Below are 115,343 nucleotides of genomic sequence, written 5' to 3'. Positions count from 1 at the left end.
GTTATCGCCTTGCTTATGATATTCAAACTCAATCCCCCCAATTGACCGAACATATTGATAGCATGAATCGCTCTTTGCATTCTTCTGCGATGCGATCGTTGGACTCGATGATCGTCCCGCACACTATTCAATTGGAGTACCAACAAATATTGGCGCGTTGGCAAATACTCTCAGCGCAAATCACATCAGGTAATACCACAGATTATTTAGGGCAAGTTGAAGGCATGGTGCATCAATTGGATTACTTTGTTTTGAGCCTGCAACGCTTTTCTGAGAACAAATTAAAAGTGTTCGCTCTAGCCGGCGTGCTCTGTTTATTCTTGATTTCTTTGTTGACGGTGCTGATTGTCCGTTTTGCGCGTAATAAAGTGGTCAAACCGTTAGGGCAATTAGTGAATGCGAGCCAAGCCATTCAAGACAAAAATTTTTCTATTCAGCTTGAGGTCAATAGTGAGACAGAGTTGGATGTGTTAGCGCAATGCTATCAATTAATGGCGAAAGAGCTTGCTCAGCTATATCACGGCCTTGAATTAGCTGTTGACGAAAAAACGCAGGAATTACAGCAAGCGAATGATGCATTAAGTATCCTGTATGAAAGTTCAGATTCGCTCTCAAACTCGCGTTTAACACTGTCAGATTTCCAGTCCGTGCTGAATAATTTCACCCAACTTAATGGGGTTCAAGCGCTGCGTTTATCTATTGATGAAAAGGAAGGGGGGCAAGTTGAAGTGAATGCGGGTCAACCACAATCATCATTTGGATGGAAGCAGTTTGCTCTTGAAGAAAATGGTATGACATTGGGCCTGTTGGAATGGCAACAAACCAATCATCGTTTAGATAAAGTGTTGATGGAAAGCCTCGGGCATATCTTGGCGCGTGCCTTGTATTTTAATCATAACCAGAAGCAAACCGAACAACTTATCTTAATGCAAGAACGTGCCACCATTGCGCGAGAATTGCATGATTCTCTGGCTCAATCTTTATCGTATCTCAAAATTCAAGTGACGCTTCTTAAACGTAATTTAAACCAAGAGTTGTGCGCTAAGCGTTGTGAAAATAAGCGTTGTGAAACGGCCACACAAATTATTAAAGAAGTGGATGAGGTGTTAGCGCAGGCTTATACCCAGTTACGCGAGTTGTTAAGTACATTTCGATTAAAAATTGAAGAAGCGCATTTTGGGGAGGCGCTTAAGCAATTGTTGCATCCGTTACAAGATCAAACAGAAGCGAATCTTGTGGTTGAAAACCAGTTGCTTTCCCTTGGGTTAGATGCGCAACAGCAAGTGCATTTATTGCAATTTATTCGAGAAGCGGTATTAAATGCGATAAAACATTCGCAAGCAAAAACCATTCATGTGACTTGCTTGCAAGATGAACAGATGATTCGTATTTGTGTGGCTGATGATGGCGTGGGTTTTGATGTTAATCAGCCTAAACTTCATCATTATGGTTTAGGTATTATGCAAGAACGTGCGTCACGTTTGGCCGCTGACTACACCATTCAATCTGAGATTGGAAAGGGCAGCCAAGTTCGTTTAGAAATGCAATTAGGCTAAGCCGACTAACGGCAGGCCTGATATTGTGAAAATTGATGTAGGTAACTTATGACAACTTTGATATCGAAAGTTTTACTGGTTGATGATCATCCCTTGATGCGTCGCGGTATTGGGCAATTACTCAGCTTAGAAGATTGCTTTGACGTTGTTGGTGAAGCAAGTAACGGCGTTGATGCGATCTCGTTGGCTAATGAGCTCGATCCCGACATCATTCTGCTTGATCTGAATATGAAGGGTATGTCTGGCCTCGACACGTTAAAAACCATGCGCAAAGAGGGCATTGATAGCCAAATCATCATTCTTACAGTATCGGATAACCCTGCTGATATTAACGCATTAGTCAAAGCACAAGCGGACGGCTATTTATTAAAAGATACTGAGCCAGAAGAGTTGATTGAGCTGCTAAAGCAAGCGCAACAAGGCGAGACGGTTTACAGCCGTTTAGTTAAAGAGCACCTCGATACCCGTGACGAAACGGGCAACTTATTGGATCAATTGACTGACCGAGAAATGCAAATTTTGCAGGAAGTAGCGAAAGGTTTCCGTAATAAGCAAATTGCCGACCAACTGTTTATTTCTGAATCCACCGTAAAAGTGCACATGAAAAGTTTGCTCAAAAAGCTCAATGTGGCCTCACGTACCGCCGCGACGGTGTTGTATCTTGATACTTACGGCAGAGACTAAGAGGCGAGATTAAGAACCATCGCCGAGATTAAGCGCAGAGACGAATTGTGATATTGTCATTTGTCGTTGTGTTTCTCGAGGAAGAAAAATGTTTACCGGTATAATTCAGGCGGTTGCCCGTTTAGAAAAAGTGTCAGACTCACAGGGCATTCGCACCTTTGATATCCAGTTCCCTGCTGGTTTTTGCCAAGACATAGAAATAGGCGCTAGTGTCGCCGTCGATGGTGTATGTCTAACGGTCACTGAGATATTAAGTGCCAACTTACTGCGTTTTGATGTGATGTTAAAAAGCCTGCAAATCACAACGTTAAGCGAGTTTACCCAAGGTGATAAAGTGAATGTTGAACGTGCCGCGAAAGATGGCGCGGAAATTGGCGGCCATCCGCTTTCAGGGCATGTTGATTTTACCGCACAAGTGCTTGATGTTGCTCACATCGAAGAAAATTACCGTATACGTATCGGAGTAGAAAAATCCTGGATGCGTTACATTTTTTCGAAAGGCTATATTGCCATTAATGGCGCGAGTTTGACCATCGCCGATGTGGACAAAAAAGAAGCTTGGTTTGATGTTTGGCTGATCCCTGAAACGCGTCGAATGACTACTTTTGAATCTAAGCAATCAGGCTCGAAGTTAAATATTGAGATTGAGCGTAGTACACAGGTTTTGGTCGATACTGTTCGAGATACCCTGGAAGAAAACTTAGGAGAGTTATTGCCGATATTAGAGTCACTGCTTGAAAAAAATAATATCGATATTGGTGATTATTTATCTCAAACTAAAAAATAATTTCGACTTCATGTCGTGTTATTCCCTCATGAATTATTTGGTCACTTTGCTGGCGGGGTGCATGTCCCGCCAGCTCTTATCTACTCATCCAGTTCATGAAATCCCATTTAATGATTAGCTAACAGGCAGTCAAATTTCATTAATTCTACAATGTGATTTGTTGTTTTTTTGTTGCGTTTTATGGGGTTGAGTAATGTATTTATTGTTGCATCCTTCAGTCTTATGAATGTGAAATAAATAAGGTCGATTAGATTAAGTTTTCGGTATTTTTTCTCATATTCCACCGAAAGTTGATGTGTTTGGTAAGAAACTACTGAGTTTTGAAGATGCTGATCAGGGCCGATTACCCTCGGAATTTGGTAAAATTCGTGTACGTCTTCAAGTACCGACGTTTTCAATGTTAAAGCTGATTTTGGATGAGCAAGGTTACTTATTTTTTCATGCCTTTCTTTGTGCTTGTGTTTAGCTATACCATTTTACAACAGATGCTCCACGGCCTGCGTGAAAGTGACAAGCAATACTATGACTCATTAACGAAGACGTTTAACCGTCACGGCTTGTATCAAAAAGTGTATAAGAAAATAGATAAAGCGATAAATAACGATAAGAAAGCTCATATTTTCTCTATTGATGCTAATAAGTTCAAACATATTAGCGATAAGTACGGTCATGATATTGGTGACAAAGACATCAAGCTGATTGCGGTGGCTGCGAGACATATCTGTAAACCTTTTGATGACATTGTGCGCTTAGGCGGTGATGAATTTTTGGTTGTACTTTACATTGATTCGCAAAGTGAATTTGACCCGAATCAATTCATGCAAAGTTTCAACCAAAAATTAGCCTATGACTGTAAAGCGAATTCAGTGCCAAGCTTTACCGTAACAGGTGGCTATGTCGCTTTTAGTTTGAAGAGTCATCAAACACTGTCTCAAGCTATTAAACAAGCGGATGAATTTCTTTTAACGAAGAAATCGATTGATAAAATCGAAACCATTTGTGATGAGTTTGGCAGCTTTGATATTAATTTATCGGTAGAAGAGCAAGATAAGAAAGTACGGTAACTTTTTACTGCGTGATGTGGAGATCAATCATGATGAATTCGTGATTAATAACCGATTGATGTCTTATGAGCAGCACTTTATGTCGAGCTTAAAAACGCGTTAATAACACGTATTAGAAAGAGCCTAACAATTGGTGGGCTTTGTTTTATCTGCCGTAAAGGCTGCAAAGAATATTTTCTTTCGGGCATGTTGACCGCCACAAAAAAGCCCCTTAGTAAGGGGCAAGAGTTCCATCGCGTTTTTATAGTTATCTTGTCGCGCTTGAGATAGGGCTCAAGCGCTTGATTGAGTGTGCGGGATTAACCGAAATCACCATTGACATAACCTTGTGTGCGGTCGTCGCGTGGGTTGCTGAAGATGACTTGTGTTTCATCATGTTCAACCAATTCGCCCATCAAGAAGAAAGCGGTACGGTCTGAAATACGTCGTGCTTGTTGCATCGAGTGAGTTACGATGACGATGGTGAACTCTTTCTTTAGAGACTCCATCAATTCTTCGATTTTGTGCGTTGCGATTGGGTCAAGCGCCGAGGTTGGTTCATCCATTAGGATCACATCGGGTTGCATGGCGATGGTACGCGCAATACATAAGCGTTGTTGCTGGCCACCGGATAAACCAAAAGCGTGTGATTTTAAACGGTCTTTCACTTCATCCCACAATGCTGCACCGCGCAGTGATTTCTCTACTACTGAGTCGATGTATTTCTTATCTTTGATGCCTTGAGCACGTAAGCCATACGCGACATTTTCATAAATGCTCATTGGGAATGGGTTTGGCTTTTGGAATACCATGCCGACTTTGATACGCAGATCCGATACATCAATATTGCCGTAGATGTCATTGTCATCCATGGTCACTTTACCCGTGATTTTGACGCCGGCAATTAAATCATTCATGCGGTTAAGGCAGCGAAGCAGGGTTGATTTACCACAGCCAGATGGACCAATAAGCGCGGTCACTTTCTTTTGAGGGATCGGTAGGTTAATGCTCTTCAACGCTTGGTTGTCGCCGTAGAATAAATCTAGATTTTCAATGTTAAATTTGTTCATGTCGTTATCTCTTTTAAGGCAGCCACTTCTGTTTATTTGCCACTGCCTGTTATAGTCGTTTCTATATGAATGAAGTTATTTTGATTGCGTAAGTGTGAATTAGTAGTTCGCTTTGTTGAATTTGCTCGCAATCAGCTTCGTGAGCATGTTGATGATTAAAACCAGTACGATCAGCACGGTCGCTGTACCGTAGGCTTGGTTCCATTCTTCAATCGTGAATAGCTCTGTGGTCAATTTATATAAGTGAACCGTCAGGGTACGGCCTGAATCGAATAAGGATTCAGGGATACGCGCCACCATACCTGCTGTTAAGAAAACAGGGGCTGATTCACCGATAACACGACCAATACTTAGAATGACTGAGGTTAAAATACCAGGCATCGCACTCGGCAAAATCAAACGCCAGATGGTGTAGATTTTTGATGCGCCTAGGCCGTATGAACCTTCACGGTAAGTTTGAGATACCGCCATCAGAGACTCTTCGGTGGTACGGATAATGACAGGCAAGATCAAGATGCTGAGCGTTAATGCGCCAGACAAAATTGAGAAGCCAAAGCCTAATACCGCGACAAAGAATGTCATACCAAATAGACCAAAGATGATCGATGGAATACCAGCAAGTGATTCGGTACAAAAACGGATGACTTTAACCAACTTACTGCCCGGTTTGGCGTATTCGGTTAGGTAGATGGCCGTCATGATCCCAAGTGGGGCTGCCACCGCTATGGAAGCGATTACCATATAAATGGTCGCAATGATCATTGGGAAAATACCGTGTTCATCGCCAGTACGAGTGTAGTCGTCGGTAATGAAATTCCAATCGACGTGTTGTAAACCATTCGCCAGGATGTACCAGATAATCCAGAACAAGAAGCCAACGGTTAAACCCGCTGAAATCCAGATGAAAACGTCTAAGATTCTATCTTTGTTTTGACGTTGTTTTTTAAGCTTTGCGAAATCCATTTTGTTATCTACGTTCATGCTCATTACCTCGCTTTTTGACGATTTAGGTAAAGAAGGGCAGCATTTAAAATCATAATAAATACCAGTAACACCACACCGGTTGCATAAAGCGCGTTGGCATGCACGCCACTGGCGTAAGACATTTCAATCGCAATGTTGGCGGTTAAGGTACGAGCGGAATCTAAAATCCCTTGAGGCATAGCAGGGGCGTTACCCATCACCATAATGATGGCCATGGTTTCACCTAGAGCACGAGCGATACCTAGAATCACCCCGGTCATGATCCCTGAGCGAGCCGCAGGAAGGAGGATTCTAAAAATGGTAAAAGTTTTTGAAGCACCCAGTGCCAGTGAGCCTTCTTTATAAGCATGAGGCACCGCGCGAATAGAGGTTTCTGAAACCGTAATCACGGTAGGTAGAATCATGACACCCAATACAATAATACCGGCCAAAATGGTGTTACCCGCTGGCACGTTAAAGATTTCTTGTATTAATGGGACGATAATAACGAGACCAAAGAAACCGTAAACGACCGATGGAATACCCGCTAATAGCTCAACAGCAGGGCGAATAACATCAGCAACGCGTTTAGGGGCAACTTCGGCAATAAAAATGGCGGTCAAGATACCAACTGGAACACCAATCACAACCGCACCCAGAGTCGAAACCACTGAGGCAATAATCATGGTGTATACGCCATAAAGCGCTGGTGGAAGCCAGTTATCACCTAAAACAATGCCTGAAACACCAACCGCTTGGAAGGCGGGGACACTTTCAGCAATGATGAAGTAAGCAATAAGGGCGAGTGAAACAATACCGATAACTGCACTGCTTAAAAACAAAGCATGGAAGATTTTTTCTTTCCAGTCTATGCCTGTTTTTTGGCGCAAGTTACCATTGTTTTGAGAAGTTTTCACTTCTGTTTCGGCGACAGTATTCATAAGCATGTCACTATTCATATTTTTGTCACTATAAGTGGCGATGGTCATAATAAAATTCACATTTCAAAGCTGATATGGTGCTTATTGAAATGGAAAATAAGCCCAGCCCTTGCGAGCTGAGCAATGTTTAAATCAATTATTTCTTAGTGGATATCGATGTAGCCGTTAGCTGTTACTAACTTTTGTGCATCTTTAGTTAGCATCCAATCTAGGAATTTTTGCGCTGTTGGAGTTGGTTTGCCTTCGTGGTAAAGCACTAGGAATGGACGAGCAACTTTGTAAGTACCATTCTTCACGTTAGCAACGCTTGCTTCTACACCGTCAACTGCAAGAGGGTGAACAGATTCATCTACTGTACCTAGTGAGATGTAACCAATCGCGTATGGGTTACCTGCAACCATAGTTTTAAGGCCGCCGTTACCATTCGCTACTTGCGCGCGTTGAGAAATTGCTGAAACTTCAGTGCCGTTGACTTTCATTTTCAGACCTAAAATGTCTTCAAATGCGCCACGAGTACCTGATGCAGTATCACGAGTGATGGCCACGATTGGCTTATCTTCACCGCCCACTTCTTTCCAGTTGTTGATTTCACCTTTGTAAATTTTGGTGATTTGTTCAGCTGTTAAGCCTTTCAAAGTGTTTTTAGGGTTAACTACAACTGCGATACCATCACGAGCGATAACTTCTTCTTTAAGGCTCGGCTCTTTTTCTGAGTCCTTCAGATCACGAGATGACATACCTAAATCAGCAGAGTTGTTTTTTGCCGCTTTGATGCCGGCAGAAGAACCAGGACCTTGAACTTCGATGAAAACATCTGGGTTCGATTTCATATAGGTTTCCGCAAAGACTTCCATTAACGGAGTAACACTACTTGAACCTACTGCAGAGATAGTTTCTTTTGCTGATACTGGGTTTACTGTTAGTGCACCTAGGATGGCTAGAGCACTGATCACTGTCTTTTTCATACCTTGTATTTCCTTTATGGCTTCATGCCGTTGAGTCGTTGAGTTGACGAGAGCCACTTTAGGTTTGAAATATGACAGTTGTGTTACAGTAATTTGAAACATAGATGACACAGGTGAATCTTGCTGATTACCTGCATAGAAATGAATTGAGCAATCTGTGCGTTCAAATAGAGGGGAGAGCCGCAAAGCCTTTGAATTTGAAGCGGTAGCCGTTAGTTAGCCACCGCTTCAATGGCAATATAGCGAGATGGTTAACCGAATTCACCACCAATGTATTCTTCTGTCATGGTTTGTTTTGGCTGGATGAAAATTTGTTCGGTTTCGCCAAATTCAACTAACTTACCCAAGTGCATGAAGGCGGTGAAATCAGAAATTCGTTTCGCTTGCTGCATATTGTGCGTCACGATCACGATAGTAAAGGATTTGCGAAGTTTGGTGATCAACTTCTCGATACCTTGAGTCGCAATAGGGTCAAGTGCAGACGTTGGTTCGTCCATCAAGATCACTTCTGGCTTTAATGCGATGGTTCGCGCAATACACAAACGTTGTTGCTGACCACCTGATAGACCCATTGCATCTGTGTGCAGTTTATCTTTCACTTCTTTCCATAAACGAGCGTGTTCTAAGGCATCTTGTACTCGCTCATCCATTTCCGCTTTTGATAGCTTTTCATTCAAACGAATTCCAAACGCAATGTTTTCGTAAATGCTCATTGGGAATGGCGTTGGTTTTTGAAAAATCATGCCGACTTTGCTGCGTAGCCCGTAACGGTCAACACCACTGGAGAGAATGTTTTCATCATCGAGTAAAATTTTTCCTTCAGCGTATTGTTCATCGTATAAGTTATAAATACGGTTCATAGTTCGAAGTAGAGTTGACTTGCCACAACCTGACGCGCCGATGATTGCCGTGACATGATTGTCATAAATAGGAAGATTGATATCAAACAGCGCTTGTTTGCCTTTACCGTAGTAAAAGTTCAGACTTTGAACGTCCATGCGCTTGGAGCGTGATTTCACTTCTTTATTGTTAGTCATATTGGTATTCATCGTAATTACGTTGCTGGTTGAAACCTGCTTATTGGTTGCTTGGTTTACTGTTGCTTGTGTGGTCGCATTCATAATGGGTTATCCGTTTTGTTTAACTGTTTTTGGTTGCGATTTCTTTGCTAACCAAGACGGTAAAAATCGAGAAATAACGTTAAGCATTAAGATGGCAATCGTAATAATTAGTGCCCCTGTCCATGCTAGATCGTTCCAAGAGTCATAAGGGCTCATGGCTAAGCGGTAAATGGTAACCGGCAAGTTTGCCATTGGGCCGTTCATATCAAATGACATAAAGGTGTTATTTAAAGCGGTAAATAGCAGCGGTGCAGTTTCGCCACAGATACGAGCAAACGACAACAAGATGCCAGTCAAAATGCCTGCGCCTACGCTGCGATAGCTCAAAGATAACGTCACGCGCCATTTTGGTAAGCCAATGCCGGCGCCAGCTTCACGAATGGTTTTCGGTACCAGTTTCAGCATCTCTTCTGTCGTAGAAATGATCATCGGCAGAACGATGATTGCAAGTGCGATCGAACCTGCCCAACCTGAGAAGCCACCAAACGGCTGCACAAAAATTTCGTAAATGAACAGACCAATCAAAATAGAAGGGGAGCTCATTAACATGCCGTTTAAAAAGCGAATCGTATCGGCAAGTTTTGAGTTCTTACCATATTCTGACAACCAAGTGCCTGCGAGCAGACCAACTGGAATTGCAATCGCAATACCGACTAGGCTGATCATTAAACTGCCGACAATGGCATTGGCTAAACCGCCTTCACCACCAGGGCTTGGCATGGATTCGGTAAAGGTTGTCCAATGCAGCCCGTGTAAACCTTTACTTAATAAACTGTATAAAATGACCGCCAAAATCAGTAAGCCTACACCGGTTGCGGCGTAGCATAAGCTACGGAATATTTTATTTTTGACTGTGCGCCACTTGGCTCGAGACATGGAAGGCGAATGAGTCATTATTTCTCTCCTTTTCTAAGCTGAATACGGGCATAGCTCATCACCATAAAGGTAATTAAGAACAACACGAGGCCGAGCTCTAAAAGCGACGCTAAGTGCATAGGGTTTGTCGCTTCATTAAATTGCTCTGCAATCGTGGCCGAAATGGAGGTGGCAGGCATAAACAGTGAAGCATTGATATCTTGCGAACCGCCAACCACAAAAGTGATCGCCATGGTTTCGCCTAAAGCACGACCTAATGACAAGATGAAAGCGCCTAAGATCGAGCTTTTAATCGAAGGGAGTAAGACTTTCAAAATCACTTCACAAGAGTGCGCGCCAATACCGTAAGACGATTCACGTAATACGTTTGGAACCGTTGCTAATGCATCTTTAATCAGTGACGTTAGGATCGGTAAAATCATAATCGCTAAGATGATGCCTGAAGTGAGCAAGCCTAAGCCGATCGGTGGACCTTCAAATAACACACCAATCACTGGAAGCGGGCTGATATTTTCCAGTAACCACATTTGCACGTTTTCAGAAAACCAAGGTGCAAAAATAAATAAGCCCCACATACCGTAGATAATGCTAGGGACCGCAGCCAGCAACTCAATGGTAATACTGATGGGTTTTGCTAGCCATTTTGGCATTAATTCTGATAAAGAAATGGCAATCGCGATACCAATAGGCGTCGCAAGTAATACCGCAATGATGGCGGAAACGACGGTACCGTAAAGTGCGTTCGCCGCGCCAAAAAGAGATTGAACCGGATCCCAGTCGGTACTCGTAATAAAACCGAAGCCGTATTCAGAGATGGCCGGTAATGCCCCACCGACTAATGAAGCAAATAATGCCACCATAAGTACAGTGATCAGCAATGCACTCGCAAAGCTGAGTTTTTGGAATAGGTTATCTGCACCTAAGTGAGATAATCGTCTTGATGGCGCTGCCGAAGCGGAAGATAAAACGCTCAAAGTGATATCCTGATGTGTGTAATGAAATCAAATAGCTTTTTCGTTTTGGTTAACTTAACAGGCTCTAGTAACTAGAAACCTAGCCTGTCGATTAATCATGAGTTCTTTTTAAACTGTGGTTTCTGTAAGCAATGGCTTTTTGTAAACCACAAAAGTGCTCACCATTCAGCGAGCACTTCCATGTTCTTTTCGCTTCACTTATTTAGTGAAAACTTGCGCGCCTTTTGCGTCTTTGATATCGCTAGACCACATAGTCTCAACCATATCTACTACGCTTTCTGGCATTGGAACGTAGCCCAATTTCGTCGCCATATCGCCGTGCTCGTAACCCCATTTGAAGAACTTAAGCACTTCTTTAGCGGTTTCTGGATTCGCTTGTTCTTTGTGCATCAAGATGAAGGTTGCTGCTGTCATAGGCCATGATTGTGCGCCTGGTTGGTCGTTTAGCATCAGCATGAAGCCTGGAGCGTTCGCCCAATCTGCATTTGCCGCTGCTGCTTGGAATGCTGCAAGTTCTGGCTTAACGAAATTGCCGTGTTTATTTTTCATTTGTGTGTAAGTTAGGCTGTTTTGCTCAGCATAAGCGTATTCAACATAACCAATCGCACCTGGAGTACGTTTTACTAGGTTAGCAACGCCAGCATTACCTTTACCGCCTAGGTTGGTTGCCGCTTTTGGCCATACCACTTCTTTACCCATGCCCACTTGGTCACCCCACGACTTGCTTGCACGGTTGAGATAATCAGTGAAGTTGAATGTTGTGCCTGAACCGTCCGAACGGTGAACAGAAACAATCATTTGGTGAGGAAGTTGAACATCATCGTTCAGCGCTTTGAGTTCAGCGTCATCCCAGTACTTAACTTTACCTAGGTAAATGTCTGCTAGGGCTTCACCTGAAAGTTTAAGCTGACCCGCTTCAATACCTTTTACATTGATAACTGGAACGATAGAGCCCATTACCGCTGGGAATTGAACTAAACCATTTTGATCTAATTCTTCTTTTGTTAAAGGCGCGTCCGATGCACCGAAGTCGACAGTTTTTGCTTCAATTTGCTTGATGCCGCCGCCAGAACCAATCGCTTGATAGTTCAGCTCAACACCCGTTTCTTGGTTGTAAGCCTTTGCCCAATCTGCGTAAACCGGGTAAGGGAATGTTGCACCAGCGCCGTTGATGGTAGTCGCCGCCATGCCAGAGGTAGAAACAGCAGCAAGAGAGGCTAAAAGAAAAGCGTACTTCTTCATTTGTTTGTCCTAAAAATTGTAAGTAAGTGTGTTTACGGTTGATAAGTTAACTCGCCTACATTTCATTTATGTGACAGTGTGAAATATTTTTCGTTTTTCTTTTATTTTCAGAGTGGAATTGGTGTAAATTATTGATAATAATGGTTTAGGTTTTTTATGTTAGAGGGGCGAACTTTAGATTTTAAAGTGATTTTCTTCTTTTGAAATCGATATTTTTCATGTTTATTACAGGGATATTTGTAACAATTAAGTGTTAATTATTTGCAAACAAATGCTTGCTAAAATTAAAAATCGAAGTCTTGTTTTTACTGCCGGTGGGTTAATACTTTGATAGCGAAAGGTTTCTTGTTATAGGCAACCGCGTTAAAGGGCGTATAATGAAGAACTGAATTGTGCTAATCCGATCACATTAGCAGCCAAATAATCAAGGAAAGTATGATGAATCATATTTATAAATGGCTGGCAAATAGCGCAACGTTGTCCATTTTCGCTTGTTTACCTAATATCATTTATTCTGACTTTGTGTATGCCGATCAAGCATCCAGCATTTCTGCGGAAACGGCTACTCAAGCCATTAGCGATTCAACTCAGTCACAAGCAGTTGGTCCCGTTCAAACTTCTTCGGATGAAGATCGTTATTTTCCTATTTGGGGCAAAGAAGCTCGCGAATTGGGCTATGTGCTGCCGAAAGCGTACGGTTTCTCGCTCAGCTATATGAGCATGAATCAACCGATAAAAATTGACAGTATTGATCTTTCTGGGCCGATCAGAGGTTTGCCCAACCAAGATCTTCGAACCATCTCGGATGCGCTATTTAATAATTACCTCGATATTTCAGATGCAAAGCAAGAAGCCAGTAATGTCACTTTACGCGCTGATATGTGGCTGCTGCCATTTTTAAATGTGTATGGCATTTTAGGTTATACCGATGGAACCAGCTCCGCGCCGATTACTTGTAAGCAAGGTCGCCCGGTTGATCCCGGCGGATTTTTACACCCCAATCCTGTGCATCGAATTATGAATGCTTTATGTGGCGATAACCCTGAAGAAACGCGTCATATTGGTAATTTCGATTTGGATTATCACGGCATGACTTATGGGATCGGCACCACGATAGCTGGTGGCGTGGGTAACTGGTTCACCATTTTAGATTTGAACTACACCCGCACTGAACTGGATATTTTGGATGGTCAAATTGATTCGGTGGTGATTTCACCGCGACTTGGTTATCGCTTTACGCCTTATAACAAAGAGTTGCGTGTGTGGGTAGGCGGAATGTATCAAGGCGTGCAGCAAGAAATGTCGGGTAAACTCAGTGATATTTTGACGGGCAATTTAGGCCGTGATGTGAATGCGATTGCTCCTGATGGCCGTTTTGATGTCAAACAAGAGTTGGAATCAGAATGGAATACCACCTTTGGCTTTAACTATGTGATTTCACCGACTTGGGATGTGATTGGTGAAGTCGGTGTGGGTAAGAGAACCAGTGCTTTCATAGGATTGGATTATAGGTACTAGCTTATGAATATAGGGTTATACCTGTTACCCGCTATATTGGTTTCAACGCAAGTCATGGCTGTGGTGCCGCTATTTCCAGAAAAGCAGGAAAAGAAAGGCGGCTTGATTGATCGAATGTTAGATGACTTAGGAGCATCCGGTGATTACGATGCATCTAAAACCGTTGATTTCTCGGTATTGCCAGGCCCATTTTATACCCCTGAAATGCAGCTCGGTATTGGGATTTCCGCGGTCGGGCTTTACCATGTTCCTAGTGATTCGAATATTGAACATCAACCCTCAAGCGTGACGGTTAATGGTTTTGCATCCAGTAATTTCTCTGCTGGTGTGGCCGTTAATAACATCACCTTTTTAAACGATGGTAAGCAACGTTTTGAGTTGTTGGCAGAGCTCTCCAAAGCGCCCGATGTGTTTTACGGCATAGGCTATGGCGCAGCTGAAAAAGACAGTAATAAAATCGATTTCACTCATAACATCCTTCGGGTTTCACCTAAGTACTATTTTACACTTCGTAAGAATTTGTATTTCGGCTTTGGTTTTGATTACCAAGAAGTGCGTGCAGGCAATGCCGAAATTGGCAACACAGATGTTGAAACGCCGGTGGAATTGACGGATAACGCGGCTACGGGGTTAGTGGTGAATTTAACGTACGATTCGCGTGATTATGTACTCAACCCATACTCAGGTTGGCTATTTCAACTCGATGTAGCCCACTATTTCGATAAACTTAGCGATAATGAGTTCTCAACCTACAATACGGTATTATCTAACTATATTGATTTAGAACCCGTCCCCGGTGTCTTGGCGTGGCAAATTAAAGGCGCATTTACTGATGGTGAGGTACCTTGGAACTATTTACCTCGAATCGGTGGCGCGGCCAATCTTCGTGGTTATATCGAAGGGCGATATCGCGACAAACAAGCTATGTATTCGCAACTGGAATATCGTCTGCCTATTTATGGACGAACGGGTATCGTGACTTGGGTTGGTGCAGCCAGTTCAGCTGAAGAAGTGAATGAAATCGGGCAAGATGTGCTGATGAGTTATGGGGTTGGTTATCGTTTTCGTGTGAAAGATAGAGTGAACCTGCGTTTGGATTATGCCATCGGCGAAAATGAATCCATGGTGTACTTTAATGTGAATGAGGCATTTTAATGAAAAAGTTTTGGCTATCTTTATCGAGCTTATTACTGACCGCTTGTAGCACAACGACTAATTTGTATGTCGACCATCTTGCCTCTAATGTTCAAGATGAAAATTTTACCGATAACGTGATCATTTTGAGTGACAATGAACATCACACCCAAGTGCATTACTGGGATAACCAGAAGGCCAGTCAAGATACGGTGGTTTTGATTCATGGGGTGGGCGGCGATGCGTTATCCAATTGGCAATCGACCATGGTGGCGTTAGGTGAGCAATACCGAGTAATTGCACCGGATATTTTATGGTACGGCCAATCCACCAGTGATTTACAGCCAACGCTGGAAGATCAAGTCGCCACGATTCATGAATTGCTTGAGCAGTTGAATGTGACAGGCCGTATTCACCTCGTCGGTCACTCCTATGGCGGTTTTATCGTCTATGGCTTGCTGGCGAACAATGACATCGCAACGACGGCGACTATTATTTCAAGTCCAGGTGGCGCATTTGAACAAAAAGATTTAGATGCACTGATGGCACGCTTTGGTATTGATAAGCCGAGTGAGCTTTTTGTGCCCTCCGATGACGCGGGTTTGAAGCGTTTAATGAATGCCACCAGTGAAGACCAACTTCATGTGCCTGCGTTCACTATGGATGGATTTTACGAAAAATATTTCGCGAGCAATTCGGTGCAAAAAGCCTACATGCTGGACCACTTAATGGATTCGCGAGAAGGGTTTGTCACTAAAGTTGATGCCAAGAAAACTCAGCAAACACTGCCACCAATGCAATTAATTTGGGGCGAAGGCGACCGAATCTTCCCGCTTGAAAACGGCATGTTATTGTCCAAACAAGTGGATGCGCCTCTGTATATTGTGACCGACACTGCGCACAATATTTTGTTGGAAAAACCCGATACGGTGAATCGTCTATTGAAAGGCTTTATTCAGCAATATGCGCGACAAAACCATGCGCAGCAAAACCCGCAAACTGTAAACGCTAGCCATGAATAATCGATATAAAATGAAACGTCATCCATTGAATCGCATCATTGTTTTGTCTTGCCTTGGCTTACTTTTGGCGGGCTGTTCATCACATTCATGGGTAGAAACCGCACAGCCGCAACCGAAAGACGTCGCGAATATGTTGGCATCAAATACACCGGTGAAACAAGAAGTGGCAATTTCTGCCAATGAGTTTGAATTGCCGAGCAGCGTGCGCCCATGCTGCGCGTTTGGCAATGAGCAGCATGTGGAAGTGGGCAAAGTAAAAGTACCATTTTTCCAATTACCGAATACCGCTGATATTGATAACATTGGCCCGCACATTTATGGTTCGAGCCAGTTTTCAATGCGCGATAATGACACCACAGGCTCGCTGCAAGGTGAGCATAATGGTGTGCTGTACACCTTAAAAGGCGGCTTTATCGACCTCGCCCATGTTCGTGATACGGCCGATAATACGACTGGTTTGTTTTATAAAATTTACCCGAAGCTTGGGCAAGAATTCAGTATTGAACTTGAGCCAGAACTAGGCGCACGCACCATTCATTTTAAAGCGTTTGATGTATCAGGGTTGAGTGAAGCGGATAAGAAAAAACTCAGTATCGAACTCGCTGCGTATTACGCGTTTAAAATGGCACAAGGTCATGAAATCTCGCAGTGGCATGAATTTAAAAGTTTTCCACTATTTCCAGAGTTAGTGTCAGCTTATTCATTGGAAGATCTGTATTCCAATATGCTTGGAGCGAAATTGGCGTCTAAATTATTGATGGATGGATTAGCACAATCGGTGGATGACTATAACCGCAATATGTCGGCGTGGTTATACCAAACCTTACAATACCTACAGGCGTTGGATGTGACGTTAAGCTCGCAAGCGTTCGATGCCGTGGATGGTCAATGGTGGGACTCCAATACGCCAATTCCAGAAAAGTACATGATCTTAAAACGCAATTATAATCTTACTATGCAGCAAACGCCTCTCTTAATTAGGGAGGCGAATTTAACCAAAGCAACGGATTCGGCGCTAAAAGAGCATATCAATGACGGTATTGAGCCTTTGGTGCTGACTCTGGCCGAGCAGGATTTCGATATTGTGTTTGATGAAATCTCGAACATGACCATGGCGATTGATGAGAAATATCGTGAGACGTTTACCAGTCATATTCCTCAAACTCTGTATCCTGATTTTGTGCTTGATACTAGGGTGTATAACCAAATCGCTCAGTATGATCAGGAGTTCGATAGCAAAGAATATCAAGCGATACTGAAAGAGAGAGACAAAGAATAGTAGTCTATATAGAGGAGTCGTCTATATAGTTGAAAGAATAACAGGGCAGTGAAAATTTCATTGCCCTGTTTTTTGTATTAACCAGTTTATGCACTAATCCGTTTAAGTATTAACCACTCTAGCTATTACCAATAATTCTCAAAACTGAATTGGCCGGCTTCGCGACGTAGGTGCTTTTTATAGCCCAATTGTTGCAGAACATCGCGGGTATCGTGGATCATGTTAGGGTTGCCACATAGGTATAAAAAGCTGTCTTGATGACTGAGCTTTAGATGGGCTGCTTGTTCTAGTGTGCCATCTTGAATATGTTGAGGGATTCGGCCTGATAACGCGCCAGACACAGCTTCCCGTGACACAATAGGTACATAACGCAGTTTACCCTGGTAGGTTTTCATCATTTCGATAATGGTATCGCGATAAACCAATTCGGCTTTGGTACGAACCGCATGCACCAATACGAGATGCTCAAAGCGTTGGCATTGTTCAGTCTCTTCTAATAGTGCTAAAAATGGTCCAATCCCTGTCCCGGTTGATAACATCCATAAATCTCGCGTTGTGTCCGGCACTTCGTCGATGGTCATAAAGCCTGCCGGTAGAGTGCCTACAATGATGTCGTCGCCTTCATGTTTATGTTCTAGTAATGGTGTGAGTTTACCATCGGGGATTTCAATGACTAAGAATTCCAACTCAAGATTATCGCCATTGATACATGGCTTATTCACCATGGAGTAGGCTCTGCGAACCCATTCATTATCGTCATTTAATGCGCCCAATTTGCTGAATTGGCCCGCAGTGTAGGGTGGAGTGGGGAAAGCGGAAAGCGGCGCTTGTACTCGCAGTGAAAAAACATGTTCCGCCCAATCAATGCGTTTTATGATAATACCCGCAACGAAGCCTAGTGGTGTCTCTTGCATATACACTCCCTCTGACTGAATTGGTGAATTTCGTAGAAAAATCAACCATTACACCATACACCTTCAGTATAGATTAGCAAACCGTTCCATTTAGAAACCTTGCGCCAAGTTTCAGTGCATCTTCAGCCAATCTTCAGTGATGAAGCCTAGACTGCAAACACTCAATTATTAGGTCTGTTTGTTATGTTGTCTTTCGTTACTCGTTTATGGAATGCGGATTCCTTTTACCGTCCTCAATGTAAAGTGACCACCATGATTATTATGGTGGCGTTTTATTATGGCTTTATTCTGAACTATCCGATTGTCAGGGAGATTTTCTCCTTAAGCCAGGACGTGCCAGATTTTTGGTTTCCTTATACTGGCCCCTTGGTGCTGTTTTTTGCGTTTTGTACGATTTTTTCGTTGTTCGCGATTCCCTATATCATGAAACCGTTTTTCGTCATATTGACGCTCACTTCATCGGTGGCCTTGTATGGCGCTGAGCAATTTCATGCCTTATTTGATAGCACAATGCTAGAAAATGTATTTGAGACCAATGTGTCGGAAATTTTGTTCTACGTGAATGTCCGTTCCGGCTTTTATTTTGTTGTGTTTGGCGTGATCCCGTCACTGTTATTAATCTGGGTAAAAGTGGACTATCGCTCTTCAATATTTCGCGAGCTAGCGTCACGCATCATTCTGATGTTATTGGGGTTGCTTGGGATTACTTTGATTGCCATTACCACCTATAAAGACTACGCCTCTGTGGGGCGCAACAATCACTATCTCAATAAAATGATCATCCCTGGGCACGTTTATGAAGGCTATAAATACGTTAAGCGAAATTACCTGACTCAGCCATTGACATATCGTTCATTCGGTAACGATGCCAAGTTATTGCCGACTGAAAATAAGAAGCCGACTCTTGTGGTGATGGTGCTGGGTGAAACCGCACGAGCGATGAACTTTGCAGAGAATGGTTATCAGCGTGATACCCAGCCGTATACTAAGAATCTAGGTTTCATTTCATTGCACGATGTGGCTTCTTGCGGCACTTATACCGCGCTGTCCGTGCCTTGTATGTTTTCAAATATGAATCGTACAAACTACAACAAGGCAAGAGCGTACTCGCAAGATAATGCGGTTGATATTATTGCTAAAGCCGGCGTTGAAACCTTATGGATTGAGAATGATGGTGGTGACAAAGGCGTGGCGCATAATACCAATAAGGTTGAAATTGATCCCACTCAAGACCCTGCATTATGTAATGGGGAAACGTGTTATGACGAAGTCATGCTCAAGCCTGCCAAGACGTTTATTGAGCATGATGACAAAAACAAATTCGTTGTGCTACATACTATTGGCAGCCATGGCCCTACGTATTTCCAACGGTTTCCTGCTCAAATGGCTCGTTTTGCGCCTTGGTGTAACAGTAAAGACATTGAGCAGTGTACCGATCAGGAAATTACCAATGTGTATGATAATACTCTGGTATATACTGACTACTTTTTGGCGCAAGTGGTCAAGCTGTTACAGACCTATTCTAAAGACTACAACGTGGCCATGATGTATGTCTCTGACCATGGTGAATCGCTAGGCGAGAATGGATTATATTTGCATGGTACGCCGTATTCTATTGCGCCTAAAGAGCAAAGAACCGTGCCATGGCTGCTCTGGATGCCAAAACAATATACAGAGCAAAAGCAGCTGGATGTGTCTTGTGTGGAGAAGGCTGCGAAACAAACGAATCTTTCACATGATTATTTCTTTCATAGTTTGATTGGTTTTTATGGTGTCACGACTCAAGCGAAAAATGCCGAGTTGGACATATTTTCCCGTTGTCATGTTTAATCTAAAAATAAACGAGTTAACCGCCTCATGAGTGAAAAAGTTGTTGTAAAACGTACCGGCTTAATGCGAATTTTGTTCACCCTCAAACACAGCTTTAATGGCTTAAAGTGGATGGTCAAAAACGAAGCGGCATTTCAACAAGAATTGGTTCTGTTTGTTCCTTTAGCCGCGCTGGCCATTTATTTAGATATTTCAGCGATGCAAACCATCGCACTTATTTTGTCTATGATGTTTGTGTTGTTTGCAGAAATGGTGAATACCGCGATTGAAGCCGTGGTAGACCGAGTTGGGTTGGAATATCACGAATTATCTGGTGTTGCCAAAAACGTCGGGTCGGCTTTAGTCACATTGAGTATGATCATGTGTTTGATGGTCTGGGGCGTGATCATTTATCCCTTGTTTTAAACTTTGATATGAAGGGCAGTGGGGAATGAAATTATTAATCATTGAAGATTCAGAAGCATTACGTCGCGGCATTGTGGTTGGTTTGAATAATCTCGGTTTTACCTTAGATGAAACTGGCGACGGTTCGGCGGGGCTTAGTATGGCACTGAGCCATCACTATGATTTGATCATTTTGGATCTGATGCTGCCTAACGTTGATGGCATGAGCATATTGCGCACATTGCGCCAGCAAGGTATTCAAAGTAAGGTGTTGATTTTATCAGCTAAAATTCTGCCTCAAGACCGAATTGATGGTTTGATGCAAGGTGCGGATGATTACCTTACAAAGCCGTTTTCTTTTGAAGAATTGCATGCTCGGATCTTGGCAATATTACGCCGTGGCGAATTAGTGCAACAGGACAATCGTCAAACCGTGGGCGGGTTTTGCCTTGATTTAGAAACGATGCGCTTTACATATCAAGGGCAAGAAATAGAACTCACCCGAAATGAATTTAAGATCATTGAGTGTTTATTTTCGGCTAAAGGTCGTGTCGTGAATGTCGAAATGATCAGTGAATCTGTAGTCGGGACATTCGATTATTTATCTAAAAATACCATTGAATCGCATTTATCTTCAGTGAGAAAAAAAGCGCGAGCTATTGGTGGCACATTGCCAGTCAAAAATAAACGTGGCTTTGGCTACTTTGTTGAAGAGGCGGAGTGATGAAAGCCAAAATGACCTCTATTAAACGCAACTTAGTCAATTCTATCTCGCTGGTGTTCGGGATCATTATTTTCGCGGTCTATTTGTCTATTGACTTGAGTTTAGATTCTTGGGTTGATGATCAATTTGATAAATCCCTGGTAAATAAAGCCAACTATATGAAATCACTGGTTAAAGTATCGGGTGATACGCTCAGCTTTGATGATGATATGATGTCAGAGTTTCAAGACGATGGTGATGATGTTCACTATTATCAATTGTGGTTTCAAGATACCAGTTTCAAACGTTCGCAATCTTTATCTTCTTACCCTGAAGTACAATTGATCAAAGTTTCCCTTCCACTGAACACGAATCAATTATTGGATGTCACACTGCCAAATGGGGAAGAAGGTCGAGCATTTCTTTCCTATTTTTTGCCTGAATCTGAACAGTTGTCCTCGGAGCATGAACACCCTGTCTACTTAGCCTTATATCAATCGACTCATTCATTAGAACGTATGTTGGTGTTTCTCGATATATTTTTGGTTGTGACATTCTTTATATCGATTTTTGTCATGCGCTATCTTGCCATTCGAATTGTTGATAAAGGGCTGCAACCGCTCTTGACCATGAATGACAAAATCAAGCAAATCGAGATTGGACAAAATTCAGTGGCAGAGATCCCTCAACCCGCAAGCCCAGTGGAAGAAATCGAACCTATCCGTAAAGAGCTCAATGCTTTCATCAAAGCGAACCAAGCTTTTTTGCAAAATGAAAAACGGTTAACGGGTGATATTGCTCATGAACTTAAAACGCCCATTGCGGAGATCATGAGTTTGAGTGAAGTCTATATTCGCTACCCTAATGACGAAAGAATTGGGCAAACCTATAAGCAAGATATGCTGAAAATTGCCCAGAGAATGAAGAAGATCGTTGATAACTTATTGTTATTACAAAGAACATCGTCATCCACTTTGCAAATTGAACAAGAAGCGATCGACGTTTATCAGTTAGTTGAAGAAGTCTTGGCTGAATTGTCATTTAAATTTGAAGATTTGAAGCAGCGGGTCAACCTCGATATTGAGCAGCCGATGGTGTTTGGTGATGCTTTTTCATTGCAAACCATACTCACTAACCTGATTGATAATGCCTTATTTTACAGCCCAGAATCGTCGGTTGTTCAGATTCGCTTATATGAGCAGGCTGGTGGAATGTCACTATCTGTAGAAAACCCAGTGGCAACCACACTTAATGAAAAAGACATTCAGCACCTTGTTGAGCCTATGTATCAAGCCGACCAATCTCGGACCGCCAATGATCGCTATGGATTGGGACTTTCCATTGTGAATAACCTTTGCGAGCTAAATCACTATCAATTGAGAGTCGAATACCTGGCACCAGAGCAACAAATTGGCTTTATCGTGAGTGGGCTTTGTGAAAAATTCATAAAAAGAGATGAATGAAAAGAACGGCGCGAGAAGCTGCTCCCTAGGGTCAACAGACCCTAGAAACACAGCGTAGAGAAATACCGTTTTTAAACACTGAACACGCAAAACAGCGCAATAGGGGAAATAAATTAGAGAAAATTATTCTGTTTTTCTTTGTTGGGTATTCGCTAATAATAAAGGGGCTCGGGTAACAGCGAGTACCTCCCCCTTTGATTGCGAATTGAACGAATTTGCAGATAGCCTAGCTTGTGATTGAGCTAGGCTTCTTTCTATCCGGACCGTCTAGTTTTTAGGGCGAATAAACGGCATGTGGCGGTTGACGTCTTTGTACAATAAGTAACGGAATGGGCCAGGGCCGCCTGCATAACAAGATTGTGGGCAAAATGCGCGTAACCACATAAAATCACCGGCTTCCACTTCCACCCATTGTTGGTTTAAGTGATAGACCGCTTTTCCTTCCAGTACATACAAGCCGTGTTCCATTACATGGGTTTCATCAAATGGGATCACACCGCCAGGTTGAAACGTCACGATATTGACGTGCATGTCGTGGCGCATATCGGTTGAATCGACAAAGCGTGTGGTTGCCCATGCATCATTGGTGTCTGGCATAGGAATCGGTTCAATGTCATTTTCGTTGGTAACAAACGCTTCTGGAACGTCTAACCCTTCTACATATTGATAGGCTTTACGTACCCAATGGAATTTCACGGGTGTGTTACCGTTATTTTTGATAGTCCAGTTACACTCTGGCGGCAGATAAGCGTAGCCACCTTCAGTCATGTGGTGAGGTTTCCCTTCAATCGTGATGTCCATTTCACCAGCCACCACAAACAATACGCCTTGCGCTGAAGGGTCAAGTTCTGGGCGCTCTGAGCCACCGTCAGGTTCAATCTCAACGATGTATTGAGAGAAGGTTTCAGAAAATCCACTCAATGGACGCGCAATCACCCACATGCGCATGCCTTGCCAAAAGGGCAGAAAGCTGGTCACGATGTCGCTGTATACGCCTTTAGGAATAATGGCAAACGCATCGGTTAATACCGCGCGGTCGGTGAGGAGTTGAGTTTGTGGAGGCAACCCACCTTGAGGTGAGTAATAAGTGTGTTTATTAGTCATATCTTGTGATCCTTCGTACAAGAGATAGAGCGAAAAAGACGTCATTGTCGCAATGATTTTCTATTGTGTTTGATTATGCGCCTCACATTTAAAATTTAAAAATTAAATAATTTAATTACTATCAGTGGAAAATTAAATAGTATGACTGGTAGATGGCTCTTACATGGAAGTGGAAAATGAATACGACATTGGATCCTATTTTATTACGCAGTTTAGTTGCGGTGGTCGATACTGGCAGTTTTACTCGCGCAGCAGACAGTACACACTTAACGCAATCCACTATTAGCCAGCAGATTCGTAAATTAGAAGCGCAACTCGGGTGCGAATTGTTAGTACGCAAAAAGCGCTTTGCAACGCCCACATTAGAAGGGGAACGCATTGTTTCCCATGCGCGACGTATTCTCGCCATGATGGAAGATGCGATTGCGGAAACGGTTGTCAGTGCTGAGCAAAGACCAATTAAATTAGGCGTGCCAGAAGACTTCGCCACTCATGAGCTGATGCCAACCTTATCGTTATTTGCTCAGGCGTTTCCTGAGGTACGTTTGGAAGTTAAAAGCGGAATGTGCAGTGATATTTGGCATCAGTTTAACAAAGGGGAATTGGATCTAGCCTTAGTAAAACATCGGCCAGAGCAAGCCACCGGTATCGCTAAATGGCTAGAGCCTTTGAGTTGGATTGACGGCAAAGACGCGCAAAACTTACAGCAACAAACTATTCCGCTGGTTGGGCTGCCGAGCACGGGTCTATATCGAAGTGAAATGGCGCATACCTTTGATTCACTCGGTAAACATTGGCGCATGGCGTACATCACTACCAGTTTATCTGGCGTTGGGTGCGCAGTAGAAGCAGGGTTAGGGATTTCTTTATTACCAAGTCGTTTAGTGACGTCTTTACACCAAGTGCTGACAGAACAAGACGGCTTGCCGAATATTGCACCATTAGAACTCATTCTTCATGCTCAACAACAACTCAGCCAGCAAGGTAAGTTGCTGGCTGAGAAATTAATTGAAGCCTGTGATGGGATTTATCGAAGCTGTGTACACCTTTAAGGAGCTACATTATTGAGCTTTTAAATCCAAATCACCAACGATGTAAAGCGTACTGCCGTCAATGCGGTCTGGCGTTAGATATTTTTGTGTGACTTGATTTTTCCCTGCGGGTGCAATGGCGAAATCATCATCGTTTAAGACGCCAATATGTGAATCATCAATTACCCACATCCCCTCTAGTTTGTCGTGAGGGTAGTGTATGGTTTTAGCAAGGTTCACCAGCAGTGTCTTTTCAGCGGGTTGAATACCATATTGCTTTAGTGCGTCCCAACCATTGTCCTGAACAAACTGTTCAACGGTTTTTCCATCAATCATCAAGCCCAATTTTTCGTCTTGTTTGAGATGATCATTAGAAGGCAATGCTTCTAAATCTGTCGCGTTACGTAAATCAATACGGTAAATGTCTTTCTGGGCATTCGCGTCTTGATTTAAAAATTTACCATCACGCTCAATCACAACAAATTGTTGATTACCGAGAGATTTTATCCCTGAGTTTGAGTTGCCATTTTTATCTTGATGATAGAGATATTGGCCAATTTTGCCCGTTTCAAGGTTAACCGTCACAATACGAGTTAAATCGAGATCTTGTTGCTTTTTCGTCGGGTTTGCCATGCTCGATTGCATAATGCCGATCAGAGTTTTTTCATCTTTACTTACCGCGAGACCCTCCATGCCACGGTTTGCTCGTCGGTTGGCAAACTCAGCGGGTAAATGAAAAACATCACGAGAGTCTTGTGTGAAGGCATTAATACGGCCGATTTCTTTGCCTGAAGCATCAAAGTGCACAATGTGAGGACCATACTCATCACTGACCCAGAAGGTACCATCAGACAGGGCAACTAAGCCTTCACTATCTAGGCCAAAGTCATCCAATTTTACTGGGTTATTTGTTTTATCAAATGGTTTGGATGCATCGATGGTAACGGGCTGACCATCCAGTTGGTAAGGCGTTTCTCCTGTGCCACCAAGATTGGCGGTATTGGGTAAACCTGTAATCACATTGCCAGAGGTATCTTTAAGCAAAATGGTGTTAATAAGCTGGATACTGCCATCTGTTTGTATTTCAAAGTGACCAATTCTAGGAGTGTAATCTGGTGTTGGGAAAATCTTTCCTTTGCCATATTGCCCTTTAATATCTGCGTTCGGCCCACGGTCAGTGAGCGCATAAAATCGGTTTGGATTTCTAGGATCTGCCGCCATATCAGAACCGAATGCGCCATTACGTAATTCCAGAGTCTTACCTGCACGTTCTGCGTCAGGAATATCACTTTTCATCACGTTATAAGGGAGTTGAGTACCTGATTGCATCGCCATTACTTTGGCTTGATTAGGCGTTAAAGCCGCCTGCGTTGACACTGCAAACAGAGTACTCAGTGATATCGCTAATAAAGTTAATGGTTTCATTCGTTAAGTCCTTTTGAATAAGAAGAATTTAACGGTAGTCACATTTTGTTACATTGGTGTGAAGTATTTATAACGAGGATCTTAATTCCCTGATCTAGTGCAGTTTTACATCCATCTCATTCCTCTTACGACTCATATCACTTTTTTGGTGAATCGGCTAAAAAATATGCACCAAAAATGAACAATTCTATTCTTTGTGATTGCACCAATCTGAACAATTTATTTTAAATCAATAGATTATTTCTCTGGCACGCTCTTTGCTCATTTAAGTGTTATCTACAGACTGAATAAGTTCTCAATCAAGGAGCGATACTTATGCAAAACAAACCTCAATCCCTTAAAACTCGCTTAAAGCTGATCGCGGCAAGCGCTGCTATTTCAGCATGTGCTTTTAGTGTTCAAGCGGCAGATACGATAAAAGTCGGTGTGCTGCACTCTTTGTCGGGCACCATGGCGATCAGTGAAACCACTTTAAAAGATACTGTTTTAATGCTGATTGAAGAGCAAAATAAAAAGGGCGGCGTGCTAGGTAAGCAATTAGAACCTGTAGTGGTTGACCCTGCATCTAATTGGCCAATGTATGCTGAAAAAGCGCGTGAGTTGATTGAAAAAAATAAAGTGGCGGTGACATTTGGCGGTTGGACATCGGCGTCGCGTAAAGCCATGTTACCAGTGTTTGAACAAGACAACAGCATTCTGTTCTACCCAGTTCAATATGAAGGCCAAGAGTCTTCGAAAAACATTTTCTACACTGGCGCTGCGCCAAATCAACAAGCGATTCCTGCGGTGGATTACTTAATTAATGAGTTAGGTGTTCAACGTTTTGTCCTAGCTGGTACTGATTATGTTTATCCTCGCACCACCAACAAAATCTTAGCCGCTTACTTGAAAAGTAAAGGCATTGCCGATGCTGACGTGATGGTGAATTACACCCCATTCGGCCATTCTGATTGGCAATCCATCGTTTCAAATATCAAGAAATTCGGTTCAGAAGGTAAGAAAACCGCAGTCGTTTCAACCATCAACGGTGATGCTAACGTGCCTTTCTATAAAGAGCTCGCAGCGCAAGGTGTGTCATCAGAAGACATTCCAGTGATTGCATTCTCTGTTGGTGAAGAAGAGCTTTCTGGTATGGATACATCAGCTTTAGTGGGTCACTTAGCGGCGTGGAACTACTTCATGAGTGTCGATTATGAAGCGAATGAAACTTTCATTGATACTTGGCACAAATACATCAAAGACGACAAACGTGTGACCAACGATCCAATGGAAGCGACTTACATTGGCTTTAACTTGTGGGTGAAAGCGGTAGAAAAAGCCGGCACAACCGATACCGATAAAGTCAGTGAAGCCATCATTGGCATGTCGACGCCAAACCTCACTGGCGGCACTGCAACCATGTTAGCGAACCATCACATTACCAAACCGGTTGTGATTGGTGAGATCCAAGATAACGGCCAATTTGATGTGGTATGGGAAACGGAAAAAGAAGTGAAAGGCGATGCTTGGTCTGACTTCTTACCGAGCTCAGCTAACCTGATTTCAGATTGGACTAAGCCTGTTATGTGCGGCAGCTACAACACGGAAACGAAGAAATGTTTAGGTGAGGTGACCGAATAATATTTGCTCCAATGCCCACCTTGGTGTGTGTTTACAGAGCACTCAAGGTGGGCAATTAGAAAGGATTCAGATTTAATTTCTGCCACGGATGAAAACATGATAATAAAACCAATAAATCAATTATTACTCCTAATAATGATGTTGTGTTTTGCCTGCTGGAGCTCTTTATCTAGCGCGGCTGAACTTCAATCATTATCGGATGTGAAAACCGCTTTGCTGTCGAAAAAAAGCAGTGATAAACAAGATGCGATTGAGTGGTTATCTCAATCTTCTGATACCGAACAAGCCAAAAACATTTTAACGCCTTGGTTAGAGGGCGATTTATATTTTAGAAAGTCTGATGATGCCTTGTTCGTTATTCCATCCTTAAAAACAGGACAAACCGCGACGGCCTTATTTGATGCTAAAGACGCGACCATCGATAACACTCGCGATTTTTCCAAAGTGCGCACCAATAACTCGCTTCGTTCTGACATTCGTGATGTGATTGCACGTATTGATGTGAGCGCGAATGATCCTATTATTCGTTTGCAAGCCGTCAATAGCTTATTAGGCACAACCAACGCGAAAACCATCGAAAAAATGCATACCCAACTGGCTTCTGAAAGCAATGCCGATGTGCAATCTGCAATTGAATTAGCGTTAGCCATGAACCAAGTGCAAACCAGTGACAATGCAAATGAAAAAGTCGCTGCGATTGAAGTGATTGGTCAATCAAAGCAATCGGAAGTGTATGGCATTTTAAGCCAAATTATTCATAGCGATGCGCAAGATGAAGTCAAACAAGCAGCGCAGTTGGCTTTGAATACTTATCAGCAAAAACAAAAATTCTACGGTGGTGTTGAAACCGTCTTCTTTGGCTTGAGCCTAGGCTCGGTATTGGTATTAGCGGGGATTGGCCTTGCAATCACCTTCGGTGTGATGGGCGTGATCAACATGGCGCACGGCGAGCTGATCATGATTGGCGCGTACACCACTTACGTGATCCAGCAAATTATGCCAAACAATATAGGGCTGGCTTTGTTGCTATCTATTCCAGCGGCGTTTGTGGTATCGGGACTGGTTGGGATTGTGATCGAACGTAGTGTCATCCGCCGCTTATATGGTCGACCACTGGAAACCCTATTAGCCACATTTGGTATTAGTCTGATTCTTCAACAAGCAGTACGCAGTATTTTCTCTCCGTTAAACCGCTCGGTCAGTACCCCAGATTGGATGTCGGGTGCGCTTAGCATTAACCCTATGTTATCTCTCACTTATAACCGTCTTTACATCATCATTTTCTGCTTCATGGTGTTTCTGGCGCTGGTCGCTATTTTGAAGAAAACCCCGCTGGGTCTACAAGTTCGTGCTGTCTCTCAAAACCGTGCGATGGCGCGAGCGATGGGCGTGCGTTCTGAGCGAGTTGATGCCATGACTTTTGGTTTGGGTTCTGGCATTGCGGGCGTCGCGGGTGTGGCGTTATCGCAGTTAACCAACGTGGGTCCGAACATGGGGCAAAACTACATCATCGATTCGTTTATGGTGGTGGTATTCGGCGGCGTGGGTAACTTGTGGGGCACGCTGGTGGCAGGTTTAAGCCTTGGTTTGTTCAACAAAATTTTGGAACCTTGGGCTGGCGCGGTACTGGCGAAAATTCTGGTGTTGGTATTCATCATTCTATTTATTCAAAAGCGTCCGAAGGGTTTGTTCCCTCAACGTGGCCGAGCTGCGGAATAAGGGGGCGGTATGACAGTTATGACTTCTCAATCAATTCATGGAACACCCAATCCGTCTGGTTTTGCTGCGCGACGCTCTTTCATGGCGTCGGATAAAGGCGGCAAGATCACCATTATCTTTTTATTGCTGCTGGCGGTGGTGGTGCCCGTGCTTAATCTTGTGGTGCCAGAAGGGAACCCGCTGCATTTAAGTTCATTTACCGTGACACAAATGGGCAAATATTTGTCTTATGCGTTAGTGGCGTTAGCGGTGGATTTGATCTGGGGTTACTTAGGCATTTTAAGCCTAGGTCACGGCGCGTTTTTCGCACTTGGCGGCTACGCAATGGGGATGTACCTCACTCGCGAAATTGGTGATCGCGGCGTTTATGGTAACCCATTGCTGCCAGATTTTATGGTATCGCTCAATTGGCAAGAGTTGCCGTGGTTTTGGCATGGCTTTGATCACTTTGCTTTTACAGCCTTGATGATCATGTTAGTGCCGGGCGTATTGGCATTTGTCTTTGGTTATCTTGCGTTCCGTTCGCGTGTTTCCGGTGTTTATCTTTCCATTATGACGCAAGCACTGACTTACGCGCTGATGCTGGCTTTCTCTCGTAATGAAATGGGATTCGGCGGCAGCAGTGGCTTAACCGGATTTAAAGATGTACTCGGATTTAGCCTTGAGCAAGACACCACCAAAGTTGGTTTGTTAGTGACGACGATTGCCGCTGTGATTATTGGCTATTTGATTTGCCGTTTGGTGATTTCTAGCCGACTAGGGCGCGTAGCGGTGGCGATTCGTGATGCGGAATCTCGTACTCGTTTTACTGGTTACGATGTCGATAGCATCAAGTTATGGGTGTTCGTATTGTCTGCAGTATTAGCGGGTATTGCTGGTGCACTGTATGTGACTCAAGCGGGCAGTACTAGCGCTGCGCAATTTGCGCCAATCAACTCGATTGAAATTGTGGTATGGGTAGCACTGGGCGGTCGCGCAACTTTATTTGGTGCGATTGTGGGTGCCTTGATCATTAACTACGCCAAGAGCTGGTTCACGGTGGAATTTCCAGATGTGTGGTTATTCGCACTCGGTGGCATTTTCGTGTTATCGACTATGTACTTGCCAAAGGGTGTGATGGGAGCTCTATCGGAAAAGTGGGCCAATAAATCTGAGCCTTCTGCTTCATTTGAAAACTCATCTCAAAGCTCTAGTCAAAATAATAAGGAGGCCCACTCATGAGCGCATTAGATTCGGTTGTCACACCATTTCGCCGAGTGGGTGAAGGTTTCGAAAAATTTACCCGCCGCGATGAAGTATTTGATTTTTTAAAGCCCGTTAATCATCCACTGATTGATACTCGCCACAACATCATGTTGTACATGGAAGGGGTGTCAGTTTCTTTTGATGGATTTAAAGCGATTAACGATTTGAATTTGTACATAAAAGAAGGGGAATTGCGATGCATCATCGGTCCAAACGGCGCCGGAAAAACCACCATGATGGACATCATTACTGGCAAGACACGTCCGGATCAGGGGCAGGTGTGGTTAGGTTCAAAGACGAACTTGTTAACTATGGACGAAGCAGCCATCGCCAACGCGGGGATTGGTCGTAAATTCCAAAAACCAACGGTATTTGAAAGCCTAACCGTATGGCATAACCTTGAATTGGCCATGACAGGCGCACGCACAGCATGGTCTACCTTTCGCGCCAAATTATCAGGTGAGCAGAGTGATGAAATTGATGGCGTGCTGTCGTTGATTGGTCTTGAACAGTGTCGAGGTTTACTGGCTGGCGCTTTATCGCATGGACAAAAACAGTGGCTAGAAATCGGCATGTTATTAATGCAAAAGCCAAAGTTATTGCTGGTGGATGAGCCTGTGGCGGGTATGACGCATCAAGAAATGGATCGCACCGCCGAATTGTTGAAATCGTTAGCGGGTAAGCACTCGGTAGTGGTGGTGGAACACGACATGGAGTTCGTGCGTTCGATTGCCGATCAAGTCACAGTGCTGCATCAAGGGCATGTGTTAGCGGAAGGGAATATGGATCAGATCCAATCTCATCCTCAAGTGAAGAAAGTGTATTTGGGAGAGTAAGGATGCTGCAAGTTCAAGCTGTGAACCAATTTTATGGTGAAAGCCACATTCTGTGGGATTTGGATGTGGAAGTGGAAAAAGGCAAATGCACTGTGTTAATGGGCCGTAATGGGGTGGGCAAAACCACTTTGTTGCAGTGCATTATGGGACTCAACCCGATCAAAAGTGGTGATATTGTGTTTAAAGGGCAGAGTATTACCAAAGCCTCAACTGAACAACGTCCGCATTTAGGTATCGGTTATGTGCCACAAGGTCGCCAAATTTTCCCGATGTTAACCGTGCAAGAGAACTTAGAAATCGGTTTGCCTATTCGTAAGCGTGGCGATCGTAAAATTCCGGAATTTATCTTTGAGATTTTCCCCGTTTTGAAAGAAATGTTGCATCGACGCGGTGGCGATTTATCGGGTGGTCAGCAGCAACAGTTAGCGATTGGTCGAGCGTTAGTGGTAGAGCCTGAATTGCTGATTTTGGATGAACCAACGGAAGGGATTCAACCTAATATTGTGCAAGAGATTGGGGATATCATCCGCATGCTCAACGAAAAGCATGGTTTAACCGTATTATTGGTTGAGCAGAAGTTACCGTTTGCGCGTAAAGTCGGTGATAAGTTCTGCTTGCTGGACCGAGGTAAAGCGGTAGCCAATGGCCCAATGCAAGATCTGAATGAAGCCTTAATTAAGGAATATTTAACGGTGTAAATCTACGGTAACTATCCGTTCTTTAGACCACGAAACCCTAAGGTTTACTACCCAAACCTTAGGGTTTTGTATTCAGAGTCGGCTGCTATACATAATTGATATCTGATGATGGAAAAATGTAGCAACTATGTGAAATAAAGCTTTCTGATATATAAAAATGAGATATATTTGAAAAATGCAGTTGATGAGTCAGAACCGTCGATTTCGTCTCGCTGCGCCTATGCATTTTTACATAAAGGATTTTATATGGCTGCTGTTGATAATGCCGATGTTGAAACGACCGCTTCAACATCTATTTTTCCCGCTTGGATCTCTGAAAATACCGACTTATTTGTCCACTACAGCTTGAATATTGTGGCGGCATTACTGATTTTATTCGTCGGACATTGGGTGATTAAATCGGTACATCGTGGGGTGTTAAAAGTACTCGAATCGAAAAAGATGGATCCGTCCATAACCCAATTTATTGGCTCGATTGTGCGCTATGGATTGATGCTGGTGGTTTTAATTGCCGCGCTCAATCAAGTGGGTATTGGAATGGCATCTCTGATTGCTGTTATGGCATCTGCGAGCTTAGCGGTGGGTATGGCCTTGCGCGGTTCGCTGTCAAACTTTGCTGCCGGTATCTTGATTGTGATTTTTCGACCGTTTAAAGCGGGTAATTTTATTGATGCGGGTGGTGTATCTGGCACGGTTCAATCAATAGAAATTTTTCATACCGTGCTGAAAACTGGTGACAATAAAATGGTGGCAGTGCCGCATAATAAAGTGATGGGTGGGCCGATCACCAATGTTTCGCGCCATCCTGTGCGTCGAGTGGATATGGAGATCCGGGTTTCTTATAAAGCAGATTTACAGCAAGCCAAACAATTAATCGAACACATTATGCAAGCCGATGAACGGGTATTGTTAACGCCAAAACCTACCATTGGTGTGATCAGCTTAAATCAAAGCTCGGTGAATATCGTTGTTCGTCCTTGGGTAAAAAGTGCAGATTATTGGAAAGTCTATTACGACAGCCTTGAAACGATTAAAGAGACTTTTGACCAACAAGGTATCAAAATCCCATACCAGCAAATGGTGGTGCATCTGGAGTCAAAGTCCGCGGCTTGATTTCAGTTGCATTAGGTAACGGAGGGTTAGCAGCCTTCCGTTACCGTAATTAGCCCATACATAGTTTCTGAGGGGGCGCCTGTACCCCCAGGTTCACTATAGCGAACATAGCAGCCAGTATCTTCTGTTGTATCGTAGCCAATTTTTACCCGAGAGCTGTTGCTACTAATACAAGATGTACTTAGACAGGTTTTAAATCCGCTCACATCAATTAAATCTAAAATATCGTAAGAATTGGATCCTTCCGCGTACACTTCCGGATAGCCATATTTAAGTTCAAGAGGATGTCCGTTCACTTCCACAACGGGCAGATCATTAGGTCCACTGCGCTCATTATTTTCTATACCTGCAATGGCAGCTTTTGCATAAGTTTGGTTCACGGTTGATTTAATCGCCCCTTCCAACCCTTTCAGTGCTGCTATCTATGCGTCACGAGAGATACCTAAAAACTTTGGTGCGGCTGTTACCGCTAAAATGCCTAGAATGACAATGACGACCACTAATTCGATTAAGGTAAAGCCCTTATTCTTTTTCATATTAGATGACTCCATTTACCTCAGCACTGACCTAAGTGTAAAGCAGTGGCTAAATTTTAACTTTTTATTGATTTCATCTATCGCGCAATGACTCTGGCGCAGATGGATAGAATATTTCAGGCATGAAGATTGCTTGATGTTAGCGCTTAATGACAAATTGATTAAGTGCCAGACAATAACAAAAGGAGTCGTTATTCATGCCTGTATCTTCATTGGCGGAGCAACCTCCCCACAGTACGCCATTGCATAATTTGAAGCCTCATCCTAATCGTAGTACCGATGGATGGAAGGCTCAACTCACCTTAGATTTTACCGACCGCGGTGATAAAACGGTGGTGGGACACAAAACTCAGCTTGGACCATTGGCTATCCAACGACCGTTATACCCAGAAGGCGACGTCTGCCATACCTACCTTTTGCACCCGCCAGGCGGTGTAGTGGGGGGCGATGAACTATTGATCCAAGCCACCACGCACTCAGGTGCTCATGCTTTAGTGACCACGCCCGGTGCAACCAAGTTTTATCGCTCTGAAGGTAAAATTGCACAGCAAAAGCAAATCTTGACGGCTAAGTCAGGAAGTTGTTTGGAATGGTTACCACAAGAGAATATTTTCTTCCCAACCGGACAAGTGCGTGTCGACACGGAAATTCACATAGAAAAAGATGCACTATTTATGGGCTGGGAATTGCACTGTTTTGGTCGCCCTGCACTAAATGAGTGCTTTGAAGCTGGAAAAGTGTGGGGTAAGACGCAAGTTTTTAGCCAAGGAAAACGTATTCTCACTGAAAATGTGCAATTGATCGGAGGCGATAAGTCAATATTAAACAGTGGCTTGCAAGGATTCCCTATGATGGGGAGCTTATTTATTACCGCTCGTACTGACAATGATCTCGAAATGGTACAAGACTTGCTTCAAGACTTTGCATTCAACCGAGAATTGGTTATCGGCGCAACGCAACTTGATGATTTGATTGTTGTTCGAGCGCTTGGACAATGGACAGAACCTTTGCTAGAAGCCTTCACATTAATTTGGCAACAATTTCGTCAGCAATGGTTTGGTTATGTGCCAGAGCCACCAAGAATTTGGGCAACGTAAGTTCGATTTTAGGTACGCTTCGCTGCTAGGACGCGTTGCTGCTCGTATTACAAAAAAGACAACAACGTCGAAGATAATAATATTGATAAGTTATACCAATCACACTAATTAGATGGTCAGAAATTGCGACGGAAAAAGGCTTGAGAACAAGGCGGGAATTTTCGATAAGTAGTTATTCTACAATCAACTTCTTTATAAACGAAAAGTCTAACGAAGTTATCGAGTCTTTTAACAAGCAAGGATGATCAGATAATTAGTACGATTGGTATTAAATGGGCATTTCGAGCAACGAGAAACGAAGTGCCCGATAAACGAGGAACGTATACATGGAACTCACCCCAAGAGAAAAGGACAAGCTCCTCATTTTTTGTGCTGGCATGTTGGCTCAGCAACGTAAAGACAAAGGCTTAAAACTGAATTATCCGGAATCGGTCGCACTGATCAGCAGTGCGATTTTAGAAGGGGCGCGGGAAGGCAAAACCGTGGCGGAACTGATGAGCTTTGGACGTACGATTTTAACGGCAGATGATGTGATGGAAGGCGTACCTTCGATGATCCCAGATGTGCAAGTCGAAGCCACATTCCCAGATGGAACCAAACTTGTCACCGTTCATGACCCGATTGTGTAAGGAGTAGCCATGAAAACCAGTAACGCGAATCCTAACGCATTTATTCCAGGCCAATTAGTTTCGGGGCAAGGGGATGTTGAACTCAATGTTGGCCGCAAAACTATCCAAGTTAAAGTCGAAAACTTAGGCGATCGTCCTGTGCAAATCGGCTCCCATTACCATTTTTCTGAAGTAAATGAAGCCTTGAAGTTTGATCGTGAAGCCGCACATGGCTTTCGTCTGAATATTCCAGCGGGTACGGCGACACGTTTTGAGCCGGGTCAGCAGCGTACGGTTGAATTAGTGGAATACGCTGGCGATCGTAAAGTGTACGGTTTTCAAGGCAAGGTGATGGGCGCACTGTAATGACATTTTTTGTGTATGCCTAAAAGTAATATACCCCAAGTACGAAAGGTATAGAGTCAAAACGAATTAAAAGGATTTAACATGGCAAAAATTTCAAAGCGTGCTTATGCGGAAATGTTTGGTCCAACCACTGGCGATAGATTACGCCTTGCCGATACCGACCTTTGGCTTGAAGTGGAAAAAGATTTCACTGTGTATGGTGATGAAGTCAAATTTGGTGGCGGCAAAGTCATTCGAGATGGCATGGGACAAAGCCAGTTGTCATCAGAGTTTACGCCAGATCTAGTGTTAACCAACGCAGTGATTTTGGATTATTGGGGCGTAGTGAAAGCCGATATCGCGGTAAAAGATGGCCGAATTTGTGCTATCGGTAAAGCGGGTAACCCTGACGTACAACCGAATGTCGATATCATTGTGGGCCCGGGTACCGAAGTCATTGCCGCAGAAGGTTCGATTGTCACCGCGGGGGGGATGGACTCGCACATTCACTATATTTGCCCACAACAAATTGAAGAAGCATTAGCCTCAGGTGTCACGACTATGATCGGTGGTGGTACTGGTCCAGCAACAGGTACTAACGCAACAACTTGTACGCCAGGCCCGTGGAACATGCATCGCATGCTAGAAGCGTTAGATGAATTCCCAATGAACTTTGGTTTACTTGGTAAAGGTAATGCCAGTTTGCCAGAGTCTTTGATTGAGCAAGTGGAAGCCGGTGCGATTGGTTTGAAGCTGCACGAAGACTGGGGCTCAACACCTGCTAGTATCGATAACTGCTTAACCGTTGCTGATCAAATGGATGTTCAGGTCGCCATTCACACCGATACGCTAAACGAGTCAGGCTTTGTTGAATCAACGTTAGATGCTATCGGCGATCGCGTGATCCACACTTATCACACTGAAGGTGCGGGTGGTGGTCATGCACCAGATATTATTCGTGCTTGCGGCGAATCCAACGTGTTGCCGTCATCGACTAACCCAACTCGTCCTTATACGGTCAATACCGTGGATGAACACCTAGACATGTTGATGGTTTGCCACCATTTGTCTCCTTCCATTGCCGAAGATGTGGCGTTTGCCGAATCACGTATTCGCCGTGAAACCATTGCTGCCGAAGATATTTTGCATGACTTAGGTGCTTTTTCGATGATTGCATCAGACTCACAAGCAATGGGACGTGTCGGTGAAGTAGTCCTGAGAACTTGGCAGACTGCACACAAGATGAAAGTGCAACGCGGAACGCTGAAAGAAGACCAACAAGCCTTTGATGCTCAAGAAGAAAAGTTTGGTCACACTGCGCCGAGTGATAACTTCCGTTTGCGTCGATATGTCGCGAAATACACGATAAACCCTGCAATTACTCACGGGATTGGTCATGAAGTGGGCTCAATTGAAGTGGGTAAATTGGCTGATTTAGTGCTTTGGAAACCGGCGTTCTTTGGCGTAAAACCGAGTGCGATTGTTAAAGGTGGCATGATTGCCATGGCTCCAATGGGCGATCCGAATGCGTCGATCCCAACGCCTCAGCCTGTTCATTATCGCTCGATGTTTGGCAGCTATGGCAAGGCTTCGAAACGCACTTCGATGTTATTTGTTTCTCAAGCGGCGCAAGACAAAGACATTGCGGGCCAACTTGGCTTAGGCAGCTTGATTGGAGTGGCAAAAAACTGCCGCAATATTTCCAAAGCAGACATGAAACTCAATGATTGGCAGCCCAAGATTGAAGTTGATTCACAAACTTATGAAGTAAAAGCCGATGGGCAACTATTGTCTTGTGAACCAGCGGAAGTGTTGCCAATGGCACAGAGGTATTTTCTTTTTTGATAGTCGGTAGCTCGTGGCTCGGGCGCTTCGCTGCTCGTGACTCGAATGTGTAGTGAGTAGCGAGAACGTTTCGTTGCATGTGGGCAGTTATATCGAGTTACACGTCATCCTGAAAAGCGACGTAGGAGTGCAGTTCAGGATCTCCAATAGAGATTGAGTGAGTCACATGTGGTTGGAGATTCCGTATCTTCTTCGCTTAGGCTCATGTACGGAATGACGTATTTTTTATGAGTTGTTGACAGCAACAGCGTCGTTTGCAGCCTTCCTCACGAGACACGAGACACGAGACACGAGACACGAGACACGAGACACGAGACACGAGACACGAGACACGAGACACGAGACACGAGACACGAGACACGAGACACGAGACACGAGACACGAGACACGAGACACGAGAATCTCGTTATTTAAAGGACGATATATGATCGAATTAACCAAAATAGTCACAAATGCATTATCAGAAAATAAAACGGTGAATGGTTCATTAAGTTTGCCAATCAATAGCCGTATTAAAAGCCGCTTGAAGGTGGTGTTAGATGATGGTCGCGATGCAGGGCTTTTTTTGCCGCGCGGTAATATTTTACGTGGTGGTCAAGTGCTACAAAGTGAATGCGGCCTGTTGGTTGAAGTAAAAGCGGCGCCAGAAACCGTATCAAGTGTGTACTGCCAAGATGCATTGTTACTCAACCGAGTGACTTATCACTTAGGTAATCGTCATGTGCCACTGCAAATTGCCGATGGTTGGGTGCGTTACCAGCATGACCACGTTTTAGATGACATGGTGGTTGGTCTCGGCGCAGAAGTCACGGTCGAACAAGCCCCATTTGAGCCAGAAGATGGCGCCTATGGAGGCCGTTCAGGTGGGCATCATCACCATCATGATCATGAACATTCTCATTAATGAGTACAAATTTTTAATTCGTTTTTCTTTTTCAACATTACAAACAACCTGTTGCTTTCAATATACAGGGTAAAAATAAGGATATTTGCCATGAAACTTACTCGTTTACTTACGCTTGCTTCACTTTTCGCCGCCCCTGCTGCTTTTGCTCATGTTGGTCACATGCACGGTGAACATCACTCGTTTATGGAAGGATTTATTCACCCATTAACAGGTTTGGATCACCTAGTGATGTTGCTTGGTTTGGGTATGTTGATGAATCGTGCGCGCGTTAACGACAGCAATGCGAAAGGCAAAGTTATGTTAGCGGTGGCTGCGTTAGTGACATTAACGGTTGGCCTTGCTGCTGGCAGCATGATTGGTTTTGTCAGTGGTGTTGAGCTGATGATCGCCGCGTCTGCTTTTGTGGTGGCTTTAGGTATTTGGAATGCCTTTACTAGCCGTGAATCGATGACACAATTTTTAGTTTTTGCTTCTATCGGTTTAGTGTTTTTTCACGGTTACGCACACGGTGTCGAAGCGAGCGGCAGCCTAGTGGGCTTTGGCGCAGGTATGTTAGTCGCAGCGAGTGCGATTATGTTTGTTGGTGAGCGCGTTTCACAGTTATTAGCGACAAAATGGCTTGGTGCGGGTATTGCCGCTTCAGGTGTCGCATTAATGCTGGCTTCATAAAGGCTTATGGATTTAGTTCAGCAATCGACTGACTTTGCTTGTTTCCGTTTATTTCAATTGATCAGCCCGTCATTGCCGATTGGCGGGTTTACCTACTCGCAAGGGTTGGAATGGGCGGTAGAAGCAGGCTGGGTTAGTAACCAAGACCAAATGGTTGATTGGCTTGAAATGATGCTTAACAGCAGTTTAGTCACGCTAGAGTTGCCCATTTTGGCGAAATTTTATCAGGCCCTCGAAAATAGTGATCAAGATAGTATTCAATATTGGAGTGATTATCTTTACTCATGCCGTGAGACGAGCGAGTTACGTGCCGAAGAACTACAGCGTGGTAAAGCGCTATTTACGTTATTAAAGCAGCTCGATTTACCCATCCAAGCGCAATGGCAGCCGGATAATGAGCCGCATGCTGCCACGCAAAATCAGCTATTAGGATTTTGTGTTGCCGCTAAAGCATGGGGCATTTCACTGCACAGTTTGCAACAAGGTTATGTGTGGAGTTGGGCTGAAAATATGGTAATGGCTGGTGTTAAATTGATCCCGTTAGGACAAACATCGGGGCAAAAAGCGTTACTGGCGCTGTCAGAAATGTTGCCGCAATGCATCACTAAAGCGAATCAAATTCAAGATGACGATATTGGCAGTTTCACTCCGTCAGTTGCGATTGCCAGCAGTCGTCATGAAACTCAATATACAAGGCTTTTCCGTTCTTAATGTGACGGGAAGATGTAACAGATTAAGGAAAGATCATGTCTCAAGAAACGTACAAACAACCACTTCGTATTGGTATTGGTGGCCCTGTTGGTTCAGGTAAAACCGCATTGCTTGAAGTATTGTGTAAAGCCATTCGCGATCGTCTTAATATCGCCGTGGTAACCAACGATATTTATACTCAAGAAGATGCCAAAATCTTAACTCGCGCCGAAGCTTTGGCTGCTGATCGCATCATAGGTGTTGAAACGGGTGGTTGCCCGCATACTGCGATTCGTGAAGATGCCTCAATGAACTTAGCGGCAGTGGAAGAATTAGCAAAACGTCATAAAAATCTTGATGTGGTCTTTGTCGAAAGTGGTGGCGATAACCTCAGCGCAACCTTCAGCCCAGAACTTGCTGACCTCACCATTTACGTAATTGATGTCGCCGAAGGGGAGAAGATCCCACGTAAAGGTGGCCCTGGTATCACACGTTCAGATTTGCTCGTGATTAATAAGATCGATCTAGCGCCGTATGTTGGTGCCTCGTTGGAAGTGATGGAGTCGGATACTCAGCGTATGCGTCCAACCAAACCATTTGTTTTTACCAACCTAAAAGAGAAAGTGGGTTTGGATACTATTATTGACTTTATTATCACTGAGGGCATGTTAACGCCAAAAGATGCATGATGGTTGTGAGTAAAGTATGAATTATCGGTCAGGCTAAGCCAGTCAAGGCTTGCGATAAATCATAAATTGTCTAAATGGGCGAGTCTTAGCGGTAGCTAGGGCTCGCTTTTTTCGTAAGATTAAGTTACATTTGCGCCCGATTTTTGAACTTTTCGATTTAAAATGGTCTGTTATAACGTATCAACTTTTTTAGTTGGTAAACTGAACCCATTTTTTGAACCATGTACATTCCCGTTTATTGGGAATACAGATACTAAGCCTTATGTCCAAACAATTTTTTTCAAAACTCCGTCAACACCCGCAATTCCCGTTGATGCTCAAGGTCGGTGCGGCCGTTATCGTACTGTTTATTCTCATCGCAATAATTGTTGACTCCGGTGATGGACGCAAAACCGTATCAATGGATATGGATAAAATTTTGGCTGAAGAAGCCAAAGCCGTTGCCGCTACCAAACCTGTGCATGTAGATGAAAACCTCCCGTTGTTTGCATATCAAATCCAAGATGGGGACAACCTGAGTAGTATTTTTGTTCGTTTAGGTGTGCCATACAGTGACATGCTGAGCGTGATGGACACCGACCAAAACCACTTAACACTCGATACCTTAACTCCAGGTGATACATTAAAGATTTGGATGGATGAAGATCGACAGCACCTGACTAAATTAGAAGTCGAGTTTACGCTGGCCAATAAAGTGGTATTTACTCGTAACGATGATGAAAGTTACAGTTTTAATGAAATTAACCTACCCGGTGAATGGAAATCGTACCCATTGTTTGGCGAGATCCATGGCAGCTTCTCAACTTCGGTATACCAACATGGTATTTCCGGGGCAGAAACGGAGCAAATTACTCAGTTATTAAAAGATAAATTAAACTTTGTGCGTGATTTACGTGCTGGCGATAAATTTGAAATCTTGCAAAAACGTCAATTTATCGATGGTGTGGCTACCGGCAACCGTGAAATCGATGCGATTCGTATTTATAACCGTGGCCGTGTGATCAGTGCGTATTTACATTCTGATGGTCAATATTACGATCGTAATGGTGATAGCTTACAGCGTGCTTTCTTACGTTGGCCAACGAAGCAACATTACCGTATTAGTTCACCATTTGATGCAAATCGTCTGCACCCAGTGACCCATCGTCATGCCCCTCATAACGGCGCTGACATTGCATGTCCAACCGGTACGGATGTACTTGCAACAGGCGATGGTATTGTGACACTCACGACTAACCATCCATACGCGGGTAAATATGTCGTGGTAAGACACAGCTCAACCTATACCACTCGTTATCTGCACCTAAGCAAAATTTTGGTACGTAAAGGTCAAGCGGTACATCGTGGTCAAGTCATTGCCAAATCAGGTATGACAGGGCGCGTAACCGGTCCACACTTGCACTATGAATTCATTATTCGTAATCGCCCGGTCAATTTCTTAACGGCAAAGATCCCAATGGCGACATCTGTGCCTAAGAAAGAAAAAGCAGCATTTGAACAGCAAGTTAAATCGATTAATGAGCAGTTTAAAGCAGCGAAACAAGCGGCATTGGAAAACCCAGAATTGCAAGACCAACCGGTGTTGGCAAAAAATTGATAGTAATAACGTTTAATTGTTAAAAGTTTTTACATTTTTAGGAAGAGCAAGTGATATCATCATTTGCTCTTTTTTATTTCATTTAACCAAGGATGGACAATGAATTCCGTTGAACACTCATCCCCACAAAATTCTCAGGTTGAGCAAAGCAAATTTGTGGATCAGCCGAAAACGTGGAAAACACCGCAAAACTTTTTGCTATTAGTGTCGATTGTCGTGCCAATTGCCTTCTCAAGTTGGATGGCGCTCTTGAATAACTTCGTGATTGAAAAAGCTGTGTTCACGGGAGCCGATATCGGTTTGTTGCAAAGCGTGCGTGAAATTCCCGGCTTTTTGGCGTTCACCGTGGTGTTCGTATTACTGTTTATTCGTGAACAAAAGTTCATGATTGTGGCATTGGCTATGCTGTCATTAGGTGTAGCGATTACCGGATTTTTCCCGTCTGTACTTGGTTTGTTGATGACCACGTTACTGATGTCGACAGGCTTCCACTATTTTGAAACCCTCAAGCAATCTTTGTCATTACAGTGGCTTAATAAAGATGAAGCGCCGGAATTTTTAGGTAAGCTAATTTCAGTCGGTGCGTTGGCATCACTGCTGACTTATGGTGCTTTATGGGTCATGTTAGAAGTGGCTAAATTGACTTATTGGCAGGTTTATCTGATAACGGGTGGGATTGCCTTAGTGATTACCTTGTTCATGGGGCTAGCATTTCCTCAGTTTGAATCGACTACTATTCAAAATAAAAACTTGGTATTAAGGAAGCGTTATTGGCTTTATTACGCACTGACCTTTATGAGCGGTGCTCGTCGTCAAATTTTCACCGTATTTGCAGGCTTTTTGATGGTGGAAAAATTTCACTATTCAGCTGCCGATATTACTTTGCTTTTCTTAATCAACTACGCATTTAACTTTTTGTTTGCTAAGAAAATTGGCCAGTTTATTGGTGTCGTGGGTGAACGTAAAGCACTGATTTTTGAATACTGCGGTTTAATTTGCGTGTTTGTGGGTTACGCACTGGTTGAGAACTCACATATAGCAGCTGGCTTGTATGTGGTCGATCATCTGTTCTTTGCATTGGCTCTGGCGGTAAAAACCTATCTGCAAAAGATAGCCGATCCGCAAGATATGGCCTCAACCGCGGGCGTGTCATTCACCATCAATCACATTGCCGCCGTTGTTATCCCCGTGACATTCGGGTTGCTATGGCTACATTCGCCAGCAGCCGTCTTTTATATCGGTGCGGGAATGGCGGTGGTATCACTAGTGCTATCGTGCAATATTCCTCGTATACCTAAGCCGGGCAATGAAGTGTGCCGCTTTAAATGGGGAAGTGAAGGACAATAAGGGGAAGGCATGGATTATTTATTTGCTGTTGTTTTATTTGCGATATCCGCCTCGGTGACGCCGGGGCCGAATAATATTATGGTGATGACGTCAGGGGTCAATTTTGGCGTGAAGAAAAGCTTGCCATTGTTAGCAGGTATCTGTGTTGGTTTTACTTTGATGCTATTGCTGGTGGGTTTAGGTTTTTCTCAGTTATTTGAGTTATTTCCCAATTTACACTTCATTATTAAGTGTGTCGGCGTACTTTATTTGCTGTATCTCGCCTATTTGATCGCCCGGTCTGCTGGTGATGTGAATTCAGATAAGCAAGCGGAGCCTTTTTCCTTTATGAAAGGGGCGTTATTTCAGTGGGTCAATGCGAAAGCATGGGTTGTTGCGACAGGGGCAATAGCTGCTTTTACTACAACAGGAACAAGCTTCTATACGCAGAATATTTTGATTGCACTTACTTTTTTTGTGGTGTCATTTCCGTGTGTTGGGGTGTGGTTAGCATTTGGTTCTTTACTGAAAAATACGTTGAATAGTGCTACAAGCCGTAAATGGTTTAACCTTATTATGGCGGGATTATTAGCAGTGTCCGTTCTTCCTGTGGCCAGGGAAATTGGCTATCAACTATTGGCCTGATAGAAAGAAACACTGGCTCGTTATCCGCAGCTCAGGTTAGTTAATTAGCCAGTGTTTTTGCTTCGATCGCATGGCAGCCAGGTTTTGCTTCCATCGCCGATTTAACTAATGCTTTTGCGATATTTTCTACCGGACTGATGCGCCATGATTTTGGCAAGACAGGATGCAGTAGTCTTAATAATAGAGAAAACACATGCTCGCCAAAGCGAAATTCGCTGCGTTTACCACCAATTAAACCGGGTTGTACGAGGGTGAGGGAGCGGAAATCGAGGGCTTTGAGGTCTTGCTCTAGTTTACCTTTTACTTGGTTATAGAAGATCTTTGAATTGGCATTAGCTCCGGTGGCTGAGTTGAGAACATACACCTTGCAACCATGTTGTTGAGCCAATGTAGCGATCATGAGTGGATAATCATGATCGACGCGATAAAAGGCTTGTTTAGAACCAGTGGTTTTAATTGTCGTGCCTAAGGTGCAGATCACTGCATCGACGTCACCCCAACTCCATTTGATATTGTTGTAATCAATGAGCGGTGCATCAAGTTTCGGGTGTTCAGCTAGTGGGCGACGAACTGGAGCAATCACTTTGGTTACACGTTCATCATCAAGCGCCAATTGCAGTACGTGGCTGCCGACCAAACCGGTTGCGCCTACGATCAATAATCTCATATTACTCCTACTATGCCTGTGGTAATGGCGTGGTTGCTTCATCCACCAAATACAAAATCGATTGATAAGGAATGCCGCTGTGATGTGATAGGCCAATTTCACAGGTCAGGCTATTACTAAAGCCGCGACTGCAATGGCTTGGTACTTGTGCTTTTAGGGGGGAAAGAGCCGCAGCATTAAGCTCTGGGGTATTAAAGCCTTTATCGCCCGCCCAGCCGCAACATTGAATATGTTCAGGCACAATCACATTACTCGCACATTGCTTGGCAAGGCTTAACATCGCATTTTCCAACCCTAAAGTACGAGTGCTACAGGTGATATGTAGCATTACGGTTTCATTCAGTGGCGCAAAATTTAGGTAAGGCGTGAGGTGTTTCATCACAAATTCAGAGGGTTCAAATACCGACATGGGTTTCGTGAACTCAGCCAAACTTTGTTTCAGACAAGGGCTGGTATCCATCAATATAGGATACAAACCTTGATGACTAGCCTGCCATAACTTTTCTTCTAATTGCTTGGCTTTGCTGTTGCCAAGTTCTTCTAAGCCTTTGCTTTTATAAGGCATGCCGCAGCATTGGTCACTCAAATTTTTCGGCAAAATAATATCAAACCCCGCTTTTTTGAGTAGCGACATAGTGACTTTGGTCAGTTCTGCCTCTCCGGTATTGGAGCCAACAGTGCGGCTGACACAAGATGGAAAGTAAACCACTTTACGATGCTGGACATCGGCAATCTTGAACATGTCTTGTTCCGCTTGTTTTTGCGTGTCCATTGGGAGTTTATGGCGATTTGCATCAGGGATTTCCGGCAACCAAAGGGGAATGCGACTGCCCGATAATTTGCGAATACCTGTGCTGACACCAGACATCACATGCCGGCCCGCAATTTTACTGATGATGTGATTGATCTTGAGCCCTGTTTTGATGGTCTCGGTGGTGCGAGTGAAATGATCGTGCGTCCAACGGGCAATCAGCGGTGCTTTGGTGTGTTTTTGTTGGCGCAGTTTTTTGACGAGCTCGCCGGTGTTAATGCCTACTGGGCAGCGCTGCTCGCATAAACCAGTGGCCGCACAGGTTTCCACGCCTTGATAGTTAAACAGTTTTTCTAATTCTGGCGCGCTCGCTTTACCGTCACGCTTTTGTTGTTGCAATTCACGATACAGAACAATGCGTTGGCGAGGGGATAGGCTCAACGTGCGAGATGGACATACCGGTTCACAAAAACCACATTCAATACAACGGTCGACTAATTCATCGGCTTTGGGCATGGGTTTTAAGTGGCTGAGATGCGCTTTTGCATCACTGTTGATGATCACGCCAGGGTTGAGCAAACCTTGTGGATCGAACAGGCGCTTAATTTCTTGCATTAAGCGATAGCCTTCTTTGCCCCATTCCAGTTCAACGTAAGGGGCCATGTTACGACCAGTGCCATGCTCGGCTTTGAGAGAGCCTTGATATTTAACCGCCACTAATTGGCTCACCTCATCCATAAATTGGCCGTAACGATCAATTTCTTGCTGCTGTTCAAAGCCTTGAGTAAACACAAAGTGCAAGTTGCCATCTAGAGCGTGACCAAAAATGATGCCTTCATCGTAACCGTATTTTTCAAATAACAGCTGCAATTCACGCACGCCTTGTGCAAGGTGCTCGACGGGAAACGCAACATCTTCGATGATAACGGTTGTACCGGTTTCACGAACCGCACCCACAGCAGGGAAAAGTCCTTTTCGGATATTCCATAAGTTCGCCACAACGGTCGCATCAGTGGTAAAAGCAACCGACTCAATAATATTGAATGAATTAACACGGGCTAAAATAGCGTCGCATTGCTGCTGTAGCGTTTCATCGTCTTTGGCATGAGATTCAATCAGCAGTGCGGCTGCTTCTAAGTCGAGTTGTTTGATAAATTCAGGCATGCCCGGTTTATTTGCGATCGAGCGTAAAGAGCGGCCATCCATCATTTCCACCGCAGCAACATGAGTATTGGATAACGCGGTGACTGCTTGGCTAGCTTGTTCGATATTTTCAAACACCAACAGCGCCGACGCCTTGTGCGGGTGATCTTCTACCGTGTGATAGGTAATGTCGGCAATAAAACCCAGTGTGCCTTCTGAGCCAATCATCAAGTGCTGAATAATTTGGATAGGATCGCTGAAATCGACTAAGGCATTAATCGCGTATCCGGTGGTATTTTTGAGGCGATATTTATGCTGGATTAGATGCGTAAGCTCATGATTGGCTTTGGTTTGTTCGGCCAACTGAGTAATATCATCCAGAAATTTTCCGTGTAATTGTTCAAAGGCTTGAATACTGCTCGGGTTACCGGTATCTAAAATGCTGCCATCAGAGAAAGCAATTTTCATACTTTCTAAGGTTTGATAAGAGTTTTGCGCGGTGCCGCAACACATACCGCTGGAGTTATTGGCTGCAATACCGCCGATTTTACAGGCATTGATAGACGCCGGATCGGGGCCGATTTTACGCCCAAATGGGGCAAGGTACTTATTGGCATCGGCGCCAATCACGCCTGGCTGTAGGGTAATTCGCTGTCCATTGTCGTGGATATGATGGTGACGCCAATCGTCCGTTAAGGTAATTAAAACGGAATCGGATACCGCTTGCCCGGAGAGGCTAGTTCCAGCCGCGCGAAAAGTAAAAGGAAGCTCTAGCGTTCGGCAACAACGCATGGTGTAAAGCACTTCATCGAGGTCTTTTAGACGCAACACAATCTTGGGTACCAAACGATAAAAGCTGGCATCGGTGCCATAAGCCAGACATTGATCTTGTTGGGTAATAATGCGTGAGGGAGCGATGCGTTTTGCTAATGCGTGCGTCAGTTGAGAGTAGTTATCCATACTTCCTGCTTATTATTGGCCCTCGATACCTAGGTACGGATAGAGCGCTTTATTATCAATAGATTATCGAATTGCAGTCAGTATAGATCTTGTTGCTGGTAAGCAAAAGTAAAGCAAAGGGAAAATGTGGGAGAAGGAGAAAAAAGCAGCCTGAAAGTGGGGAGCTCTCAAACTGCTTTAAATGATTTTCAACGGAACTCAATCGACATTCGATTTACAGCGTGATCACCACATCTTGTGCCGCAAGGCGTGATTTAGGCAATTTGGCATTGTAATCTTCCTCAGGGTCGTGATAACCAATTGCGAGTGCAACATGGCATTCGTAACCGTCTAGTTCCGCAGCAAATTCTTGGCTAATGAGTTCAGAATCAATGCCTTCCATTGTGGTGGAATCAATACCTAAGCGAGCCAAGGTATGCAGTGCATTGCCAAGTGCGATATAGGTTTGAGATTTCGTCCACTCATCATTGAAACCTTCTTCATTGGTATTTAAGTCAACGAAAGCGTAGGCACCAAAGGCTTGTTCTTTTTCTTCTGGTTTATTGCGACCATCGACAATGCCTTTATCAATGACTTTCTCATAATCGGCTTTGTTGTATTGCAATTTATGAGCAAACAAAATGATGCGAGAGGCCGCTGTTGCGTGAGGCTGATTAAATTGGAATTTATTGGCAAACGTATTGTGGAAACGTTGTTTTGCTTCATCAGATTCAATCACCACGAACTTCCACGGCTGAGAGTTGATTGAAGAAGCCGATAGTCGAATCGCATCCATCAACGTTTTCATGTCTTCTTGTGAGACTTTTTTGCTTGAATCATAACGTTTTGCGGTATAGCGAGATTCTAAATCTTTGATAATTGGGTGAGTCATTTTTATTCCTTAGCAAGCAGCAAGCGAAAGTGCTTTGAATTTTGGTTTCTCAGATATGGCGATAATACCAAGCGTGATCAAGTTCACAGCCGGATTTATTTGATGAGTTTGTTCGAAAATTTTGTCCAACTGGTGTCAATCATGTTTCGGTTTGGCGATAAAATAAGCGCTTAGACGGTAAAGCAACTTAAATCACTCAATTTGAAATAAATTTCAGCTATTCTGATAAAAACAATGTAAAAGTAGGGATTGCTTATGACGATGTATTCTTCCCCCCTTCGCTTAGAGAGCGACAAGCTTTATCACCCTGCTGATCTTGAACAGCTACCTTGTAAATCGACCAAAGATATTCCGCCGATCGATGAAATTGTTGGCCAAGAGCGCGCGCAAAAAGCGGTGGAATTTGCCATGTCGATCAAAGACAAAGGCTACAACATTTATGCCACCGGACAAAACGGTTTGGGCAAACGGACCATGGTATTGCGTTATTTAAACCGCCATAAACCTGATGATATGCAAGTGTTTGATTGGTGTTATGTCGCCAATTTTGAAGACATTCGTCGTCCGCGTGTTTTGAAATTGCCAAGCGGTGTCGGTAAAGCGTTTCGTCTGGATATGGAAAAATTGCTAGCGAAACTGGTGAAAGCGATTCCTTTGGCGTTCGATAACGAAGTGTATTTCACTCGTTCTGAGAAACTGAAAAATCAGCTTAACCAAAAGCAGCAATCGGCATTAGAAGAGATCAGTAAACAGGCCAAAGAAAAGGGCGTAAGCTTAACCATTACCTTGCAAGGCGATTATGAATTCATCGCCATGCAAAATGAAGAAGAAGTGCACACCGAAGAAACCTTCTTAGAGTTAAGCCAGAAAGATCAGGAAAAATTTCATAAAACTATTGATGCGCTTGAAATTCAGCTGCGTGGCATGATCCGCCAGCTCACTGAATGGGAAGAAGCGTTCAGTGAGAAGATGAAAAAACTCAATGATGAAACTGCGCTCGAAGTGTTCGCACATCTGATTAAAGATCTCAAAAAAGCGTATTCCAAGTACCCTGAAATCAAGCAATATTTGACGGAACTACAAAAAGATGTGGTGGAAAACGTCGATCAATTTTTGCAAGAGTCGAATGAGCAAAATGAAATTGCTTCAGCGTCGCTTGATAGTAAATTGCCGCGTCGTTACAGCATCAATGTGTTGGTGAGTCAGCCGCAAGATACTTTCCCAATCATTGTAGAAGATAACCCGAATTATCACAGCTTGTTTGGTTGCGTTGAAACCGCGACCTATAAAGGCACAGTATTCACCGATTTTTCTTTGATTCGCGCCGGCAGTATGCACAAAGCCAATGGCGGTGTGTTATTGATGGATGCGATTAAAGTGCTAGAGCAGCCTTATGTTTGGGATGGCATTAAACGCGCATTGCGTGCTCGCCAATTAAGTTTAACCTCGCTGGAAAAAGAAGTGACGTTAACCGGCGCAGTGTCGCTCGATCCTGAACCAATTCCACTGAATGTTAAAATCATCTTGTTTGGTGATTACCGTACTTATCAATTGCTGCAACATTACGATCCGGAATTCAGTGAACTGTTTCGAGTGACGGCTGATTTTGAAGATGAAATGAAGCGCACGCCAGATTCTGAAATGCATTACGCACGTTTTATTTCTAGCATCGTGCACGATAACGGCATGCTGCATTGCGATAAAAAAGCCATCGCAAAAATCATTGAACACAGCTCGCGTACTGCTGGCGATCAAAACAAACTGTCGTTGCATTCGGCACATATTGCTAATTTATTGCGTGAATCTAACTATGTCGCTCGCAGTGCGAAGTCCAGCATTATTCGTGCTTCGCATGTTGAGCAAGCCTTGAGTAATCAAGAGATGCGTGTCAGTCGCTTGCAAGACAGCGTAATGGAAACCTTCATTAACGGTACGACATTAATCAAAACCGAAGGCAGTGCGGTAGGCGTGGTGAATGCGTTATCCGTGCTTTCAACCAGTGATCACATGTTTGGCGCACCGAATCGCATTACGGCTACTACCGCCTTCGGCGATGGACAAATCTTAGATATTGAACGCAACGTTGATTTAGGCGGCAGTATTCACTCTAAAGGCGTGATGATTTTGTCGGCGTATTTAGCGTCGATTCTAGGTCGCAGCGCAAAAATTCCACTGACGACTCATATCACCTTTGAACAATCTTACGGCGGTGTCGATGGTGACAGTGCGTCGATGGCGGAAGTGTGTGCGATTGTATCGGCATTTTCGAAACTGCCACTGCGTCAAGATATTGCTATTACCGGCTCGATGAACCAATTTGGCGAAGCGCAGCCGATTGGCGGGGTGAATGAGAAAATCGAAGGCTTCTTTGATGTGTGTAAAATCAAAGGTCGCAGCTCAACACAAGGCGTGATCATTCCACAATCGAATGTGCATAACCTAATGCTCCGCAAAGACATTGTCGAGGCGGTGCAAAAAGGCGAATTCCATATTTGGGCGATAGAGCATGTCACGCAAGCACTAGAAATCTTTATGGATAAATCGGTCGGTGAGTTAGAAGATGACTTCACTTATCCAGTGGGCACCATATTTGGTATTACTCAAGCCAAGTTGAATGCGTTAAGACGATAGCGCTATTTGAGACATTATTGGTACAGCCTATTGACCTTCCTGCAGCGGGAACCTTTATTCTTTAGAGTAAAGCTAAACGAATAGGAGGGTTTATGGGCTGTTGTAACCAAGCACCCAATGGCGGTGGCGATTTTAAATTGGCACTGAAAGTATTCGGCGTAATCGCGTTGGTGGTGTTATTGCTGGTGATCTTTTTCGGTTGAGTTTATTGAACCAACCTCAACTGCGGATAACCACAAAAAACGGCATAGTTTGGAGGAACGATGCCGTTTTTGTTATTTGGTTTTAGAGTTCAATTACTTCGCATCAATCGTTAATTCAGCCCCTTGGCTGTCGGTGATGAGTTTGGATTTACTGTCTAGGATAAACACTCGCTCTGGGCTGAGTCGTTGTTCATCAACGAGATAGGCTTTGATATTGCGCGCGCGTTCTTCAGCTAGAATGCCTAAATCATCTTGGCTAATATTTTGGGCTTCAACCAATTGGTTATATAGGCTGATGTGCAGAGCGGTTTCTAGCTCTTCTGAGTTGACTTTACCGTCAGCGTTGTTTTGTTTTAGTTGTTGCTCAATTTTATCTTCTTCATCGCCAACGTCTTTCTTCAAGAGATCTTCGTATAAATCTTCGACACTGTCAGCCAAGCCTTCATTTTTAGCGATGGTACTGGCGGAAGCATCTGCTGGTAGCGCGTCGACGCCACTGTCTTCAAGTAGCAGGCTTTGTACTTTCGCTTCTGCCAGTGCTTGGCTATCGGTTGCCGCATCGACAGCACCCGTAATGCTGATGGTTAATTGAGGGCGATCTAACAAGGCTTTGGCTAACGTAGTCAATTGTTCTTTGGCTTCGTCAGACAAATCGGCCTTGCCCGCGGCATAAGTGACGTGGTTGAGCTCTTCATCACTCCCAGCAAGACTTGCCAGCATCGAGAAAGGCGAAGTCACTACTTTGGTGATCACGTTGGTGAGGGCTTTAAGCACGATGCCGCCAACACTGAAATCAGGATCGTTCACATCGCCAGACACTTGCATACCAAGGTCGATTACGCCGTTGCGGTCTTGCAATAGTGCGATCGCCAATTTCAGTGGTAGACCTGTCGCTAAATCTGAATCACTTGGCTCGCCTAACTTAAGCTGATCAATAACCAGATGGTTATCACCGACTAATTGGTTGTTTTCCAATTGGTATTTTAAATCCAGTGATAGCTGACCTTTGTCGATGTAGTAACCGGCATAGGTGCCTGAATATGGGTTTACCGAGGTTAATTCCACACTTTTGAATACCAGATCCAGATCTAAGTAAGGTCTTTCAATCAATGGGTTGATAGCACCTTTTAGTGTTACGGGTGCGTATTTATTGATTTTACCGTTAATGTTCACAGTAGCTTTAGTACCCGGTGTGGATGAAATATTACGGATATTTCCGGAAATCGACTCAATGCCCGATTGGAAGCTGGTTGGCAGAGAGTAATCGGCAAAGTAGGCTGAACCGCTGTTAATGCGAATTTGCCCCACATACACGCTCATTGGTTTACTTGGTGATGAATTTGATTTTGCCGTTGATACACTCGCTGGCTGAGGCTTCACTAAGTTGCCGATGTTGGTTTGACGATTCTTATCAATCAACACTTTGCCGTAAGGAGCGGTAAAAGTAATGGTGTTGATTTTGAGTGTATTTTTCGCTTGGTCAAATGACAAATTGTTGATCGCCATGTTCGACCATTTAACCAGTGGTTGATATTCCACTTTGTCTCGAATATTGAGAGCAGCCACTTGAGCGCTGCCATTGTAGGTAGCTTGACCATTTGTATCGGCAGTGAATTGCCCGTCGGTGCTGAGTTTGCCGCTACGTAACTGAACATTTAAGTACGGGTCTAAATAGGTTTGTAATTGGGTTAAATCCAGATCTTTAAGTGCGATGTTACCCTGAGCCGTCAGCGCTTTGGCATCAATTTGACCGACACTGGTTAATGAGCCACGAGTATGTTCTGGCTCCGCTTTTAACCAAGAATTAACAGATACATCGAGGCTATAGGCAATAGGGTTACGCAAATCGCTGTAAATATCTTGTGTGCTGATATTGAGCGGGTACACACGCCAATTCACGCCATGACTGACCATTTGTTCTTTTAAATGAATATCCGTGTTTTGCATAGCAAATTGATGTAAGTGCACAATCCAATCAGCGTCACTGGAAGAGGCATTATCTGGCTTGCTAACGTGGGTTTCATCGACGGAAACAACCGGTTTTGGCGCTTCATCGGCTTGAGCGTTTTCTGGCGTAGTATTTTTTGACGTTGCGTTTTCGGAAACGGTACTTTGAGATTTTGGCGAAAATAATGTTTGTAGATCAAGACCGGACTTGGTCAGTACGCTATCAATCCATAAACCATCTAGCGTTACGCTCTTAATATCAATGTCACGTTTTTGGCTATCCAGTGCCACATTATTTACGGTTAATGATGGCAGTTTAATTTTTGGTGTCTGCTCATCACTAAACTCTAAATTGCGTAGCGCAAAGTGGCCTTTTTGTGTTGAAAAATTGAAGGCTTGATCGTCTTGTTTTAATTCGAATCGAGTCGCTAGATCAAACTGGCCATTGGTCAATTTCGCTTTGAGTTCCTTTTCAGCAAATGGCCAAAAACGAGCAAGGGTAATTTTATTGAGGCTTACATCCCCTTGCAGAGCAAACGGTTCAAATTGGAACTGGCCTTTTAGCGCTAGTGAACCTTCATCGGCACCAGTGACATTTAACTCAAAGTGGTTGATTTGATTGCCTGCTGTGGTTGTTTTTCCATCAGCGGTTTGCTGAGGTTTGATGACGGTCAGCGCTTGCGAATCTAATTGAGGCAGGTTGATGTCTAAGCCTTTGTATTGCAAGTGTGCGCCGGTTGGTTGATCAAGATAATCAAATTGACCTTGGCTGAGTTGGATGTCTTGTGCGTGAAAAGCAGGCAGTGCCGATTTTTGTTTTTCTGGCTCAGGTGCACTTTCTTCTTGGCTCGCATTGGCGGCTAATGTGTCGATGATATCTGAGAAGTTAAATTCAGAATCACTGTTTACGCGAGCGATGGTGACTTGTGGTTTTACTAAGTAGAAATGCTCAACCGTTGGGGCCAGGCTGAATACACTTTTCCAAAAGCCGAGTTGGACGTCTAATTTTTCAAATTTAACGAAAGCATCGTCGTTGCTTTGCTCTTTAATTTCAAACCCAGAAATACGCACACGTAACAAAAATGGGTTGATGCGCACTTGTTGAATTTGAACATCTCGGCCCAGTAACGTACTGAGCTGTTTTGGTGCTTGCGATTGCAACACGCTTGGAATAATGAGACCTAAAACAATGGCATACACACCATAAGCAACCAGTAAGTAACTGAAAATACGTAAAGAAAGGGGAGCTTGTTTGAATCGAGTGTAAGCTTGTTTAAGAGCGCTTGGCATACCAATAAAACCTCAAAGCAGTTTGCAAAAGGGCAAACAGAGAAAATACCCGCCTATTATACGCCTTGTCAGTGATTTAAAAACTGCAAAATATCACTTTTTTCTGACAGTAAAATAATGGAAAACACGATAGGTTTGCTCAATATTCAGTCGTAACTAGGTAGGGTTCATCTATCCGAAATTAATGTGAATGTAAGTAAATCGTCAATGTTCTGACATTATGACTGAAGGTTTGTTCGCTTATGTTGTGTTTTTGTAAACATTGAGATGATCGCATTGTTATTACAGGCTTGGTGCGTATTGTTTTGCAACCAAATAATAACATTCACTGTGCGTTGACATGGTGAAAATCATAAAGCAAAGCAATGAAGAGGCAGTTTTAATGAAATGGACATCTTTAACCTTGATCGCTAGTACGGTTTTATTGACGGCTTGTGAAACGACCAATCCTTATACTGGTCAGAGCCAAATGTCAGATGCCACCACCGGCGCACTGATTGGCGCAGCTGCAGGCGCTGCAATTGGTGTGGCATCTTCAAGTAAAAGTGACCGTGGTAAAGGGGCGTTGATTGGTGCGGCATCGGGTGCAACGGTTGGCGGCGGCATTGGTTATTACATGGATACCCAAGCGAAAAAGCTCGAGCAAGAGTTGAGAGCGACCGGTATTAGTGTGACGCAAAACGGTAATAACATCATTTTGAATATGCCCAATTCGATTACCTTTGATGTCGACCAAACTGAGCTGAGTACGAGTGCTAAACGTGCGTTATTTAACGTGGCGACCGTGGTCAATGAATACAATAAAACCAACATCGCTGTTTATGGTTTCACTGACAGTTCAGGCTCAGATTCATACAACTTACGCTTATCACAAGTGCGCGCTGGTGAAGTGTCGACCTTTCTGATCAATAACAAAGTAAAATCAAGTCGTATCACTACGATTGGTAAAGGGGAAAGCAATCCGATTGCTTCTAACTCAACCGCAGAAGGGCGTGCACAAAACCGCCGAGTACAAATTTTGCTGACGCCAATGTAATTGAACTTAGAATTTAGAGCTTATGATAACCGCCATTGTCTTGAATGGCGGTTTTTTATTGCTTCATTTGCAGGTAAATCGCACCTAAGTAACAGTCGGATTTACATTGACCGCAGCCAGTGCATAAGTCGGTATTTATTTGAGGATGTTTATCGTCGAGCCAAGTAAGGGCTTGGGTTGGACAAGATTGGGCGCAAGAGTCGCAATATCCATAGGCGTTAATGCACGTTTCGGCGATGTTCGCGCGTAATCCAATGTCTTTTTGTGTGCCAGACAGCGCTAGTGTTGGGCACACGCTTTGGCACTCGCCACACAAGCTGCAATGAGAATATTCGAGATCTAACGTCGGATAGCCATTTTCCATTCGAATCACTGATTCAGGGCACGCCTTTTCACATTCACCGTGATCACCGCCGGTTTGTTGTTTGGCTATGTGTTGTTGAATGCGTTTGATGTGCGCTCAGTAAAATCAAACAAAATCATGGCGGGTTTGGGGATTTTGCTGATTGCGATTCACTTTGTTGTGATGATTGCGCGTGTGTTGGATTTTTCAACTGTTGTGACATCAATCCACCAAGGAACAACGGTATTAACTGAGTACTCAAGCATGATCATGACGCAATGTGTGTTGATGTTGATTGCGGCGGTATTGTGGTCAGTATCGGCGCACCAAGATAATAACAAAGTTCGTTTCTACAGCTTACTGGCCCTGGTTGCTTTAATTGCAGCAGAAATCTTTGGTCGCGGCGTATTCTACGGCATGCACTTTACATTTGGTTTAATCTAATTCATTAAACCTGATACTTAGACTAAAGCCCGAAGCTAAGAAGTTTCGGGCTTTTTGCATCTTGCTATAAATAAGAAATGAAATCTGATAAATGAGAGATAAAGGTCTATTTCTGTCAATGAATTTATGCTTTGATTATCGCTAGGTATCACATTTAGTCGATAAGGAAGCATAAGATGGGAGCAAAAGACAACACACAAAAGTATGGCAATATCACGCGAATTATTCATTGGGTCATGGCGCTACTTTTCATTTGGCAATCACTCACAGCAGTTGCTCACTTCTTACTACCAGATACACCAATAGAAGATTTTTTCTGGCCAACACATAAGCCATTAGGGTTGATATTGTTCACTTTAGCGGTCATTCGTATGCTTTGGGCTTTTATGAATCTATCAAATCGTCCCAAAGTGGTCAGTGTGGCTGCAAAACTCGGACATATTGCTTTGTATGGGCTGATGGTCATTGTTCCATTGCTTGCTTTACTGCGTCAGTATGGTTCTGGCCGTGCGTTTGAACCATTTGGTATCCCTCTAATGGCAGGCCATAGTGATAAAGTGGCTTGGATGATTGAACCTGGTAATTTACTCCATAGCACTCTGGCTTGGCTCTTATTTGCTGCGATTGTGGGGCATATCATTATGGCGATTTGGCATAGAGTATCTCCCTCTCATGAAAATGTTTTTCCACGTATTTGGAAATAACCGGAAAGCGTATGATTTTTTCTTTGTATGGCGAGCATTTCGCTGATCTTGGTCAGCGAAGTGTTAGTGTTGTTTTCTTATTCTGTCAAAATCTTCTCCCAGTTTTTCTTCTATCTGATCTTAATTGGAAACCCTTAAGCTCCTTTCTTTTTTATTTTCAATTGGTTAATAAGCAAAATTTGAGTTCAATATTTTTTGTTCAAAAATTTCGATGTCGTTGTACGAAAATCTCTAATTTTTATGTGATACAGGTCACGTTAATATTAGTTCAGTAAATGATTTCAATGCCGAATTCATTTAAAAAAGGAGCTAATTATGAAAATGATTTATACAACAGCACTAGCAACTTCTTTAGTTTTAAGTTCAGCTGCAATGGCTTCTACTTCATCAGGAATTCAGCTAGATGTTTCGCATGCTAGCGATCAAGCGGTAGTTAAGGTGACCCAGGATGGTGCTCCGTTGGCTAACTACCCAGTAGAAATTCAAGGTCCAGGTGCAACTTCACGCATGACAGACGAAAATGGTCAGTTTGTGTTGAATAATGCAGGTGGTTCCGGTTCTAACTATGTGATTTCCGTGCAAGATCAGCAGGGAAATACGATTACCGAAAGTGCATTCTTGAACAATAAGCGTCAATAATGAACATAGTGATTATACGTTATAGTTAACCTCTGTTGAGGATAACTAGGTAGGAAAATGCCGCGCAATGTCTAAATTGCGCGGCATTTTTGTGTTCTAAACCATTTTTGTGCTCTAAACAAAGAAAACAAAAAGTCTAGAAAATTATGACGAGGTTTTCGGCTGTAATGATTCTATAGTTTCAGACTCTGATACCGGTTCAAGAGGTTGGCATTTATCAACAAACCAGCCCATGTACGAAGTCAAGATGGTGACGAAAATACAGATAAAACTAAGCCACATAAATGGGGCGTATGATAGTGTTGCAACACCTAGAATACTCGCCATGTAGATACCGTTATCACTCCAAGGCACCATGCCAGAGGTTAATGTGCCGCCAAATTCAGCATTACGGGATAAGTTCTTACGTTGATAACCGAGACGGTCATAATTTTTGGCACAAATTTTCGGTGTTAAGATGAGTGAGACATACATTGCTGAGCCAAAAATGTTCCCCATGAATGCCGTTGCAATTGTACTCGATGCGAGAGAACCCGCGCTCTGAATTCGCTTTTCAAACAACTTGGCAACGGTTTCTAAGATACCAACTTTATCTAATAAACCACCAAAGCCTAGACCAAAGACAATCACCGCCACCGAACCTAACATGGATGACATTCCACCACGGTTCAAAATGGCATCAATAAAGTCGACCCCAGAGCTGATGTTAAACGGTGCCCATGCGGTATTAAATGCGGTCAAGAAATCGATATCTTGAACCATAACTGCCCAGATTATGCCAAGTAACGAGCCAAAGCTAATGACAGGAAATGAGGGCATGCGCATGGCAAGTAAACCTAATACCACAATCACAGGGATAAACGATAGTGGGGTAATGGTGAACTGTTGTTCCATGGCAAGGATTACGCCTTGTACTTGAGACATGTCGACTTGGCCAGCGTAATGAAAACCAAAGGCTGTAAATAATATTCCGGTGATGATGTAGCTAATGAGCGCAATGGGAAGCATGCCTTTAATGTGCTCCATGACTTCCACTTGCGACATCGAAGAAGCTAAGATTACGGAATCGGATAATGGCGACATTTTATCGCCAAAATAGCAACCGGATAGAACCGCACCAGCAGTAATCGGTGCTGGTACACCAAGCCCTTGACCAATTCCCATCATAGCAATGCCAGCTGTACCGGCTGCGCCCCAAGAAGTGCCAGTTGCAAGCGCCGTTAATGAACAAATGATCATGGTCGCCAGTAAGAAAATAGAGGGATGAATGGCTTTTAAGCCGTAATAAATGATGGTGGGTACAATGCCGCCTGAAATCCACGTTCCAACCAGTGCGCCTACAGCCAATAAGATTAATACGGCACCGAGTCCATTTGATATTCCATGTAAAGCTGCTTTCTCTAGATCTTTATATTGATGCCCAAGATAAATGCCTAAACTGATCACAATAAACCAGCCGATATATAGGGCCAACTGTATTGGAAGGTCTAGCTTAGCAGTAAAAGAAAAAGCCAGAGATAAGAACAGACCCAAAGCAATGATGACTTGTGGGAAGCTTGGTAAACGAGTTGACGGATGCTTCATTCAGCGCCTCTATTTTTATCATTTTTGTTAAGCCAAAATAGCTTGTTCAAAAAGGGTGAAATTTGGAAGGGCTGCACTGTACATGAAGTGGTGAGATATATCGAAGATATCGCTTTTTAATGTGATTTTTATCTTTCATTAAATTGTTTCATAATATTAATTGCTGAAATTTTGTTCTTTTATGGTTGTTATGTTTTTGCGTGTGGGAGAAATTGTTTTCATATTGCTATCAAAATGATTCGAGTCAATAACTTGACTAGTCTAGGTTAGGGTTTCAGTGCTAAAGTGAAGATTGAAAATCAAAAGATAAAGGGTACACATGGCAGGTTTAAGTTTATTAACGCTTTTGGATGATATTGCATCTGTGTTAGACGATGTTGCTCTCATGTCTAAAGTCGCCGCAAAAAAAACCGCAGGCGTATTAGGTGATGATTTGGCTTTGAATGCGCAGCAAGTCACTGGCGTTAGAGCAGAACGTGAAATACCGGTTGTGTGGGGCGTTGCGAAGGGGTCATTTCGCAATAAATTGATTTTAGTTCCAGCAGCATTAATTGTGAGTGCATTAGCGCCTTGGTTGATCATGCCGGTACTGTTGATTGGTGGCTTATATCTTTGTTTTGAAGGGGCAGAAAAAGTATTAGAGAAATATTTACCCCATGAGCATCATGCCCATTCTGAGAACGCTGCACAAGAAGAAGCCTCGGCTGATCTAATGGCGTATGAACAAAAGAAAATCAAAGGGGCGATTCGTACCGATTTTATTCTCTCGCTTGAAATCATCGTTATCGCGCTTGGAATTGTGCAAGGTCACCCACAAATCACCCAAATTGTGGTGGTGAGCTTGATCGCTTTTATTATGACTTGTGGTGTGTATGGCTTAGTGGCAGGCATCGTGAAGTTAGATGATCTTGGGTTTTATCTACAGCGTAAAAGCAAGGGTGAGGGAGCCATGAATGTGGTTGGATCTGGTTTAGTGGCTGCTGCACCTAAATTAATGAAACTATTGACTATTGTTGGCACCATCGCCATGTTCTTAGTGGGTGGTGGCATTATCGAACATACTGTACCAATGGTGCATCATATAACGGATGGCTGGATACAAGGTGTGTCAGCGATCCCTATGCTGGGTTCGGTATTACCTTTTGTTATTACTGGCGTATTAGGCTTAGCGGCAGGTGGCGTTTTAGTTGCGCTATTTACTGGCCTAGGAGCAATCAAAGCGAAACTCAGTTAATCGATTTAATAGACACTATACTTTGGGTATATACCAAGGTTTCTATTGGTTGCACTGGCAATAGGAGCTTTTTTATTACAAAGCTGTTTATCGTAAGCAGGCCTGAAACATCGACTAGCTCTGTAACATAGACAATAGAAGGAGGGCGTGATGATGAATAGCAGTACGCCCCTAGCTGAGTATAAAAGAGAAGCTAGTTATAAGAGAAAAGTCTGCCATTGGACAACCAGTGTATGGCCTACTCGTGAAGGTAAGTGGTTATTCGTTATTGGTCTGCTGATGTTGAGTTTATTTGCTTGCAGTTCTCATGAGGCATCTTTGGAGAGCGCGAAGCTAGACTCTACTTCAAGCCCGCAACAAAATATTTCGGTAACATCAAAGCTACAAACCATATCATTACCATCGCCACAACAAGAAGCGATGCAAGCCGTTGAGCGTCATTGCCAATTGGTTGACCTATCAGCCAGCTTTCCTGTTTATTGTCAGTTCCAGCAACAACAAGAAAACTACCATCTTGCGCTGTCTTTCAGCCACTATGACAGCTCGCAATATTACTTGATGACGCTTTCTCATGGTTTGATCTTGCCTTATTGCCAAGCAGTTTTACTGCATCAAGTGAAGGGGCATGTTTCGGTGACGATTTTTGCTACGCAAATTCAGCGACGGTATGATTGCAATACTCAAAACTGGGCGGATTGGCAGCCAATATCGACCCCGGTTGAATCACCATTTATTGAGTTTGTGAGCCAATGCCAGCGCTGGGAAAAGGCGCATAAAGACATTTTCCACTGCAATATCGATTGGTACCAACAAACACCCATTTTAGTTTTTACTTTTCCTGATATGCAGCCAGCGACCGATTTAAACGCCGGACAAAGTGGGCGTTTTATTCAGTCGTTTTGCCAATCGGGTATGAAAGAGTTTGGAGAGGCTTTGTATTTAGTGGAAGTGCCCAGTTTTAACTTAGCGAAAGTGGTGCATTGCGGCGCAGAAATTGAAACAGAATGGTTTGCGATTGAACCAGATGAGTCAATGTCAGCACCTAATAATTTGATATAAAGTTAAGTTTGATATAAAGCTAAGTTTGAGAGTCGGAGCTTGCTATTCAAACCTTAGCTTTAATATACCCAAGTAACTTCAAGATGCGAGTTTCAGCAAGATTAAAACAAGTTTTAGGCAAGGCAAATTAAATATGATCATAGCTATTCTATCTCTATTTAATTTAACGCCGCATAAAGCTTGTTTTAACTTGCCCTTCGGGAGCTTCATCCAAGCCTTTACACTGCGTCAGATTCGTTTGAAAGGTGATTACATTCCTGTACGAATCTTTCTTGTTTAAAGACTTGGATGACAGCTCTGAATTCTGCATCTTGAAGTCACTTGGGTATATGGTATTTCAACTTCGAACTCAAAAATACTAAGCTGCGATCTTCGTTTCCAGATATTCAATAATGTCATTCGATTCATAAAGCCAAGTGACTTCGCCTTGCTCCTCAATACGTAAACACGGTACTTTTGCTAGCCCACCACCTTCAATGAGATGTTGGCGATGCGGGGCAACTTTGGCGTTTCTAAGTTCAATATTTAGGCTATTTCGTTTCATGGCTCGGCGCACTTTGACACAAAAAGGGCAGGCATCATATTGATACAACGCGAGGTTTTGCGTTTTGGCATCGATAGCTTGTTGCGCTTTGGGATCGCGTTTCATTCCTCTTGGAGTAAAAATGAAATTGAACAGTAAAATAATGCGTCCTAATATCCAGCGGATAATCGCCATGATATCTCCTTATCAAGAGTTGGTTTCACTCAAATGTGCAAAAGCTGAACACAAAGGCTCAGCTTGATTTATTGGTGTATTATCACCAATCACAATGCGAATACAGGATTACAGAGCTTTGATGTAATCAATGATCACGTCAGATTCGTACATCCAAGTCACTTCGCCGTCTTTTTCAATGCGAAGGCATGGCACTTGTCCTTTACCGCCACCCACAACTTGTTCTTCACGATAGTCTGGGTTTTGGCGCGTATCACGCAGTTCAATATCAACACCGAGGTCAACCATCGCTCGGCGGACTTTTTGGCAAAATGGGCAGCTTTCAAAATGATATAGGGCTAATCCTTGAGTATTTTTTTCAGCCATGAGTTCTCTCCTTAATATTTATATTTTTTAAATCAGTTAAATCTTGATATTGCTTAATCCGAGTAAATCGATATACGCCGAATTGCATTGATATTTGTTTGAAAGTTCGTCTTCCGCTTTAAACTTAGACACGCCTTGGTCACGTGAAATTTCAGATAAACGATCACTGACTAAGGCTTTGAACTTTTCGTTATAGGTATACCATTGGGTTTCGTAATTCTTGATAAGATAAGCGCCGACTTTATAACTGTCTTCGGTGTGCAAATAACTGCAAACAAAATAACGCGTTACTTCTGGATCGGAAAGTCTTTTGGATTCGGAAAGCCTTTTGGTATCGGTCGCTTGGCTTACTGTTGTGCTAGCCGCCGCTGAAGATTGACTTGAATTTGAGCTTGATGTCGCGGCTTGCGCGAAAATAGGCATCAATAACAAAAAGCTGAACATCAATGAACGTCGCATCCGTATTCCTTTATTTGAGAGCAAGTTATCGGTGTCATGATAGCAAATAATCTTATCTCAATACTATCGTGACGCTTGGGATTATGACTCTTGTAACGTTTCCCAGTTCACTTCACACTGTTTATCGTCCGACGAAATATACGCAGTATTGCCAGACAGCATCACGCCTAAATCGAGAGTGCGCGCCACCATTTGAGTCATTGCTTGGATACCTTGGTGATCAAAACGGCTAATCGAGGCGTTGAGTTGAGCAAATTTTGCTTGGTTTTGTAGCCACCATACATCGGATTTAGTGTTAAAGCTGTATACTTGAACCTGCTTCGCCATACGTGTCGCTTTCTTGATGCGATCAGAATCCGGTTCGCCAACTTCAATCCACATTTGAATTTGGTCATCCAGTGACTTAAGCCAAATATCGGGCTCTTCAATACTTGAAAGTCCTTTGGTGAATTGCAAGTCTGCTGAGGCATTAAGGCAAAACGCCAGCACGCGCGCCATCATACGTTCTTGATTTTCAGAAGGATGCTGAGCAATGGTGAGATTGAATGAATCATAATAATCACGATTCATATCCGTCAGCGCGATACGAAACTTATAAATAGTGGGTTTTAAAGCCATGGAAAACTCATTTTTAGGGTCAATAGAGACCGAGCCAAAAGAAAAAAGAGAAAAGGCATTGTACGTGAATAAACCCTCTAGCCCCAACGTAAAATGCGATTTAGCGAATGAGCTGTCTTATCTGCACTCATTGACTTGCCCTGATGGGTTTGATTATGAATTTATGCTTAGCTTTTTAGCGCCTCGTATGATTGACGGGGTGGAAAATGTTATCAATCAGAAGTATCTGCGCAGCTTTTATTTTCCGTTATCAGAGCCATCAAATCAGTTCGTAAAAGGTTATTTTAGCGTTCAATATCAAGCGCCATCCCATCAGTTAGATATTGAAATTCATTGTGATGATAGCCAGGCGATAGAGCCAGTTCTCCAGCGGATTGCGTTTATGTTTGATCTTGATACCGACATGACGGCAATCGAACAGCATTTGCAGCATGACGAGATTTTACAGCGAGGATTCATTCACCAACGTGTTCCTCGCATGCCAAAAGCTTTTGACTCATTTGAGTTTTGTATTCGCGCTATATTAGGTCAGCAAGTTTCAGTGAAAGCCGCAACGACACTAGCGAAACGTATTGCGCATGCTTCTGCACTTGCAACGCCAGCACATTTTCCTGAAGGCATCGATTATTACTTTCCTCAATGCCAAGATTTATCTCACCTGAATTTTTCTGGCTTAGGGTTAACGCAATCTCGTATTGCCACTTTGCAACTGGCGATAGCGTCTTTGCAATCGGGTGAAGTGAGCCTATCTAAAGCACAGAATTTTGAAGAATTTCTTGCAGAGTGGACGCACTTAAAAGGTGTTGGGCCATGGACAGCAAATTATTTAGCGATGCGTGGTTTAGGCATTCAAGATAGCTTTCCAGATAAAGATCTTGGAGTGCTCAAAGCCTTAGCAGATAAAGACGGAAAGTACCCGTCACGCAAAGCAGTATTAGAGCAAGCAAAAGCATGGCAGCCATATCGTGCATACGCTACATTATGCTTATGGAATGGATTAGGACACTAGTTGATGAAAACTCAAACTTATTATTATCAAACTTTTACCACTGAAGCATGCGATGTCACCTTGGTCGGCAGTGATCTAGGGCTGCATATTTTGCATTTAGAAACCGGTGCTGGCAAAAAAGATGGCTTTACCGTTCAGCCAGACTGGGTGGAAGACAATAGCCGTTTTAATGACATCAAACTACAAGTTCAAGAATACTTTGCCGGTCAACGTGTCGATTTTAACTTTGAGACTCCCCTTGCTCCTCAAGGCACTGAATTTCAACAAAGTGTTTGGCATGCGCTCAATCAAATTCGTTCAGGCAGTACTTGTCGTTATATGGATATTGCGACTCAAATCAATAAACCCAAAGCGGTACGTGCTGTCGGTGCTGCCATTGGGCGCAACCCGATTCCTGTGATTATCCCATGTCATCGAGTGGTGGGTGCCAATGGCAGTTTGACCGGTTTTGCTCATGGATTAGATATGAAAAAAACCTTGCTGAATTTGGAAGGCGCAACTTATCGAGGTTAAGTTAGAGCCTAGAGCCTAGAGCCTAGAGCCTAGAGCCTAGGTAAGGTAAATAACTGGCTTGGACTTTATCCCGCCACGATCAATAAATTGATCCACAGTGCGAGTACACATAAGAACGAACCCCAAAAGGCCAAGGCGCGGTGTCTTACATTATTCGTACCCAAATGAATGTAACTGTGCAAATAACGAAATAGAACGAATAACCAAGCCACTATCAGTCCAAATTGGCTATCAATATGCAGGCTGACATATAAAGTACACACCACATAAAACAGAACCGGAATCTCAAACAAGTTGGCTAAATGTCGGTTAGTTTTCACGATCATATCTGGCAGGTTTTCACCTTGCATCAACTGAAAATACTTCACGCTGATTTGTTTGTTTTTGATACTGTTGATTCGCACTTTGAGAGTCACACAACCTACGATAAATACGAGCAGCACCATAGCAGCCATTGGGTAGAGCATAATGTTGTCCTTTTATATTGAATTGGCACAAGTTTAGTGAATACGTGTTTCACTGTCATTCAGATCGCTTTTTATTTTGATAAGAAAAAGCCCACCGATATTAACCAATGGGCCTGCCTTGTTTAGATGCCAATGCTTTTAGATGCTAGTGCTGTTTAGATGTCGCACATGAAGATTAAATCAACTGCATCGTTGTAATGCAGGTTCTTGCATCGTCGACGGTGCTTAATACTTCGGTGCTGGCTTTACCTTGGTAGGTGAAAGTCACTTGTAAGTGTTTACGATCTTTTGGCATCCATAAATCAATAAAGCCGTCTTTTTGTGTGGTTACCTGGCCGTATTTCAATACTTGTTTACTGTCCAAATCAACCACTTTGATCATCATGGTTTTTTCTACCATTTCACCTTGGCAACCGGTTGGAACGTGGTAGCCGCAAGGGTGGGTTTGGTTTTCGTAAGGGGCAATCGAAAGTAGGTGTTTATCTTTGGTTGGGATTTGCACTTGGCTACCATCACTAAATTTTGCCACTAAGACATTCGGCATCACTTGTACTGAGGCGGTGCCTTTACCGTGGTATTGATGTGACTTTTCTAACGCTTGCTCAGCGGTTAAACCTTTGAAATTGTCGGCTTCTGAAGCTTGAGCTGAAAGGGCAAAGACGGCTAAAACCGTGGCGATAGTGGTCGTGATAATGTTGCTTTTATTGATAAATAAGGTCATGTGATGTACTCCGTTTACGGCGAAAGATCGCCGTATAGTCAAAATATTGGGTGTTGCGCGCGAGGTACGCGAGATTAAAACCAAATAGATTGAATCGGAGGGCGAGACAAATTGGGTAAGGTTAACGCCGGAATGTTGTCTTGAGTGTCTTGATGTTTGGCAATGGAACTGGTGCTGGAATGAATGGCGAGCTCCATTGGCACTGTGGCTTGCATTGGCACGCAAGAAGCGCAATGGGGGTTACTGTGATCAGCCGTGTTGCAATTCACATCCGAAGCCATTGAGTCGTTATGTTGCTGCGCACATGGTGCGGTTTGGGTCATTTCATGCTGGTTTTGAGTCGTAATAGGAGCTGCAACACTGATGCTAGGTAATAGCGAAATGCTTGAAAGCACAAAGGCCATCAAGACGAAAAGCACTAGCTTAGTTTGTTGAAATCTAAAGTGATGCATGGCGAACCTAACTCAAAAATACCCGCAAATTATAAAGGTTCCCGCTAGGGCAAGGTCAAGCCCATTTGTGATTTTTAAACCTGAAATTTACTCTTATCACCAATATCAAAATGACAAGGTTGACGAAACTTCGCAATGCCAATGGTCAGCAATAGCAGGGCAGATAACCCGGTAACGAGATAGAAAAATGGCTGCCAAATAGGGAGCGCAAAACACACCCAAAATACGATAAGAACTAAGGGGGTTATGCGAATGAGGCGAATACGAAAGCAATAATATTCTTTTATTGATAGCCCGCACCATACCGCGACACTTGCGCCAACGGCGAGTGGAATAAAAACCTGAGCAGTAAGAAGACAAACCGCAAATAAAGCGCTGGCTTGAAGAAACCAGCGTATGGTTTTGTCATAAATATGCACACAAGCGGCAGCAATCAGAGCGCTAATAATCAAGAGCGGAATACCGATGCTTGCCGCGCCAAAGCCAACACAAGCAACCGCAATGGCTGATATGACAAAGCAACTGCGATAGGCAATGACGGTGGCGTAGTCAATGCGGTCGAGTTTTTCTTGATGATGAATATCAGCCATGATTAAGCACTCGTATTTACGTTACTTGGTTTGGTTTAGGGGTTATAACGATCGAATATAATCGAGCCCGCCCACAATCGCCGCCACTTGAGCGCGGTTACATTCATCGTCAGTTACTTTCGGGCTGTCTGGGTAGACCTCCGTTGTGGTGCAATATTGGCAATCGGTAAAGCCCGCGCATAGCCCTAAATCGACAAGTGGGTAATTAATCACGCCTTCTTGAGTCACATCCGATCCAATGATCTGGTTATTTTCATCGGCTGGGGCAATGTGGGTTACTTGTCGAACAGAATCAATAATGGCTTTTTGTAAGGCATCATCGTCTTTGTCAGTATCACCCACGGTGTAAAAACCGTCTGGAATACTGCCTTTGATGTATTCAATTCCATCACGCGCGGCCAGCGCAGGGCGGAATTCTAATTCATCGGTATCTGTAGTTTCGTGTAAATCAAAGTGCGCTAAAATCGATAGGCCAGAATCTGCCACCATTTTCATTATCGCGGCGGATTCTTGCGCTGGGCTATTCGCGACAAAATTGCGGTTGGGATCGAGCGCTTCTGGATTCCAGCGATTGATGGTTTCGTAACCCCAAGGGCTGATGCACGGTGCAATCAAGAAGTTAAATTCGGCTTCATAATCCTGGGCTTTAGTTTGAGCAAACAATAAAGCGCCATGCACGCCACTGGTTTCATAACCGTGTACACCCCCTGTGATCAATACCGTTGGCTTATCGGCTTGCCAGTTTAGCGTTTTCAATACAAACAGAGGGTAACGGCTTTCACCTACTGGGTTATTGTCATAGTGCAACTCGCCATATTGAGTGACATCAAACTTTGCTTTGAGCGCTTCAATTTTCGGCACGACTTCTTCAAAGTAAGAACGCTTAACGCGTGTTTGTTCTAGCCATTGGCGTTTTTCTGTTGTGCCCCAAATTTGACCGGGAGTACCGATCGGAAATGCATGAGTGAAAGACATGAAACATCCTTAATTTTATTGATTATTTTTATAGAGATCGCGGTATAAGCATATACACTGTTAGGTATTGTTGATTAACTTGAGGTTAGTGATGTTAAAACGTTGGTTTGCTCTAATCACCTTGCTGCTGTTAACGGGTTGCTCAACTCAGTTTTTCTATAATCGGCTAGATTGGTTTGCAGCGCAATACGTTGACCGCTATGTCAGCTTAAACGATAGCCAGCAAGCCATGCTGAAACAATCGGTGTGGAAGGTACGCCAGTGGCATCGTACGCAACAAATTCCCCTTTATATTGAAAATATCGACACACTTTTGGAAGTAAAACCGAGTGAGGTCACGCCCGCTAAAATCAGCGAGCAATTCTTTATTATTCGAGATTTTTCCAACCAAGTGGCTCAGCAAGTCATTCCTGAATTATACCCACTGTTTATGAGTTTAGAGCCAAAGCAAGCTGACGAGCTGTTTGATAATTTAGGGGAAGAATACCAAGAAGAATTGGTCGAGTATCAAAACCTGAGTCAGCAAGAACGTTGGGAAAAATCCGCAAAACGCATGCAAGAAGCGCTGGAAAGCTGGATAGGCGATTTATCGCAACAACAAAAAGACATGGTTACCAAATGGAGCATGCAGCGCCCACCGATGCGTGAAGATTGGATCAAACAGAAACAAATTAATAAATCGGAGTTGCAAGTGTTGTACTTACAACGCAATGATTCCGACGCCTTTAAGCAACGCTTCCTTTCTAGCCTACAGAATCCTGAAGCCCTATACACCAATGAGTTTGCCGACAAAGTGGATAGAAATCGGCAAATCACGTTTGAAATGTTAAGCCAAGCTATTCAAAACATGTCGGATAAACAGCTTGAACATTATCACGAAAAATTACGCGACTGGCGCGATATCTTGCAGGATTTGAATCGTCAGGGCTGACTTTATTGAGTTACTTGTCACAAAAATTTAACCGGAACGATCATATTATTGCTCTCGATTTGTTTAATAGATCTCACTTCTACCCTTCGTACTTGAAGTCGCAGCTATGTTGACACTGTTCATTCGCCTCGCTGCAACGCCAACTACTTTGGGTAGATGACCTTTTATCTCTCAGTTTGGAGCGTTGAATGAATATTGTGCGCCACACGCGATCGTTATCGCTGTTATCTCTTTCTGTCTTTGCTGGTGTGATCGGCCTGTCGAATCCTGCTTTGGCCGACACCATTAATCTACGTATTATCGAAACCACGGATATTCACGCTAACGTGATGGATTACGATTACTACAAAGATAAACCCAGCGACAAAATTGGCTTAGTTCGTGCTGCTACCGTGGTCAAAGAAGCGAGAAGTGAAGTCGAAAACAGTGTGCTGGTGGACAATGGCGATTTAATTCAAGGCAGCCCAATGGGTGACTACATGGCCTCAAAAGGTTTGACACCGGGTGAAGTGCACCCTGCCTATAAAGCCATGAATCTGCTGCAATACGATGTTGGTAACCTAGGCAATCATGAATTTAACTATGGTCTGGATTATTTAGCCGAAGCGACTAACGATGCAAAATTCCCTTATGTGAATGCCAACATTATTGATGCTAAATCCGGTAAGAATTACTTCAACCCTTACATCATCAAGCCTTATCAGTTCAAAGACACCGATGGCAAAACCCATGAAATCAAAGTGGGTTACATCGGGTTTGTGCCCCCTCAAATCATGGTGTGGGATAAAAAGAACCTGACCGGCAAAGTGCAAGTTAATGACATTAAACAAACCGCTGAAGCCTTTATTCCTAAAATGCGTGCGGAAGGGGCTGATGTGATTGTGGCGATCCCACATTCGGGTATCTCAACTGAGAAATATCAGCAAGGCGCAGAAAATTCAGTGTACTACTTAACGAAAGTTAAAGGCATTGATGCGATTACCTTTGGTCACTCTCACGCGGTTTTCCCAAGTAAAGAGTTTGCCAATGTTGACGGTGCGAATATTGCGAAAGGAACCATCAATGGGATTCCGTCTGTGATGCCGGGCCGTTGGGGCAGCCATGTTGGTGTGATTGACCTGCAATTAAAAGAGAAAGGTGGCAAGTGGGTGGTGTCTGATGGCAAAGCGGTGGCGCGTCCTATTTACGATGCTAACGAGCAAAAATCATTGGCAGTAGAAGATAAAGACATTAAGCAAGCTATTGAGCATGACCACGATGCGACTCGTAAATTTGTGAATCAGCCAATCGGGCAAGCCAATGATGTGATGTATAGCTTCTTATCGCTCGTGCAAGACGATCCAACCGTACAAATCGTCAACTTAGCACAAAAAGATTATGTTGAGCGTTTTATCCAAGGCGATCCTAGCCTAGATGGTATGCCGGTGCTTTCCGCTGCTGCGCCGTTTAAAGCAGGTGGCCGTAAAAATGATCCGGGTAACTATACCGAAGTGGAATCTGGCAAGTTAACTTTCCGTAACGCAGCCGACCTGTATCTTTACCCAAATACCTTAGTGGTGATGAAAGCGACTGGGGCAGAAGTGCAAGAATGGTTGGAGTGTTCGGCAGGCCAGTTTAATCAAATCGATCCAAACAGCGATAAAGTGCAGTCATTGATCAATTGGGACGGATTCCGTACCTATAATTTTGATGTGATAGATGGCGTGAATTACCAAATTGATGTCACTCAGCCAGCTCGCTACGATGGTGAATGTCAGCTTATTAATAAAGATTCTCACCGTATTGTTGGGCTCACTTATCAAGGCAAGCCAATTGATCCTAAGCAGGAGTTCTTAGTTGCAACCAATAATTACCGTGCTTATGGCGGTAAATTTGCAGGTACTGGCTCTGAGCATGTGGCGTTTGATTCACCGGATGAAAACCGCACCGTAGTCGCTGATTACATTAGCCGCGTGAGCCATGAAAAAGGCGAGGTCACACCAAGCGCTGATAACAACTGGTCATTTGCACCAATTAAAACAGATGCAGACTTGAAAGTGCAGTTTGAAACCTCACCAAGTGATCTAGCGGCAGATTTCATCAAAAACAAAGCGCAATACCCGATGAAGAAAGTCGGCACCGATGATGTTGGTTTCGCGGTGTATCAGATTGATTTGAAAAAATAACGCTTCATCTTTAGCGCAATAAAATGTGTAGCCCGACTATCTCGTCGGGCTTTTTATATCTTGGGATTTCTACGCGATTGTGATAATTTGTGTAAACGTTTACACATTTTGCACTAGATCACAGAACTCAATCCGCATAGATTGGTAGTATTTAATTATAGAAATTGACTGATAAGTAAGTGTAATCGTTTCCTGTTTGTAATGAGTCAGTTGCAATTTTGGGTCGAATGACATGGGAGTTGGAATGAAAGTATTAGTGACGGGTGGTTTAGGTTATATCGGCAGCCATACTTGCGTGCAGTTGATCGAAAACGGTCATCAGCCCATTGTGTTGGACAATTTATCTAACAGTAAGCAACAAGTGCTGAAACGTATTGAAAATTTAACGCAAGTAAAGCCTAAGTTTTATCAAGGTGATGTGCGTGATGAAGTGTTTCTTGATGCGATATTTGCTGAAAACGATATTCAAGCAGTGATCCATTTTGCTGGCTTGAAAGCGGTAGGTGAGTCGGTAGAAAAACCTTTGGAATACTACGATAACAACGTCAACGGTTCTTTAGTCTTGGCTCGCAGTATGCGCAAAGCGGGTGTGAAGAACCTCATCTTTAGCTCTTCTGCCACCGTGTATGGCGATCCTGAGCAAGTGCCCATTACCGAAAGCTCACCAACGGGCGCGACCACCAACCCTTACGGTCGCAGCAAATATATCGTTGAAGAATGTTTGAGTGATTTATTTGTTGCTGAAGACGATTGGAGCATTGCTTTACTGCGTTATTTCAATCCAGTTGGCGCGCACCCGTCAGGCACCATGGGGGAAGACCCGCAAGGCATTCCTAATAACCTTATGCCGTTTATCGCTCAAGTCGCGGTTGGTCGCCGAGAAAAATTGGCCGTCTTTGGGGATGATTATCCAACGCCAGATGGTACGGGCGTACGTGATTATATTCATGTCATGGATCTGGCGGATGGTCATTTAGCCGCGTTGAATAAACTCAGCGATAAAGCTGGTTTGCACATTTATAACCTCGGCACAGGCAAGGGCAGCAGTGTCCTCGATATGGTGAATGCCTTTTCGGCCGTGTGTGGACACGATGTGGCTTATGAGATTCAACCGCGTCGTCCGGGTGATATTGCCGAGTGTTGGGCAAGCACCGCCAAAGCAGAACAAGATCTAGGTTGGAAAGCGATACGTGATGTCGCCGAAATGAGCGCGGATACCTGGCGATGGCAATCAAAGAATCCAACGGGTTATCAAGATTAATCGATGTCGGAATTAACAGATTTAAGTGAGTGGAAATGAGCATATCAAATACAGAATTTAACCCCGTCGATCATCCGCATCGTCGTTATAACCCATTAACGGGTCAGTGGATTTTGGTGTCGCCACACCGCGCTAAACGCCCGTGGAGTGGTCAAGATGAAAAGCCAGTGATTGGCAGCATTAAGCCGTATGAAGAAGGCTGTTTTTTATGCCCAACCAATACCCGTATTTCTGGCGATGTGAATCCAGACTATAAAGGTACGTACGTTTTTCAAAATGACTTCGCTGCGTTGATGCCAGACTCGCCAGACGCGCCACCAGCAACTAATCCTTTATTTAAAACGCAAGGTGTACGTGGGCTCAGCCGAGTGATTTGTTTCTCACCGGATCACAGTAAAACTTTGCCTGAATTACCGGTAAATCAAATTCGCAATGTTGTGGACACATGGAATGAGCAAATTGAAGAGTTAGGTCAAGACTACGTTTGGGTTCAGGCATTTGAAAACAAAGGCGAAGCCATGGGTTGCTCACAACCGCACCCACACGGACAGATTTGGGCTAATAGCTTCCTACCTAATGAAATTGAACGTAAAGATAAGCACCTGCGTGATTATTTCCAACAGCAGGGCAGCAACTTGCTGGTGGATTATGTTGAAGCAGAATTGAAAGACGGTGCGCGCACTGTGGTGGAAACCGAACATTGGCTGGCTGTGGTGCCTTACTGGGCAGCGTGGCCGTTTGAAACTATGTTATTGCCGAAAACACACGTTAAGCGCATGAACGACTTAAGCGACGCCCAGCGTGATGATTTGGCACTGGCGATCAAAAAACTGACTTGCCGCTACGACAACTTATTCCAATGTTCATTCCCATACTCAATGGGTTGGCATTACGCACCCTTTTTTGAGAACGAAAAAGTTGAGAATGACAGTGATCAAACCGATAAAAGCACCGAACATTGGCAGTTACACGCTTTGTTCTACCCGCCGTTATTACGCTCAGCCAGCGTGAAAAAATTCATGGTCGGTTATGAAATGCTAGCCGAAAGCCAGCGCGATCTCACCGCAGAACAAGCCGCTGAACGATTAAGAGCCCAAAGCGAAAAGCACTATAAGGGATAGGAAAAGACGGTGCTCGTTGCTCGGAATTCGAGGGCGAGCCTTGGTCAATTAATTAATCCGCACCAACCCACTTTAATTTAAGGTCATCATGCGTTTGCAATGGTGAATACGTGGATCTTTGAGTAACGAGAATCGAGCCACGAGAAACGATAAGGTCTTATTATGACAGAACGTACAAAACAACTTATTCAAGCTGTATCTGGTGCTTTTGAAAGCGTCCTGGGTTATTCAGCCAAACATATTATTCAAGCGCCGGGTCGTGTGAATTTAATTGGTGAACATACTGACTATAACGATGGCTTTGTGTTGCCTTGCGCCATTGATTATCAAACGGTTGTCGCGGCGACAAAGCGTGACGACCATATCGTGCGTGTCGTGGCTGTAGATTATGATAATCAAGTCAATGAATTTGATATTTCAAAGCCACTTGAGTTTGATAATGACGTGATGTGGGTGAACTACATTCGTGGTGTGATTGATTGTTTGCAAAAGCGTGGCTATCAATTTAAAGGTGCGGATATTGCGGTCAGTGGTAACGTGCCTCAAGGTGCGGGTTTAAGTTCATCGGCGGCGTTAGAAGTGGTGATTGGTCAAACGTTCAAGACGTTATATAAGCTTAATATTTCTCAGCAAGATATCGCCTTAAATGGCCAGCAAGCGGAAAACGAATTTGTTGGTTGTAACTGTGGCATCATGGATCAGCTTATTTCGGCAGCAGGTGAGCCGAATCATTCTTTATTGATTGATTGCCGTTCATTAGAAACACAAGCGGTGTCGATGCCAGAAGATATGGCGATTGTGATCATTAATTCCAACAAAAAACGTGGCCTGGTGGATAGCGAATACAACACACGTCGTCAGCAATGTGAAGCGGCGGCAGAGTTCTTTGGTGTCAAAGCCTTACGCGATGTCACGATAGAAACCTTCAACCAACGTCAATCAGAATTGGATGAAGTCGTGGCTAAACGAGCTCGTCATGTGATCACTGAAAATGACCGTACTGTGGAAGCGGCACAAGCTCTGCGTAATAACGATATGGCGCGTTTGGCAGAATTAATGGAGCAATCGCATATTTCCATGCGTGATGATTTTGAAATCACTTGCCCAGAAGTGGATGCGATTGTTGAGATCGTGAAAGCAGTGATTGGCAAACAAGGTGGCGTGCGTATGACTGGCGGCGGCTTTGGTGGCTGTGTGGTGTCGTTAGTACCGCCGACCTTAGTTGATGCGGTAAAACAAGCGGTCGAAGCGCAATATCAAGCCAAAACCGGCTTAAAAGAAACCATTTATGTGTGTAAAGCGATGGATGGCGCTGGAGAAGTGGTATGAGTGAGAGTGGTATCATTGCCAACGCACAGTTATATCGATCAGTTAGTGGATCAGAGCTTACAGATGTTGAATTACAACGGATGAATGAGCAAATGACTCAAACACATTGGCTAGATGGCTCGCCAGCCAATCTTGTCCATTTGTCCAATGCAAAGGGCATGACGGCATCTTTTATGGATATAGGTGCGACTTGGTTAAGTGCGCGAGTGCCAGTGACTGGCAAACTGCGCGAAGTATTGCTGCGTGCAAACAACATGCAAAGCCACCTTGAACAAACCGCATATTTGGGTGCTATTGTCGGCCGCGTTGGTAACCGCATCGCGAAAGGTCAGTTCGAACTGAATGGACAGCAATATCAGCTTCCACTCAATAATGGTGAAAATTCATTGCATGGCGGAGAGGTTGGGTTTGATAAACAGCGTTGGCAGATTAAAGCTCAAGATTCTCAATCGGTGACTTTCTCATTGCTGTCGGTTGATGGTGACCAAGGTTATCCGGGGAATATGCAAGTCGAAGTGGAATATCAACTCACCGATGATAATCAAGTTGTGATCCGTTATTTTGCCACGACAGATAAAGACTGCCCGATTAATCTTACCAATCATGCTTATTTCAATTTGGGTGGGGAAGGTTCCGGTTGGTCAGCCAAAGATCATGGTTTACAAATATGTGCACCATATTATTTGCCGACCAATACTCAGTTAATTCCAACTGGGGAACTCAAGGCGAGCCAAGGCACCTCATTTGATTTCAGCCAGATGAAGAAAATTGGTGCGGATTTCTTAACGGATGATGATCAAGATATCGCCAGTGGTTATGACCATGCTGTTGTGTTTGAGCCTGAGCGTTGTGACGGCAAACAGGTGGTCGCACAGTTGGTGTCACCTAATGACGATCTCATCATGCAAGTTTTTACCACCAAACCAGCGATGCAACTCTATAGCGGTAATTTTTTGGCAGGTACTAATGGAGCCTCGAAGTCATATCCAAATAATTATGGCGTGGCATTAGAAACTCAGTTTTTACCTGATGCGCCTAATCATCCTGAATGGGTGGAGTTGAACTTAGGCGAGTCGATTTTGAAAGTGGGCAAAACTTATCAACATCAAACCTCATATAAATTCCTTTCCGCGTGATTTTGATGATCAGTTAATGAAAAAAATCGAGAAATGAAAATCGTTGCAGCCCAATCAAGCTGCAACTTTTTTATTTATGGCTTGTTTTATTTTTGAAACTGCTTGGTTAAGTCATTAACCGTATTCATGATGCTTTGATAGCCACCCGTTACGATATACCACTCAGTTGGGTTGAGATAATACACATGGCCAGCTTGGTAAGCCTCCGTGTTACCTAACTTCTCTGAAATGGTTTTTTCCGCTTCACCTTCACCACCGGTTGCCTCGTCACGATCAAGGACAATTAACCAATTCGGCTTGTTCGCTATAGCTTGATCTAAGCGTTGCTGGCGCTGTTCCTGCATGGCTTTCGCTTCTGGTGAACCTGGTTTTGGACGTGATTTTGATGCTGGTGCTTCCGCCGCTTGTGCAACAGAGTTAAGACCAGTTAGTTCATACAACATGCCAAAGCGTTCACCTGGCGCATGTACCATTAAGTTGCCTTTCATTGTAAATAGTACAAGGCCGGAACCTTGTTGTTTGCCTAATGCTTGCAGTGATGACACCGATTGATCAAGTTGACTGATTAATTGCTGCGCTTGGTCTGCACGATCAAAAATTTTACCAAACAGTGTAATGTTGTGCTCAACGCCATCAAGGAAATGAGTAGGATTAATGGTTACATCTATGGTTGGTGCAATTTTGCTGAGATCGCCATAAGCCGCTTTCGAACGACCTGCTACGATGATCAGATCCGGTTGCACTTTCTTGAGCGCTTCAAAGTCAGGCTTAAATAATGAGCCGACTTTGGTAAATTTCTCATCTTCATACTGGCTTAAATATTGTGGCCAAATTGCTTTAGGAACCGCGGTGGCTTGCACGTCCAGCGCTTGTAGCGTATCTAAACTGGCTAAGTCAAAAACCGCAATTCGTTTAGGCTGCTCCTTGATAACGGTTTCGCCTTGTTCATGTTTAATGGTAAGAGGGTAGGCATGAGCCACTTGCGGGAAAGAAAATAGACAGCCTAGCAACGCCGTCCAATAAGCCAGTTTTTTCATGTGTCATTCCTTGTAAGATAGGTTTTGTAATTGCTGCAAATGATAATAATTATCAAGTTGATTGATTATCTATGACAAGGAAAGTTTGGATAGGTCGAAAAGTAAAATAGGCCGTACCAATAATGGAACAGCCTAAATAGATGTAGCAATAGAATGTAAATTTATTCAGCTTTCGGTTGAGTCAAACGTAAACTACTCACAATCGCCGCGGTAATCGCAAAGCCTGCGGCTAACATCAGTGATGCATGAGTGCCGTTATCGTGGAACATATTAAACATCAATGCGACTAATGCCGCACCCGTACTCTGGCCTAGTAAACGCGCCGTACCTAGCATGCCACTCGCTCCGCCACTACGGTTGCGAGGCGCTGACGAAATAATAGTGTGATTATTCGGTGATTGGAATAAACCAAAGCCCGCACCACATAACATCATCGGCCAGATAATATTAATGTCCGCCGGATTTTGCGGCAGCATGACTAACGCAATCAAGCCCGCGGCCATGATCGCCATACCGATACCACCCAGTAGCCCTGCGTGAACACGTTCAATTAAATAACCGGATAAAGGTGCCATCACCATCGTCGCTAACGGCCAAGGTGTGAGCAATAGCCCTGTTTCTACTTCCGAACGTCCTAATGTGGATTGCAAAAAGAACGGCAGTGACACCATCGCCAGCATTTGCGCACAGAAAGAACAAACCGAAGTACACATAGAAAGAGAGAAAATCGGGATCTTCAATAAATCAATCGGCAACAATGGCACCGGCAGCTTTAATTGGCGGCGAACAAAGAAGTAGCCAATTACCGCTACACCAAGTAACTCAGCTACGATCAGAGTGGTTGAATGGCCTTGCGAAAAACCAGAAATAGCCGAAATCAATAAACCAAACGTCAGCGCATTCATGATAGCACTGGGAATATCAAATTTTTGCCCTGCGGATTTATCTTGGTTTTTTGGCAAGAACTTAAAAGCGAGAACCAATGCAATGATCCCAAGCGGAACATTAAGTAAGAACAGCCATTGCCAGGATGCGACCGATAAAATCGCCGCGGCTACCGTGGGCCCAGCGGCTGCCGATACTGCCACAATAAAGGAATTGATTCCCATCCCTCGGCCTAAAAATCGTTTAGGGTAGATCAAACGAATCAAAGCGGTATTGACACTCATCAGCGCCGCACCACCGAAACCTTGTAACACGCGTGCTAGCGTTAACATTTCTAGGCTGCTAGAGAGAGCGCACAATAAGGACGTGACGCAAAATACCCCTAATCCGATTTTATAAACGCGGCGATAACCGACCAAATCTCCAATAAATGACATGGACAACAAAGAGACAATAATGGCGATTTGATAAGCGTTGACCACCCAGATGGATTCGGCAGGGCTGGCATTCAAATCAGACGCAATGGTTGGCAGAGCAACGTTGGCAATCGTGCCATCCAATACCGCCATTGTGATGCCAAGGCCGATGGTAAAGATCGCGCCGATCCGCTGCGGATTCGGTAAACCGTCAGGTTGAGAAGTATTCATAGTGCTATGCGGCCACAAAAAGTGAGTAGGAGAGACATATCTTGTAACACACAAACTAGCAAGCTAAGGGCGATAAAGCAATCAGTGCTGTGAATCACATGGTTTTCGAATGGGCTATATATGACTGATGTTAAAGGCTTTTGTTATATAAGTGGTACAGATGTTACCGGCGATTCAGATTATTGATAAATATCGAATTTTGGTTGCGAATTAAGAAATCTCTGGTTAGCCTAATCATTTCAATAAATATTAATAATCATGAGGTTAGTGTGGCTAAAAAGAATGTGTATTTGTGGTTGGCGTTTATTTGGCTTGGGCTTGCTATCACTCCAGCAACGCTATTGGTGACTCATCAGCAACTTTTCCCGCGTTTTGACCTCACTCATTGGGTAGCCGATTCTTTGTTTGCCCTGACTTCAACCGGTACCGCGCCTTATGCTGTGATATCGGTTTTGGTTTTCTATGCCATCAGTTATTGGTTTATGCCCAAAATACAGTGGCAAAGAATGCTATTGGCCGTTACCTTGAGCCTCACCATCAGTTTTACCTTGAACCATGCTTTAAAGTCCTACTTTGAAGAGCCGCGCCCCAACGCGACTTGGTTAAGCCAGCAAACAAATTCGCCATTAGACTTAGAGACTTTCTATCAACAGAACACTGAGCAGCGTCGTGACATTATTCAGTCCGCTTTAGAGCAATATCGCGATGCACAAGATCCAACGCAACTTCACACTAAGCCAGGGCTTGTGGTTTCAATACCATTACAAAAACATTGGATTCACGAAGTGGGGTACGCTTTCCCATCGGGGCATACCATTTTCGCCATTACCTTAGTACTCACCGCCAGTTACTACTTATTACTCTCAGGCGCGACAGGACTCAACATCGTCGTATTCTTGTGGGGATTAAGCATGGGCATCAGCCGTATGATCTTAGGCATGCACTGGCCGCAAGATGTATTGGCGTCAACTTGTATTGCGGTGTTGATCAGTAGTTTGAGTGTTGTGGTGGTGAATCGGGTTGTTAAGGGCAAAGAGTAGGGTGTGGGTTTGTTGTGATGCAGTTGGCTATCTTTGTTCAAATAAATGAGCCTACTCAACTATTGTCATCCCGCACATGAGCCTAAGCGAAGAAGATGCGGAATTTGGCTTTCAAGTCAGTTTCATTGGTGAAAGAGATTCTGAGTATTTCGTTCTTTTTATAATGATGGCGTAATAATGGGAAGTAGAACTAAGATTGAATATATATTTGATTTTATGTGCTATTTTCAATTTAGATAACTAATATGCGGATTTGTTGCTTAAATCGATGGAACTAAATCAAAAAGCTACGATCTGCTCGGCTATACCCATCAATCGTCGTAGCCTCATGCCAAAACCTCGTTACAAAACAACTAACTGGAAGCAGTACAACAAAGCCTTAATCAACCGCGGTTCTCTGTCCTTTTGGATTGATGAGGAAGCGATAGCCGAGTGGAAGCAAAACAAACAAGGCAAGCGTGGTAGACCTCGCCGATTCAGCGACTTAGCCATTACTACCGCTCTGATGGTGAAACGCGTTTTCTCTATGCCATTGAGAGCGCTGCAAAGTTTTTTAGACTCAGTATTTAAGCTGGCTAACCTCCCGTTTGTTTGTCCAAACTACACCTGTATAAGCCGTCGAGCTAAGGAAGTTGAGGTTTCATTTAAAACTAAAACCAGGGGGGCGATACAACACCTAGCCATTGATGACACAGGCCTCAAGGTTTATGGCGAAGGTGAATGGAAGGCCAAGAAGTATGGTACTGACGGGAAGCGTAAAGTTTGGCGTAAGCTACATATCGCAGTAGATACCAACACCCACGAAATAGTCACAGCAGAGCTGAGCTTATCTAACGTAACCGATACCGAAGTACTTCCCAACTTGCTTAAGCAGACACGTCGCAAAATCACTGAGATATCAGGCGATGGCGCTTATGACACAAGGAATTGCCATGATGCCATACGAAGCGAGCAGTTCCGCTCATTCCCCCAAGAGAAGGAGCAGCCTTCTGGGAACAAGGGCATCCTCGTAACTTAGCGGTAGGTTGCCAGAAGCTCTACGGCTCCAACAAGAAGTGGAAAAAGCGGTATGGTTATCATAAGCGCTCTCTGTCAGAGACCGCAATGTACCGAGTAAAACAGTTGCTAGGTGGGAAATTAAGCCTAAGAAATTACAATGCTCAGGTTGGCGAGTTACGCTATGATTAAAGCGCTGAACAAGCTTACAGGGCTTGGTATGCCTGAAACACAGTATGTTGTTTAAGAACTGAGCAACATGGAGCTACCATGTCTTCTCACCGAATTAAGCAACAAAGCCAGTTTATTACACTTTTTAACTACCATTAAGAACAAATGTAATAATAAAAAAACCACAATACAAAAGTGAATATTGTGGTTAGGATCAAAATAAAACTTAAGATTGGTAATAAATCAAAAAGTAAACTTAAATTATGATTTGATCTTTTTTATCGATATTTCCTTTTTATGGACTGAAATGTTTTCTGCATTTTTATCAAATAAATGAATGGAATTAAAGTCAGTATATAATTTTATATTAGTATATGGATCAATATGGTAATCACCAGGTGTTAGGAATTTAAATCCATCGACGCCATCACATTGTCCAAAAATATAAGTACTGTTACCTAAGCGCTCGACAACCTCGGTGTGGAAATTAAACTCAAGATCACTTTGTTCTATAGAAAGGTGCTCCGGTCTCACGCCTAACGTAATTTTATCTCCAATTTTGCAGGCCTTTGTTGCAATAGGAAGTGTGACAATTTTTTTGCTTTCTCCCAGTTTTAAAGTGAGGCTATTTTCATTCCATTGTTCAACAGTGGCATCAATGAAATTCATTTTAGGTGAACCAATAAAACCAGCAACGAATTGGTTGAGTGGATTAAAATAAAGATCCATTGGTGTACCAACTTGTTCTATTTTACCCGCTTTCAATACGACTATTTTGTCAGCTAAAGTCATGGCTTCGACTTGGTCGTGTGTTACGTAAATCATGGTGGACTTTAATTCCTGATGCAGTTTGGCGATGTGCAATCTCATATCTACACGAAGCTCTGCATCGAGGTTTGATAAAGGTTCATCAAATAAAAATACATCAGGATTACGAATAATGGCACGGCCGATGGCGACACGTTGTCGTTGGCCACCAGATAGTTGAGCTGGTTTGCGATCGAGTAGGGCTTCAAGTTGTAAAGCTAACGCGGTGGCATGGACTCGCTCATCAATTTCAACTTTAGGCGTTTTCTTTACTTTCAGTGCGTAACCCATATTTTCTGCCACAGTCATGTGCGGGTATAATGCGTAAGATTGAAATACCATTGCAACGCCACGGTCAGATGGTGCTACATCATTGACTACCTTGTCATTAATAGACAGTTCGCCTTCTGTAATATCTTCAAGTCCAGCGATCATTCTTAATAACGTCGATTTACCGCAGCCTGATGGTCCGACAAAAACAACAAATTCGCCTTCATCAATTGATAAATTCACATTGTGAATAGTTTGAACAGAGTCAAATCGCTTCACAACGTTTGAAAGAGTTATTGAACCCATGAGCAGTCCTCTCGTCTATGTACGCAATTGATATATGGCATACATTTATATTTGTATTTTTTGAAATTTTGATGAGGCTAACTTATACCTAAAAATAGTTTGTGTAAACGTTCTCTTTTTTTTGGTTTGTTTTTTGTGTCAGCGCTCACGATTATTTAAGTTGCCACTGGAATAAAAGGGTTTGCAGGAGTAATTTGGTTGGGTAATCGTTATCAAAATTGTTGTTTGTTTGTGAAACATGAAGCTAATCGGTTAACTAACCTCATTATAAAAACAAGGAGACGTTATGAAGAAGCGTTTAACCTACAAAGTTCTTTCTGCCATGGTCCTTTCAGGTATTGCTCTTAACTCTACCGCTGTACTAGCAAGTGGGAAATTATTAGTTTGGGAAGATATCAAAAAATCCATTGGTAACGAAGCCGCAACCAAAGCATTTGAGAAAAAATATGATGTTGAAGTTAATGTGGTTGAGTTGCCATACGGTGGTCAAGTGGAATCTTTGCGTATGGATGGCCCTGCGGGAACTGGCCCTGATGTCATTACCTTACCTCATGATCAGATTGGTAGTGCTGCGATTCAAGGCTTGCTTAGCCCAATGAAAGTAGATGAAAGCATCACTAGTATTTATACACAATCAGCCTTAGATGCCCTTACTTATAAAAGGACTTTGTATGGTTTGCCGAAAGCAGTCGAAACCTTGGTAATGGTGTATAACAAAGATAAGCTGGCTGAGCCGCCAAAAACGTTAGATGAAGCGTTAGCGATCTCTAAGAAGGCGCGTGAAAATGATGAATATGGCATGTTAGCCAAATGGGATGAAATTTATTATGCCTACGGTGTAGTTAAAGGCATGGGTGGTGACATCTTTGGTTTGAATGCTGATGGCTCTTATAACTCAGAGCAAATTTTATTAAATTCAGACGGCGCAGTAAAAGCAGGCCAATACATTGAGCAATTTTATAAAAGTGGCGTATTACCATCAGGTATCATTGGTGATTCAGGCTTGAATGCGATTGACTCTCTATTTACAGCGAAAAAAGCTTCTATGGTAATTACCGGCCCATGGGCTTTCCAACCTTACAAAGAAGCTGGTGTAAATATTGGTATTGCTCCTCTACCAAAATTACCGAATGGTGAACCTATGAGTTCATTCTTAGGAGTGAAATCAAACAGTATTTCAATCTACTCAAAAAACAAAGAGTTGGCACAAAAATACATTGAGTTCATTAACAACTATGACAATTCTAAAGTTCGCTTTGAGAAGACTGGCGAAGTTCCAGCCGTCTCTGCCCTGGTGAACGATCCTGTGATTAAAAATGATGAAGGTGCACGCGCTGTGGCAATGCAGGCAGAATACGCAGTTCCTATGCCATCCATTCCAGAGATGAATGAAGTATGGGCGCCTGCCAACAGTGCACTTCAATTAATTGCAACGGGTAAACAAGAACCAAAAGCAGCGTTAGATAATGCTGTGCAATCTTTACAAATGCAAATTGAAGCAAACCACGCAATGATGGGCCAATAAGGAGTTGATACATCAGGCCTAGTATTTTATTAGGCCTGATGTGCGACTTGGAGAATGTATATGTCTGTAGTATCTGACAATCAAACCGGTTTTACCAATGCCAGCTTAAGTAATCATCGCTATGTTGCAGCGTTTCTTGCGATTATCCCAGGCTTTGGACAACTGTATAATAAACAATTTTTAAAATCCTTTACCTATTTTGTCTTTTTATTCAGCTTTATTGGGGTGTTTAAAGGATTTATTACTCACGGTTATTGGGGGCTGTTCACATTAGGTGAGAGTGTTCCAGAAGATAACTCCATTTTCTTGCTTGCTGAAGGTATTATTTCAGTCATTATTTCTGTGTTTGGTTTAGGCGTTTATTATTTCTCAATTAATGATGCTTATGCCAATGGTAAGTTAAGAGATCAGGGTAAACCACTTAATTCAATTAAAAAACAGTATCGCACTTTAATTGAATCTGGCTTTCCATATTTAATGATTTCTCCAGGTTTTATCCTGCTAATATTTGTGGTTGTTTTTCCCATTGTTTTTGGCTTTGCGATTGGCTTTACAAACTACAATTTATATAACTCACCGCCAGCGAAACTTGTTGATTGGGTAGGGGTGCTAAATTTCATCAATATCTTCAAAGTAAATTTATGGCGTAATACCTTCTTCGATGTATTGCAATGGACGGTCGTTTGGACTCTATTAGCAACCACATTGCAATGTAGCGTTGGTGTGCTATTAGCTATTTTAGTTAACCAAAAAGATCTAAAATTTAAACCTTTAATCCGTACTATTTTTATTCTTCCGTGGGCGGTGCCTGGTTTTGTGACCATTCTAGTCTTTACCGGTATGTTCAACGAAACATTCGGTGTTATTAATAATGTCATTCTTGATGCTATCGGTATTGACGCTAAGCCTTGGTTAACCGATCCATTCTGGACCAAGACCGCATTAATTATGATTCAAACTTGGTTAGGTTTTCCATTTGTGTTTGCGATGACAACTGGGGTGCTTCAAGCCATTCCAAATGATCTATACGAAGCGGCAAAAATTGATGGTGCAAGTCGATTTCAGCAATTAAAAACAATTACTTTACCTTTGGTTTTATATTCAATTGCTCCGATTTTGATTACTCAATACACGTTTAATTTTAACAACTTTAATATTATTTATCTGTTTAACAATGGTGGTCCAGCAGTCATGGGCAGTAATGCGGGTGGTACGGATATTCTTGTGTCGTGGATTTATAAGTTAACGATGTCTTCATCTCAATATGCAATTGCTTCTGCTATTACCTTATTGTTATCAATATTTGTAGTGGGTATTGCGCTGTGGCAATTCAGAATGACGAATTCTTTTAAAGAAACAAATGGCAGATAGAAGGTATAACTTATGAGCATTAAAAGAAGTAACATGATAAGGCTTACTCTCAGTTATCTGCTTATTATCGCAGTCAGCATTATCATTATTTATCCCTTAATATGGACAGTCGGTGCGTCTTTTTATCCTGGTAATAGCATTATGGGTGAATCGATTATTCCTGATAACCCGACTTGGGCGCATTATCAAGAGCTATTTTCAGGTGAAAAAGTGGCCTATTTAACTTGGTACTGGAATAGCTTAAAAATAAGCGTACTGACCATGGTTCTTACATTGATTAGCGTGTGTTGTACAGCTTATGCCTTTTCTCGTTTTCGTTTTAAAGGTCGTAAAAATGGTTTAATGCTGTTTTTGTTATTGCAAATGATTCCACAGTTTTCAGCACTGATTGCCATCTTTGTACTGGCTCAAATGCTGGGTTTGATCAATAGCCATTTGGCGCTTGTGCTGGTGTATGTGGGCGGCATGATCCCGATGAATACCTATTTGATGAAAGGCTATCTTGATGCCATTCCTAAAGACTTAGATGAATCAGCTCGTATGGACGGTGCGGGTAACTTCCGAATCTTTATTGAGATCATTATGCCGTTATCTAAGCCGATTATTGCTGTTGTGGCGCTGTTCTCATTTACTGGTCCATTGGGGGACTTCATTCTTTCTAGTACCATTTTACGAACGCCAGACCAATACACCCTACCTATTGGCCTATACAACTTAGTTGTTGAAAAAATGGGAGCAAGTTACACCACTTATGCTGCTGGTGCTGTGTTAATCGCGATACCGGTCGCAATCTTATACCTATCATTACAAAAATACTTTGTTTCTGGTCTTACAGCAGGTGGAACAAAAGGTTAAAAGAAGGACTCTTGTATGCAAAATTTGAAAGTGCTTGCGCTTGCTAGTGCAATATCCATTGGCTTAGTAACGGGATGTGGTTCAACCACATCAACCAATACTGAAAATACAACGGAAACTGCTCAGATTATTCCGGCAGAAGTGAGCAGTGAGTTTATCAAAGGTGTGGATTTGTCCATGGTGCCTGAAGTTGAGGCTCTAGGAGGCAAGTATTATGACAATGGTATCGCTCAAGATCCGGTTAGAATTTTAAAAGATCATGGTGTGAACTATGTTCGCATGCGTATTTGGGTGGATCCCCAAACTCTGGATGGTAAGCCATATGGTGGCGGTAATGTCACATTAGAGCGCGCTATTGAAATGGGTAAGCGCGCGCACGAAAACGGCATCAAATATTTACTCGATATTCATTACAGTGATTTTTGGACAGATCCTGGTAAGCAAGTGAAACCGAAAGCTTGGGCTAAATTGTCATTTGATGATCTGGTTAAGCAAGTAGGCGAGTACACTGACCAAGTGATGCTAGCTCATAAAGATGCTGGTGTAATGCCTGATATGGTTCAAGTAGGTAATGAACTCAATTCAGGCATGTTATGGCCAGACGGAAAAAGTTGGGGTGGGGATGGACATGAGTTTGAACGTTTAAGTAAGTTGTTAAATGCAGGTATTCACTCAGTTCGTTCAAGTTATGCTCATCCTAGTGATGTAAAAATCATGCTGCATTTAGCAGAAGCAGGTAAGAATGAAACATTCCGCTGGTGGTTTGATGAAATTGAAAAAAATGGCGTGACCGATTTTGATGTGATTGGTATGTCCTATTATCCGTATTGGCATGGTCCAATGGCGGATGTGAAATCAAACATGCTTGATGTAGAGCAACGTTATAACAAGCCGATCGTTATTGTTGAAACGTCATACGCTTACACCACTAAAAATGGTGATGAGCTTGAAAATAGCTATACCGGTGAAGCACCGTTCGAAAATTACGAAGTGAGTGTTACTGGCCAAGCACATTTCTTGAAAGACTTAATGGAAATGGTGAATGCTGTACCAAATAACGAAACTGGTGGGATTTTCTATTGGGATCCAGCCTGGTTACCAGTAAAAGGCGCGACTTGGGCAACTAAAGCGGGAATGGATTATGCGGATGATCAATGGAAACCTGGTAATTCTTGGGATAATCAGTTGTTATTCGATTTTAATGGTAACGTTTTACCAAGCGTGAAAGTTTTTGAAGATAAATAACCAAGAAGTGACTATCAAATGACTAAATTTAATTCTATTGTTCCTAAAGCAAATGTGTTGCTTCATGGTGCAGATTATAATCCAGAACAATGGTTAGATAGACCCGATATCTTAGAAAAAGATATTGAATTAATGAAGCAATCGAAATGTAATGTGATGTCTGTTGGGATATTTAGCTGGGCAATGCTAGAACCAACCGAAGGCGAGTTTAATTTTTCATGGTTAGATGAAACATTAGAGCGTTTGCATAGCAATAATATTAATGTTTTCTTGGCAACACCAAGCGGTGCTCGTCCAGCATGGCTATCACAAAAATATCCTGATGTTTTGCGCGTAGGTGGTAATCGACAAAAGAACTTGCATGGTGAGCGTCACAACCATTGCTTTAGTTCGCCAAATTACCGTAAAAAAGTCACCATTATGAATGCGAAATTGGCTGAGCGTTATGCGCATCATCCTGCGGTGATTGGTTGGCATATCTCAAATGAGTACGGTGGTGAGTGTCATTGTGATTATTGTCAGGATGAATTTAAAACTTGGCTAAAAGAGAAATATAAAACCTTAGATAATTTGAATCAGGCTTGGTGGAGTACTTTCTGGAGTCACACCTACAGTGATTGGTCTCAAATTGAGTCACCATCTCCTATTGGTGAAAACTCTGTCCATGGCCTGAAATTGGATTGGAAACGCTTTACGACGGATCGTGTGACGGATTTTTGTCGTCATGAAATCGAACCATTAAAAGCTGTAAACCCTGAATTGCCAACCATTGCTAACTTCATGGAATATTTTTATGACTTCGACTATTGGAAGTTAGGCAAAGCGATCGACATTATTTCTTGGGATAGTTACCCACTATGGCATAAAGGCGAGAATGATCTCGAGCTAGCCTGCTATACCGGTATGTACCATGATTTGATGCGTACGATAAAATCACAGCCTTTCTTACTTATGGAGTCAACACCGAGTCAAACGAACTGGCAGCCAATTACTAAGCTGAAAAAACCAGGAATGCACCTTCTAGCTTCAATGCAAGCGGTGGCTCACGGCTCTGATTCTGTGCAATATTTCCAATGGCGTAAAAGCCGTGGTTCGGTTGAAAAATTCCATGGTGCAGTGGTCGATCATGTTGGTCATTTAGAGACTCGTGTCGGTAAAGAAGTCATCGCGGTAGGTGAGACGCTCAATAACGTGAGTGAGCTAGTGGGTAGCCGTACTCAAGCGGATGTCGCTATCATTTTTGATTGGGATAGCCGTTGGGCAATGGATGATGCATCTGGCCCTCGTAATGAAGGTTTGCATTATGAAAAAACGGTGACTGAACAGTACCGCACTTTCTGGGAGCAAGGCATTAACTGTGACATCATTGAACAGTTATCAGATTTTTCTCCTTATAAAGTCCTCGTTGCGCCAATTCTTTACATGATTAAACCGGGCGTAGCGGAGCGTATCGAAGCGTTTGTTAAAGCTGGAGGTACGTTTGTTGCCACTTACTGGACTGGTATCGTTAATGACACCGATCTTTGTTTCTTAGGCGGTTTCCCTGGCGGTTCTGAAAGTCCATTACGGAAAACGCTAGGCATTTGGGCGGAAGAAATTGATTCATTGTATGATGAAGAGCGTGTCGATATTTCCTCGCTCCAATCCAATCCACTTGGTGTTACTGGCCAGTTTGAGGCGAAGCATTTATGTGAAGTGATTCATCTTGAAGGAGCAGAGGCGGTTTGTGAATATCAAAGTGATTTCTTTGCTGGGCAACCGTGTGTCACCGTCAATCAGCACGGTGCAGGCAAAGCCTATTATGTTGCCTCAAGAAACGATGAATCATTTAATCGTGAGTTCTACTCTAAAGTGATTGCAGATTGCGGTTTGAAAAACCAATTAGGTATTCAGTTACCTAGTGGGGTGGTGGCCACTACTCGCCATAACCAAGACAATCAATATCACTTTATTATGAATTTTAATGCACATAATGAGGTGCTTGATCTTGGAGAGAATACCTATATAAATCTTGATAGCAATAAAGAGATTTCTGGTCATGTCACTCTTTCTTCTTATCAGGTTATGATTTTAAAGAAATAAGTTAATTATTATTTAAACGAGAGCCCTAAGATATTTCTTGGGGTTTTTTTATTATTTGAACTTGATCGTGTAAACGTTTTCATTTTGTGATGATTATCGTTATTTTTATAAATGTAGTTTGTATAATTAATGTGCTTTTAAAGTCTAATTAGAAACGGAAATAATAAGGTAGGAGTTTACAATGAATTTTAAAATCAAACCTCTCATCCCTGCATTGATACTTGCAACACTTTCCACTTCAGCTTTAGCGGTTGATTTCACGGGATATGTACGTTCTGGTCTCGGGGTGTCAACTAATGGCGGTGGATTAAGTGGTGATGATAACTACGAAAAATCTATGCTTGGTCGTTTAGGTAATGAGTACGATACGTATAGTGAGATTGGCCTAGGTCAAGAGTTATATCGCGATGGTGACAAGAGCTTTTATTTTGAAAGTATGTTCGAAATGTCTGCAAATGGTGATTTAGAAAATGAAGGCACCATGGATGATAGTGCAAACTTTGGTATTAAACAGTTAAATATCCAAGCGAAAGGTTTCATCGAGTCACTGCCAGAAGCAACTATCTGGGTGGGTAAGCGTTTCTACCAACGTCACGATATTCATATCATCGATACTAAATATTGGAATATCTCTGGTTATGGTGTTGGTATTGAAAATATGAAATTTGGTGATGGACCGGGTGCACTGTCGACAGCGGTAATTCGTGGTGACCAAGATGGCTTAAATGTAAATTATCTTGATGTTCGTTATGCTGGTTTGTCTCCATGGGAAGGTGCATGGACTGAGTTTGGTGTTGACTATGCTCTAACAAACCCAACAGACCAAGAAAAGAAAGATGGTAAGGATTTTGATAATGGCGTCATGGTCACTGCAGAAATTAGTCAATCATTTTCTCTTGGTTACAACAAAACCGTTTTACAATATGCAACCTCTGGTTTAGCCCAAAATATGATTTCTCAAGGTGGCGGTTGGTTTGATGCTTGGAGTGGTACAAGTGTAAACGATGCCACTGGTTTCCGTATTATTAACACTGGTGATACACAGATTACTGAAAACTTCATGATTGATCATGTTTTCACTTATGGATATGCAGAAGACATTGATGAATTTACCGATAAGACAGACATGCTCTCAATTGTTCTTCGCCCAACTTATTCTTGGAGCAAACATAATAAGACCGTGTTTGAACTTGGTTATTTTGAAAGAACAGATAAATACACAAGTGGTGATGAATATAAAACGGGTGGTAATAAGTTTACTATCTCTCAGGTGTTGACATCGGGTAAAGACTTTTTTGCAAGACCAGAGCTACGTATTTTTGCTACTTATATTAAAAATACAGAACGTGATGGATTTAACTCTGTAGATGGAGTATTCCAAGATGATGACGATATTCGTATCGGTGCACAAGTAGAAGCTTGGTGGTAAAGCTTTCTAGTCACGAATAAAATGGCTAGCAATCGCTAGCCATTTTTTACGGAAATTGAGATATAGAATTACAGAGTTTTGATAGATAAGCGTTTTACCAAAGTAGGTATAAACATGTTGGTTTCTGCTTCAGCTTGTTCATTGTGGGCAAGACGTAATGCTAATTGAGCCGCTTTTTCTGCCATCATTTGAATCGGGTAGCGCACCGTAGTGAGTTTAGGGTGTAAGTACTTTGCAATCAAACCGTTATCAAAACCAATAATCGACATATCTTCAGGCGCTTGAATGCCATTTTCATCTAAAACGGATAAAGAGCCAGCCGCCATATAATCATTGTAGGTCGCAATTGCGGTTAATGGCAGTCCCTTGGCTAGTAAATTAGTCATTGCATGCTCACCACCTTCTTCATCAGGAGAGCCGTATTCGATATAGTTTTCCGAGTGCGTGAGACCATTTGCTTTTAACGCTTCTAAATAGCCGGCTTTACGCTGGTAAGTATCTTCAATGTCATGATTGGAACAAATATAACCTATATGCTTATGACCATTTTTGATTAGGTACTCAGTCGCTAGATAAGAACCTTTATGGTTATCTAGTGCAATGCAACGATGGGAAATTTCAGGTATGAATCGGTTAATTAACACCATGCCAGGAATTTCGTTGGCAAATTCTATCAACTCTTCACTCGATAAACCTTTACTGTGAATAACCAGCGACTCACAACGGTTATTGATTAACAACTCAATGGCTTCTCTTTCCTTTCTCGCTGAATGATAGCCATTGCCGATCAAAAGGTGTTTACCATTCTTACTGGCAATAGTATCAATTGATTTAACCATACTGCCAAAGAAAGGGTCGGAGACATCGCCTACTAATACACCAATAGTTTGTGTTGATTGGCTGACTAGTGCCCTTGCTGCTGCATTAGGACGGTAGCCAAGTTTTGACATCGCAGCATTTACTGCTTCAATAGAGCGTTTGCCTGCTTTAGGGGATTTGTTTAACACGCGAGATACAGTCGCAACAGAAACATTTGCCTCTTTGGCTACATCTTTTATGGTTGCCATATATGCCTTTACAGATAATTTAGATTTAATATGCTATCTATTGTAAAACAGCTTAAATATATAAGGTAACGTTTACATTTATTATTGTCAGTGTCATAAAAGTAAATTTTGAAGTAAATCTCATTACCGGAATAGATTTCAGGATTAATGCCACTAGTCTGGTTTACTAAAACCAAATTTAGAGAGGCTCTATCTCTCTGTTTTTAAGTGTATTTCTCTGTGATTGCGCTTTTTTTATGAGATTTCTTAATTCCTTCACATCATAATCTTGCTGATTGGCGCTGTATAAACTTGCCATGAGCTGATTCATTTCCAATTGAATCTGTTGTTTCAATTCCGCTTCAATATTTGGATATTGGGCTTGCCATTCACGGTAAGCGGCTTGGATCTTCACGCCATCTTTTGTTTTTAGGATGCTGACCAAATCTGAAGCTTGAGCTTTTGATGTGCCTTTCGAGCTCGATTGTGGTTGCGATACCAACTGTGTTTGGCTGCGTTTTTGTTGGATCAAAATCAGCAGAGTCACAATCCAAAGTGCGGCAAATAGGGCAGTGAGGTAAGGCCAAAAACCAGGTTCCTCAATCGTTTTCACTTTTGTTTCTGTTGGAGTCGCTTGTGGCTGTGGTGCTTCACTCGTTGCCGGTTGAGCGTTGTTATTCGCTACCATTGGGCTTGTTTGTACTGGCGCGTTTTCATCTACCGTGGCATTCAGTGTTAAACCTTTGGCTTGTGCGCTTTCTGCTTTACCAAGCTGTGAGTTCCACCAAGGCACAGTCACAGATGGCAGTGTAATCTTACCGGATTTTTTCGGCATGATGACTTGCTTTAAGGTCATCACCGTATTGCCCGCTTTATCTTGTCCGAACTTTGGCTTTTCGCTGTAGACGCGCACAGAATTTGGGTAATCAATCTTAATATCCGGCAGGCTTTCTGCACTCACATCTTTGACCACCAACGCCAACATGCGGGTAATCGGTTGGCCGACTTTAGCGTCGATACTTCCATTAGCTGTATTTAGCGTATTGCCTTCACTGTCTTGCCAGCCTTGTTGCAGTTCGAGTGATTGAGTTGGCAGCCAAGCGCCTTTAAATGAGGCTGGTTTTTCTTTCACGGTGAGCGTAATTGGCTCAGATTGTACATCCACTGGCACAATGCGGCGCGCGCCAGTTGAACGGCTAATGCTGATCACTTGTGCCTGTAAGCGGGTTGGGATTAATTGGTGCTCACCTGATTGTTCCGCGGTGACCTGGTATTTCTGCTCAACGACGGTGGTTTCAATGCCATTGATGATCTTTTGATATTGGTTTGCATCGCCAACCGGAGTGATGGTTAAGCCCTCACCCGATGGTGGCGTGAGCTTGGTGTTTTGTAAGCCGCGTGGGTCGGTTTTCACTAATAAACGAGAGACAAATGTTGCGGTCTCTTTCGGGTACAGAGTGGTTTTAGAAATACTGTCATCAAAATCAATTAAATCACTTTGTTTCGGTGAGCTTGGATCTTTGCTCACATGTAAGGTGATAGGGTCGGTTTTGACACCATTAATAGTAAAGCTCGGGATAATCACTTCACCGGTTTTGTTGGTTGCAAGGGAGAGATTCCACTCGCTGCGAATCGTGACATCGCCATTAATGCTGTAGCGAGAGGTGCCAAATTGCACTGCGCCTTGGGTAAAGTCTTTATCGAGCACGCTTGGGTCGAAGTCTTCACGATGCGCCGCGCCCATGTACGCCACTTGTAAATTAAACACTTCATTGGTGCTTAAACGCGTTTGCGATACCGAAGCGGTGGCTTGAACATCTTTCGCATAAGTGGCGGGGCTGAATACCATTGTAGCCATGAGGGCGAAAGCGATGGCAAACCATTTGTAGCCAGCTTGAGCCTGACGTAAAATCTTGAATTGAGACATGAATGAATACATCGTTCTTTCCATTATGAGCATTACCATAATTGACCATTAGATTGCGGCGCGGGTTTTTGTTGCGCTTCAAGTGCCATCTGCGCTTGCAGTAAGCGTTGGGCGTTATCTGGAATTTGTTCTAGCTTATTCAGACGAGGATCGGCCGCCACCGTATTGCCAGTCGGTTGACCTTGATCCGTCGGCGCAGCACTCATTGCTTGGGCTTTACTTTCATCTTGTGACTGGTCTTTTTGTTGTTCTTTTTGGGCAGCCTTAGCTTGCTGTTCTTGTTCCTGCTGAGCTTGTTTTTGTTGTTCAGACTGCTGATTTGACGAGTTGGCCTTATCATTATTTTGTTGTGATTGCTGCTCGTCATTCGATTGCTGCGAGTTTGACTGCTCTGAGCTTTGGTTTTGCTTGGTGCTATTACTCTTATCTGAACTTGGCTTTTCATCTGAACTAGGGTTGTTATTTGAGTTCTGATTTTGAGTCGAGCTCTGGTTCTGATCGGAATGATTTTTCTGGTCAGAATTTTGCTGAGACTGATCACCTTGCGATGACTTATCTTGAGAGTCGCTATTTTGAGACGATTGATCTTGTGATTGTTTATCTTGCTGCTGCTTATTCTGATCTTGGCTGTTTTGATTTTGCTGCTGATCTTGTTGCTTCTGCTGTTGCTGTTTTTGTTGCTCTAGCGCTTTCTTCACAATCTCTAAGTTCTTTTTCGCATCCGCATTGTTTGGGTTGGCTTTAAGAATGTCTTCATAGCCTTGTTTGGCTTGTTCTAGCTGACCAGCTTGAGCTTGTGCATTGGCTAGGTTGTAACGGGCATCTTCACTGGTTAGCCCTTGCAGTTCTTTAATTGCCGCTTGGTAATTGCCTGCTTGATATAACGCTGCGCCTTTCCACGCTTGGTTATCAAATGCGCTCGCCGCTTGCGGGTATTGTTTGGCCTGGTAGGCATCGTAACCTTGCTGATCGGGGGTTTTAAACACCGAAGACAGTAACGATGCGCTGTTGGTTTGGGCTTGTGGCGTTTCACTTTGTGCCGCATAAGCATGTTGAGGTTGCATCAAAGGCAAAGCGGCAAGAAAAGCGAGGCTGAAAATACCACCACGACGGAACGCGCCTAAGGCTAATACCAGCAAGATAGGCAATAGCCAGAAACCATTATTGATATGTACTTCCAAATCCGGTGTCTCTTTATTTTCTTTATTGGTTTTCAATTCCACATGATTGAGCGATTGTGATAATTGTTGAATATCGCCGTCATCATTTCGTAGTGGGGTATAAACGCCGTGCCCAATTTGAGCGATCTCTTGCAGTGCTTTGAGATCGGTTTTGGCGACCACCGTGGTGCCGTCATGAGTAAATAGATCGCCATTAGGCAAACGAATGGGGGCACCTTGCGCTGTTCCGACTGACATGACGGATAGGTTCCAATGGGTGTCTTTGAGCAAATCTTGGATCGCTTCCGATTCCACATTGCTTAGCCCGTCAGCAATCAGAATAATATCGCCTTGTTGATGGCCCGCTTGAGTGAGCATATCAATGGCTTTTTTTACCCCAGCAGCGGCATCACTGCCTTGAGTGGGCATGATATTGGGCGATAAGTTTGGAATCAGGCTCGCAAGGGTATTACTGTCGTTGGTGAGTGGGCTAATCATGTAGCCGTCACCAGAGTAAGCTACTAACCCTGTGGTGCCTTCTTGCAACTTAGGTAATAAATCTAACACCTTGTAGCGCGCCTGGCTAAGGCGGTTGGGCGCAAGATCGGTGGCGTACATGGATAAGGTCATATCCATCACAATCACTCGAGCATTATTGACACCAAAGCTCGGCACCGATTGCTTTTGAAAACTTGGCCCACTTAATGCGATCACGGCGATAAGCCAAGCCGCAAGTAAGGTAGTGACAACCGAACCGTGCGCTTTATGCTGCTCAAGCCCAAGCTGTTGGCTCAAGTGGGCGGCGATCAAGCTGGTGGATTTAGGCTTACGATACAGCCACACGCTGAGCACAATTGCAGGAATGGCTGCGTATAACCAAGCGGGATGCAGCAGTTGAAAATCAGCCATGTTGTCTCCTTAATACCGCAAGGATAAATGACAAAAATAAAGCCAGTGCGAGCGGATAAGTGAACCATTCCGTTTGTGGTCGCCAGGTTTGAGTGGCGTTACTGACCGGCTGTAATTGGTTAATAGTGTCGTAGATCTGATTGAGGTCTTTTTGATCGCGAGCGCGGAAGTATTTGCCGCCTGTCATTTCAGCAATCTTGGTGAGCGTTTTTTCATCCAAGTCTTGCGCTGTGTTCACTGTGCGAGATCCAAAGAAACTTTTTACCTCTAATTCGCCCGCTCCAACACCCACGGTGTAAATGATCACGTTGTTTTCTTTGGCAATGCTGGTGGCTTCGATAGGGTCAATTACGCCGGCTGTATTACTACCATCACTTAATAGCACGATGACACGTTGCTCTGCTTCACTTTTGATGAAGGTTTTGGTGGCAATCCCCAAGCCTTCACCAATCGCGGTTTGACTACCAATCATATTCAATTGTGCGCGGTTGAGTTGTTGTAAAACCGCTGTGCGATCCAGCGTTAATGGAGTTTGCAGGTAAGCGTGGTCAGCAAATAGCACTAACCCTAAACGGTCACCTTTACGTTTGGTGATGAAATCTGACAGGACTTGTTTGACTGCCGTTAAGCGATCAATATAGCCAGAAGGGGAATTCATATCCTCTTGTGCCATTGAACCGGATAGATCCACCACCAGCATCATATCGCGATGCTTTGGTTGCACTTCAATTGGCTCGCCATACCAGACAGGACGGGCGGCGGCTAAAACGAGTAATACCCAAATTAACACCGCTAAGACTTTTAAGCTGATGTGCTGGCGACGTTCAACCCCACCCTCTGTAGGTAAAGTAGGCAGCATAATGGCTGAGCGAGGTTTGTGTGCAGGCGCAAAAAAATAGACAAGAATTGGCAAGGGCAGAAGCAATAATGCCCAAAGCCACTGAAACTCAAACATCGTCTTGAGATCCTTTCACTTTTTCTTCTAGTTGGTTCAATACACGTTCTTTTTCGATTAAGCCTTTTGGCGCTGATTTTGCTGGTCTGGCTTTGGATACCACGCCATCATTCAAATCCATGGTGTTAGATTTGAACTGAGCTTGGGCGGCTTTAATTTGTTTTTTACTCGGCGGTAGCGCTTGTGTAATCCAAGTTTCGACTTGCAAATACAAGGCATCGGCAACCTCATCAGCAACGGGCTGCTTTTGGTACAGCGCGGTTTGCCATTGCAGTTGGTTAGATTGGAAATTGGCTTTTTTCGACGGGTGCTGTTCATCCAAAAAAGCGTACCAACGTTCACCATGCAAGCTAGCTAACATAGGGCGAGGGTAGTAAGACAAACACACCTGACGAAGTAAATCGTTGGCAGTCGCGACTTTCTTTTTCCCTTTTTGCCTTGCGGCGTTTTGCACTAGTAAACGTAATGCGGTTTTCTTGGCAAGATGACGTTTTTTACGGCGCTTTATCAGCACGATAGCCACAATAAAGATCAATAACGCTAAAGCAAGGCAGGCCCACCATCCCCAAGCAAGTGGCCAGAATCCAGGTTCAGCAGGTAGATGCAAAGGCGCAAGCGGTAAGCTAGGTTGGGCTTGAGAGGCAGCGTTGAGCGCAGTGTTATTCATGATTTGCTCCTTGCTGCGTGCTAGAAGATGAAGCACCAAGTTGAGATAAGAGTGGTTCAGCACACGTTAATGATCGCATTGGAATAGCCATAGATTTACAAATTTTCTCTAATTGATTTAGATGTTCAGTGTACCTATTTTTCAATTGGTTACGTGTATTTTTTTGCCCAAAGTTGAGCCAGCGCGTGTGTTCGCCATTGGTGACGTATTCACTTCCACGAAATTCCGTATTGCCCATTTCGAGTGGATCGAAAATATGCACAAATTGCAATCGGTTATGTTGACGCAATTGATTGAGCAGCGGTTTGGCGTCTAGATCTAGCCGTTTGAAATCACTGATAAAAATAATGTCACTGCCTTTAGGACACATGCGATGTAGCGTTTGCAGCACCTGTTTAAATGGCAATGTTTTGAGTTGGGTGAATGTTTTGAATTGGCTCTTTGTTTGCTGAGCTTGCTGCCACTGTTCGAATGCTTGATTGTTTAACTGTACGAGCTGGTGGCTAATATGTAACGCGCCTTGTTGACGGGCCGTGGGTTTGACCTCGATTAATTGATCGCCCATGTCGATGAGCGCGCCAATGCGATCTTTTTGCTCGACAGTAAGCCAACTGAGTAAGCTCGCCAAATGCGCACATTGCACGGTTTTAAATAGCAATTGTGAGCCAAAACGCATGCTGGCGCTGAGATCAATATATAAGATCACTGGCTGCTCGCGCTCTTCGGTAAACAGTTTGGTGTGTGCTTTGCCTGTACGAGCCGTGACACGCCAGTCGATAGAGCGAATGTCATCTCCCGCTTGATACTGACGTACCTCGGCAAAGTTCATTCCTCGACCTTTTTGATTGCTGTTATGGCTACCGTTCAGCTGTGACCACAAACTTTTATTCGGTGGCTGCCAATGCACAGTATGGCTTTTGTAATACAGCAACTCTTTTAAATTGAGGCTCACCCCATTGGCAAAAGGCGGTAACTTTTGCTCCATCATGCACTGCCAACCTGCGCTAATAATTCGGCAATGACACGATTTGATGTAATGCCTTCGGCTTGTGCTGGGTAGCTTAATAGTAAGCGGTGGCGTAACACAGGGAAGGCCATCGCTTGTACGTCTTCTGGGCTAACAAAATCACGACCAGCAAGCCAAGCGTGCGCGCGAGCACAACGATCGAGCGCGATGGTTGCGCGTGGGCTGACACCCATTTGTAGCCATTCTGCTAATAATGGGTTGTATTGCTCTGGCTGACGAGTGGCCATGATCAAACGAATGATGTATTGCTCAACATTCTCTGCCATGTGAATAGATAACGCTGCTTGGCGAGCATCAAATATGGTTTGTTGAGAAAGCATTACCGGCTGGCTGGCGTGTTGACCTTGTGCTTCACCGCGGTTCAAGCGCAAGATTTCCAGCTCGCTGTCGGCATTTGGATAGTCCACTTCAAGGTGCAGTAAGAAGCGGTCTAATTGCGCTTCAGGTAGCGGATACGTTCCTTCTTGCTCAATCGGGTTTTGGGTTGCCATGACTAAAAATAATTCAGGCAATTTGTAAGATTCACGCCCAACGGTAATTTGTTTTTCTGCCATTGCTTCCAACATTGCCGCTTGCACTTTCGCGGGGGCGCGGTTGATTTCATCAGCAAGAATCAATGAATTGAAAATCGGGCCTGCTTGGAAGGTAAATTCACCGGTTTCAGGGCGGAAAATATCGGTACCGGTTAAATCGGCAGGCAGTAGATCGGGGGTAAATTGTACGCGATGGAAATCACCTTCAATGCAATCGGCTAACACTTTCACCGCACGTGTTTTAGCTAACCCCGGAGGCCCTTCAACGAGAATATGCCCATCAGCGAGTAAGGCGACGAGAAGTTGTTTCACTAATTCATTTTGGCCAATCACTTGAGAGTTTAAATATTGCTGGAGTTGGGCAAAAGCGTCCGAATGCATGGTCAAAATATCTCCTGAAATGTCGGATAAAATCTTTTATGTGAATGAAATATATCGAATATTTGTAAATTGGTAAATGTGACAATTTGTAACATGTAGCTTATGACCCACGAATAGCTGAAAAGTTCTCTTTATCGCTCAGTCAAAGGTTAATTTGTTTTACAAGCGCTTGTTTTTCATACAAGGCGAGCTTGGCTTGGGCTAAATCTACCGTGCTTTGGTGGCGCAGCAAGGGTAAAGCCGTTAGAATTAGCGCAATTGATTTTAAAATTGTAACTTGGAAAATACTCATGAGTAATGATATCGAAAAAGAACTGGAAGCCATGTCAGCTGAAATGACCGAAGCGCCAGAAACGCCATTACCAAGCATCGAAGAGCAAAAAGCGATTGTTGCGAAGTTAAAGCAACTGGAAGCGGAAGGTAAATTAACTCCAGAAGTGTTAGAAGAGCATTTCGGCAAGTTCAACGATGATGAAGCGCGCCCAGTTCACTAATCGTTAACTCTTAGACAAAAATATATACCCAAGTAATAAACATCACCTGCCATTGCTGCAGGCGTTTTTTTGATAGCGTTACTAAAAGGCATGCCCCATGCTAGAAAAAGAAAACTTGATAAAACTGGCTCGCACGCCGATGCCGTTTGGTAAATACGCAGGCCGCATGTTGATAGACTTACCCGAAGAGTATTTGCTGTGGTTTCAAAATAAGGCGGAATTTCCTAAAGGCGAGTTAGGGGATTTATTAAAACTTTGTTTGGCACTGAAAATTGAAGGGTTAGATAGCTTAGTTAAGCCCCTCAAGCGCTAGTTTTAGGGGCGCACTAAACAAAAAGAGTGAAGCTTTGTACGAGTTTCACTCTTCTTTATATGGGTAGATCCAATAACTAACCTGAACTAAACAATCAGATCGTAGTCTTTACGCAAGATATCGATGATTTCTTGTTTTGGATTTGCGCTTAGTTCAATTTTCTTCCCTGTAATTTTCTCTGCAATACCAAGGTAAGTGCGAGAAATATCCATGATGGCTTCTTGTGGTAGCGCATTGTTTTCAGCCAAAGCAAAACGCTCATCCATACGATTTTTGTTTAAAAGAATATCAGGATCGGGGAAGTAGTTGAGTAAGAATTGGCGGAAACCTTCTTTGGAGTTTTCGACAATGTTACCGTTTTGGTATTCGGTTTTATCCCAAATACGTGAAGAGTCAGGTGTACCGACTTCATCCATGTAGATCAGTTTTTCATTACCAGCGGAATCGTGTACATAACCAAACTCGAATTTGGTATCAACAAAGATTTGATCCACTTTATCCAGCGCATCACTGATCACTTTGAAGCCTTCTTTAAGCAGCTTTTCATAATGAGCAATGTCTTCCGCTTTAGAGAAGTTAAACGCGGTAAAATTGGCTTCAATGTCTTGGCGAGATACGTTGACATCATCCGCTTCAGGCACGTTAGGAATGCCTTTTAAGATGCCTTTAGTGGATGGCGTCATCAGTAGTTCTGGTAACGCTTTATCTTTTTCTAGACCTTCAGGAAGTGAAATTCCGCAAAATTCACGTTCGCCTTTTTCGTAAGCGCGCCACATTGAGCCTGTGATGTATTGGCGGCAAATCGCTTCGATCATGACGGGTTTGGCTTTTTGTACGATCCAAACAAATGGATGAGGAATATCGAGAATATGGCTGTCGGCTAAATGGTTATCTTTGAACAGTTGGAACCAGTGGTTAGAAATGGCATTTAATGCTGCGCCTTTGCCTGGAACGCCTTGCAGGCCACCTTCACCGTGCCAAATACAGTCAAACGCAGAAATGCGGTCACTGATCACCATAATGGCAAGTGGAGCGTCTTCTGCAACATCGTAACCCTTTTCTTTAATTAGGCGGCGGCTATCTGCCTCGGTTAACCAATAAACAGAACGTACTTTACCACTGTGTACAGGTTTGTCAGTACGGATGGGAAGATCGTCATTCACGGCAAGAACTTGATTAGCAATGCTCATTTCCATTTTCCTACTAGGCTATATAAATGCGGTATGAACGCCTTTCATACCAGAAAGCGGCATGATACCGAACAAAAGCGTTGCTATCCAGAGAAAAAGCAAACGTTTGCTATGAATTTTATTTTGCAAAAACGTCGCAGGTATTGGGGAGTATTAAAGGTGATTGGCTTTGGTGTTTTGGTGAATGTAAAAGGTGACGACAGAGCCAGAGATCGTCCGTAATCGTCTTTGGCTCATGCTTCATCATCAGTCATTAAATTTGGCTCAGTGTAGGTGACGACGCGTTAACGTTTGTTGAATAGATGCACTCATAAAAAATAATTCGCAGTTATTTTGTTGCGCTAACGCGATCAGTTCTTGTTTGTCTTGGTGAGAAAAATGATCACTGGCTACGATTGCACTGGCGTTTTTGGCATTTAACGCTTTAATTATGATGTCTTTTTCAGACATTGAGTTTGAGGCTTTGATTTTTACTACTTTACGAGCATCAATACCAAAAGCATCCAGTTCTGGTGTTGTTGGTAGAGTAGCGCCAGCAGTAAATAGTAGCCAGTTTGGGCGTTTAGAAAGTATTGATAGTCGTGAAAACAGTGGGCTGGTTACTGAGAACATATCGTCATTACAAGCCTGAGAAGCAAAAGACTGATGAGGTAAAACGTTAGCGTGAGTAAACATAAATAACTGTCCATATATACATACTGTGTATGTATACAGTAGTTTTTAATCGGTGAAAGATCAAGCGATTTATTGATCGATTTATTATTAAGTGTGATTTAAATCACTTTTTTATTTGTGGTTTTTCAAATCTGATGTAATATTTAAAGGTTCGTAACTCATTAATAATTAGAGACTTAATGAGGTGAGCAAATAGGAAGATTTAAGGTGTAAAAGAGGAAGATTTTTCTTTTATGCTGGATCTTGTTGGCATGAAAACTTGTATATCAACCTACAATTAAGGCGGTTGGTAAATGAATGTCAGCGTTGCTATCTCAAAGATCAGGTGATCTTTGAGCCATATATTCATAGGAATAAAAAAATGAATAAATATTTAGCGGAATGTTTCGGTACGTTTTGGCTAGTACTTGGTGGTTGTGGTAGTGCGGTATTAGCTGCTGCGTTTCCTGACCTTGGCATCGGTTTTGTTGGTGTATCTTTGGCCTTTGGTCTTACTGTGTTAACCATGGCATTTGCTATTGGTCACATCTCTGGTTGTCACTTGAACCCTGCGGTATCTATCGGTTTATGGGCTGGTGGTCGTTTCCCTGCAAATCAACTTTTACCTTACATTATTGCTCAAGTAATCGGCGGTATCATTGCTGGTGGTGTACTGTATGTGATTGCCTCTGGCCAAGCAGGTTTTGATGTGGCAGCAGGTTTCGCTTCTAACGGTTACGGTGAACATTCTCCAGGTGGTTACTCAATGACTTCTGCATTAGTGACTGAAGTTGTTATGACAATGATGTTCTTGATCGTGATTTTAGGTGCGACAGACAAACGTGCTCCGGCAGGCTTTGCACCAATCGCGATTGGCCTATGTTTGACTCTTATCCACTTGATCTCTATCCCAGTGACTAACACTTCTGTTAACCCTGCTCGTAGTACTGCTGTTGCCGTTTACGTTGGCGATTGGGCGACAGCGCAGTTGTGGCTATTCTGGGTTGCGCCAATCATTGGTGCAATTCTAGGTGCGATTGCATACCGTTTTATCGGTTGTGAAAAAGCAGAAAACGCATAATTAGTACGATTGCGATAACTGTGAAATAGAATGAATAAAGGCGCTCATTGAAGCGCCTTTATTATTGAATTTTTTTGAGGATGAGGAAGTTACTTTAACTTGGCTTGCTTATCTCTTAACGCTTGTTCAGCGATATTAAATTGACGAACGTCCATACGTGCAAAATCGTGGCACTCAGGACAGGCACGGTGGCTAACACCGTCGAGATACTCAAACTTAACTAATTGACCTACGAATTGTTTACACCAATCGCAAGTACCATGTGAACTTTCCATTATTGTTTCCCTGTTTCTGCTCATAAAATTGAACGCAAGCAGTGTAGCGAACAATATTGAGACTTTCGAATGCTATTACGTATAAGAATGTGGTTATGCTCACATTCTTCAATAATAAAATTAAGGGAAACGTTTGCCTGAATCAGGGGTTGAGTCAGGCAAAAATGCGGCGTTATTTGTTTAAGCGTTTACGTTCTGACTCACCATCGATTGGGCGATTCACTGAAACACGGCGACCTTTTTTTAAACCCACTTCATAGTCTGCAGTGAAGTTTTTCATCGCTTCACGCAATTGTTGTTTAAAGGTTTCACGATCGACGTTTTCAAATTCTTTATCGATGTAGTTATTGATCTTTTGAGCAGAATCATCATCCGGAGCGATCAGCGGCAGTTTTTCCAAAGCACCTTCGATCCAGCCTGATAAGAAAGAATTCACACGACGAGTGACTTCCGCGCTTGATGTACCTGAGCCTGAAAAACTATTACGGAATTGTCCGGTTTGTTCATTCATTTCACGATAAATGATATCGAAAGCAAATGCGGCAAAAATGGCACGATCTGCCTCACCGATAAATTCAACACGCTTTAAGCCTTTGTGGTTAAGAAGCACGGCTTCGACACCAAAGCGGGTGTTAATACCACGAATAACACGAAGTAGGTTAGAGCTAATATTGGCAGGTAATAAGTGGCTTGATTGGGTTTTACCCAGCTTGATGAAGTCAATATCGTCCTTATCTAAGCCATACTTAAGCATTAAGCGGTGCGCCATTTTAATGGCCTGGGCTGCTTCGTTGACGTTAGCGGAACTGCCTAGCTCAAGGCATTTGGCAATTTTTTTAAGGGCTTTTTGTTTATCCATTAATATTCTGACAATCTGCTGAGTAAAATAATGAGCCGCATATTCTACCGTTTTTAATGGGAGTAAGAAAGGACAACTGTTGTGTGGTGATCATATATCGACTCAGTCACTTGAGGATAAAATTGCCGCACTTTCTACTCCTCAGCCAAGCAGAAATAAGGTAAAGTGACTTAATTCAAAAAATTACAATGATTAACCGAGACCCAAGTCTCTGCTTTAAGCCTCTTGACTTAAGCTCCTTGGGTCAAGCTGAGGGATCAGCGCACTAGGAACATGGAAGCGAATGTCTGTTAATAATCAAACATCAAAAAATTCATCTGATTCATCTATCTTGCCAGCATTAAGCCAACGTTATGATGTTGAGCCATTGGTGAGCGCCTATCTCAATGAGCTGGAAGCCGCAGGATTTCGAGGCGATATCGAACAAACCTATGCGAGCCGTTTGGCTGTTGCGACCGATAACAGTGTGTATCAGCAATTGCCGCAAGCCGTGGTGTTGCCAAAAGATAACCAAGATGTGCAGTTGATTGCCCGAATTGGCGCGCAAGAAAAATACGCCACCATTACTTTTTCTCCTCGTGGCGGCGGTACTGGAACCAACGGCCAGTCATTAACCAAAGGCATTGTGGTGGATATGTCTCGCTACATGAATAAGGTGCTTGAAGTTAACTCAGAAGAAGGTTGGGTTCGAGTGCAGTCTGGTGTGGTAAAAGACCAACTTAATGATGCGGTTCGATCATACGGTTATTTTTTCTCGCCGGATCTTTCAACCAGTAACCGTGCCACTGTTGGCGGTATGATCAATACCGATGCTTCGGGACAGGGTTCTTTGAAATACGGCAAAACGTCTGATCATATGTTGTCGTTGCAAGCGGTATTTGCTGACGGTTCCATGTTTGAAACCGATGGTTCACAAGGTGAGCCTGAATTAGGCACTTTTGCGGCAAAGGCTTACAGCATGACCGAGCAAGTGTGCCGTGAAAATCGTGACGCTATTGAAGCTAAATTTCCACCGCTTAACCGCTTTCTTACTGGCTATGACTTAAAAAATGCGCTGTCTTTTGAGCAACAGGAGCAGGGTGAATTTAACCTTGGACGAGTGCTTTGTGGTGCAGAAGGGTCTCTCGCTTTTATTACCGAAGCCAAATTAAACTTAACGCCAATTCCTAAAGCGCGTTCGCTGGTCAATATCAAATACAATTCATTTGATTCGGCGTTACGTAATGCGCCGTTGATGGTTCAAGCGCAAGCTTTGTCGGTGGAAACGGTGGATTCGAAAGTATTGAATCTCGCCAAGCAAGACATCGTTTGGCATACCGTGAGTGATTTGATCACCGATGTCCCAGGCAAAGATATGCAAGGCATCAATATTGTCGAGTTTGCAGGTCAAGACACCAATGAAGTCACGCAACAAGTGAATGCGCTGGTTGAGCAGTTAGAAAAACAATTGGAAACGGAAGAAGGCGGCATTATTGGTTTTCAGGTATGCCATGACCTCGACAGCATTAATAAAATCTACAACATGCGTAAAAAGGCGGTGGGCTTATTAGGTGGTGCAAAAGGCCGAGCTAAGCCAATTGCTTTTGCTGAAGATACTTGTGTTCCACCTGAAAACTTAGCTGATTTTATTGTTGAGTTCCGTGCCTTGCTTGATGAAAAGCAATTAAACTACGGCATGTTTGGCCATGTGGATGCCGGTGTATTGCACGTTCGTCCAGCCTTGGATTTGTGCGACCCCGAGCAAGAAAAAATGATGCATCAAATTTCTGATGAAGTCGTGAAGCTAGTGGCAAAATACGGCGGTTTGATGTGGGGAGAACACGGTAAAGGCTATCGCTCTGAGTATGGCCCTGAGTTTTTTGGTGAAGAACTCTTTACTCAGTTGCGTCGAGTGAAAGCCGCATTTGACCCGCTTAATAAAATGAACCCAGGAAAGATTTGTACGCCAATTGAAAGCCAAGATGAATTGGTGAAAGTGTCCGATGCTAAGCGTGCGTTTTATGATAGACAAATTCCTGTGACTGTGCGTGACAGCTTCCGACAAGCGATGGAATGTAACGGCAACGGTTTGTGCTTTAACTATGACGTGAATTCGCCAATGTGTCCGTCAATGAAAGTGACCGCAGACCGTCGTCACTCACCAAAAGGCCGTGCCGGTTTAGTTCGCGAGTGGTTACGTCAATTAACCGCAAGCGGTGTCGATATTTTGGATTTAGAAGAAAAAGCATTGCAGCAATCTAGCTCAATCAAATCCATGATTGACCGTGTACGCCATACGATTAAAAAGAAAGAAGAATACGATTTTTCTCACGAAGTATTTGAAGCCTTAAATGGCTGTTTGGCTTGTAAAGCCTGTGCAAGTCAGTGCCCGATTAATGTTGATGTGCCGTCATTTCGTTCGCGTTTCTTAAATGTGTATTACACACGTTATCAGCGTCCGGCGAAAGATTATCTCGTCGGCAATATTGAATCATTGTTACCTTTGATGGCGAAAGCGCCAAAAGTAGTCAATACCATGTTAGCCATGAACTGGGTTCAGTCATTGACGAAGAAAACGGTGGGTTACATTGATACGCCATTGTTGTCGATTCCAACATTAAAGCAGTCTTTAGAAGATCAATTATGGGACAGCCGCTTTAGCTTATCTCAATTGCAGTCTCTTTCTGATGAAAAGCGCAAAGATTATGTACTGATTGTTCAAGACCCATTCACCAGTTTTTATGATGCCGATGTGGTGGCCGACTTGGTTGATTTGGCCGTTAAACTAGGGAAAAAGCCCGTTGTTTTGCCATTTAAGCCTAATGGTAAAGCGCAGCATATTAAAGGTTTCCTTAAACAGTTTGCCCAAACGGCGAATTCGACGAGTGAGTTCTTAACTCAATTAGCAGAGTTAAATATTCCGATGGTGGGTGTCGACCCTGCCACCGTGCTTTGTTACCGAGACGAATACCGTGAAGTATTAGGTGAAAAAGCCAAAGCGTTTCAGGTGCTCAGTGTGCATGAATGGCTGCAACCGAACTTGCAGACGTTTACTTATCGTGCAAAAGGGGATGAACAACCTTGGTATTTGTTCTCGCACTGTACCGAGAAGACCAAATTGCCAAATTCAGAAAAACAGTGGGGGGAAATATTCACTCACTTTGGCGCTAAGTTGACTTCGGTGGCGGTCGGCTGTTGCGGTATGGCCGGCACCTTTGGCCATGAAGCGGATAAGTTTGATATGTCACAAGGGATCTATCAATTGAGCTGGCAGCCTAATTTGAATCGTTTGGATAAAGAACGCTGTTTGGTCACTGGCTATTCATGTCGCAGCCAAGTTAAACGCTTTGAAGGGTTGAAACCTAAGCACCCGGTGCAAGCCTTACTGGCATTGCTTGATTAAGTGATATGGTTATATTAAGTGACATGGTTAGATTAAGTGGGTTAGTTAAGCTTTCATGATTTAAGTTTTCGCTCTAAAAATTAAGGCCTGAATTCAATTGAACTCAGGCCTTTGTTTAGACGCTAATGAATTTCGGGGGAAATAACATCAATGCATCTTAGAAATCGTAACGGATACCCGCTTGGATTTGGTCATCTTCGTCATCAATCATTTCAAACTTGTAACCCGCATAAGTGCGTAGGTTGCTGTTGAATTTGTAAACTGCTTCGATAGCGACGTTGTCGACTGCATCGTCTTCACCATCGTTTTCAGTTGCGTAGTTATACACACCAACGAAAGTCCATTTGTCTAGCTTGTACTGAGCTGAAACTTCGTAACCATCGTTTTTGCCGTCACCACCGTTAGCCACATCATCAGTGTCATTCCACAAGTAAAGTGCGCCTAGAGTGAAGTCTGCGATAGAGTATTGAACACCCACATCGAATTGGTTCACATCGGTATCAGCTTGTTTACCGCCAGCATAACCTGCACCTAGGTCTAGGCCGAAATCAAAAGAATACATAGCCGCAACAGAGTATTGATCTGAGTCTGCTTCTTCACCCGCGAGGTAGTTGGCACCTAGAGTTAAGCCAGAGAACTCACCTTTATAAGCGAAGTTATTTTCTTGCTTATCGCTACCTGCGTTTAGTGCGATAGCGTCGTCTGCGTCTGCGCCAAACGTTGCCATGGTATCGGTAAAGTCAGTGATCATAACCAGTGCAGTATCTTGCTTACCGTAAGAGAAATCACCAATTTGCGTGCCGATACCGCCGAAGATGTAACGAGTTTTGATATCGCCAGAAGTGTTTATTTCGTTTTCATACTTACCAAAACCTGTTAGGTCACTAGAAATTTGAGTTTTACCAGAAATGCTTAGACGAGCACGGCTTTTGTCATCAAAAGCGCTTTCGGTTTTTTCGCCAGCTACATATTCTTCATTGTTATCTGAAATATTGAAGCGCGCTTCTGCACGACCACCAATTTTTAGCTCAGAGGTGTCATCTTTATAAACGGTTGCAGCCAGAGAAGAAGTCGAAACTAGAGCGGCTAAAATAGATGTTGCTAGAACTGCTTTTTTCATTGTTTAAATCCTATGTTTTAAATTAGAGACTTACGTGTCTTCTTAGTGCTGCGAGTACGATAGGATAGAAATATGAAGAATAAGTGTCTGTTATGTGACGTTTTGATTAATTGAAAATTCTGATGAGAAAGTGTGATAAATATCACATAGAAATGTGGTGCAAATAAAAAACGCCAGTAATCAAGCCACTTTCATGGCAGTTACTGGCGTTTAGTTTAAAAAAATATGTAGCCTAAGGCTGAAATCTTATCCGTGTTGAGCTTGGAAGGCCGTCTTACACGCGTTAAATCGGTCGACAAATTCATCGATGTCCGCTTGAACATAAGGGCGAAGACCACTTGCGACCATTCGCTTAACACCTTTGCCGACGACTTCATCCGCTTCTTTAAAGTCAAAGTTAAGTGTTACTACACCACGTTTACCGGTGACATCGAAAGTTGCGCCTGTAAATTCAACTTCTGGGTTCACTAGGTCCATACGGCAAAACTCAACATCCATGCTTTCATAAATCACAAGTGGGCGCTGAGTGTTGATCATCATCTGCTTCTCTTCCATTAAAGGAACCATGATGTGTGGGAAGTTCATGCCAGAGAATTGCACATAGCTCGTCACAACTTTTTCAATAAACGCAGGGTTTAGATTCTTTTCACCTTCATGGTACATGTGTAGGTATTCTTTACCATTACAATCAACCACGACGCTATCATGTTGCCCTTTTTCTTCAATTGATAACAAAACACCATCATTCACCATGCCAGAAAAACGGAAACTCATTTTTTGGCTGACGCCTTCTTGCTTTAGTAATACAGCAAAAAGAAGATCTCCCGGAACACAGAAGCGTTTGCTGTCTTCATCATGAATTGGGTTGAAATCGCCGGCGACTCTTTTGGCAAAATGGCTTGATTGCTGGCGAGTGAATTGAAAAGCGTTATCTTGAGTTGAGAAATAAGGTGATAAAAACATAAGTCACTACTAATAGAAAAAACAGCGGCAATTATATATGACAATCGCACGCAATTGGTCAGTCCAGTGAAAATAAATTCATTGGTTAGGAAAAAGAAGGTTACGGTGAGAGATTAACCTGAAGAACGTTCGATAGGGTAGATATTACTGAACATTTCTCTTTCAAATTGGGCATCAATCGCAGAGCGCCAATTTTTACTACCACTTACAGGCAGTAAATAGAAGTTTTCACGAGCAGTATCCGTGACAAAAGCAAGGCCATAACGCATGAGTTCATAGTGAGTATCATTGACAAAACTTAGACTAAAGCCTTGTCGACCCGTCAACTTATTGATGTCACGACGAGTGAAAGTGACGCCTTGCCTCTCATTTAAAAACTTATCTTTTAGCCATGTGGCAAATTCTTTCGCGCTGACCATAAATACAATTCCTCGCCGTTAACAAACGAACTTTATTTAACAAACGAACGTAATAGTTAAACGACCCTGTTCACTTTTGTCTCTTTACCGCTCCTGAGTCAGTTAGAGGAGGCGGTATATCATTATTGTTCTTGAGTTTGGTTTAAAACTGAGAAGATAGCGCTGAACAATGTGATCTTGTTCACCTCTTTCTAAATGTAGACAAGGAATGCTTGCTTCTCCAGTTATCACCGCTCATTTCATTAATGTTTTGATTTTTCTTATTTTTGAGAGCATTTTTATAAGCAAATTCAGTTATATAAAAATCCACATGAAAACACAATGTAAATGTAAGGTTATTTTTGTTGCAATTGAAACGGTGCGTTTCTTGATAGTGAGAAAGCAATGCAAGCTGTCTTAATATGTGGATTATTTTCACGCAATAACTTTCAATTTGGGTGAATTTCTTTAGAATGTTCGTCTCTCTTTTGGATTGCAAAATTGATTTGTACCAAATATAAGAATTCACAAAGATTGCTTTGTTTAACTATTTGTTTTTAAAGTAATAATAAACTCATCAAGTGCTACTTGGTATGTGGCACCACTGGAAATAGGATTTATCATGCCTGTAATTACTCTTCCTGATGGCAGTACTCGCCAATTTGACAACTCTGTTTCAACAATGGACGTGGCTTTATCTATTGGTCCTGGTCTTGCAAAAGCAACGATCGCTGGTCGTGTAGATGGTAACCGTGTTGATGCGTGCGATTTAATTGAAAATGACGCGAGTTTAGAAATCATCACTGCTAAAGATGAAGATGGTTTAGAAATCATTCGTCACTCTTGTGCTCACTTGCTTGGTCATGCGATTAAGCAGCTTTTCCCTGAAGCAAAAATGGCGATTGGTCCAACGATCGATAAAGGTTTCTACTACGACATCGATCTTGAGCATTCTTTAACGCAAGAAGATTTGGATGCGATTGAAAAGCGCATGAAAGAGCTTGCGAAGACCAAATATCAAGTCGTTAAGAAGAAAGTAAGCTGGCAAGAAGCGCGTGATACGTTTGAATCACGTGGTGAAAGCTACAAAATGGAAATTCTTGATGAAAACGTGGCGCGCGACGATCGCCCAGGTCTGTACCATCATGAAGAATACATCGATATGTGTCGTGGCCCACATGTACCAAACATGAGCTTCTGCCAACATTTCACTTTATTGAATGTGGCAGGTGCATACTGGCGTGGTAACAGCGACAATAAAATGCTGCAACGTATTTACGGCACCGCATTTGCTGATAAGAAGCAATTAAAAGAGCACCTTGTTCGCCTAGAAGAAGCGGCGAAGCGTGACCACCGTAAAATCGGCAAACACTTAGATTTATTCCACATGCAACAAGAAGCACCGGGTATGGTGTTCTGGCATCATAATGGCTGGTCTATTTTCCGTGAACTAGAAGTGTTTGTACGTGAAAAACTAACAGAATATGGTTACCAAGAAGTCAAAGGCCCATTGATGATGGACCGCGTTCTTTGGGAACGTTCAGGTCACTGGGACAAATATGCGGACGCGATGTTTACAACGTCTTCTGAAAACCGTGAATACGCGATCAAACCAATGAACTGTCCAGGTCACGTACAAATCTTTAACCAAGGTTTGAAATCGTACCGTGACTTACCATTGCGTATGGCGGAATTCGGTTCTTGTCACCGTAACGAACCATCGGGTGCGCTACACGGTATCATGCGTGTTCGTGGCTTTACTCAAGATGATGCACACATTTTCTGTACTGAAGATCAAATTCAGGCGGAAGTGAAAGAATGTATCAAGATGGTTTACGATGTTTACAATACTTTTGGTTTTGAAAACATTGTGGTGAAACTGTCTACTCGTCCAGAGCAGCGCGTAGGTTCAGATGAGATTTGGGATAAATCAGAAAGCGACTTGAAACTGGCTTTGGAATCGATGGATATTCCATACGAAATCCAAGAAGGTGAGGGTGCATTCTATGGTCCGAAAATTGAATTCACACTGCATGACTGTCTAGATCGTGCATGGCAATGTGGTACGGTGCAATTAGACTTCAACTTACCTGGCCGTTTAGGTGCAACTTATGTGGGTGAAAATAACGAACGTCTTGTTCCGGTTATGATCCACCGTGCAATTTTAGGTTCACTTGAGCGTTTCATTGGTATTTTGATTGAAGAGTACGCAGGTTTCTTCCCAACATGGTTAGCACCTGAGCAAGCTGTGATCATGGGAATTACCGATAAACAAGCGGATTATGTTCAGGAAATCACTCAAAAATTACAAAAATCTGGCTTTAAAGTAAAAGCGGACTTGAGAAATGAGAAGATTGGCTTTAAAATCCGCGAACACACTTTAAAACGTGTACCTTATATGCTCGTTTGTGGCGACCAAGAGATGGAAGCTGGCGAAATCGCAGTACGTACACGAAAAGGCAAAGACCTCGGTAAGTTTAAAGTAGAAGATTTCATTTCATATCTTCAAGCCGACGTTTCAAGCCGTAAGCTCAATCTGGAGGAATAACCTATTAAAGGCGGAAGAAAAGGCCAACAACCGGCCAAGCAAAACCAGTATCGTTTAAACGATGAGATTCGTGGCGTTAAAGAAGTACGCTTAACTGGTGCAGACGGCGAAGCCGTTGGTATCGTTTCAATCAATGAAGCAATGGAAGCGGCTATTGAAGCTGGTATGGACTTAGTTGAAATTAGTCCAAACGCTGAACCACCTGTCTGTCGTGTGATGGACTATGGTAAATTCCTCTTTGAAAAGAGCAAAGCTGCTAAAGAGCAGAAGAAAAAGCAAAAACAGGTTCAGATTAAGGAAGTTAAATTCCGTCCTGGAACTGATATCGGAGACTATCAGGTAAAACTACGCAACCTGACGCGTTTCCTTGAAGACGGCAACAAAGTGAAAGTAACTATTCGCTTCCGTGGTCGTGAAATGGCTCACCAAGAGATTGGCGTAGACGTTCTAAACCGTTTGAAAGTGGACACTGAAGAGTTAGCAGTGGTTGAATCTTTCCCAACGCGTATTGAAGGTCGCCAAATGATCATGGTGTTGGCCCCTAAGAAGAAGTAATTAAAGGCTTTACAAGTAATTGAACCCTATCACTTGCTAAGCAGTGAGTGATGGGGTTTTATTCGCCCTAATTACATATTATTAACCAGTATGTTTATTAACATATATTAATACATACAATGCGGAGTTATTCATCATGCCTAAGATGAAATCGAACCGAGGCGCTGCGAAGCGTTTCAAAAAAACTGGTGGCGGCTTTAAATTCAAGCACGCAACTAAACGTCACATCCTGACTAAACGTACTACTAAGAACAAGCGTCAGCTTCGTCCAAACGCAATCCTTCCAAAATGTGAAGTGGCTGCAGTTGTTCGTATGCTTCCATACGCTTAATTTTTAGTTAGTTAATTTATATTTAGTTTAGGAGAAGCATAATGCCTCGCGTAAAACGTGGTGTACAAGCTCGTGCACGTCATAAGAAAGTTCTAAAACAAGCTAAAGGTTACTACGGAGCACGTTCTCGTGTTTACCGCGTAGCTTTCCAAGCAGTAACTAAAGCTGGTCAATACGCATACCGTGACCGTCGCAACAAGAAACGTACATTCCGTCAACTATGGATTGCACGTATCAACGCTGCTGCACGTCAAAACGGTCTATCTTACAGCCGTTTCATCAACGGTCTTAAGAAAGCGTCTATTGAAATAGATCGTAAGATCCTTGCAGACATCGCTGTATTCGACAAAGCTGCTTTCGCAGTACTAGTTGAAAAAGCAAAAGCTGCTCTTTAATTAGAACGGTTTAGGATTAAGAAAAAGAGAGCCTCGGCTCTCTTTTTTTATGTCTGAAAATCTATTTTCAGCAAATATTTCTATGGCATCCCTAAAGCATTAGGTAACCACAGTGATACCGCTGGGATGTAGGTAATGATCATCAAGAAGGTCAGTAAAATCATAAGCCAAGGCAGTGCCGCTCTTATCGTTGCACCTAAAGGCATACCGGTAACTGCGGAGGTGACAAAGAGGTTCAATCCCACCGGTGGTGTGATCAGTCCTATCTCCATATTTACCACCATGATGATGCCAAAGTGAATAGGATCAATACCAAGTTCGATAGCAATCGGGAACAGTATCGGCGCCAGAATTAAAATAATGGCTGAGGGTTCCATAAAGTTACCGGCTAACAGCAAAATAATGTTCACTAAGAGTAAGAACATCCACGGCGTTAAACCCAGTTCAATGATCCAAGCCGCAATAGTTTGTGGGATTTGCTCCGTCGTCAATACGAAAGCAAACAACATGGCATTGGCGATGATAAACATCAGCATGATCGACAGTTTAGCCGCTTCCAGTAACACGCTTGGGCATTGCTTAATGCTGATGTCTTTATACACAAATAACGCGATAAAACCGGCATAAACGGCAGCAACAGCGGCCGCTTCTGTTGGGGTAAACATGCCACTGTATATCCCTCCTAAAATAATCACCATTAACAGCAAACCCCAAGCTGCTTTTCGAGCGCTGGACAACCATTGCTTGAATGTCGCTCTCGGCATAGCAGGGAGGTTCTTTTTACGAGCGATGATGTAAATCGCGACCATTAAGCCAAGTCCAAGCAAGGTGCCTGGAATCACGCCGGCCATAAAGAGTTTACCCACCGAGCTTTCTGTTGCGGCGGCATACACTACCATCACAATTGAAGGTGGGATCAAAATACCCAAAGTACCCGCATTACATACAATGCCTGCGCCAAAT

At 43.2% G+C, this 115,343-nt stretch carries 105 protein-coding genes and 2 pseudogenes (2 of these 107 only partly in view); 61 read left to right on the top strand and 46 right to left on the bottom strand.

Translation table 11 applies throughout. The features are described 5' to 3' along the window. From narQ to Vgang_RS15935, 4 genes are all read left to right on the top strand, one after another. A protein-coding gene (gene narQ / locus Vgang_RS15950) for a nitrate/nitrite two-component system sensor histidine kinase NarQ (RefSeq protein WP_105901017.1) crosses the window boundary here: on the top strand, positions 1-1,556 show its 3' portion. It extends 187 nt beyond the left edge of the window; the window shows 1,556 of its 1,743 coding nt (coding positions 188-1,743); the start codon falls outside the window, past its left edge; its stop codon occupies positions 1,554-1,556. Positions 1,557-1,604: 48 nt separating this feature from the next. Beyond that, the gene (locus tag Vgang_RS15945; RefSeq protein WP_105901016.1) at positions 1,605-2,240 is read left to right on the top strand and encodes a response regulator; all 636 of its coding nucleotides are present in this window, start codon (positions 1,605-1,607) and stop codon (positions 2,238-2,240) included. 88 nt (positions 2,241-2,328) lie between these two features. Next, entirely contained in the window at positions 2,329-3,027 is a 699-nt protein-coding gene (locus Vgang_RS15940; protein WP_105901015.1) for a riboflavin synthase subunit alpha, read from the top strand. Positions 3,028-3,443: 416 nt separating this feature from the next. Further along, entirely contained in the window at positions 3,444-4,091 is a 648-nt protein-coding gene (locus tag Vgang_RS15935) for a GGDEF domain-containing protein (RefSeq protein ID WP_105901014.1), read from the top strand. 299 nt (positions 4,092-4,390) lie between these two features. On the opposite strand, the gene pstB (Vgang_RS15930) is transcribed toward Vgang_RS15935, so the two are convergent. The 8 genes from pstB (Vgang_RS15930) to pstS all read right to left on the bottom strand — a co-directional run bounded on the left by pstB (Vgang_RS15930) (position 4,391) and on the right by pstS (position 12,222). Next, the gene (gene pstB, locus Vgang_RS15930; RefSeq protein WP_105901013.1) at positions 4,391-5,140 is read right to left on the bottom strand and encodes a phosphate ABC transporter ATP-binding protein PstB; all 750 of its coding nucleotides are present in this window, start codon (positions 5,138-5,140) and stop codon (positions 4,391-4,393) included. A gap of 99 nt (positions 5,141-5,239) precedes the next feature. Next, positions 5,240-6,103: a phosphate ABC transporter permease PstA gene (gene pstA, locus Vgang_RS15925; protein ID WP_105901775.1), complete on the bottom strand. Its 864-nt coding sequence runs from the start codon at positions 6,101-6,103 to the stop codon at positions 5,240-5,242. Between the two features lie 23 nt (positions 6,104-6,126). Next, positions 6,127-7,092: a phosphate ABC transporter permease subunit PstC gene (pstC, locus tag Vgang_RS15920; protein WP_105901012.1), complete on the bottom strand. Its 966-nt coding sequence runs from the start codon at positions 7,090-7,092 to the stop codon at positions 6,127-6,129. Positions 7,093-7,187: 95 nt separating this feature from the next. Beyond that, positions 7,188-8,009, bottom strand: coding sequence for a phosphate ABC transporter substrate-binding protein (locus Vgang_RS15915; protein ID WP_105901011.1), 822 nt, complete (start codon positions 8,007-8,009; stop codon positions 7,188-7,190). Between the two features lie 251 nt (positions 8,010-8,260). Then, complete coding sequence (gene pstB / locus Vgang_RS15910) at positions 8,261-9,058, bottom strand: phosphate ABC transporter ATP-binding protein PstB (RefSeq protein ID WP_105901774.1); 798 nt, start codon at positions 9,056-9,058, stop codon at positions 8,261-8,263. Positions 9,059-9,136: 78 nt separating this feature from the next. Further along, positions 9,137-10,024, bottom strand: coding sequence for a phosphate ABC transporter permease PstA (gene pstA, locus Vgang_RS15905; RefSeq protein ID WP_105901010.1), 888 nt, complete (start codon positions 10,022-10,024; stop codon positions 9,137-9,139). Next, entirely contained in the window at positions 10,024-10,980 is a 957-nt protein-coding gene (pstC, locus tag Vgang_RS15900) for a phosphate ABC transporter permease subunit PstC (protein ID WP_105901009.1), read from the bottom strand. The genes pstA (Vgang_RS15905) and pstC (Vgang_RS15900) overlap by 1 nt, the downstream gene beginning before the upstream one ends. Positions 10,981-11,178: 198 nt before the next feature. Continuing rightward, entirely contained in the window at positions 11,179-12,222 is a 1,044-nt protein-coding gene (pstS, locus tag Vgang_RS15895; protein WP_105901008.1) for a phosphate ABC transporter substrate-binding protein PstS, read from the bottom strand. Between the two features lie 435 nt (positions 12,223-12,657). On the opposite strand from pstS, the gene Vgang_RS15890 reads away from it, so the two are divergent. The 4 genes from Vgang_RS15890 to Vgang_RS15875 are packed head-to-tail and all read left to right on the top strand — an operon-like array spanning position 12,658 to position 17,175. After that, complete coding sequence (locus tag Vgang_RS15890) at positions 12,658-13,740, top strand: hypothetical protein (RefSeq protein WP_264923593.1); 1,083 nt, start codon at positions 12,658-12,660, stop codon at positions 13,738-13,740. A 3-nt stretch (positions 13,741-13,743) separates the two neighbouring features. Continuing rightward, positions 13,744-14,895: a BamA/TamA family outer membrane protein gene (locus tag Vgang_RS15885; RefSeq protein WP_105901006.1), complete on the top strand. Its 1,152-nt coding sequence runs from the start codon at positions 13,744-13,746 to the stop codon at positions 14,893-14,895. Next, complete coding sequence (locus Vgang_RS15880; RefSeq protein WP_105901005.1) at positions 14,895-15,896, top strand: alpha/beta fold hydrolase; 1,002 nt, start codon at positions 14,895-14,897, stop codon at positions 15,894-15,896. Before Vgang_RS15885 ends, Vgang_RS15880 begins: the two co-directional genes overlap by 1 nt. Before the next feature lie 10 nt (positions 15,897-15,906). Further along, positions 15,907-17,175: a DUF4056 domain-containing protein gene (locus tag Vgang_RS15875; protein WP_157945990.1), complete on the top strand. Its 1,269-nt coding sequence runs from the start codon at positions 15,907-15,909 to the stop codon at positions 17,173-17,175. 125 nt (positions 17,176-17,300) lie between these two features. On the opposite strand, the gene Vgang_RS15870 is transcribed toward Vgang_RS15875, so the two are convergent. Continuing rightward, positions 17,301-18,089, bottom strand: a complete 789-nt coding sequence (locus Vgang_RS15870; RefSeq protein WP_105901003.1) for a ferredoxin--NADP reductase — start codon at positions 18,087-18,089, stop codon at positions 17,301-17,303. Positions 18,090-18,272: 183 nt separating this feature from the next. On the opposite strand from Vgang_RS15870, the gene Vgang_RS15865 reads away from it, so the two are divergent. From Vgang_RS15865 to Vgang_RS15850, 4 genes are read left to right on the top strand one after another with little or no spacing between them, the layout of a single operon-like run. Further along, positions 18,273-19,919 carry a phosphoethanolamine transferase gene (locus tag Vgang_RS15865; protein ID WP_105901002.1) on the top strand — a complete coding sequence of 549 codons (1,647 nt, stop codon included), beginning with the start codon at positions 18,273-18,275 and terminating at the stop codon, positions 19,917-19,919. 27 nt (positions 19,920-19,946) lie between these two features. Beyond that, on the top strand, positions 19,947-20,324 hold the full coding sequence (locus Vgang_RS15860; RefSeq protein WP_105901001.1) for a diacylglycerol kinase: 378 nt from the start codon (positions 19,947-19,949) through the stop codon (positions 20,322-20,324). Between the two features lie 25 nt (positions 20,325-20,349). Next, on the top strand, positions 20,350-21,027 hold the full coding sequence (locus Vgang_RS15855; RefSeq protein ID WP_105901000.1) for a response regulator transcription factor: 678 nt from the start codon (positions 20,350-20,352) through the stop codon (positions 21,025-21,027). Further along, complete coding sequence (locus Vgang_RS15850; RefSeq protein ID WP_105900999.1) at positions 21,027-22,469, top strand: sensor histidine kinase; 1,443 nt, start codon at positions 21,027-21,029, stop codon at positions 22,467-22,469. The genes Vgang_RS15855 and Vgang_RS15850 overlap by 1 nt, the downstream gene beginning before the upstream one ends. 267 nt (positions 22,470-22,736) lie before the next feature. Here Vgang_RS15850 and Vgang_RS15845 read toward each other — a convergent pair whose 3' ends face one another. Further along, entirely contained in the window at positions 22,737-23,573 is an 837-nt protein-coding gene (locus tag Vgang_RS15845; protein WP_105900998.1) for a bifunctional allantoicase/(S)-ureidoglycine aminohydrolase, read from the bottom strand. Positions 23,574-23,749: 176 nt separating this feature from the next. Between Vgang_RS15845 and Vgang_RS15840 the strand changes: the two genes are divergently transcribed. Beyond that, on the top strand, positions 23,750-24,625 hold the full coding sequence (locus Vgang_RS15840; protein WP_105900997.1) for a LysR family transcriptional regulator: 876 nt from the start codon (positions 23,750-23,752) through the stop codon (positions 24,623-24,625). A 9-nt stretch (positions 24,626-24,634) separates the two neighbouring features. Here the strand turns inward: Vgang_RS15840 and Vgang_RS15835 are convergent, their stop codons facing one another. After that, positions 24,635-26,029, bottom strand: a complete 1,395-nt coding sequence (locus Vgang_RS15835; RefSeq protein WP_105900996.1) for an esterase-like activity of phytase family protein — start codon at positions 26,027-26,029, stop codon at positions 24,635-24,637. Between the two features lie 315 nt (positions 26,030-26,344). Here Vgang_RS15835 and urtA point away from each other — a divergent pair, with 315 nt between their 5' ends. The 6 genes from urtA to Vgang_RS15805 all read left to right on the top strand — a co-directional run bounded on the left by urtA (position 26,345) and on the right by Vgang_RS15805 (position 33,260). Further along, positions 26,345-27,649 (top strand): urea ABC transporter substrate-binding protein, encoded by a 1,305-nt coding sequence (gene urtA, locus Vgang_RS15830; protein ID WP_105900995.1) that lies wholly within the window; start codon positions 26,345-26,347, stop codon positions 27,647-27,649. A 96-nt stretch (positions 27,650-27,745) separates the two neighbouring features. Continuing rightward, positions 27,746-29,368 carry an urea ABC transporter permease subunit UrtB gene (gene urtB, locus Vgang_RS15825; RefSeq protein ID WP_406708315.1) on the top strand — a complete coding sequence of 541 codons (1,623 nt, stop codon included), beginning with the start codon at positions 27,746-27,748 and terminating at the stop codon, positions 29,366-29,368. An 18-nt stretch (positions 29,369-29,386) separates the two neighbouring features. Then, positions 29,387-30,589 (top strand): urea ABC transporter permease subunit UrtC, encoded by a 1,203-nt coding sequence (gene urtC / locus Vgang_RS15820; protein ID WP_170066823.1) that lies wholly within the window; start codon positions 29,387-29,389, stop codon positions 30,587-30,589. Then, complete coding sequence (gene urtD / locus Vgang_RS15815; protein ID WP_105900993.1) at positions 30,586-31,449, top strand: urea ABC transporter ATP-binding protein UrtD; 864 nt, start codon at positions 30,586-30,588, stop codon at positions 31,447-31,449. Before urtC ends, urtD begins: the two co-directional genes overlap by 4 nt. Positions 31,450-31,451: 2 nt before the next feature. Next, positions 31,452-32,147: an urea ABC transporter ATP-binding subunit UrtE gene (gene urtE, locus Vgang_RS15810; protein ID WP_105900992.1), complete on the top strand. Its 696-nt coding sequence runs from the start codon at positions 31,452-31,454 to the stop codon at positions 32,145-32,147. Positions 32,148-32,393: 246 nt separating this feature from the next. Further along, entirely contained in the window at positions 32,394-33,260 is an 867-nt protein-coding gene (locus Vgang_RS15805; RefSeq protein WP_105900991.1) for a mechanosensitive ion channel domain-containing protein, read from the top strand. 26 nt (positions 33,261-33,286) lie between these two features. On the opposite strand, the gene Vgang_RS15800 is transcribed toward Vgang_RS15805, so the two are convergent. Both Vgang_RS15800 and Vgang_RS15795 read right to left on the bottom strand, forming a co-directional pair. Continuing rightward, the gene (locus Vgang_RS15800; protein ID WP_245879867.1) at positions 33,287-33,640 is read right to left on the bottom strand and encodes a hypothetical protein; all 354 of its coding nucleotides are present in this window, start codon (positions 33,638-33,640) and stop codon (positions 33,287-33,289) included. Between the two features lie 45 nt (positions 33,641-33,685). Then, positions 33,686-33,796: pseudogene (locus Vgang_RS15795) on the bottom strand (type II secretion system protein); the annotation flags it as partial. 197 nt (positions 33,797-33,993) lie between these two features. Between Vgang_RS15795 and Vgang_RS15790 the strand changes: the two are divergent. The 11 genes from Vgang_RS15790 to Vgang_RS15740 all read left to right on the top strand — a co-directional run bounded on the left by Vgang_RS15790 (position 33,994) and on the right by Vgang_RS15740 (position 44,214). Further along, positions 33,994-34,893, top strand: coding sequence for an urease accessory protein UreD (locus tag Vgang_RS15790; RefSeq protein ID WP_105900990.1), 900 nt, complete (start codon positions 33,994-33,996; stop codon positions 34,891-34,893). A 326-nt stretch (positions 34,894-35,219) separates the two neighbouring features. Then, positions 35,220-35,522 carry an urease subunit gamma gene (gene ureA, locus Vgang_RS15785; protein WP_105900989.1) on the top strand — a complete coding sequence of 101 codons (303 nt, stop codon included), beginning with the start codon at positions 35,220-35,222 and terminating at the stop codon, positions 35,520-35,522. Positions 35,523-35,531: 9 nt separating this feature from the next. Beyond that, positions 35,532-35,867 carry an urease subunit beta gene (locus Vgang_RS15780; protein WP_105900988.1) on the top strand — a complete coding sequence of 112 codons (336 nt, stop codon included), beginning with the start codon at positions 35,532-35,534 and terminating at the stop codon, positions 35,865-35,867. An 81-nt stretch (positions 35,868-35,948) separates the two neighbouring features. Further along, the gene (gene ureC / locus Vgang_RS15775; protein WP_105900987.1) at positions 35,949-37,691 is read left to right on the top strand and encodes an urease subunit alpha; all 1,743 of its coding nucleotides are present in this window, start codon (positions 35,949-35,951) and stop codon (positions 37,689-37,691) included. Positions 37,692-38,115: 424 nt separating this feature from the next. Further along, positions 38,116-38,595, top strand: coding sequence for an urease accessory protein UreE (gene ureE, locus Vgang_RS15770; RefSeq protein WP_105901772.1), 480 nt, complete (start codon positions 38,116-38,118; stop codon positions 38,593-38,595). A 90-nt stretch (positions 38,596-38,685) separates the two neighbouring features. Next, entirely contained in the window at positions 38,686-39,267 is a 582-nt protein-coding gene (locus Vgang_RS15765) for a HupE/UreJ family protein (RefSeq protein ID WP_105901771.1), read from the top strand. A gap of 6 nt (positions 39,268-39,273) precedes the next feature. Further along, on the top strand, positions 39,274-39,978 hold the full coding sequence (locus tag Vgang_RS15760; RefSeq protein WP_105901770.1) for an urease accessory protein UreF: 705 nt from the start codon (positions 39,274-39,276) through the stop codon (positions 39,976-39,978). A 35-nt stretch (positions 39,979-40,013) separates the two neighbouring features. After that, complete coding sequence (ureG, locus tag Vgang_RS15755) at positions 40,014-40,646, top strand: urease accessory protein UreG (protein ID WP_105901769.1); 633 nt, start codon at positions 40,014-40,016, stop codon at positions 40,644-40,646. A 262-nt stretch (positions 40,647-40,908) separates the two neighbouring features. Beyond that, a complete protein-coding gene (locus Vgang_RS15750; RefSeq protein WP_105901768.1) occupies positions 40,909-42,243 on the top strand; it encodes a peptidoglycan DD-metalloendopeptidase family protein in 1,335 nt (444 codons plus the stop codon). 99 nt (positions 42,244-42,342) lie between these two features. Beyond that, positions 42,343-43,590 carry an MFS transporter gene (locus tag Vgang_RS15745; RefSeq protein ID WP_406708314.1) on the top strand — a complete coding sequence of 416 codons (1,248 nt, stop codon included), beginning with the start codon at positions 42,343-42,345 and terminating at the stop codon, positions 43,588-43,590. Positions 43,591-43,599: 9 nt separating this feature from the next. Beyond that, positions 43,600-44,214 carry a LysE family translocator gene (locus Vgang_RS15740; RefSeq protein WP_105901767.1) on the top strand — a complete coding sequence of 205 codons (615 nt, stop codon included), beginning with the start codon at positions 43,600-43,602 and terminating at the stop codon, positions 44,212-44,214. A 40-nt stretch (positions 44,215-44,254) separates the two neighbouring features. On the opposite strand, the gene Vgang_RS15735 is transcribed toward Vgang_RS15740, so the two are convergent. From Vgang_RS15735 to Vgang_RS15725, 3 genes are all read right to left on the bottom strand, one after another. After that, on the bottom strand, positions 44,255-44,881 hold the full coding sequence (locus Vgang_RS15735; protein WP_105901766.1) for an NAD-dependent epimerase/dehydratase family protein: 627 nt from the start codon (positions 44,879-44,881) through the stop codon (positions 44,255-44,257). A gap of 10 nt (positions 44,882-44,891) precedes the next feature. Continuing rightward, the gene (locus Vgang_RS15730) at positions 44,892-47,735 is read right to left on the bottom strand and encodes an FAD-binding and (Fe-S)-binding domain-containing protein (protein WP_105901765.1); all 2,844 of its coding nucleotides are present in this window, start codon (positions 47,733-47,735) and stop codon (positions 44,892-44,894) included. Positions 47,736-47,949: 214 nt separating this feature from the next. Next, entirely contained in the window at positions 47,950-48,606 is a 657-nt protein-coding gene (locus tag Vgang_RS15725) for a nitroreductase family protein (protein WP_105901764.1), read from the bottom strand. 261 nt (positions 48,607-48,867) lie between these two features. Between Vgang_RS15725 and Vgang_RS15720 the strand changes: the two genes are divergently transcribed. Beyond that, positions 48,868-51,237: a Lon protease family protein gene (locus Vgang_RS15720; protein WP_406708320.1), complete on the top strand. Its 2,370-nt coding sequence runs from the start codon at positions 48,868-48,870 to the stop codon at positions 51,235-51,237. Positions 51,238-51,533: 296 nt separating this feature from the next. On the opposite strand, the gene Vgang_RS15715 is transcribed toward Vgang_RS15720, so the two are convergent. Beyond that, a complete protein-coding gene (locus Vgang_RS15715; RefSeq protein WP_105901762.1) occupies positions 51,534-54,677 on the bottom strand; it encodes a DUF748 domain-containing protein in 3,144 nt (1,047 codons plus the stop codon). A 382-nt stretch (positions 54,678-55,059) separates the two neighbouring features. Here Vgang_RS15715 and Vgang_RS15710 point away from each other — a divergent pair, with 382 nt between their 5' ends. Then, on the top strand, positions 55,060-55,713 hold the full coding sequence (locus Vgang_RS15710) for an OmpA family protein (protein WP_105901828.1): 654 nt from the start codon (positions 55,060-55,062) through the stop codon (positions 55,711-55,713). Between the two features lie 55 nt (positions 55,714-55,768). On the opposite strand, the gene Vgang_RS15705 is transcribed toward Vgang_RS15710, so the two are convergent. Further along, on the bottom strand, positions 55,769-56,077 hold the full coding sequence (locus tag Vgang_RS15705) for a 4Fe-4S binding protein (RefSeq protein WP_105901761.1): 309 nt from the start codon (positions 56,075-56,077) through the stop codon (positions 55,769-55,771). 39 nt (positions 56,078-56,116) lie between these two features. Between Vgang_RS15705 and Vgang_RS15700 the strand changes: the two genes are divergently transcribed. From Vgang_RS15700 to Vgang_RS15690, 3 genes are all read left to right on the top strand, one after another. Next, entirely contained in the window at positions 56,117-56,500 is a 384-nt protein-coding gene (locus Vgang_RS15700) for a DmsC/YnfH family molybdoenzyme membrane anchor subunit (protein WP_245879887.1), read from the top strand. A 176-nt stretch (positions 56,501-56,676) separates the two neighbouring features. Further along, positions 56,677-57,204 carry a cytochrome b gene (locus tag Vgang_RS15695; protein ID WP_105901760.1) on the top strand — a complete coding sequence of 176 codons (528 nt, stop codon included), beginning with the start codon at positions 56,677-56,679 and terminating at the stop codon, positions 57,202-57,204. A 315-nt stretch (positions 57,205-57,519) separates the two neighbouring features. Beyond that, on the top strand, positions 57,520-57,843 hold the full coding sequence (locus Vgang_RS15690) for a hypothetical protein (RefSeq protein WP_105901759.1): 324 nt from the start codon (positions 57,520-57,522) through the stop codon (positions 57,841-57,843). Between the two features lie 144 nt (positions 57,844-57,987). On the opposite strand, the gene nhaC is transcribed toward Vgang_RS15690, so the two are convergent. Next, the gene (gene nhaC, locus Vgang_RS15685) at positions 57,988-59,427 is read right to left on the bottom strand and encodes a Na+/H+ antiporter NhaC (RefSeq protein ID WP_105901758.1); all 1,440 of its coding nucleotides are present in this window, start codon (positions 59,425-59,427) and stop codon (positions 57,988-57,990) included. 319 nt (positions 59,428-59,746) lie between these two features. Here nhaC and Vgang_RS15680 point away from each other — a divergent pair, with 319 nt between their 5' ends. Together Vgang_RS15680 and Vgang_RS15675 are read left to right on the top strand one after the other, a co-directional pair. Continuing rightward, on the top strand, positions 59,747-60,661 hold the full coding sequence (locus tag Vgang_RS15680; RefSeq protein ID WP_105901757.1) for a DUF808 domain-containing protein: 915 nt from the start codon (positions 59,747-59,749) through the stop codon (positions 60,659-60,661). Between the two features lie 150 nt (positions 60,662-60,811). Then, on the top strand, positions 60,812-61,720 hold the full coding sequence (locus Vgang_RS15675; protein WP_105901756.1) for a hypothetical protein: 909 nt from the start codon (positions 60,812-60,814) through the stop codon (positions 61,718-61,720). 358 nt (positions 61,721-62,078) lie between these two features. On the opposite strand, the gene Vgang_RS15670 is transcribed toward Vgang_RS15675, so the two are convergent. The 4 genes from Vgang_RS15670 to Vgang_RS15655 all read right to left on the bottom strand — a co-directional run bounded on the left by Vgang_RS15670 (position 62,079) and on the right by Vgang_RS15655 (position 63,881). Then, positions 62,079-62,438: a glutathione S-transferase N-terminal domain-containing protein gene (locus Vgang_RS15670; protein ID WP_105901755.1), complete on the bottom strand. Its 360-nt coding sequence runs from the start codon at positions 62,436-62,438 to the stop codon at positions 62,079-62,081. A gap of 108 nt (positions 62,439-62,546) precedes the next feature. Then, positions 62,547-62,804, bottom strand: a complete 258-nt coding sequence (locus tag Vgang_RS15665) for a glutathione S-transferase N-terminal domain-containing protein (protein WP_105901754.1) — start codon at positions 62,802-62,804, stop codon at positions 62,547-62,549. 36 nt (positions 62,805-62,840) lie between these two features. Continuing rightward, a complete protein-coding gene (locus tag Vgang_RS15660; protein WP_105901753.1) occupies positions 62,841-63,263 on the bottom strand; it encodes a hypothetical protein in 423 nt (140 codons plus the stop codon). Positions 63,264-63,344: 81 nt separating this feature from the next. Beyond that, entirely contained in the window at positions 63,345-63,881 is a 537-nt protein-coding gene (locus Vgang_RS15655; RefSeq protein ID WP_105901752.1) for a YaeQ family protein, read from the bottom strand. 64 nt (positions 63,882-63,945) lie between these two features. Here Vgang_RS15655 and Vgang_RS15650 point away from each other — a divergent pair, with 64 nt between their 5' ends. Together Vgang_RS15650 and Vgang_RS15645 are read left to right on the top strand one after the other, a co-directional pair. After that, positions 63,946-64,890 carry an AlkA N-terminal domain-containing protein gene (locus Vgang_RS15650; protein ID WP_157946013.1) on the top strand — a complete coding sequence of 315 codons (945 nt, stop codon included), beginning with the start codon at positions 63,946-63,948 and terminating at the stop codon, positions 64,888-64,890. A gap of 3 nt (positions 64,891-64,893) precedes the next feature. After that, positions 64,894-65,403: a methylated-DNA--[protein]-cysteine S-methyltransferase gene (locus Vgang_RS15645; RefSeq protein ID WP_105901750.1), complete on the top strand. Its 510-nt coding sequence runs from the start codon at positions 64,894-64,896 to the stop codon at positions 65,401-65,403. 65 nt (positions 65,404-65,468) lie between these two features. On the opposite strand, the gene Vgang_RS15640 is transcribed toward Vgang_RS15645, so the two are convergent. The 5 genes from Vgang_RS15640 to Vgang_RS15620 all read right to left on the bottom strand — a co-directional run bounded on the left by Vgang_RS15640 (position 65,469) and on the right by Vgang_RS15620 (position 68,608). Next, a complete protein-coding gene (locus Vgang_RS15640) occupies positions 65,469-65,870 on the bottom strand; it encodes an MAPEG family protein (protein WP_105901749.1) in 402 nt (133 codons plus the stop codon). Between the two features lie 175 nt (positions 65,871-66,045). Then, the gene (locus Vgang_RS15635; RefSeq protein ID WP_105901748.1) at positions 66,046-66,591 is read right to left on the bottom strand and encodes a CueP family metal-binding protein; all 546 of its coding nucleotides are present in this window, start codon (positions 66,589-66,591) and stop codon (positions 66,046-66,048) included. Between the two features lie 74 nt (positions 66,592-66,665). After that, positions 66,666-67,043, bottom strand: a complete 378-nt coding sequence (locus tag Vgang_RS15630; protein ID WP_105901747.1) for a hypothetical protein — start codon at positions 67,041-67,043, stop codon at positions 66,666-66,668. Between the two features lie 74 nt (positions 67,044-67,117). Then, positions 67,118-67,633, bottom strand: coding sequence for a DUF2301 domain-containing membrane protein (locus tag Vgang_RS15625; protein WP_105901746.1), 516 nt, complete (start codon positions 67,631-67,633; stop codon positions 67,118-67,120). Between the two features lie 42 nt (positions 67,634-67,675). Further along, entirely contained in the window at positions 67,676-68,608 is a 933-nt protein-coding gene (locus Vgang_RS15620) for a M14 family metallopeptidase (RefSeq protein WP_105901745.1), read from the bottom strand. Positions 68,609-68,699: 91 nt separating this feature from the next. Here Vgang_RS15620 and Vgang_RS15615 point away from each other — a divergent pair, with 91 nt between their 5' ends. From Vgang_RS15615 to galM, 6 genes are all read left to right on the top strand, one after another. Then, entirely contained in the window at positions 68,700-69,539 is an 840-nt protein-coding gene (locus tag Vgang_RS15615) for a DUF6279 family lipoprotein (RefSeq protein WP_105901744.1), read from the top strand. 188 nt (positions 69,540-69,727) lie between these two features. Then, positions 69,728-71,704 (top strand): 2',3'-cyclic-nucleotide 2'-phosphodiesterase, encoded by a 1,977-nt coding sequence (gene cpdB, locus Vgang_RS15610; RefSeq protein WP_105901743.1) that lies wholly within the window; start codon positions 69,728-69,730, stop codon positions 71,702-71,704. A 244-nt stretch (positions 71,705-71,948) separates the two neighbouring features. Beyond that, positions 71,949-72,965 (top strand): UDP-glucose 4-epimerase GalE, encoded by a 1,017-nt coding sequence (gene galE, locus Vgang_RS15605; RefSeq protein WP_105901742.1) that lies wholly within the window; start codon positions 71,949-71,951, stop codon positions 72,963-72,965. Positions 72,966-73,006: 41 nt separating this feature from the next. Further along, entirely contained in the window at positions 73,007-74,086 is a 1,080-nt protein-coding gene (locus Vgang_RS15600; protein ID WP_105901827.1) for a UDP-glucose--hexose-1-phosphate uridylyltransferase, read from the top strand. Positions 74,087-74,248: 162 nt separating this feature from the next. Continuing rightward, positions 74,249-75,415, top strand: a complete 1,167-nt coding sequence (gene galK / locus Vgang_RS15595) for a galactokinase (protein WP_105901741.1) — start codon at positions 74,249-74,251, stop codon at positions 75,413-75,415. Positions 75,416-75,495: 80 nt separating this feature from the next. After that, positions 75,496-76,551, top strand: coding sequence for a galactose-1-epimerase (galM, locus tag Vgang_RS15590; RefSeq protein WP_454894822.1), 1,056 nt, complete (start codon positions 75,496-75,498; stop codon positions 76,549-76,551). 86 nt (positions 76,552-76,637) lie between these two features. On the opposite strand, the gene Vgang_RS15585 is transcribed toward galM, so the two are convergent. Together Vgang_RS15585 and Vgang_RS15580 are read right to left on the bottom strand one after the other, a co-directional pair. Continuing rightward, positions 76,638-77,588, bottom strand: coding sequence for a siderophore ABC transporter substrate-binding protein (locus Vgang_RS15585; protein WP_105901740.1), 951 nt, complete (start codon positions 77,586-77,588; stop codon positions 76,638-76,640). Between the two features lie 161 nt (positions 77,589-77,749). Beyond that, entirely contained in the window at positions 77,750-79,120 is a 1,371-nt protein-coding gene (locus tag Vgang_RS15580) for an MFS transporter (RefSeq protein ID WP_105901739.1), read from the bottom strand. A gap of 269 nt (positions 79,121-79,389) precedes the next feature. On the opposite strand from Vgang_RS15580, the gene Vgang_RS15575 reads away from it, so the two are divergent. Both Vgang_RS15575 and Vgang_RS15570 read left to right on the top strand, forming a co-directional pair. Then, entirely contained in the window at positions 79,390-80,160 is a 771-nt protein-coding gene (locus Vgang_RS15575) for a phosphatase PAP2 family protein (protein ID WP_170066822.1), read from the top strand. A 328-nt stretch (positions 80,161-80,488) separates the two neighbouring features. Further along, positions 80,489-81,403: pseudogene (locus Vgang_RS15570) on the top strand (IS5 family transposase). Positions 81,404-81,588: 185 nt separating this feature from the next. Here Vgang_RS15570 and Vgang_RS15565 read toward each other — a convergent pair. After that, the gene (locus Vgang_RS15565) at positions 81,589-82,710 is read right to left on the bottom strand and encodes an ABC transporter ATP-binding protein (protein ID WP_105901738.1); all 1,122 of its coding nucleotides are present in this window, start codon (positions 82,708-82,710) and stop codon (positions 81,589-81,591) included. A gap of 286 nt (positions 82,711-82,996) precedes the next feature. Between Vgang_RS15565 and Vgang_RS15560 the strand changes: the two genes are divergently transcribed. The 6 genes from Vgang_RS15560 to Vgang_RS15535 all read left to right on the top strand — a co-directional run bounded on the left by Vgang_RS15560 (position 82,997) and on the right by Vgang_RS15535 (position 91,217). Further along, complete coding sequence (locus tag Vgang_RS15560; protein WP_105901737.1) at positions 82,997-84,235, top strand: extracellular solute-binding protein; 1,239 nt, start codon at positions 82,997-82,999, stop codon at positions 84,233-84,235. A gap of 60 nt (positions 84,236-84,295) precedes the next feature. Continuing rightward, on the top strand, positions 84,296-85,606 hold the full coding sequence (locus Vgang_RS15555) for a carbohydrate ABC transporter permease (protein WP_105901736.1): 1,311 nt from the start codon (positions 84,296-84,298) through the stop codon (positions 85,604-85,606). 12 nt (positions 85,607-85,618) lie between these two features. Next, the gene (locus Vgang_RS15550; protein ID WP_105901735.1) at positions 85,619-86,461 is read left to right on the top strand and encodes a sugar ABC transporter permease; all 843 of its coding nucleotides are present in this window, start codon (positions 85,619-85,621) and stop codon (positions 86,459-86,461) included. Between the two features lie 15 nt (positions 86,462-86,476). Further along, positions 86,477-87,706, top strand: a complete 1,230-nt coding sequence (locus Vgang_RS15545; RefSeq protein ID WP_105901734.1) for a glycoside hydrolase family 53 protein — start codon at positions 86,477-86,479, stop codon at positions 87,704-87,706. Between the two features lie 18 nt (positions 87,707-87,724). Continuing rightward, a complete protein-coding gene (locus Vgang_RS15540) occupies positions 87,725-89,788 on the top strand; it encodes a beta-galactosidase (RefSeq protein WP_105901733.1) in 2,064 nt (687 codons plus the stop codon). Between the two features lie 181 nt (positions 89,789-89,969). Further along, on the top strand, positions 89,970-91,217 hold the full coding sequence (locus Vgang_RS15535) for a maltoporin (protein WP_105901732.1): 1,248 nt from the start codon (positions 89,970-89,972) through the stop codon (positions 91,215-91,217). 68 nt (positions 91,218-91,285) lie between these two features. On the opposite strand, the gene Vgang_RS15530 is transcribed toward Vgang_RS15535, so the two are convergent. The 7 genes from Vgang_RS15530 to Vgang_RS15500 all read right to left on the bottom strand — a co-directional run bounded on the left by Vgang_RS15530 (position 91,286) and on the right by Vgang_RS15500 (position 99,822). Continuing rightward, positions 91,286-92,284 (bottom strand): substrate-binding domain-containing protein, encoded by a 999-nt coding sequence (locus Vgang_RS15530; RefSeq protein WP_105901731.1) that lies wholly within the window; start codon positions 92,282-92,284, stop codon positions 91,286-91,288. A gap of 178 nt (positions 92,285-92,462) precedes the next feature. Beyond that, positions 92,463-94,202, bottom strand: coding sequence for a BatD family protein (locus tag Vgang_RS15525; protein ID WP_157946012.1), 1,740 nt, complete (start codon positions 94,200-94,202; stop codon positions 92,463-92,465). Between the two features lie 20 nt (positions 94,203-94,222). Continuing rightward, positions 94,223-96,259, bottom strand: a complete 2,037-nt coding sequence (locus Vgang_RS15520) for a vWA domain-containing protein (protein WP_105901729.1) — start codon at positions 96,257-96,259, stop codon at positions 94,223-94,225. After that, positions 96,252-97,214: a vWA domain-containing protein gene (locus tag Vgang_RS15515; protein WP_105901728.1), complete on the bottom strand. Its 963-nt coding sequence runs from the start codon at positions 97,212-97,214 to the stop codon at positions 96,252-96,254. The genes Vgang_RS15520 and Vgang_RS15515 overlap by 8 nt, the downstream gene beginning before the upstream one ends. Next, positions 97,207-97,881 (bottom strand): DUF4381 domain-containing protein, encoded by a 675-nt coding sequence (locus tag Vgang_RS15510; protein ID WP_105901727.1) that lies wholly within the window; start codon positions 97,879-97,881, stop codon positions 97,207-97,209. Before Vgang_RS15510 ends, Vgang_RS15515 begins: the two co-directional genes overlap by 8 nt. After that, the gene (locus tag Vgang_RS15505; RefSeq protein WP_105901726.1) at positions 97,874-98,866 is read right to left on the bottom strand and encodes a DUF58 domain-containing protein; all 993 of its coding nucleotides are present in this window, start codon (positions 98,864-98,866) and stop codon (positions 97,874-97,876) included. Before Vgang_RS15505 ends, Vgang_RS15510 begins: the two co-directional genes overlap by 8 nt. Next, positions 98,866-99,822, bottom strand: a complete 957-nt coding sequence (locus tag Vgang_RS15500) for an AAA family ATPase (RefSeq protein WP_105901725.1) — start codon at positions 99,820-99,822, stop codon at positions 98,866-98,868. Before Vgang_RS15500 ends, Vgang_RS15505 begins: the two co-directional genes overlap by 1 nt. Before the next feature lie 290 nt (positions 99,823-100,112). On the opposite strand from Vgang_RS15500, the gene Vgang_RS15495 reads away from it, so the two are divergent. Both Vgang_RS15495 and Vgang_RS15490 read left to right on the top strand, forming a co-directional pair. Next, positions 100,113-100,316: a chromosome partitioning protein ParA gene (locus Vgang_RS15495; RefSeq protein WP_105901724.1), complete on the top strand. Its 204-nt coding sequence runs from the start codon at positions 100,113-100,115 to the stop codon at positions 100,314-100,316. Between the two features lie 97 nt (positions 100,317-100,413). Next, positions 100,414-100,629 carry a DUF3820 family protein gene (locus Vgang_RS15490; protein ID WP_086980720.1) on the top strand — a complete coding sequence of 72 codons (216 nt, stop codon included), beginning with the start codon at positions 100,414-100,416 and terminating at the stop codon, positions 100,627-100,629. 86 nt (positions 100,630-100,715) lie between these two features. Here Vgang_RS15490 and Vgang_RS15485 read toward each other — a convergent pair whose 3' ends face one another. Continuing rightward, positions 100,716-101,819 (bottom strand): phosphoribosylaminoimidazolesuccinocarboxamide synthase, encoded by a 1,104-nt coding sequence (locus Vgang_RS15485; protein WP_105901723.1) that lies wholly within the window; start codon positions 101,817-101,819, stop codon positions 100,716-100,718. A 264-nt stretch (positions 101,820-102,083) separates the two neighbouring features. Then, positions 102,084-102,494 (bottom strand): hypothetical protein, encoded by a 411-nt coding sequence (locus tag Vgang_RS15480; protein WP_105901722.1) that lies wholly within the window; start codon positions 102,492-102,494, stop codon positions 102,084-102,086. Between the two features lie 361 nt (positions 102,495-102,855). Here Vgang_RS15480 and aqpZ point away from each other — a divergent pair, with 361 nt between their 5' ends. After that, positions 102,856-103,554 carry an aquaporin Z gene (gene aqpZ / locus Vgang_RS15475; RefSeq protein WP_105901721.1) on the top strand — a complete coding sequence of 233 codons (699 nt, stop codon included), beginning with the start codon at positions 102,856-102,858 and terminating at the stop codon, positions 103,552-103,554. Positions 103,555-103,643: 89 nt separating this feature from the next. Here aqpZ and Vgang_RS15470 read toward each other — a convergent pair whose 3' ends face one another. Both Vgang_RS15470 and Vgang_RS15465 read right to left on the bottom strand, forming a co-directional pair. After that, positions 103,644-103,829, bottom strand: a complete 186-nt coding sequence (locus tag Vgang_RS15470; protein WP_105901720.1) for a hypothetical protein — start codon at positions 103,827-103,829, stop codon at positions 103,644-103,646. 172 nt (positions 103,830-104,001) lie between these two features. Beyond that, the gene (locus Vgang_RS15465) at positions 104,002-104,688 is read right to left on the bottom strand and encodes a DUF2786 domain-containing protein (protein WP_105901719.1); all 687 of its coding nucleotides are present in this window, start codon (positions 104,686-104,688) and stop codon (positions 104,002-104,004) included. 328 nt (positions 104,689-105,016) lie between these two features. Between Vgang_RS15465 and ydiJ the strand changes: the two genes are divergently transcribed. Continuing rightward, positions 105,017-108,070, top strand: a complete 3,054-nt coding sequence (gene ydiJ, locus Vgang_RS15460; RefSeq protein WP_105901824.1) for a D-2-hydroxyglutarate dehydrogenase YdiJ — start codon at positions 105,017-105,019, stop codon at positions 108,068-108,070. A gap of 157 nt (positions 108,071-108,227) precedes the next feature. Here ydiJ and Vgang_RS15455 read toward each other — a convergent pair whose 3' ends face one another. The 3 genes from Vgang_RS15455 to Vgang_RS15445 all read right to left on the bottom strand — a co-directional run bounded on the left by Vgang_RS15455 (position 108,228) and on the right by Vgang_RS15445 (position 110,572). Next, a complete protein-coding gene (locus Vgang_RS15455; protein ID WP_105901718.1) occupies positions 108,228-109,190 on the bottom strand; it encodes a porin in 963 nt (320 codons plus the stop codon). 246 nt (positions 109,191-109,436) lie between these two features. Next, on the bottom strand, positions 109,437-110,153 hold the full coding sequence (locus tag Vgang_RS15450; protein ID WP_105901717.1) for a DUF3581 domain-containing protein: 717 nt from the start codon (positions 110,151-110,153) through the stop codon (positions 109,437-109,439). Positions 110,154-110,266: 113 nt separating this feature from the next. After that, positions 110,267-110,572: a hypothetical protein gene (locus Vgang_RS15445; protein ID WP_105901716.1), complete on the bottom strand. Its 306-nt coding sequence runs from the start codon at positions 110,570-110,572 to the stop codon at positions 110,267-110,269. Positions 110,573-111,173: 601 nt separating this feature from the next. Here Vgang_RS15445 and thrS point away from each other — a divergent pair. The 4 genes from thrS to rplT all read left to right on the top strand — a co-directional run bounded on the left by thrS (position 111,174) and on the right by rplT (position 114,380). Further along, complete coding sequence (gene thrS, locus Vgang_RS15440; protein ID WP_105901715.1) at positions 111,174-113,099, top strand: threonine--tRNA ligase; 1,926 nt, start codon at positions 111,174-111,176, stop codon at positions 113,097-113,099. A 3-nt stretch (positions 113,100-113,102) separates the two neighbouring features. Next, complete coding sequence (gene infC, locus Vgang_RS15435) at positions 113,103-113,654, top strand: translation initiation factor IF-3 (protein WP_105901714.1); 552 nt, start codon at positions 113,103-113,105, stop codon at positions 113,652-113,654. 136 nt (positions 113,655-113,790) lie between these two features. Continuing rightward, positions 113,791-113,985 carry a 50S ribosomal protein L35 gene (gene rpmI, locus Vgang_RS15430; RefSeq protein WP_086980731.1) on the top strand — a complete coding sequence of 65 codons (195 nt, stop codon included), beginning with the start codon at positions 113,791-113,793 and terminating at the stop codon, positions 113,983-113,985. 41 nt (positions 113,986-114,026) lie between these two features. Then, entirely contained in the window at positions 114,027-114,380 is a 354-nt protein-coding gene (rplT, locus tag Vgang_RS15425) for a 50S ribosomal protein L20 (protein ID WP_027695678.1), read from the top strand. Between the two features lie 80 nt (positions 114,381-114,460). On the opposite strand, the gene dctM is transcribed toward rplT, so the two are convergent. Next, positions 114,461-115,343, bottom strand: partial view of a C4-dicarboxylate TRAP transporter large permease protein DctM gene (dctM, locus tag Vgang_RS15420; RefSeq protein ID WP_105901713.1) — the 3' portion only. It continues 401 nt past the right edge of the window; 883 of the gene's 1,284 nt are visible here — the last part of the coding sequence; its start codon lies off the right edge, out of view — the gene reads right to left on this strand; it ends in the stop codon at positions 114,461-114,463.

The organism is Vibrio gangliei, from assembly GCF_026001925.1.
GTDB lineage: Bacteria > Pseudomonadota > Gammaproteobacteria > Enterobacterales > Vibrionaceae > Vibrio > Vibrio gangliei.
Note: the sequence above shows the minus strand (reverse complement) of the source record. Positions and strands in the feature narration are given on the sequence as shown.

Excerpts from the sequence above, each read along its gene's own strand:
- Vgang_RS15945 (WP_105901016.1), top strand. The coding sequence starts at position 1,605 with ATGACAACTTTGATATCGAAAGTTTTACTGGTTGATGATCATCCCTTG.
- Vgang_RS15940 (WP_105901015.1), top strand. The coding sequence starts at position 2,329 with ATGTTTACCGGTATAATTCAGGCGGTTGCCCGTTTAGAAAAAGTGTCA.
- Vgang_RS15935 (WP_105901014.1), top strand. The coding sequence starts at position 3,444 with ATGAGCAAGGTTACTTATTTTTTCATGCCTTTCTTTGTGCTTGTGTTT.
- pstB (WP_105901013.1), bottom strand. The coding sequence starts at position 5,140 with ATGAACAAATTTAACATTGAAAATCTAGATTTATTCTACGGCGACAAC.
- pstA (WP_105901775.1), bottom strand. The coding sequence starts at position 6,103 with ATGGATTTCGCAAAGCTTAAAAAACAACGTCAAAACAAAGATAGAATC.
- pstC (WP_105901012.1), bottom strand. The coding sequence starts at position 7,092 with ATGACCATCGCCACTTATAGTGACAAAAATATGAATAGTGACATGCTT.
- Vgang_RS15915 (WP_105901011.1), bottom strand. The coding sequence starts at position 8,009 with ATGAAAAAGACAGTGATCAGTGCTCTAGCCATCCTAGGTGCACTAACA.
- pstB (WP_105901774.1), bottom strand. The coding sequence starts at position 9,058 with ATGAATACCAATATGACTAACAATAAAGAAGTGAAATCACGCTCCAAG.
- pstA (WP_105901010.1), bottom strand. The coding sequence starts at position 10,024 with ATGACTCATTCGCCTTCCATGTCTCGAGCCAAGTGGCGCACAGTCAAA.
- pstS (WP_105901008.1), bottom strand. The coding sequence starts at position 12,222 with ATGAAGAAGTACGCTTTTCTTTTAGCCTCTCTTGCTGCTGTTTCTACC.
- Vgang_RS15890 (WP_264923593.1), top strand. The coding sequence starts at position 12,658 with ATGATGAATCATATTTATAAATGGCTGGCAAATAGCGCAACGTTGTCC.
- Vgang_RS15885 (WP_105901006.1), top strand. The coding sequence starts at position 13,744 with ATGAATATAGGGTTATACCTGTTACCCGCTATATTGGTTTCAACGCAA.
- Vgang_RS15880 (WP_105901005.1), top strand. The coding sequence starts at position 14,895 with ATGAAAAAGTTTTGGCTATCTTTATCGAGCTTATTACTGACCGCTTGT.
- Vgang_RS15875 (WP_157945990.1), top strand. The coding sequence starts at position 15,907 with ATGAAACGTCATCCATTGAATCGCATCATTGTTTTGTCTTGCCTTGGC.
- Vgang_RS15870 (WP_105901003.1), bottom strand. The coding sequence starts at position 18,089 with ATGCAAGAGACACCACTAGGCTTCGTTGCGGGTATTATCATAAAACGC.
- Vgang_RS15865 (WP_105901002.1), top strand. The coding sequence starts at position 18,273 with ATGTTGTCTTTCGTTACTCGTTTATGGAATGCGGATTCCTTTTACCGT.
- Vgang_RS15860 (WP_105901001.1), top strand. The coding sequence starts at position 19,947 with ATGAGTGAAAAAGTTGTTGTAAAACGTACCGGCTTAATGCGAATTTTG.
- Vgang_RS15855 (WP_105901000.1), top strand. The coding sequence starts at position 20,350 with ATGAAATTATTAATCATTGAAGATTCAGAAGCATTACGTCGCGGCATT.
- Vgang_RS15850 (WP_105900999.1), top strand. The coding sequence starts at position 21,027 with ATGAAAGCCAAAATGACCTCTATTAAACGCAACTTAGTCAATTCTATC.
- Vgang_RS15845 (WP_105900998.1), bottom strand. The coding sequence starts at position 23,573 with ATGACTAATAAACACACTTATTACTCACCTCAAGGTGGGTTGCCTCCA.
- Vgang_RS15840 (WP_105900997.1), top strand. The coding sequence starts at position 23,750 with ATGAATACGACATTGGATCCTATTTTATTACGCAGTTTAGTTGCGGTG.
- Vgang_RS15835 (WP_105900996.1), bottom strand. The coding sequence starts at position 26,029 with ATGAAACCATTAACTTTATTAGCGATATCACTGAGTACTCTGTTTGCA.
- urtA (WP_105900995.1), top strand. The coding sequence starts at position 26,345 with ATGCAAAACAAACCTCAATCCCTTAAAACTCGCTTAAAGCTGATCGCG.
- urtB (WP_406708315.1), top strand. The coding sequence starts at position 27,746 with ATGATAATAAAACCAATAAATCAATTATTACTCCTAATAATGATGTTG.
- urtC (WP_170066823.1), top strand. The coding sequence starts at position 29,387 with ATGACTTCTCAATCAATTCATGGAACACCCAATCCGTCTGGTTTTGCT.
- urtD (WP_105900993.1), top strand. The coding sequence starts at position 30,586 with ATGAGCGCATTAGATTCGGTTGTCACACCATTTCGCCGAGTGGGTGAA.
- urtE (WP_105900992.1), top strand. The coding sequence starts at position 31,452 with ATGCTGCAAGTTCAAGCTGTGAACCAATTTTATGGTGAAAGCCACATT.
- Vgang_RS15805 (WP_105900991.1), top strand. The coding sequence starts at position 32,394 with ATGGCTGCTGTTGATAATGCCGATGTTGAAACGACCGCTTCAACATCT.
- Vgang_RS15790 (WP_105900990.1), top strand. The coding sequence starts at position 33,994 with ATGCCTGTATCTTCATTGGCGGAGCAACCTCCCCACAGTACGCCATTG.
- ureA (WP_105900989.1), top strand. The coding sequence starts at position 35,220 with ATGGAACTCACCCCAAGAGAAAAGGACAAGCTCCTCATTTTTTGTGCT.
- Vgang_RS15780 (WP_105900988.1), top strand. The coding sequence starts at position 35,532 with ATGAAAACCAGTAACGCGAATCCTAACGCATTTATTCCAGGCCAATTA.
- ureC (WP_105900987.1), top strand. The coding sequence starts at position 35,949 with ATGGCAAAAATTTCAAAGCGTGCTTATGCGGAAATGTTTGGTCCAACC.
- ureE (WP_105901772.1), top strand. The coding sequence starts at position 38,116 with ATGATCGAATTAACCAAAATAGTCACAAATGCATTATCAGAAAATAAA.
- Vgang_RS15765 (WP_105901771.1), top strand. The coding sequence starts at position 38,686 with ATGAAACTTACTCGTTTACTTACGCTTGCTTCACTTTTCGCCGCCCCT.
- Vgang_RS15760 (WP_105901770.1), top strand. The coding sequence starts at position 39,274 with ATGGATTTAGTTCAGCAATCGACTGACTTTGCTTGTTTCCGTTTATTT.
- ureG (WP_105901769.1), top strand. The coding sequence starts at position 40,014 with ATGTCTCAAGAAACGTACAAACAACCACTTCGTATTGGTATTGGTGGC.
- Vgang_RS15750 (WP_105901768.1), top strand. The coding sequence starts at position 40,909 with ATGTCCAAACAATTTTTTTCAAAACTCCGTCAACACCCGCAATTCCCG.
- Vgang_RS15745 (WP_406708314.1), top strand. The coding sequence starts at position 42,343 with ATGAATTCCGTTGAACACTCATCCCCACAAAATTCTCAGGTTGAGCAA.
- Vgang_RS15740 (WP_105901767.1), top strand. The coding sequence starts at position 43,600 with ATGGATTATTTATTTGCTGTTGTTTTATTTGCGATATCCGCCTCGGTG.
- Vgang_RS15735 (WP_105901766.1), bottom strand. The coding sequence starts at position 44,881 with ATGAGATTATTGATCGTAGGCGCAACCGGTTTGGTCGGCAGCCACGTA.
- Vgang_RS15730 (WP_105901765.1), bottom strand. The coding sequence starts at position 47,735 with ATGGATAACTACTCTCAACTGACGCACGCATTAGCAAAACGCATCGCT.
- Vgang_RS15725 (WP_105901764.1), bottom strand. The coding sequence starts at position 48,606 with ATGACTCACCCAATTATCAAAGATTTAGAATCTCGCTATACCGCAAAA.
- Vgang_RS15720 (WP_406708320.1), top strand. The coding sequence starts at position 48,868 with ATGTATTCTTCCCCCCTTCGCTTAGAGAGCGACAAGCTTTATCACCCT.
- Vgang_RS15715 (WP_105901762.1), bottom strand. The coding sequence starts at position 54,677 with ATGCCAAGCGCTCTTAAACAAGCTTACACTCGATTCAAACAAGCTCCC.
- Vgang_RS15710 (WP_105901828.1), top strand. The coding sequence starts at position 55,060 with ATGAAATGGACATCTTTAACCTTGATCGCTAGTACGGTTTTATTGACG.
- Vgang_RS15705 (WP_105901761.1), bottom strand. The coding sequence starts at position 56,077 with ATGGAAAATGGCTATCCGACGTTAGATCTCGAATATTCTCATTGCAGC.
- Vgang_RS15695 (WP_105901760.1), top strand. The coding sequence starts at position 56,677 with ATGGGAGCAAAAGACAACACACAAAAGTATGGCAATATCACGCGAATT.
- Vgang_RS15690 (WP_105901759.1), top strand. The coding sequence starts at position 57,520 with ATGAAAATGATTTATACAACAGCACTAGCAACTTCTTTAGTTTTAAGT.
- nhaC (WP_105901758.1), bottom strand. The coding sequence starts at position 59,427 with ATGAAGCATCCGTCAACTCGTTTACCAAGCTTCCCACAAGTCATCATT.
- Vgang_RS15680 (WP_105901757.1), top strand. The coding sequence starts at position 59,747 with ATGGCAGGTTTAAGTTTATTAACGCTTTTGGATGATATTGCATCTGTG.
- Vgang_RS15675 (WP_105901756.1), top strand. The coding sequence starts at position 60,812 with ATGATGAATAGCAGTACGCCCCTAGCTGAGTATAAAAGAGAAGCTAGT.
- Vgang_RS15670 (WP_105901755.1), bottom strand. The coding sequence starts at position 62,438 with ATGGCGATTATCCGCTGGATATTAGGACGCATTATTTTACTGTTCAAT.
- Vgang_RS15665 (WP_105901754.1), bottom strand. The coding sequence starts at position 62,804 with ATGGCTGAAAAAAATACTCAAGGATTAGCCCTATATCATTTTGAAAGC.
- Vgang_RS15660 (WP_105901753.1), bottom strand. The coding sequence starts at position 63,263 with ATGCGACGTTCATTGATGTTCAGCTTTTTGTTATTGATGCCTATTTTC.
- Vgang_RS15655 (WP_105901752.1), bottom strand. The coding sequence starts at position 63,881 with ATGGCTTTAAAACCCACTATTTATAAGTTTCGTATCGCGCTGACGGAT.
- Vgang_RS15645 (WP_105901750.1), top strand. The coding sequence starts at position 64,894 with ATGAAAACTCAAACTTATTATTATCAAACTTTTACCACTGAAGCATGC.
- Vgang_RS15640 (WP_105901749.1), bottom strand. The coding sequence starts at position 65,870 with ATGCTCTACCCAATGGCTGCTATGGTGCTGCTCGTATTTATCGTAGGT.
- Vgang_RS15635 (WP_105901748.1), bottom strand. The coding sequence starts at position 66,591 with ATGACCTTATTTATCAATAAAAGCAACATTATCACGACCACTATCGCC.
- Vgang_RS15630 (WP_105901747.1), bottom strand. The coding sequence starts at position 67,043 with ATGCATCACTTTAGATTTCAACAAACTAAGCTAGTGCTTTTCGTCTTG.
- Vgang_RS15625 (WP_105901746.1), bottom strand. The coding sequence starts at position 67,633 with ATGGCTGATATTCATCATCAAGAAAAACTCGACCGCATTGACTACGCC.
- Vgang_RS15620 (WP_105901745.1), bottom strand. The coding sequence starts at position 68,608 with ATGTCTTTCACTCATGCATTTCCGATCGGTACTCCCGGTCAAATTTGG.
- Vgang_RS15615 (WP_105901744.1), top strand. The coding sequence starts at position 68,700 with ATGTTAAAACGTTGGTTTGCTCTAATCACCTTGCTGCTGTTAACGGGT.
- cpdB (WP_105901743.1), top strand. The coding sequence starts at position 69,728 with ATGAATATTGTGCGCCACACGCGATCGTTATCGCTGTTATCTCTTTCT.
- galE (WP_105901742.1), top strand. The coding sequence starts at position 71,949 with ATGAAAGTATTAGTGACGGGTGGTTTAGGTTATATCGGCAGCCATACT.
- galK (WP_105901741.1), top strand. The coding sequence starts at position 74,249 with ATGACAGAACGTACAAAACAACTTATTCAAGCTGTATCTGGTGCTTTT.
- galM (WP_454894822.1), top strand. The coding sequence starts at position 75,496 with ATGAATGAGCAAATGACTCAAACACATTGGCTAGATGGCTCGCCAGCC.
- Vgang_RS15585 (WP_105901740.1), bottom strand. The coding sequence starts at position 77,588 with ATGAAAAAACTGGCTTATTGGACGGCGTTGCTAGGCTGTCTATTTTCT.
- Vgang_RS15580 (WP_105901739.1), bottom strand. The coding sequence starts at position 79,120 with ATGAATACTTCTCAACCTGACGGTTTACCGAATCCGCAGCGGATCGGC.
- Vgang_RS15565 (WP_105901738.1), bottom strand. The coding sequence starts at position 82,710 with ATGGGTTCAATAACTCTTTCAAACGTTGTGAAGCGATTTGACTCTGTT.
- Vgang_RS15560 (WP_105901737.1), top strand. The coding sequence starts at position 82,997 with ATGAAGAAGCGTTTAACCTACAAAGTTCTTTCTGCCATGGTCCTTTCA.
- Vgang_RS15555 (WP_105901736.1), top strand. The coding sequence starts at position 84,296 with ATGTCTGTAGTATCTGACAATCAAACCGGTTTTACCAATGCCAGCTTA.
- Vgang_RS15550 (WP_105901735.1), top strand. The coding sequence starts at position 85,619 with ATGAGCATTAAAAGAAGTAACATGATAAGGCTTACTCTCAGTTATCTG.
- Vgang_RS15545 (WP_105901734.1), top strand. The coding sequence starts at position 86,477 with ATGCAAAATTTGAAAGTGCTTGCGCTTGCTAGTGCAATATCCATTGGC.
- Vgang_RS15540 (WP_105901733.1), top strand. The coding sequence starts at position 87,725 with ATGACTAAATTTAATTCTATTGTTCCTAAAGCAAATGTGTTGCTTCAT.
- Vgang_RS15535 (WP_105901732.1), top strand. The coding sequence starts at position 89,970 with ATGAATTTTAAAATCAAACCTCTCATCCCTGCATTGATACTTGCAACA.
- Vgang_RS15530 (WP_105901731.1), bottom strand. The coding sequence starts at position 92,284 with ATGGCAACCATAAAAGATGTAGCCAAAGAGGCAAATGTTTCTGTTGCG.
- Vgang_RS15525 (WP_157946012.1), bottom strand. The coding sequence starts at position 94,202 with ATGTATTCATTCATGTCTCAATTCAAGATTTTACGTCAGGCTCAAGCT.
- Vgang_RS15520 (WP_105901729.1), bottom strand. The coding sequence starts at position 96,259 with ATGGCTGATTTTCAACTGCTGCATCCCGCTTGGTTATACGCAGCCATT.
- Vgang_RS15515 (WP_105901728.1), bottom strand. The coding sequence starts at position 97,214 with ATGTTTGAGTTTCAGTGGCTTTGGGCATTATTGCTTCTGCCCTTGCCA.
- Vgang_RS15510 (WP_105901727.1), bottom strand. The coding sequence starts at position 97,881 with ATGAATAACACTGCGCTCAACGCTGCCTCTCAAGCCCAACCTAGCTTA.
- Vgang_RS15505 (WP_105901726.1), bottom strand. The coding sequence starts at position 98,866 with ATGGAGCAAAAGTTACCGCCTTTTGCCAATGGGGTGAGCCTCAATTTA.
- Vgang_RS15500 (WP_105901725.1), bottom strand. The coding sequence starts at position 99,822 with ATGCATTCGGACGCTTTTGCCCAACTCCAGCAATATTTAAACTCTCAA.
- Vgang_RS15495 (WP_105901724.1), top strand. The coding sequence starts at position 100,113 with ATGAGTAATGATATCGAAAAAGAACTGGAAGCCATGTCAGCTGAAATG.
- Vgang_RS15490 (WP_086980720.1), top strand. The coding sequence starts at position 100,414 with ATGCTAGAAAAAGAAAACTTGATAAAACTGGCTCGCACGCCGATGCCG.
- Vgang_RS15485 (WP_105901723.1), bottom strand. The coding sequence starts at position 101,819 with ATGAGCATTGCTAATCAAGTTCTTGCCGTGAATGACGATCTTCCCATC.
- Vgang_RS15480 (WP_105901722.1), bottom strand. The coding sequence starts at position 102,494 with ATGTTTACTCACGCTAACGTTTTACCTCATCAGTCTTTTGCTTCTCAG.
- aqpZ (WP_105901721.1), top strand. The coding sequence starts at position 102,856 with ATGAATAAATATTTAGCGGAATGTTTCGGTACGTTTTGGCTAGTACTT.
- Vgang_RS15470 (WP_105901720.1), bottom strand. The coding sequence starts at position 103,829 with ATGGAAAGTTCACATGGTACTTGCGATTGGTGTAAACAATTCGTAGGT.
- Vgang_RS15465 (WP_105901719.1), bottom strand. The coding sequence starts at position 104,688 with ATGGATAAACAAAAAGCCCTTAAAAAAATTGCCAAATGCCTTGAGCTA.
- Vgang_RS15455 (WP_105901718.1), bottom strand. The coding sequence starts at position 109,190 with ATGAAAAAAGCAGTTCTAGCAACATCTATTTTAGCCGCTCTAGTTTCG.
- Vgang_RS15450 (WP_105901717.1), bottom strand. The coding sequence starts at position 110,153 with ATGTTTTTATCACCTTATTTCTCAACTCAAGATAACGCTTTTCAATTC.
- Vgang_RS15445 (WP_105901716.1), bottom strand. The coding sequence starts at position 110,572 with ATGGTCAGCGCGAAAGAATTTGCCACATGGCTAAAAGATAAGTTTTTA.
- thrS (WP_105901715.1), top strand. The coding sequence starts at position 111,174 with ATGCCTGTAATTACTCTTCCTGATGGCAGTACTCGCCAATTTGACAAC.
- rpmI (WP_086980731.1), top strand. The coding sequence starts at position 113,791 with ATGCCTAAGATGAAATCGAACCGAGGCGCTGCGAAGCGTTTCAAAAAA.
- rplT (WP_027695678.1), top strand. The coding sequence starts at position 114,027 with ATGCCTCGCGTAAAACGTGGTGTACAAGCTCGTGCACGTCATAAGAAA.